Annotated in this window: 112 protein-coding genes (2 of these 112 cut by a window edge); 75 read left to right on the forward strand and 37 right to left on the reverse strand. The window is 43.7% G+C overall.

Annotated features, from left to right (window positions below; all coding sequences use genetic code 11):
- The 3 genes in view from ACN0VI_RS05080 to ACN0VI_RS05090 are tightly spaced (each overlapping or abutting the next) and all read right to left on the reverse strand, a layout consistent with a single transcriptional unit that may run on beyond the window.
- Nucleotides 1-592: the 5' portion of an ABC transporter permease subunit gene (locus ACN0VI_RS05080; protein ID WP_331891918.1), read on the reverse strand. It extends 272 nt beyond the left edge of the window; 592 of the gene's 864 nt are visible here — the first part of the coding sequence; its start codon is at nt 590-592; its stop codon lies beyond the left edge, outside the window.
- A complete protein-coding gene (locus ACN0VI_RS05085) occupies nt 589-1,548 on the reverse strand; it encodes an ABC transporter permease (RefSeq protein ID WP_417445991.1) in 960 nt (319 codons plus the stop codon). Before ACN0VI_RS05085 ends, ACN0VI_RS05080 begins: the two co-directional genes overlap by 4 nt.
- Nucleotides 1,548-3,224 carry an ABC transporter substrate-binding protein gene (locus ACN0VI_RS05090; RefSeq protein WP_417445992.1) on the reverse strand — a complete coding sequence of 559 codons (1,677 nt, stop codon included), beginning with the start codon at nt 3,222-3,224 and terminating at the stop codon, nt 1,548-1,550. Before ACN0VI_RS05090 ends, ACN0VI_RS05085 begins: the two co-directional genes overlap by 1 nt.
- A gap of 303 nt (nt 3,225-3,527) precedes the next feature.
- On the opposite strand from ACN0VI_RS05090, the gene ACN0VI_RS05095 reads away from it, so the two are divergent.
- The 12 genes from ACN0VI_RS05095 (at nt 3,528) to ACN0VI_RS05150 (ending at nt 16,608) form a co-directional block, all read left to right on the forward strand.
- Nucleotides 3,528-4,736, forward strand: coding sequence for a hypothetical protein (locus tag ACN0VI_RS05095; RefSeq protein WP_417445993.1), 1,209 nt, complete (start codon nt 3,528-3,530; stop codon nt 4,734-4,736).
- 291 nt (nt 4,737-5,027) lie between these two features.
- Nucleotides 5,028-5,804: a DUF3450 domain-containing protein gene (locus ACN0VI_RS05100; protein ID WP_331891914.1), complete on the forward strand. Its 777-nt coding sequence runs from the start codon at nt 5,028-5,030 to the stop codon at nt 5,802-5,804.
- Nucleotides 5,801-7,144 (forward strand): MotA/TolQ/ExbB proton channel family protein, encoded by a 1,344-nt coding sequence (locus tag ACN0VI_RS05105; RefSeq protein ID WP_331891913.1) that lies wholly within the window; start codon nt 5,801-5,803, stop codon nt 7,142-7,144. The genes ACN0VI_RS05100 and ACN0VI_RS05105 overlap by 4 nt, the downstream gene beginning before the upstream one ends.
- Before the next feature lie 9 nt (nt 7,145-7,153).
- Nucleotides 7,154-7,666, forward strand: coding sequence for a MotA/TolQ/ExbB proton channel family protein (locus ACN0VI_RS05110; protein ID WP_417445994.1), 513 nt, complete (start codon nt 7,154-7,156; stop codon nt 7,664-7,666).
- A gap of 17 nt (nt 7,667-7,683) precedes the next feature.
- Nucleotides 7,684-8,085, forward strand: a complete 402-nt coding sequence (locus ACN0VI_RS05115; protein ID WP_331891909.1) for a biopolymer transporter ExbD — start codon at nt 7,684-7,686, stop codon at nt 8,083-8,085.
- Between the two features lies 1 nt (nt 8,086).
- Entirely contained in the window at nt 8,087-8,716 is a 630-nt protein-coding gene (locus ACN0VI_RS05120; RefSeq protein ID WP_331891907.1) for an energy transducer TonB, read from the forward strand.
- A gap of 20 nt (nt 8,717-8,736) precedes the next feature.
- Nucleotides 8,737-10,035, forward strand: coding sequence for a tetratricopeptide repeat protein (locus tag ACN0VI_RS05125; protein ID WP_331891906.1), 1,299 nt, complete (start codon nt 8,737-8,739; stop codon nt 10,033-10,035).
- 34 nt (nt 10,036-10,069) lie between these two features.
- Nucleotides 10,070-11,956, forward strand: a complete 1,887-nt coding sequence (locus ACN0VI_RS05130; RefSeq protein WP_417445995.1) for a hypothetical protein — start codon at nt 10,070-10,072, stop codon at nt 11,954-11,956.
- 121 nt (nt 11,957-12,077) lie between these two features.
- Nucleotides 12,078-13,499, forward strand: a complete 1,422-nt coding sequence (locus tag ACN0VI_RS05135; protein WP_417445996.1) for a YcjX family protein — start codon at nt 12,078-12,080, stop codon at nt 13,497-13,499.
- Complete coding sequence (locus ACN0VI_RS05140) at nt 13,496-14,578, forward strand: YcjF family protein (RefSeq protein ID WP_417445997.1); 1,083 nt, start codon at nt 13,496-13,498, stop codon at nt 14,576-14,578. Before ACN0VI_RS05135 ends, ACN0VI_RS05140 begins: the two co-directional genes overlap by 4 nt.
- Complete coding sequence (locus ACN0VI_RS05145) at nt 14,565-15,362, forward strand: ATP-binding cassette domain-containing protein (RefSeq protein WP_331891900.1); 798 nt, start codon at nt 14,565-14,567, stop codon at nt 15,360-15,362. Before ACN0VI_RS05140 ends, ACN0VI_RS05145 begins: the two co-directional genes overlap by 14 nt.
- A gap of 1 nt (nt 15,363) precedes the next feature.
- Nucleotides 15,364-16,608 (forward strand): ABC transporter permease, encoded by a 1,245-nt coding sequence (locus tag ACN0VI_RS05150; protein ID WP_417445998.1) that lies wholly within the window; start codon nt 15,364-15,366, stop codon nt 16,606-16,608.
- A gap of 125 nt (nt 16,609-16,733) precedes the next feature.
- On the opposite strand, the gene ACN0VI_RS05155 is transcribed toward ACN0VI_RS05150, so the two are convergent.
- Nucleotides 16,734-18,245 (reverse strand): LysM peptidoglycan-binding domain-containing protein, encoded by a 1,512-nt coding sequence (locus ACN0VI_RS05155; RefSeq protein WP_417445999.1) that lies wholly within the window; start codon nt 18,243-18,245, stop codon nt 16,734-16,736.
- A 48-nt stretch (nt 18,246-18,293) separates the two neighbouring features.
- Nucleotides 18,294-19,124 (reverse strand): hydroxyacylglutathione hydrolase, encoded by an 831-nt coding sequence (gene gloB / locus ACN0VI_RS05160; RefSeq protein WP_417446000.1) that lies wholly within the window; start codon nt 19,122-19,124, stop codon nt 18,294-18,296.
- A gap of 75 nt (nt 19,125-19,199) precedes the next feature.
- Between gloB and ACN0VI_RS05165 the strand changes: the two genes are divergently transcribed.
- The 4 genes from ACN0VI_RS05165 to ACN0VI_RS05180 are packed head-to-tail and all read left to right on the forward strand — an operon-like array spanning nt 19,200 to nt 21,826.
- Nucleotides 19,200-19,910: a methyltransferase domain-containing protein gene (locus ACN0VI_RS05165; RefSeq protein ID WP_331892862.1), complete on the forward strand. Its 711-nt coding sequence runs from the start codon at nt 19,200-19,202 to the stop codon at nt 19,908-19,910.
- A 4-nt stretch (nt 19,911-19,914) separates the two neighbouring features.
- The gene (gene rnhA / locus ACN0VI_RS05170) at nt 19,915-20,364 is read left to right on the forward strand and encodes a ribonuclease HI (RefSeq protein WP_417446001.1); all 450 of its coding nucleotides are present in this window, start codon (nt 19,915-19,917) and stop codon (nt 20,362-20,364) included.
- 18 nt (nt 20,365-20,382) lie between these two features.
- Nucleotides 20,383-21,084, forward strand: a complete 702-nt coding sequence (gene dnaQ / locus ACN0VI_RS05175) for a DNA polymerase III subunit epsilon (protein WP_417446002.1) — start codon at nt 20,383-20,385, stop codon at nt 21,082-21,084.
- Nucleotide 21,085: 1 nt separating this feature from the next.
- Nucleotides 21,086-21,826, forward strand: a complete 741-nt coding sequence (locus tag ACN0VI_RS05180) for an enoyl-CoA hydratase (protein WP_331891549.1) — start codon at nt 21,086-21,088, stop codon at nt 21,824-21,826.
- A 73-nt stretch (nt 21,827-21,899) separates the two neighbouring features.
- Here ACN0VI_RS05180 and ACN0VI_RS05185 read toward each other — a convergent pair whose 3' ends face one another.
- The 11 genes from ACN0VI_RS05185 to ACN0VI_RS05235 form a co-directional block, all read right to left on the reverse strand.
- Nucleotides 21,900-23,294: an SLC13 family permease gene (locus ACN0VI_RS05185; RefSeq protein WP_417446003.1), complete on the reverse strand. Its 1,395-nt coding sequence runs from the start codon at nt 23,292-23,294 to the stop codon at nt 21,900-21,902.
- Between the two features lie 40 nt (nt 23,295-23,334).
- Nucleotides 23,335-23,580, reverse strand: a complete 246-nt coding sequence (locus ACN0VI_RS05190; protein WP_331891552.1) for a hypothetical protein — start codon at nt 23,578-23,580, stop codon at nt 23,335-23,337.
- A gap of 39 nt (nt 23,581-23,619) precedes the next feature.
- On the reverse strand, nt 23,620-24,324 hold the full coding sequence (locus ACN0VI_RS05195; RefSeq protein WP_417446004.1) for a M15 family metallopeptidase: 705 nt from the start codon (nt 24,322-24,324) through the stop codon (nt 23,620-23,622).
- Nucleotides 24,325-24,344: 20 nt separating this feature from the next.
- Entirely contained in the window at nt 24,345-25,502 is a 1,158-nt protein-coding gene (gene dapE / locus ACN0VI_RS05200) for a succinyl-diaminopimelate desuccinylase (protein WP_331891555.1), read from the reverse strand.
- Between the two features lie 12 nt (nt 25,503-25,514).
- The gene (locus ACN0VI_RS05205; RefSeq protein ID WP_417446005.1) at nt 25,515-25,880 is read right to left on the reverse strand and encodes a Spx/MgsR family RNA polymerase-binding regulatory protein; all 366 of its coding nucleotides are present in this window, start codon (nt 25,878-25,880) and stop codon (nt 25,515-25,517) included.
- 29 nt (nt 25,881-25,909) lie between these two features.
- A complete protein-coding gene (gene dapD, locus ACN0VI_RS05210) occupies nt 25,910-26,734 on the reverse strand; it encodes a 2,3,4,5-tetrahydropyridine-2,6-dicarboxylate N-succinyltransferase (protein ID WP_331891558.1) in 825 nt (274 codons plus the stop codon).
- Nucleotides 26,735-26,772: 38 nt separating this feature from the next.
- The gene (gene glnD, locus ACN0VI_RS05215) at nt 26,773-29,421 is read right to left on the reverse strand and encodes a [protein-PII] uridylyltransferase (RefSeq protein ID WP_417446006.1); all 2,649 of its coding nucleotides are present in this window, start codon (nt 29,419-29,421) and stop codon (nt 26,773-26,775) included.
- Between the two features lie 3 nt (nt 29,422-29,424).
- The gene (gene map / locus ACN0VI_RS05220) at nt 29,425-30,261 is read right to left on the reverse strand and encodes a type I methionyl aminopeptidase (protein WP_331891561.1); all 837 of its coding nucleotides are present in this window, start codon (nt 30,259-30,261) and stop codon (nt 29,425-29,427) included.
- 228 nt (nt 30,262-30,489) lie between these two features.
- Nucleotides 30,490-31,104, reverse strand: coding sequence for a hypothetical protein (locus tag ACN0VI_RS05225; protein WP_331891563.1), 615 nt, complete (start codon nt 31,102-31,104; stop codon nt 30,490-30,492).
- 234 nt (nt 31,105-31,338) lie between these two features.
- A complete protein-coding gene (locus tag ACN0VI_RS05230; RefSeq protein ID WP_331891564.1) occupies nt 31,339-31,539 on the reverse strand; it encodes a hypothetical protein in 201 nt (66 codons plus the stop codon).
- Between the two features lie 29 nt (nt 31,540-31,568).
- Nucleotides 31,569-31,991: a DUF3617 domain-containing protein gene (locus tag ACN0VI_RS05235; RefSeq protein WP_417446007.1), complete on the reverse strand. Its 423-nt coding sequence runs from the start codon at nt 31,989-31,991 to the stop codon at nt 31,569-31,571.
- Nucleotides 31,992-32,457: 466 nt separating this feature from the next.
- Between ACN0VI_RS05235 and rpsB the strand changes: the two genes are divergently transcribed.
- The 16 genes from rpsB to dnaE all read left to right on the forward strand — a co-directional run bounded on the left by rpsB (nt 32,458) and on the right by dnaE (nt 50,809).
- Entirely contained in the window at nt 32,458-33,195 is a 738-nt protein-coding gene (rpsB, locus tag ACN0VI_RS05240) for a 30S ribosomal protein S2 (protein WP_331891566.1), read from the forward strand.
- A 107-nt stretch (nt 33,196-33,302) separates the two neighbouring features.
- Entirely contained in the window at nt 33,303-34,172 is an 870-nt protein-coding gene (gene tsf / locus ACN0VI_RS05245; RefSeq protein WP_417446008.1) for a translation elongation factor Ts, read from the forward strand.
- 59 nt (nt 34,173-34,231) lie between these two features.
- The gene (gene pyrH, locus ACN0VI_RS05250; protein WP_331891567.1) at nt 34,232-34,948 is read left to right on the forward strand and encodes a UMP kinase; all 717 of its coding nucleotides are present in this window, start codon (nt 34,232-34,234) and stop codon (nt 34,946-34,948) included.
- A gap of 102 nt (nt 34,949-35,050) precedes the next feature.
- On the forward strand, nt 35,051-35,608 hold the full coding sequence (gene frr / locus ACN0VI_RS05255) for a ribosome recycling factor (protein ID WP_331891568.1): 558 nt from the start codon (nt 35,051-35,053) through the stop codon (nt 35,606-35,608).
- Between the two features lie 87 nt (nt 35,609-35,695).
- Nucleotides 35,696-36,418 (forward strand): isoprenyl transferase, encoded by a 723-nt coding sequence (locus ACN0VI_RS05260; RefSeq protein WP_417446009.1) that lies wholly within the window; start codon nt 35,696-35,698, stop codon nt 36,416-36,418.
- A 3-nt stretch (nt 36,419-36,421) separates the two neighbouring features.
- Entirely contained in the window at nt 36,422-37,312 is an 891-nt protein-coding gene (locus ACN0VI_RS05265) for a phosphatidate cytidylyltransferase (protein ID WP_417446010.1), read from the forward strand.
- Nucleotides 37,313-37,314: 2 nt separating this feature from the next.
- Nucleotides 37,315-38,514 (forward strand): 1-deoxy-D-xylulose-5-phosphate reductoisomerase, encoded by a 1,200-nt coding sequence (gene ispC, locus ACN0VI_RS05270; RefSeq protein ID WP_331891334.1) that lies wholly within the window; start codon nt 37,315-37,317, stop codon nt 38,512-38,514.
- Between the two features lie 58 nt (nt 38,515-38,572).
- Nucleotides 38,573-39,910, forward strand: a complete 1,338-nt coding sequence (gene rseP / locus ACN0VI_RS05275) for an RIP metalloprotease RseP (RefSeq protein WP_417446011.1) — start codon at nt 38,573-38,575, stop codon at nt 39,908-39,910.
- A 10-nt stretch (nt 39,911-39,920) separates the two neighbouring features.
- On the forward strand, nt 39,921-42,392 hold the full coding sequence (bamA, locus tag ACN0VI_RS05280; RefSeq protein ID WP_417446012.1) for an outer membrane protein assembly factor BamA: 2,472 nt from the start codon (nt 39,921-39,923) through the stop codon (nt 42,390-42,392).
- A gap of 34 nt (nt 42,393-42,426) precedes the next feature.
- The gene (locus ACN0VI_RS05285) at nt 42,427-42,927 is read left to right on the forward strand and encodes an OmpH family outer membrane protein (RefSeq protein ID WP_417446013.1); all 501 of its coding nucleotides are present in this window, start codon (nt 42,427-42,429) and stop codon (nt 42,925-42,927) included.
- Nucleotides 42,928-43,012: 85 nt separating this feature from the next.
- A complete protein-coding gene (lpxD, locus tag ACN0VI_RS05290) occupies nt 43,013-44,062 on the forward strand; it encodes a UDP-3-O-(3-hydroxymyristoyl)glucosamine N-acyltransferase (RefSeq protein ID WP_417446014.1) in 1,050 nt (349 codons plus the stop codon).
- Nucleotides 44,052-44,522: a 3-hydroxyacyl-ACP dehydratase FabZ gene (fabZ, locus tag ACN0VI_RS05295; protein WP_417446578.1), complete on the forward strand. Its 471-nt coding sequence runs from the start codon at nt 44,052-44,054 to the stop codon at nt 44,520-44,522. The genes lpxD and fabZ overlap by 11 nt, the downstream gene beginning before the upstream one ends.
- Entirely contained in the window at nt 44,519-45,277 is a 759-nt protein-coding gene (lpxA, locus tag ACN0VI_RS05300) for an acyl-ACP--UDP-N-acetylglucosamine O-acyltransferase (protein ID WP_417446015.1), read from the forward strand. Before fabZ ends, lpxA begins: the two co-directional genes overlap by 4 nt.
- A gap of 100 nt (nt 45,278-45,377) precedes the next feature.
- Nucleotides 45,378-46,574: a lipid-A-disaccharide synthase gene (gene lpxB / locus ACN0VI_RS05305; RefSeq protein WP_417446016.1), complete on the forward strand. Its 1,197-nt coding sequence runs from the start codon at nt 45,378-45,380 to the stop codon at nt 46,572-46,574.
- A gap of 28 nt (nt 46,575-46,602) precedes the next feature.
- Nucleotides 46,603-47,178, forward strand: a complete 576-nt coding sequence (gene rnhB, locus ACN0VI_RS05310) for a ribonuclease HII (RefSeq protein WP_331891325.1) — start codon at nt 46,603-46,605, stop codon at nt 47,176-47,178.
- A 145-nt stretch (nt 47,179-47,323) separates the two neighbouring features.
- Nucleotides 47,324-50,809 carry a DNA polymerase III subunit alpha gene (gene dnaE / locus ACN0VI_RS05315; RefSeq protein WP_417446017.1) on the forward strand — a complete coding sequence of 1,162 codons (3,486 nt, stop codon included), beginning with the start codon at nt 47,324-47,326 and terminating at the stop codon, nt 50,807-50,809.
- Between the two features lie 19 nt (nt 50,810-50,828).
- On the opposite strand, the gene ACN0VI_RS05320 is transcribed toward dnaE, so the two are convergent.
- Both ACN0VI_RS05320 and ACN0VI_RS05325 read right to left on the reverse strand, forming a co-directional pair.
- A complete protein-coding gene (locus tag ACN0VI_RS05320; RefSeq protein ID WP_417446018.1) occupies nt 50,829-51,215 on the reverse strand; it encodes a hypothetical protein in 387 nt (128 codons plus the stop codon).
- Nucleotides 51,216-51,271: 56 nt separating this feature from the next.
- Complete coding sequence (locus ACN0VI_RS05325; RefSeq protein ID WP_417446019.1) at nt 51,272-51,808, reverse strand: helix-turn-helix domain-containing protein; 537 nt, start codon at nt 51,806-51,808, stop codon at nt 51,272-51,274.
- A 336-nt stretch (nt 51,809-52,144) separates the two neighbouring features.
- Between ACN0VI_RS05325 and ACN0VI_RS05330 the strand changes: the two genes are divergently transcribed.
- The 4 genes from ACN0VI_RS05330 to ACN0VI_RS05345 all read left to right on the forward strand — a co-directional run bounded on the left by ACN0VI_RS05330 (nt 52,145) and on the right by ACN0VI_RS05345 (nt 55,775).
- Nucleotides 52,145-53,014 carry a hypothetical protein gene (locus ACN0VI_RS05330; protein ID WP_417446020.1) on the forward strand — a complete coding sequence of 290 codons (870 nt, stop codon included), beginning with the start codon at nt 52,145-52,147 and terminating at the stop codon, nt 53,012-53,014.
- 10 nt (nt 53,015-53,024) lie between these two features.
- Nucleotides 53,025-53,717 carry a hypothetical protein gene (locus ACN0VI_RS05335; protein WP_417446021.1) on the forward strand — a complete coding sequence of 231 codons (693 nt, stop codon included), beginning with the start codon at nt 53,025-53,027 and terminating at the stop codon, nt 53,715-53,717.
- A gap of 73 nt (nt 53,718-53,790) precedes the next feature.
- A complete protein-coding gene (locus ACN0VI_RS05340; RefSeq protein WP_417446022.1) occupies nt 53,791-54,177 on the forward strand; it encodes an MAPEG family protein in 387 nt (128 codons plus the stop codon).
- A 308-nt stretch (nt 54,178-54,485) separates the two neighbouring features.
- The gene (locus tag ACN0VI_RS05345) at nt 54,486-55,775 is read left to right on the forward strand and encodes an amidohydrolase family protein (RefSeq protein WP_417446023.1); all 1,290 of its coding nucleotides are present in this window, start codon (nt 54,486-54,488) and stop codon (nt 55,773-55,775) included.
- Nucleotides 55,776-55,792: 17 nt separating this feature from the next.
- Here ACN0VI_RS05345 and ACN0VI_RS05350 read toward each other — a convergent pair whose 3' ends face one another.
- On the reverse strand, nt 55,793-56,362 hold the full coding sequence (locus tag ACN0VI_RS05350) for a hypothetical protein (RefSeq protein WP_417446024.1): 570 nt from the start codon (nt 56,360-56,362) through the stop codon (nt 55,793-55,795).
- A 238-nt stretch (nt 56,363-56,600) separates the two neighbouring features.
- Here ACN0VI_RS05350 and ACN0VI_RS05355 point away from each other — a divergent pair, with 238 nt between their 5' ends.
- Together ACN0VI_RS05355 and ACN0VI_RS05360 are read left to right on the forward strand one after the other, a co-directional pair.
- The gene (locus ACN0VI_RS05355; RefSeq protein WP_417446025.1) at nt 56,601-56,981 is read left to right on the forward strand and encodes a VOC family protein; all 381 of its coding nucleotides are present in this window, start codon (nt 56,601-56,603) and stop codon (nt 56,979-56,981) included.
- Between the two features lie 73 nt (nt 56,982-57,054).
- The gene (locus tag ACN0VI_RS05360; protein WP_331891313.1) at nt 57,055-57,366 is read left to right on the forward strand and encodes a hypothetical protein; all 312 of its coding nucleotides are present in this window, start codon (nt 57,055-57,057) and stop codon (nt 57,364-57,366) included.
- A gap of 171 nt (nt 57,367-57,537) precedes the next feature.
- Here ACN0VI_RS05360 and ACN0VI_RS05365 read toward each other — a convergent pair whose 3' ends face one another.
- Nucleotides 57,538-58,020 (reverse strand): methylated-DNA--[protein]-cysteine S-methyltransferase, encoded by a 483-nt coding sequence (locus ACN0VI_RS05365; protein ID WP_331891310.1) that lies wholly within the window; start codon nt 58,018-58,020, stop codon nt 57,538-57,540.
- 18 nt (nt 58,021-58,038) lie between these two features.
- Nucleotides 58,039-59,382, reverse strand: coding sequence for a DNA-3-methyladenine glycosylase 2 family protein (locus ACN0VI_RS05370; RefSeq protein ID WP_417446026.1), 1,344 nt, complete (start codon nt 59,380-59,382; stop codon nt 58,039-58,041).
- 297 nt (nt 59,383-59,679) lie between these two features.
- On the opposite strand from ACN0VI_RS05370, the gene accA reads away from it, so the two are divergent.
- Both accA and tilS read left to right on the forward strand, forming a co-directional pair.
- Nucleotides 59,680-60,639 (forward strand): acetyl-CoA carboxylase carboxyl transferase subunit alpha, encoded by a 960-nt coding sequence (gene accA, locus ACN0VI_RS05375; protein WP_331891307.1) that lies wholly within the window; start codon nt 59,680-59,682, stop codon nt 60,637-60,639.
- 9 nt (nt 60,640-60,648) lie between these two features.
- A complete protein-coding gene (tilS, locus tag ACN0VI_RS05380) occupies nt 60,649-61,920 on the forward strand; it encodes a tRNA lysidine(34) synthetase TilS (protein ID WP_417446027.1) in 1,272 nt (423 codons plus the stop codon).
- Nucleotides 61,921-61,944: 24 nt separating this feature from the next.
- Here tilS and ACN0VI_RS05385 read toward each other — a convergent pair whose 3' ends face one another.
- Genes ACN0VI_RS05385 through ACN0VI_RS05400 form a run of 4 tightly spaced genes read right to left on the reverse strand, consistent with a single transcriptional unit; the run spans nt 61,945 to nt 66,578 of the window.
- Nucleotides 61,945-63,000: a hypothetical protein gene (locus tag ACN0VI_RS05385; RefSeq protein ID WP_417446028.1), complete on the reverse strand. Its 1,056-nt coding sequence runs from the start codon at nt 62,998-63,000 to the stop codon at nt 61,945-61,947.
- 32 nt (nt 63,001-63,032) lie between these two features.
- The gene (locus ACN0VI_RS05390; protein WP_417446029.1) at nt 63,033-64,259 is read right to left on the reverse strand and encodes a patatin-like phospholipase family protein; all 1,227 of its coding nucleotides are present in this window, start codon (nt 64,257-64,259) and stop codon (nt 63,033-63,035) included.
- A gap of 5 nt (nt 64,260-64,264) precedes the next feature.
- The gene (locus ACN0VI_RS05395; protein ID WP_331891300.1) at nt 64,265-64,843 is read right to left on the reverse strand and encodes a transglycosylase SLT domain-containing protein; all 579 of its coding nucleotides are present in this window, start codon (nt 64,841-64,843) and stop codon (nt 64,265-64,267) included.
- Between the two features lie 19 nt (nt 64,844-64,862).
- Nucleotides 64,863-66,578 carry a proline--tRNA ligase gene (locus ACN0VI_RS05400; RefSeq protein ID WP_417446030.1) on the reverse strand — a complete coding sequence of 572 codons (1,716 nt, stop codon included), beginning with the start codon at nt 66,576-66,578 and terminating at the stop codon, nt 64,863-64,865.
- 154 nt (nt 66,579-66,732) lie between these two features.
- Between ACN0VI_RS05400 and ACN0VI_RS05405 the strand changes: the two genes are divergently transcribed.
- Nucleotides 66,733-66,972, forward strand: coding sequence for a hypothetical protein (locus ACN0VI_RS05405; RefSeq protein WP_331891298.1), 240 nt, complete (start codon nt 66,733-66,735; stop codon nt 66,970-66,972).
- An 83-nt stretch (nt 66,973-67,055) separates the two neighbouring features.
- Here ACN0VI_RS05405 and ACN0VI_RS05410 read toward each other — a convergent pair whose 3' ends face one another.
- Complete coding sequence (locus ACN0VI_RS05410) at nt 67,056-68,705, reverse strand: amidohydrolase (RefSeq protein WP_417446031.1); 1,650 nt, start codon at nt 68,703-68,705, stop codon at nt 67,056-67,058.
- A 170-nt stretch (nt 68,706-68,875) separates the two neighbouring features.
- Here ACN0VI_RS05410 and dapE (ACN0VI_RS05415) point away from each other — a divergent pair, with 170 nt between their 5' ends.
- A complete protein-coding gene (gene dapE / locus ACN0VI_RS05415) occupies nt 68,876-70,075 on the forward strand; it encodes a succinyl-diaminopimelate desuccinylase (RefSeq protein ID WP_417446032.1) in 1,200 nt (399 codons plus the stop codon).
- Between the two features lie 50 nt (nt 70,076-70,125).
- On the opposite strand, the gene ACN0VI_RS05420 is transcribed toward dapE (ACN0VI_RS05415), so the two are convergent.
- Nucleotides 70,126-71,823, reverse strand: a complete 1,698-nt coding sequence (locus ACN0VI_RS05420; protein WP_417446033.1) for a lysophospholipid acyltransferase family protein — start codon at nt 71,821-71,823, stop codon at nt 70,126-70,128.
- A 286-nt stretch (nt 71,824-72,109) separates the two neighbouring features.
- On the opposite strand from ACN0VI_RS05420, the gene aspS reads away from it, so the two are divergent.
- From aspS to ACN0VI_RS05445, 5 genes are all read left to right on the forward strand, one after another.
- Entirely contained in the window at nt 72,110-73,870 is a 1,761-nt protein-coding gene (aspS, locus tag ACN0VI_RS05425; protein WP_417446579.1) for an aspartate--tRNA ligase, read from the forward strand.
- A 337-nt stretch (nt 73,871-74,207) separates the two neighbouring features.
- Entirely contained in the window at nt 74,208-74,951 is a 744-nt protein-coding gene (locus tag ACN0VI_RS05430) for a YebC/PmpR family DNA-binding transcriptional regulator (RefSeq protein ID WP_331891290.1), read from the forward strand.
- 443 nt (nt 74,952-75,394) lie between these two features.
- Nucleotides 75,395-75,925 (forward strand): crossover junction endodeoxyribonuclease RuvC, encoded by a 531-nt coding sequence (ruvC, locus tag ACN0VI_RS05435; protein ID WP_331891289.1) that lies wholly within the window; start codon nt 75,395-75,397, stop codon nt 75,923-75,925.
- Nucleotides 75,922-76,539: a Holliday junction branch migration protein RuvA gene (gene ruvA, locus ACN0VI_RS05440; protein WP_331891288.1), complete on the forward strand. Its 618-nt coding sequence runs from the start codon at nt 75,922-75,924 to the stop codon at nt 76,537-76,539. The genes ruvC and ruvA overlap by 4 nt, the downstream gene beginning before the upstream one ends.
- Nucleotides 76,540-76,545: 6 nt before the next feature.
- Nucleotides 76,546-77,979 carry a tetratricopeptide repeat protein gene (locus tag ACN0VI_RS05445; protein ID WP_417446034.1) on the forward strand — a complete coding sequence of 478 codons (1,434 nt, stop codon included), beginning with the start codon at nt 76,546-76,548 and terminating at the stop codon, nt 77,977-77,979.
- Nucleotides 77,980-78,033: 54 nt separating this feature from the next.
- Here the strand turns inward: ACN0VI_RS05445 and ACN0VI_RS05450 are convergent, their stop codons facing one another.
- On the reverse strand, nt 78,034-78,720 hold the full coding sequence (locus ACN0VI_RS05450) for a type 1 glutamine amidotransferase domain-containing protein (RefSeq protein WP_417446035.1): 687 nt from the start codon (nt 78,718-78,720) through the stop codon (nt 78,034-78,036).
- A gap of 115 nt (nt 78,721-78,835) precedes the next feature.
- Entirely contained in the window at nt 78,836-79,867 is a 1,032-nt protein-coding gene (locus ACN0VI_RS05455) for a diguanylate cyclase domain-containing protein (protein WP_417446036.1), read from the reverse strand.
- 166 nt (nt 79,868-80,033) lie between these two features.
- Here ACN0VI_RS05455 and ACN0VI_RS05460 point away from each other — a divergent pair, with 166 nt between their 5' ends.
- Complete coding sequence (locus ACN0VI_RS05460; RefSeq protein ID WP_417446037.1) at nt 80,034-80,519, forward strand: hypothetical protein; 486 nt, start codon at nt 80,034-80,036, stop codon at nt 80,517-80,519.
- A 20-nt stretch (nt 80,520-80,539) separates the two neighbouring features.
- Here the strand turns inward: ACN0VI_RS05460 and ACN0VI_RS05465 are convergent, their stop codons facing one another.
- From ACN0VI_RS05465 to ACN0VI_RS05485, 5 genes are all read right to left on the reverse strand, one after another.
- A complete protein-coding gene (locus tag ACN0VI_RS05465; protein WP_417446038.1) occupies nt 80,540-81,049 on the reverse strand; it encodes a hypothetical protein in 510 nt (169 codons plus the stop codon).
- A gap of 126 nt (nt 81,050-81,175) precedes the next feature.
- Nucleotides 81,176-81,427, reverse strand: a complete 252-nt coding sequence (locus ACN0VI_RS05470; protein WP_331891278.1) for an RNA-binding protein — start codon at nt 81,425-81,427, stop codon at nt 81,176-81,178.
- Nucleotides 81,428-81,537: 110 nt separating this feature from the next.
- Nucleotides 81,538-81,807 (reverse strand): hypothetical protein, encoded by a 270-nt coding sequence (locus ACN0VI_RS05475; protein ID WP_417446039.1) that lies wholly within the window; start codon nt 81,805-81,807, stop codon nt 81,538-81,540.
- 38 nt (nt 81,808-81,845) lie between these two features.
- Nucleotides 81,846-82,508: a hypothetical protein gene (locus tag ACN0VI_RS05480; protein WP_417446040.1), complete on the reverse strand. Its 663-nt coding sequence runs from the start codon at nt 82,506-82,508 to the stop codon at nt 81,846-81,848.
- Between the two features lie 42 nt (nt 82,509-82,550).
- Nucleotides 82,551-82,895, reverse strand: coding sequence for a hypothetical protein (locus tag ACN0VI_RS05485; RefSeq protein ID WP_417446041.1), 345 nt, complete (start codon nt 82,893-82,895; stop codon nt 82,551-82,553).
- A 590-nt stretch (nt 82,896-83,485) separates the two neighbouring features.
- Here ACN0VI_RS05485 and ACN0VI_RS05490 point away from each other — a divergent pair.
- The 22 genes from ACN0VI_RS05490 (at nt 83,486) to ACN0VI_RS05595 (ending at nt 105,058) form a co-directional block, all read left to right on the forward strand.
- Complete coding sequence (locus ACN0VI_RS05490) at nt 83,486-85,444, forward strand: ATP-binding cassette domain-containing protein (RefSeq protein ID WP_417446042.1); 1,959 nt, start codon at nt 83,486-83,488, stop codon at nt 85,442-85,444.
- 119 nt (nt 85,445-85,563) lie between these two features.
- Nucleotides 85,564-86,583 (forward strand): Holliday junction branch migration DNA helicase RuvB, encoded by a 1,020-nt coding sequence (ruvB, locus tag ACN0VI_RS05495; RefSeq protein WP_331891271.1) that lies wholly within the window; start codon nt 85,564-85,566, stop codon nt 86,581-86,583.
- Between the two features lie 106 nt (nt 86,584-86,689).
- Nucleotides 86,690-87,109 carry a tol-pal system-associated acyl-CoA thioesterase gene (ybgC, locus tag ACN0VI_RS05500; RefSeq protein WP_331891270.1) on the forward strand — a complete coding sequence of 140 codons (420 nt, stop codon included), beginning with the start codon at nt 86,690-86,692 and terminating at the stop codon, nt 87,107-87,109.
- A complete protein-coding gene (gene tolQ, locus ACN0VI_RS05505) occupies nt 87,096-87,809 on the forward strand; it encodes a protein TolQ (RefSeq protein WP_417446043.1) in 714 nt (237 codons plus the stop codon). Before ybgC ends, tolQ begins: the two co-directional genes overlap by 14 nt.
- Before the next feature lie 8 nt (nt 87,810-87,817).
- A complete protein-coding gene (gene tolR, locus ACN0VI_RS05510; protein WP_331891269.1) occupies nt 87,818-88,246 on the forward strand; it encodes a protein TolR in 429 nt (142 codons plus the stop codon).
- Between the two features lie 21 nt (nt 88,247-88,267).
- Nucleotides 88,268-89,173 (forward strand): cell envelope integrity protein TolA, encoded by a 906-nt coding sequence (tolA, locus tag ACN0VI_RS05515; protein WP_417446044.1) that lies wholly within the window; start codon nt 88,268-88,270, stop codon nt 89,171-89,173.
- Between the two features lie 38 nt (nt 89,174-89,211).
- On the forward strand, nt 89,212-90,576 hold the full coding sequence (gene tolB, locus ACN0VI_RS05520; protein ID WP_417446045.1) for a Tol-Pal system beta propeller repeat protein TolB: 1,365 nt from the start codon (nt 89,212-89,214) through the stop codon (nt 90,574-90,576).
- A gap of 35 nt (nt 90,577-90,611) precedes the next feature.
- Nucleotides 90,612-91,130, forward strand: a complete 519-nt coding sequence (gene pal / locus ACN0VI_RS05525) for a peptidoglycan-associated lipoprotein Pal (protein WP_331891265.1) — start codon at nt 90,612-90,614, stop codon at nt 91,128-91,130.
- Complete coding sequence (gene ybgF / locus ACN0VI_RS05530) at nt 91,130-91,861, forward strand: tol-pal system protein YbgF (RefSeq protein ID WP_417446046.1); 732 nt, start codon at nt 91,130-91,132, stop codon at nt 91,859-91,861. Before pal ends, ybgF begins: the two co-directional genes overlap by 1 nt.
- 104 nt (nt 91,862-91,965) lie before the next feature.
- Nucleotides 91,966-92,607 (forward strand): 7-carboxy-7-deazaguanine synthase QueE, encoded by a 642-nt coding sequence (queE, locus tag ACN0VI_RS05535; RefSeq protein ID WP_331891261.1) that lies wholly within the window; start codon nt 91,966-91,968, stop codon nt 92,605-92,607.
- Nucleotides 92,608-92,770: 163 nt separating this feature from the next.
- The gene (gene queC / locus ACN0VI_RS05540; protein WP_417446047.1) at nt 92,771-93,445 is read left to right on the forward strand and encodes a 7-cyano-7-deazaguanine synthase QueC; all 675 of its coding nucleotides are present in this window, start codon (nt 92,771-92,773) and stop codon (nt 93,443-93,445) included.
- Nucleotides 93,446-93,731: 286 nt separating this feature from the next.
- A complete protein-coding gene (locus ACN0VI_RS05545) occupies nt 93,732-94,706 on the forward strand; it encodes a BsuPI-related putative proteinase inhibitor (protein WP_417446048.1) in 975 nt (324 codons plus the stop codon).
- A 207-nt stretch (nt 94,707-94,913) separates the two neighbouring features.
- Entirely contained in the window at nt 94,914-95,345 is a 432-nt protein-coding gene (gene ndk / locus ACN0VI_RS05550; RefSeq protein ID WP_331891257.1) for a nucleoside-diphosphate kinase, read from the forward strand.
- A 354-nt stretch (nt 95,346-95,699) separates the two neighbouring features.
- Nucleotides 95,700-96,824 (forward strand): 23S rRNA (adenine(2503)-C(2))-methyltransferase RlmN, encoded by a 1,125-nt coding sequence (gene rlmN / locus ACN0VI_RS05555; RefSeq protein WP_331891256.1) that lies wholly within the window; start codon nt 95,700-95,702, stop codon nt 96,822-96,824.
- Between the two features lie 135 nt (nt 96,825-96,959).
- On the forward strand, nt 96,960-97,751 hold the full coding sequence (gene pilW / locus ACN0VI_RS05560) for a type IV pilus biogenesis/stability protein PilW (RefSeq protein ID WP_417446049.1): 792 nt from the start codon (nt 96,960-96,962) through the stop codon (nt 97,749-97,751).
- A 3-nt stretch (nt 97,752-97,754) separates the two neighbouring features.
- The gene (locus tag ACN0VI_RS05565; RefSeq protein ID WP_331891254.1) at nt 97,755-98,684 is read left to right on the forward strand and encodes a RodZ domain-containing protein; all 930 of its coding nucleotides are present in this window, start codon (nt 97,755-97,757) and stop codon (nt 98,682-98,684) included.
- A 49-nt stretch (nt 98,685-98,733) separates the two neighbouring features.
- Nucleotides 98,734-99,873: a flavodoxin-dependent (E)-4-hydroxy-3-methylbut-2-enyl-diphosphate synthase gene (ispG, locus tag ACN0VI_RS05570; protein ID WP_331891253.1), complete on the forward strand. Its 1,140-nt coding sequence runs from the start codon at nt 98,734-98,736 to the stop codon at nt 99,871-99,873.
- A gap of 110 nt (nt 99,874-99,983) precedes the next feature.
- On the forward strand, nt 99,984-101,255 hold the full coding sequence (gene hisS / locus ACN0VI_RS05575; protein ID WP_417446050.1) for a histidine--tRNA ligase: 1,272 nt from the start codon (nt 99,984-99,986) through the stop codon (nt 101,253-101,255).
- 57 nt (nt 101,256-101,312) lie between these two features.
- Complete coding sequence (locus ACN0VI_RS05580) at nt 101,313-101,936, forward strand: YfgM family protein (RefSeq protein ID WP_417446051.1); 624 nt, start codon at nt 101,313-101,315, stop codon at nt 101,934-101,936.
- A 25-nt stretch (nt 101,937-101,961) separates the two neighbouring features.
- Complete coding sequence (gene bamB / locus ACN0VI_RS05585; protein ID WP_417446052.1) at nt 101,962-103,128, forward strand: outer membrane protein assembly factor BamB; 1,167 nt, start codon at nt 101,962-101,964, stop codon at nt 103,126-103,128.
- Between the two features lie 5 nt (nt 103,129-103,133).
- Nucleotides 103,134-104,537 carry a ribosome biogenesis GTPase Der gene (gene der, locus ACN0VI_RS05590; RefSeq protein WP_417446053.1) on the forward strand — a complete coding sequence of 468 codons (1,404 nt, stop codon included), beginning with the start codon at nt 103,134-103,136 and terminating at the stop codon, nt 104,535-104,537.
- A gap of 17 nt (nt 104,538-104,554) precedes the next feature.
- The gene (locus ACN0VI_RS05595; protein WP_417446054.1) at nt 104,555-105,058 is read left to right on the forward strand and encodes a DUF2846 domain-containing protein; all 504 of its coding nucleotides are present in this window, start codon (nt 104,555-104,557) and stop codon (nt 105,056-105,058) included.
- On the opposite strand, the gene xseA is transcribed toward ACN0VI_RS05595, so the two are convergent.
- Nucleotides 105,055-106,410, reverse strand: coding sequence for an exodeoxyribonuclease VII large subunit (xseA, locus tag ACN0VI_RS05600; RefSeq protein ID WP_417446055.1), 1,356 nt, complete (start codon nt 106,408-106,410; stop codon nt 105,055-105,057). The genes ACN0VI_RS05595 and xseA overlap by 4 nt on opposite strands.
- Nucleotides 106,411-106,521: 111 nt before the next feature.
- Here xseA and guaB point away from each other — a divergent pair, with 111 nt between their 5' ends.
- The 5 genes from guaB to ACN0VI_RS05625 all read left to right on the forward strand — a co-directional run bounded on the left by guaB (nt 106,522) and on the right by ACN0VI_RS05625 (nt 113,824).
- The gene (gene guaB, locus ACN0VI_RS05605; protein WP_417446056.1) at nt 106,522-107,985 is read left to right on the forward strand and encodes an IMP dehydrogenase; all 1,464 of its coding nucleotides are present in this window, start codon (nt 106,522-106,524) and stop codon (nt 107,983-107,985) included.
- A gap of 154 nt (nt 107,986-108,139) precedes the next feature.
- Nucleotides 108,140-109,717: a glutamine-hydrolyzing GMP synthase gene (gene guaA, locus ACN0VI_RS05610; RefSeq protein WP_331889930.1), complete on the forward strand. Its 1,578-nt coding sequence runs from the start codon at nt 108,140-108,142 to the stop codon at nt 109,715-109,717.
- Nucleotides 109,718-110,028: 311 nt separating this feature from the next.
- A complete protein-coding gene (tadA, locus tag ACN0VI_RS05615; protein ID WP_417446057.1) occupies nt 110,029-110,508 on the forward strand; it encodes a tRNA adenosine(34) deaminase TadA in 480 nt (159 codons plus the stop codon).
- Nucleotides 110,509-110,746: 238 nt separating this feature from the next.
- Nucleotides 110,747-113,308: a bifunctional aspartate kinase/diaminopimelate decarboxylase gene (locus ACN0VI_RS05620; RefSeq protein ID WP_417446058.1), complete on the forward strand. Its 2,562-nt coding sequence runs from the start codon at nt 110,747-110,749 to the stop codon at nt 113,306-113,308.
- A 90-nt stretch (nt 113,309-113,398) separates the two neighbouring features.
- A complete protein-coding gene (locus ACN0VI_RS05625) occupies nt 113,399-113,824 on the forward strand; it encodes a hypothetical protein (RefSeq protein WP_331891091.1) in 426 nt (141 codons plus the stop codon).
- An 84-nt stretch (nt 113,825-113,908) separates the two neighbouring features.
- Here the strand turns inward: ACN0VI_RS05625 and ACN0VI_RS05630 are convergent, their stop codons facing one another.
- Both ACN0VI_RS05630 and ACN0VI_RS05635 read right to left on the reverse strand, forming a co-directional pair.
- The gene (locus ACN0VI_RS05630) at nt 113,909-114,265 is read right to left on the reverse strand and encodes a hypothetical protein (RefSeq protein WP_331891089.1); all 357 of its coding nucleotides are present in this window, start codon (nt 114,263-114,265) and stop codon (nt 113,909-113,911) included.
- Nucleotides 114,262-115,343: the end of a valine--tRNA ligase gene (locus tag ACN0VI_RS05635; RefSeq protein ID WP_417446059.1), read on the reverse strand. 1,690 nt of this gene lie beyond the right edge of the window; 1,082 of the gene's 2,772 nt are visible here — the last part of the coding sequence; its start codon lies beyond the right edge, outside the window — the gene reads right to left on this strand; its stop codon occupies nt 114,262-114,264. Before ACN0VI_RS05635 ends, ACN0VI_RS05630 begins: the two co-directional genes overlap by 4 nt.

Consider the following 115,343-nt stretch of genomic DNA (forward strand, 5'->3'; position numbering starts at 1 on the left):
CATGATGGAGTAATAAGCGTAGGTGCCCGGCGCCATCTAATTTTGCCGCCATGACATAATCTTTGCCAAGCTCCTCGGATATAGCGCTTTGCGTCACTTTGACAAACTGTGGAATCAAAACAATGACAACTGCATAAACTGCGTTGGGTAAGCCTGGACCTATGATGGCCACAATCGCGATAGCCAGTAGCAAGGAAGGTAGTGACAGCAGTAGATCCATAAAACGCATGAGCAATGCACGCAGGCCAGAATTAAGAAAGGCTGCGGCTGCACCGAGCATAATACCGATAAAAGCAGCTGCGAATACCACCATTAGGGTTAACTTTAACGATAGGCGGGCGCCATGAAGTAGGCGCGATAACATGTCGCGGCCCAGGTCATCAGTACCTAGCGGCGTTACAAAGTCGCCATTCTCATACCAAAGCGGTGGGGTCAGAATCTTGTCGCCAAACTGTTGGGCGGGGTCATGCGGAGCAAACCAGGGGCCCACCAGACTCATCAATAAGATGACAAGTAAAATTAAGCTACCGGTCATTGCACTTTTATTATGACTAAAAACGTGCCAGGCCAGCTTGGTATTGGAAAGTGTCATGAAGGCCTCCTGAGTCGGGGATTCATGTAGCTAGCCAATAGGTCGAGCGCAAGGTTAAAAGCAATGACCATCAGGGAAAGAGCCAATATTCCAGCCTGAATACTGGCAAAATCGCGACGGGATACGGCTTCGAGTAGCCATTTACCCACACCAGGCCAGGCAAAGATATATTCGGTGATAATCACTCCAGACATGATGATGCTAATTTGCACACCGCTGATGGTTAAAATCGGCAACACTGCGTTTCTCAGCGCATGCACCCAAACGATCCTTTGCTGAGTTAAACCTTTAGAGCGGGCTGTTCTGATATATTCTGCCTTAAGCACGCCTAGCAGCGAAGAGCGTGTCATTCTGGCGATAATGGCCATTGGGATAGTGCTTAAGGTAATGGCTGGGAGTATTAGGTGTAGCAATGCGTTAAAAAATGCATTGAGCCCATATTCCGCCTGGTTCAACAGGGTGTCGATTAACATAAAGCGGGTAATGGGCGTTATGTCGTATGCATAATCAATTCGACCAGCTACTGGCGTCCAGCCTAAAGTCAGAGAGAACAGTAGCACCAGCAACATCCCCCACCAATAAATAGGCATAGAATAACCAACTAAAGTCATTCCCATTAAGCCATTGTCTAACCACTTGCCTCGTCGATTGGCAGCCATGATGCCAAGAGTCAATCCCAGCACTATCGCAAACAGTAAAGCCAATAAGACCAACTCAATGGTTGCCGGGAAGTGAATCAGAAAATCGCTTAGTACGTCGCGGTTATGGATGCTGGAATAGCCCCAGTCACCAGCGAATAAGAATTGAAGGTATTCGCTATACTGGCCAATGAAACTCTCACTTTGGTAGCGATGAAGTGCTTCATCTCCTTGCTGGCTGAGTATAAACGTCAGCAGGGTTAAACCAAACAAGCTCATGATTAGCGTTGTGACATGCTTGAGCAGGAGCTTTAACATCAGTGAGCCTCCTCTTCTGAGGCCGACAAACTGGACGTAGAGGGAGTGGAACCCAGCGATACTTTATCAAATTCAATATTGCCCACCGGAGAGATGACTAACCCCTTGACGTTTTGTTGGCTCAGCAAACTTTTATTCGCATGCGCAATAGTCAACCAGGGAGACTCTTCTTTGAATAAGGTTTGAGCTTTGAAGTAATACTCTTTACGTTGCTCAAGGTCTGAAGATTTGCTGGCATTCAATATAAGCTGATCAAATTCTGGATGACACCATCTTGCGTAATTATTGCCGCTTCTAGCTGACGCGCAACTCAATAACGGGTTGAGGAAGTTACTGGGGTCGCCATTATCTGCATTCCAGCCCAATAATACGCTGTGGTGTAGCCCTTGACTAACACGGGCAAGAAAGGTTCCCCATTCATAGCTGATGATTCTTGCTTTAACACCAATTTTTTCTAAATCCTGTTGCATCATTTCAGCCATTTTTCGCGCATTAGGGTTATAGGCTCTTTGAATAGGCATTGCCCAGATATCAATAGAAAACCCGTTTTCATAGCCAGCCTCTGCTAATAATTGTTTTGCCTGCTGACTGTTATGGCGAACTCTGGTGACTTGTTTATTAAAGGCCCAGGATGAGGGGGGAATAGGGCTGGTAGCGAGTTGGGCCTGCCTGTCGTAGACGGCTTTTAAAATCGCATCGCGATTGATCGCCATGGAAAGTGCTTTGCGAACCTTAGGATCATGAAAAGGTGGCTTTTCCACATTAAAAGCCCAGTAGGCAACATTCAGGCCAGGTACTTCCAGAATAGAGAACTTGTTTTGGCGTGCGATTCTTAAGTGTACCGGTAAAGGGTTGCTCATTATATCGCATTCGCCAGCACTAAAGCGGGCAAAGCGCATCGCCGCATCAGGAGTAATAGAGTAAACCAGGTTTTCGATATTGGCTGGTCCTGCAAAATAGTTATCAAACGCCTCGTAACGGATATGAGAGTCAGGTTCGTAGCGTTTAAGCCGGTATGGCCCCGTTCCAATTGGCTTGCTATCAACCCATTCAGGCCGACCTTGAGCCAGCAGTAAATCAGCATACTCAGCTGATAGTATCGAGGCAAAGGGAGTGGCTAAAATTGCAAGAAAAGGACTTTCTGGACGCGAAAGAATAAACTCTACCTGATACTCATCAACTTTCTTAATATCCAGGATTAGCTGATCAAGACCTTGAGAATAAAAATAGGGATAGCGACCACCGGAAACGGTATGAAAGGGGTGTTCGCTTAATCGTTGGCGATTAAAGCTGAAAATGACGTCATCGGCGTTTAACGGGCGGGTTGGTGTGAAAATGTCATTGCCATGAAAGAACACATTCTTTCTAAGCTGAAAGCGATAACGGGTTCCATCGTCACTAATCTGCCATGAGGCAGCAAGACCTGGTGCAATGTTGGTTGTGCCAGGAGTATAAGCTACCAACTGGTTGTATATCGTATGAGCGGTAGCATCATAGGATGTGCCTGAGCTGACCAACTGAGGGTTGAAGGCATCGGGGCTTCCCTCTGAGCAGTAGACCAACAAATCATTACTGTCTTTTGCTAACTGAAGGTCAGGATTGGGCTGACAAGACCAACATATAAGGCCGCAAAATAGCGCGCTGATTATTGATTTAGTGGTTTGCTTTATGCTCATGCAGCAAGAATGCCCTGTGTTGGTAGTGACAATCATACCAATGTTAAATTGGCATGAATAGGTAAGTGAATCAATAATCTGACCAAATACAGCAAGTTAGGCATCAAACATGTGAGGTTTACCTAATTTTACAACTATGTAAGTTGAAAGGAATCAAGCATTTACCTATACTGGACTACGGCCTAATGAATAAGCTTTAAGTGGAGTGTTCTGACTTAACTTATTGAACGGTAAGGAGTTTTTAGGCCGCAAAGGGAGTTTTAGCTAGTCTACAAATACTTAATAAAGAGTTGTGCAATGATTATGAGTCGAAAATCTAAATGGTTTCGTGCGCCTGTAGTGAGTGGTATGGTTGTAGCGTTAGTGGCTTCTTTTGCGCTAAGTAGCTATGCGAAAGAGGTTCTGCCAGGTGATTCAATCATAAGCCATGATTTATTAACATTGAATCCTATAGCATCCCCAAGATCGTTGGGAAGGTCGCCTTTTGTGATCGACGACCAAAGTATTCGCGTGTCTGCAAACGATATCAGCGTTAGCGTATTACCTAACAATGAGTTTGACATGTTAGGCTCAAGCTTAGCAAAAAGCGATCCCGTATCTTTTAGCATTAAAAATGATGCTCAAGGTGAATGGCTAGTTTCACTCGACTTATCAAACTCTAATGTATCCGAATCCCTCGGTACTAAAATTTCAGCGGGTTATGAGTTGCCTAACCAAACATCACAGTTTTTTGTTAATTATGGCAAGCAAACTGTGCCTGTATCAGTAAGCTTTGAAAATCCTGTCAATTCAGTATTCGATGCTAAGCAGTTGGATGCAAGCTCCTTAGCTTTTGGTTTTAACCAAGAGGTTTATGAGGGCTGGGATGTCACTATCAGTTACCTTAAGTCTGATTTTGATTTGGTGACTACTGAAACTGCTCTTGCTCAAATGCAGGATAAGAATAGTTCCAGTTATCGCTTCCTATATGATTTCAATCAGGATGGTGCGCCTGAGTCAATCAACCTGATGTCTAACCTTTCCGGGATTGAAGGCTTCCAGCAGAATCTTGAAGGTATAGAAATCAAGATAAGTCGCCAGCTCGGCAACAACTTTGCTCTTGGAGCTTCTATGGAGCAGAGTAAAGGCCTTTATCGGCAGCAAGCTATTGATTTAAGTGAACAAGTAACACCGTTCGAAACCAGCTCATATTCACTATACGGTGGAGTGCGTTTTGCTGAGGATTGGACCGTAGGTGCTAATGTGAATAAGCAAGAAAGTCAGTTCGCTCTTGAATCATCACCTGTTAACAATTTCAAGTTTGAGGACACAACACTCGATATTGGGCTTCAATATCAGACAAGATGGAATAAAACCGGATTAGTTATACGTATTGATTTAATGAATTTGATAGGTGCTGCGCACCTCGAAGATTCTTTGTCTCAATCCATGGATTTAGATGCCAGGGGCTTGGTTCCATATACTTTCCAAAGCCCAAAATACATAAAGTTAAGCGGTAGTATCAACTTTTAATCACGGAGTTTCTAAAGCTATTTAACGTCTTGTATGAATATATAAGTTAAAGTTATCTGTTGCATAACGAATTGTTAATTAGCCCGAGACATTTGTTGACCCTTTCCGGCTTTGTCTTTATAGTTGGCCTCTTTCTCCACTAGTTTAGGCCGTAAGGCTGGCGTTAATGCTTTTAAAATTAAGGCTTTCACCTGGCAATAAATGACTTGATTTTTTTGTCTGAAAGCTCTAGTTTTCAAAAGCATTGGCAATCAAAAGCAAAGATTTCTGAACAGAAATTTGGGTAAGTTTATGAAAAAACAACTATTTTTGAAGAAAACAGCCGTGGCCATTATGGCAACCGCTGTCATGGGCAGTGCATTTGCCGCTGGTCAATTTGAGTCATCAATGAACCTTGAGAAGCGTATAGATCGCGCTGCTGCCGCTACTCAATCAACAGTAAATAAGTTGGCTGAAGAGACAACTGATTTATCTCTTGAGTATCGCAATACTTTGCAGCGCGTTGATCAACTACGTATCTACAATGCTCAACTTGAAAAGCAGATCGCTAGCCAGGAAAAGCAAATTGTTGATAGCGTACAAGAAATGGAAAGCATCGATGAAACTGAGAAAGGTGTTTTACCATTGATGGAAGAGATGATCACAACTCTAGATGAGTTTGTTCAACTAGACACTCCTTTCAATATTGATGCTCGTCAAAGTCGTGTTGAAAACCTATATGCTTTGATGGACGATGCGAACGTATCGGTCTCTGAAAAGTATCGTAAAATCTTAGAGGCTTACCAGATTGAAATGCAATATGGTAACGCTGTGTCGGTAGACACAGGTAAGATTGATGCCAATGGTGAGGTTTTAGAAGTTGAATTCTTACGTGTTGGTCGATTGACCTACGTATACCTGACGCTAGACGGTAAAAGTGGTGCATACTGGAATAAATTAGAGCGTAAATGGGAAGTTCTTCCTGATGAGTTCTTGGACTCAGTAAATAACGCTGTTAAATTTTCTCGTGGAATCTCACAGCCAGTTCTATTTAAAGTCCCAGTTCCTGTAGCGGAGGCAGCACAATGAGAAATATTCTAGCTATCACATTAGCTGGCGTCTTCGCGCTAGCATCTGTTGCGTCTAATGCAGCAGAGAGTTTGTCACACGCTGACCTGTTGAAGAAGGTGCGTGATAAAGAACGTATTCAAGAGCAGCTAAATGAACAGCGAGTTCAGCAGTTTCGTTCGCAGCGTAGCCGTCAAGATCAGCTATTAGCTGATGCCAGAAGACGTTTAGCTGAGGAAGAAGCTAAAAGTGAACGCTTAAAAGAGCAATTCGACGAAAATGAAAAGCAATTGACTCAGATCGCAGAAGATTTGCGAATCAAACAAGGTAACTTGGGTGAGTTGTTTGGTGTTGTCCGTCAGGCGGCGAACAGTTTGACAGGTGATATTGGTACATCGCTTGTAAGCGCGCAATATCCAGGTCGTAATGCGTTGTTGAACCGTTTAACAGAAGCCGACTCGCTGCCAAAAATGGAACAGCTACGAGCTTTCTGGGTATTAATGTTGCAAGAAATGTCAGAGCAGGGTGAAACAGCCACTTTTACTGCTGACGTAGTAAATGAAAGCGGTCGCTCTGAGCAACAAACAGTTACGCGAGTTGGTACATTCAACTTGATATCAGGCGGTGAGTATCTGTTCTTTGATAGAGGTGTTATTAAAACTCTACAAGTTCAACCTGATTCTCGTGTATTGAACCAAGTTGAAGAGTTTTCTTCTACTAACTCAGGTTATGCAGGTTTGTTCCTTGATCCAAGTAAAGGCGCTATTTTACAGTTAGAAAAGCAAAAGATGAGCTTGGTTGACCGCTTATGGGAATTCAGTGGTTTTGCTGGTAAAACAGTTATGGTCCTATTGGTAATAGGTCTATTAATTGCCTTTGAGCGTATATTCACTCTTTACTTTGTCACTGGTCCTAAAGTTCACTCTCAGAAGAAGTCATCTACGCCAGGTAATAACCCATTGGGTCGTATCATGAAGGTTTACCAAGCAAACCGTAATGAAGATGTCGAGAACTTAGAATTAAAGCTTGATGAAGCAGTTCTTAAAGAAACACCAAGAATTGAGCGCGGTGTTAATCTTATTAAAGTGATTGCAGCTCTTGGTCCATTACTTGGTCTATTGGGTACAGTTGTAGGTATGATTGAAGTATTCCAGTCTATTACCCTATACGGTACAGGTGACCCGAAAACAATGGCGGACGGTATTTCTCAGGCATTGGTAACAACAGTTTGGGGTCTATTAGCAGCAATTCCATTGACATTCTTACATGCTGTAGTTGCTGGTAAGAGTAAGAGCATCATTCACGTTCTTGAAGAGCAAAGCACTGGCTTGATGGCTCAACACGAAGAAAGCAACAGCTAGGTAATTCTTATGGAATTAATCTATACGATACTTGGTTTTATTGATAAAGGTGGGTGGGTCCTATGGTGGATAGGACTCGTTCTCTTCTTAATGTGGACCTTGATTATCGAAAGGTACTGGTACATTTACGGGCAATTTCCAAAAGAAGCTAGAATGATGATAGCCCAATGGAATGCTCGTGAGGATACTAAGTCATGGCAAGCTCATAGAATCAGAGAAACTTGGGTTTCAATTGCCCGAGAAGCACTTAATCAGCGCATGTTGTTGATTAAGACTTTGATTGCTATTTGTCCACTGCTTGGTTTGTTAGGTACCGTGACCGGTATGATTGATGTGTTTGAGAGTATGTCAGGCCAAGGGTCTGGCAGTGCTCGTCAAATGGCTGGCGGCATTTTTAAGGCTACAATTCCGACAATGGCTGGGATGGTTTCAGCATTATCAGGGATTTTCTTTAGTAGCAGACTTGAGCAAACAGCCTATATGAAATCACATCAATTAGCCGATAATCTTCCACATCACTAGAAATTTGGTGAACCTTAATGGCTATTCAGACTCGAAAGAAACAGGAAGATGTAGAAATTGATATGACTCCGATGTTAGACATCGTGTTTATCATGCTGATCTTCTTTATTGTAACAACTGTGTTCGTAAAGCAGGCGGGTGTAGACGTCGATAAGCCGTCAGCGCTCTCCGCTGAAGAGCGCAAGAATGCCTATATTTTCGTGGCTATTGACGATAAAAACCAAATCTTTATCGATAAAGATATGCTTCAACCGTCTGAAATCAAGGCAAAAATACAGTCTCTAAGAACGGAAAACATTGAAGGTGAAGTGGTTATCCAGGCAGACAAGAAAGCTCGAGCTGGATTAGTGTTGGAAGTCTTAGATATTGCGAAAAATTCCGGTGCAAATGTATCTGTAGCAACGGAAAGGGTTGAATAATATGGCAAGAACATTTTTAAGTGCACTTTTAGCATTTGGCATAGTTCTCGGCATTTTCTTGTTGATGAATGCCTTGATTGATACGGCAGGCGATCAAGATAGAGACCGAGAAAATGTTAATGTGGATATTGGCTTTATTGAAGAAGAAAAAGACGTTCAGCGTAAAGAGCGTACTCCTCCAAAAAAACCACCACCACCAAAAGAGCCTCCTCCTCCGCAGCAGCAGGACGTTCCACAGCAACAGAAGGTTGTTACAGCCTTAGTTGATATTCGAATAGATAATATCGATGCAACGATGGATGGCGGTGGTATTTTCATTGGAGGCCTGGGCTCTACAGACTTCTCTGGTATGGGTGACGGTGAGGCAATTCCTTTAGTGACAGTTCCTCCTGAGTATCCACAAAAAGCTGCCCTAGAAGGCATAGAAGGCTATGTTACATTTCAGTTTGATATTGCACCTGATGGGTCACCGTCAAATATTAATGTGATAGATGAAAATCCCAGAGGCATGTTTCGTCGTGAAGCTTTAAGAGCAATTCGTAAATGGAAATTTAAGCCGCGTATCGTTAATGGACAGCCGATCCATCAGCGTGATATGAAGTATAAGCTTGACTTCCAGCTTGATAACTAACTCTGAGTAAACAAAGAATTATGACTAAAATTTCATATATTGTCGGAGTCATCGCTTTAACATTTGGAACTGTGGCAAATGCCTTGCCACAGACCAAATATACTAGCTCTTGTAAGTTGCTTGCGCCAAAACAAGGCGAGTACGATGAGGAGAAAGTTCCGACAATCACTTCCGAATCAGCTTACAAAAAAATTACTGCCGCAAATGAAGCATATGCAGACGCTAAGTATGCGGAGTCAATTACCATATTGCAGGAGTTGATTGCTGATTCAGGTGATAGAGCAGCCAAAGGTCGTGCAATTTACCTGTTAGGCTTAAATTATCGAGAACAGTCGCAATATGCTGCTGCAAAACGAGAGTTTATCCGTGCGATGCAAACCGGTGTTTTAGGTAAACAAAACGAAGTTAATCTTAGGCTTGCTTTAGCTAACATTGATGCTGTTCAAGAAAATTACGGTGCAGCATTACGTTGGATGAAGGAATATTTTGATGAGGTTATAAACCCACCAGCTTCCTCATATGCACAATACGCAAGCTTGTTTTATCAGAACCAAGATTTTCGTTCCAGCATCTGTCCTGCTTATTTAGCTCTTCAAGAAGGTAGCAAATCTACCAAGCCATTGTATAGCATGTTATTCGCTGCTCATATTGAATTGAAAGATCTGCCAGGTGCTGAGGTTGTTGGACGCGAAATGGTAGAGTTTTTCCCTAGTGATAAGTCTGTTTACAACAACTTGTTTGCGGTGTTGAGTCAGCGCGGAAAAACTGCCGACATGCTCGCACTTGCTGAGTTGGCCTACATGAATGGTATGTGGGATACAGAGACTAACTACAAACAATTGTCAGCTTTATACTCAAACAACCAAATTCCTCTCCTCGCAGCTGAGCGATTAGAAGAAGGCGTTAATAAAGGTATTGTAGAGGCAGATGAAGATATTTGGCGCAATATTGCTAATAGTTACAAATATGCCAAAGTAAGTAATAAAGCTATATCGGCTTACAAAAAAGCCGCTAACTATACTAGTAGTGGTAAGTATGATTACGAGATTGCTTATATATATTTTACTGATGAAGAATATAGTAAGGCTATAGACGCTTTTCGCACAGCTATCAGAAAAGGCAATTTAAGAGATGGTGATGCAGGGTATGCTTATCTGCAAATGGGTGTCGCCTACCAACGTTTAGGTCAGCCAGAACAGGCAGTTAATGCCCTTCAACAGGCTACCAATTACAGAAATGTTTCTAAAAATGCCGCTGCGTATATAAGCTATATCAACCAGATTGAGAGTATGAAAAAAGAGTTGGCTTTGAACGACTAATCCTTTATAAAGGCCTCTTATGAGGCCTTTTTTTATGTCTAAATTATTATTATTCCTTTTATTAAGTATAAGCTGTGTCACGGCTACGGCTGTTGATTATTATACATCTATTAAATCATCGCTTTATGAATCAATAACTGAAGGCCTCAATGTCCAATTAATTCATGCAGGTTCGGCACATAATTATCTGTTAGTTAAGGGCCGAAGTTTAAATCTGTTAACCAGCGACTTTGCAGATTATAAATTGAGCCTGACAAGAGCAGGATATCAGGTAGGTGTGCTGGGAATTGATTCTACCAGTGTTGCATTGGTTAAATTCCCAAGAGGTCAAACAGAGTTAGTCATTAATCAATTTATATCGCAGTTTTCTGGGAAGTCTTTTATCGACCTGGAATTGATCGTTTTTGGTGAAATTAATCAACAACGATTGCTGGGTAGTATAAATCGTTCTTTTAAGTCATCAAATGTAAGGTTTGAAACAGGCGAAGGAGAGCTAGAAGAGCCTGTCAGCTACCGTTATCAACAACTTCTTCCTAAGTTGGATTCTCAAGTAGTTAATCAGGAGAAACCTGACTGGCGGCTAGCTTTAACAACTGCCTTATTAAATTGTGATTTCGGTTCTGTAAATCATGTGTCCTTTAATTACTATCAAGGCTCAATGTCCTGTAACGATTTTTACCCTAAGTCATCTCTTACTGATAAAGATGTTGCTAACTTGCGTGATGAGTTGTATGCGAAGATACAGCTAGCGGTTGAGTCGCCAGATAGTTTCTTGTTGTATATTAGTTCTTTTAAAGCAGAATCCAGAATTGAGCAATCGCAAAGCTTCTATGTCAATATACCTAATATAGGGATAGACAATATACTGGCATACCAATACAAAAATCTATTGAGTACGCCAAACGGTGATAACCCTGTAGTCAATGTCAATTCAATTGATACGACTTATCAAATCCCTTCTGACATGAAAGCCAAGTCTAGAATGGCACTTTCCCGTACTACCACAATTCAGTTCGATCTGATTGTGAACAGTGGAACTGCTTGCCTGCAGCTAAACTGTCAAAGTCTTGCCGCCATTCCTTACATCAACTATACCAAGTCTGCGGATACACATGTATTTGCAATAAAGTATTCTGCAAGCAATGAAACAACCGTTATTGATGAGCTTAATAAAGTATTATTTATACCTTTGTCGACTGCTAAGGATATAGCTCAAGAGAACTTGTCTGTTTCTTTGTCTGGCGGCTATTTACTTGAAGCTTACGATGAAAGTTTTAGACTGATATCACAGCTACCGGTGGTAAAGGCAAATATTGGCTCTCTCCGCACTAATAACGATTTAGTGAGCTCGTACAAAGCAGAATCAGGGCACAATTTACTCGAGATTAAGCTCAAAACATTGCCGGGTGGAGAAGGCTGGTCAGAGTCGGAGCTTTTATACTTTATTCTAATTAATCAGCTCGCTTACAACATTCCTCAAGCCAATCTATCGAAATCAAATACATTGGTTCGGACATCTATCTCAGACTTTGACTACAGCCAATTTAAAGGCTCTTCCATTTATATGGGCTTTGATTCAACCGACAGAGCAGAAATAGAAGAATATTTTTTGGTTGCTTTAGAGCAAATAGAAGAGCTTGCAAAAGAATTATCAAGAGATGACTTTGTTGCATTTAAAAGCAGTCTGCAGACAAACTTGCGTTTATTAGAACCAGAGCATCAGTCTTATCAACGAGTTTCTATGTTATTTGATATCGACAATCCGCAGTCATTACTATTGGAAAAATTAAACTCTCTTAGCTTTGAGCAGTATCAGTCATATTTAAGTAATACGTTAACCCATACTCACCTTAATATTTCATCTGGGCAGGATTTGAGCAAGGAGTTTAGGGATAAGGTGACTAATTTCATACACAATTAGTCACCTGTAATACGGTTTCTCGCACTATAGCTTTAGCAGTCTCGACATATCTGTTTACGATTCGTTATAAACTTTACTCCTTCTATTCCCTATAATGAGTTAAAAATCACTTATCAGGCCTATGAGTACGAATAAAAGTACATTAAAACGTCTAGTTGATACTGCTGAGCATCTTGTTGAGCGTGGTATCGATAAGCGTGTAAGAATTGCGGTTACAGGTTTGAGTAAAGCCGGTAAGACTGCTTTTATCACCTCTTTTATGAATCAGTTGCTACACGTCACTGATAATGACCAGTTACCTTTCTTTAAACCAGCCAAAGATGGACGACTCTTAGCAAGTAAAGTTAGCTCATATGATGAGCTGCATATCCCCGAGTTTAAATACAAGCAGTCCGTTAGTTACTTAGTTAAAGAGCAACCAGAGTGGCCACCTTCAACTACCGGTATTTCACAAGCACAACTTGATGTTCGCTATAAGATAAAGAATGAGTGGCTAAGAAAAGTTCAGAAACAAAGCCACCTAACGATTGATATCATCGATTATCCTGGGGAATGGTTACTGGACTTACCTTTATTAAGGCTTTCCTACAAGGAGTGGTCATCTCAATGTCTTGAGTTGATAAAACAGAACCGCTCTGACTCAATCGCTGACTGGCAAGAGCAATCAGGACAACTTATTTATCAGCAACCTTTATCTGATGAGCAAATCACTGAAGTCTCCAACGGATATAAAACCTTCGTCAAAAATAATTTCAGTAAGGACCACACCTATAATTTGCTACAGCCTGGACGTTTTATATTGCCGGGCGAGCTCGAGGGTGCACCTGTGCTCGATTTTTTCCCGGTTACTGACTCAGACATTTTACATTCTGACTGGGACTCTCTGGCTCAAGATAGCTTAATTAAAACCTTAGAAAAACGATACAACTATTATAAGAAACAAATCGTCCAGCCATTTTTTAAGGAATACTTTGAGAAAGTTGATCGCCAAATCTTGTTGGTTGATTGTCTTGAGGTGCTAAATGGCGGCTACCAAAACTACTGTAATATGCAGTTTACCTTGATAGAGTTGTTGAAAAGCTTCCACTATGGGCAGTCCAATTGGCTAAAACGTATGTTCAACCCCTCAATCGATAAACTATTAATTGCAGCCACCAAAGCAGATCATGTGCCTCCCGAACAACATCGTCCTTTAGAGGCTTTCTTGCAAGACATGCTACAGGAAGCTAGAAATGATATTCAGTATGAAGGCATTGATTTGGAGACTATGGTCATTAGCTCAGTGAAAGTCACTGAGGCGGTTATGGCGGAACATCAAGGGCAGAAGTTGATGTGCGTTAAAGGCATTGAGCTGGAATCAGGAGAAGAGGTGATTAACTATCCTGGAAAGCTTGCTGAACAGCTCATAACAAGAAATGACTGGCAGGAGCATCAGTATGACTTTATCAATTTTGCCGTACCAGACAATTTAACAAATGGCATCTTGCCCCATATCCGGATGGATAAAGTTTTGCAGTTTTTAATTGGAGATAAATTCCGATGAACGATAAACCAGTCAAAATTAGCATTAAAAAAAACAATGTCAGCGTTGAAAAAGTTGACGAGCAGCTATTTGATTATCAGGGAAATAAATCAATAGTCAGCGAAGCTAACGATGGCCGACGATCCCTGTCTGCGAGTTCAAAGCCAAGGCTACTCGCTAAGAGTCCCAAGAAGAGTCTGCGAAAACTGTTTTGGCCATCACTTTTTACATTTGTTGCTGGGGCTGCTATTTATGAAAGTTATCTGTTTATAGAAAACCTGTTTACTTTTAATGTCGTGCTTGGTGGTGTGGCAACAGCAGTTGCTGGCCTGGCTTTGGTCAGTGGGGCGGTCGGACTGATAAAAGGCTGGATAAGCCGTCGTAAATTGAAGCGTCGTAAAGATAAACAGCAGGTCTTTAACCAATTGTTAGCCGAGAATACTTACGGCGAGGGGCAGAAGGTTATTGATGAGGTGAATGGTGAAATCAGACAGCATCTCGATATCTCTGGTCCTATGTCGGTGTATAGCAGCCAGAAGCAGCAGGTGCATAATGATCGAGAGCTAATCCAGATTTACTCGCAAACTGTATTAGATGGGCTGGACGAGCTGGCTTTGCAGGCTATCAGTAAGCATGCTACTGAATCGGCCGTTATGGTCGCATTAAGCCCGCTAGCGGCTGCTGACATGGCTTTAGTGGCTTGGCGCAGCAGCAAGATGCTACAAGAAGTATCGCGCATCTATGGTTGCCCACAGACAACTCTGGGGCGACTTGGCCTCACCAAACAGGTAATGACCAATATGATGCTGGCCGGTGCCAGTGATATGCTCGCCGATGCTGGAGCTGAGCTATTGGGTAAAAGCCTCACTGCAACGGTATCCACCAAGGTTGCACAAGGTATCGGAGTTGGTTTATTGATTGCGCGGATGGGCATCCAAACCATGAAGTTATGTCGCCCGGTGGAGTTTACTAATGACAATAAGCCTAAACTTAGTTACATTCGAAAATCTTTATACAGCAAGATTACAACTATTCTAAAGAAAAGCGAGCCGTCACAGGACGCTATTAAATCACAAGGGGAGCAACATGATAGAGATTAAAGACCTCGCTAAGACCTTTGCCTACGATAAAAAAGAAGCAAAGAAGAAGAAAGGAACAACGATAACCGATCCTCGCGAAGGTGATGGGGTTTTTCATGCAGTAAAAAATGTGTCCTTTAATTGCAATGCTGGAGAAGTGCTTGGATTGTTGGGGCCTAACGGAGCCGGCAAAACGACGACATTACGCATGCTGTCAACGGCTATTCAGCCAACTGCCGGCCAAATTTTGATTAATGGACATGACGTGACCAAAGAACCGCGGTATGCGCAGAAGCAGATTGGCTTCCTGTCAGGTAAAACAGGGCTTTATCACCGCTTAAGTGTTAGAGAAAATGTCGCCTACTTTGGACGTATGCACGGTTTATCGCGGCAACAAATCGATGAGCGCATTGAAAAGATTTTCACCATGCTGGATATGCATTCTTTTGCTGGCAAGCGGGCTGATGATTTATCTACCGGTATGATGCAACGGGCTTCGATTGCAAGAGCCGTCATTCATGAGCCGAAAGTTCTGGTTTTTGATGAGCCAACAACTGGTCTGGATGTAATCTCAGCTAAAACGGTGCTCGACTTTATTGATAGTTACAAAGGCAGCGAAATGGCGGTGATATTTTCGACCCATCATTTGCATGAAGTTGAGAAGTTATGTGACAGAGTTTGTTTGATTGATTTGGGTGAAACAAAATTCTTTGGCCCAACAAAAGAATTTGCGGCAAGTACGGCATCAGGCAGTTTGTACGATGCTTTCCTGGCCAGTGTAAATAATAATAAAGAGGTGGCTTGAGATGTGGTTAGTATACAAAAAAGAATTGCTAGAAATTTTACGCGATAAAAAAACACTCATATTTTCAATTTTACTACCGACTTTAATTTTCCCAGTTCTATTCTTTGCGATTGGTAAGTTTACTGCAACTAAAACAGAAGAAGCAGAAAACAAAGAAATTAAAGTGGCATTTGTAAATAGCGAAGTGCTTCCAGGTTTTGCTGATTTATTTACCCGCGAAAAAGGTTTTATTAAAGTCGAACTTGAATCCAATGACTATGAGTCAGCGATCTTAGATAAAAAAGTAGATTATATTTTTGAGGTTCCTGAAGGCGTAGCACTACCATCAAGTTCACAAAAGCAAGAGGTATTAAAGGTCTATTCAAAAGAGTCGACCAGGTTGGACAACATCTTGGGTAAAAGGGTTGATGATGTGGTCGATGCTTTCAATAATACCCAACGAATGGAGCTGGGTCGCAATTTCAATCTAACTACGGATAATGTTAAAGCCTTCAATAAACCGATCCTGATCGAGGAAAACAACTTTGCTTCCGAACGAGAGAAAGTTGGTGAGTTTGCAGGACCTATGCTGGCTTACTTGTTGATTGCTCTGGCAGTGTCGGGTGCTATGTATCCAGCACTTGAGCTTGGTGTCGGGGAGAAAGAGCGCGGCACGCTAGAAACGCTCTTACTAACGCCGATGTCCAAAGGTCAAATTGTGATGGCTAAGTTCGGGGTTATCTTCACCGCCAGTTTCTTTACGGTGATAGTCACCTTGCTCAGTTATCTGTTCTGGGTCTGGATATTTACTTTTGCCTTTGAACCCTCCGGAGTTGCGGCAGATGCGGATAGTTTGACCGGAAAACAATCTGGTGGTGGTTTGGACTTCTTATCCAATATCTCTGGCTTAGATCTATTATTGATTGCTGTGCTGTTGGTGCCACTAACCAGTATCTTTGCTTCGATTATGTTGAGTGCCTCGATCTATGCTAAAAACATGAAAGAAGCACAGGCTTATATGTCACCGATCTTTATGATTGGTTTCATGCCGGTCATTGTCGCTTTTGTGCCTGGAATGGAGCTGAATGTTAAAACAGCCATGATACCGGTGACCAATGTTGCTTTAGCTATGAAGGACTTGATCAAAGGAACGGTAGACTATGGTCTGATTACAATACTGCTGGTTTCTACTGCAGTATTGGCTGGAGGACTACTGTACTGGACCACGGTATTCTTCAAGAAAGAAAAGGTATTGTTTAGAAGTTAATAGCTAACTATCTATTAGATAGTAGTTAGAGAGTACTTAGACAGCATTTTCCTTATATTTTGAGAATGTTACACAAATAAAAAAAGGGGCTTTTGCCCCTTTTTTTATTACTAGTGATTCAGCGATTACTTACTATAAATGGTAAGTGTCTGTCCTGGCTTGATAAGGGATGAATTTTTCAAGCCATTCCATTTATTCAAATCGCTGACTTTAACATTAAAGCGTCTGGCGATGGTGTATAAAGAGTCGCCACTTTTCACTTGATAAGTTGTTTTGTTGGAAGCGTAATTTGCATAGCCGCGAGGCCAAACTTTCAATTGTTGGCCAATTCGAATAGTGCTGTTGTGGGCGATGCCATTCCAATTAGCCAGTTGCTTGGTGCTAACACCAAAACGTTTCGCAATGGTCCACAAGCTGTCTCCCGATCGAACTTTATATACTTGGTAACGACGGCGTTGTTGATTTTTGCTGAGGGTGGCAAAGAAGTTCTTCTCATATTCTGTGGCGTTAATAATGCCCGGCATCTTAAGTTCCTGACCAATCTTTAAGAAGTCAGACTTAAGGCTATTCAATTGCTTAATGGTTTTCACCGTAGTGTTATGGCGTTTAGCAATTACGCCAAGATTGTCCCCTGACTTAACTTTGTAGCTTACGGATGCCATTAATTGTTTAGGATCAATTTCGAGTAGCCCTTGATTAAAATGATCAACTGTTTCTGCAGGAACCAGAATCGTCGCATTTTTATGATGGTCTGGAACAAACAGGCGATTGTATGCTGGATTCAACCGATAAAAAGTGTCCTTATCGATTTGAGCTATTTTGGCAAGCTCCATTAAGTTTGCAGGCGCATCAACTTCCACTTCAACAAATGCAGGCTGATTATCAATTAATGGTAAATCTACCTGATATTGAGGGGCGTTCAAGAATATATCGGAAAGTGCTAACCACTTTGGAATATGGCGCATGGTTTCTTTGGGTAATTGCAAAGACCAGTAATCAGTGGCTTTACCTTGGCTCTTATTTCTATGAATCGCTTTTCTGACATTGCCAGGTCCGACATTATAAGCCGCGACTGTCAGTAGCCAGTCACCATCAAACATCTTGTTCAGATACTGATAGTAATCAAGCGCAGCATGAGTAGAAGCGACAATGTCGCGACGACCGTCGTACCACTCATCAATGGTGATACCAAAACCTTTCGCGGTTTTAGGCATGAATTGCCACATCCCCGCGGCTTGCACCACTGAGTGAGCCAATGGATCAAAATTACTTTCTACCATCGGGGTAAATGCCAGCTCAACCGGCATATTACGATTTTCCAACTCGGTAATGATGTAATAAAGATATGGAGCAGCTTTATCGGCACGTTTTAATAATAGATGCGGACTTTTAAGGTATTGTTTCTTAAAGGTTTCAATACGGGGGTGGTTAATATTAGCGAATGTTTGCTGGGTCGCTAAATGCTCCCACAAATTGGGGACAAAAGGGATTTCGTTGGGATCTGTTAACAGTAAAGGGTTCTCGCTATCCAGCTCTGGGGCGGGTAGCGGAGCACCATCTTCGGCAGTTTTCTGATCATCGAAACGGCGATCAACTACTGTATCCTCTTGTTTTACAAGAGAACTACAGGCAGTCAAACCCAAACAACTTATCAATAGCAAGCGCTTCATAGGCATTATTATTTATTAAAAATTATCTTTTAGTTGTCTGATTGTAGCAAAAGTTTCCACTGGATCAGAGAGACTTTTATTCTGTGCTCGTTCTGCGCTTTGAATCACGGTTGACTCTGTGCACCGCAAAAATGGATTGGTTTTGAGTTCGCTGTCGATAGTGGAGGGCAGTGTTTCCAGATCCTGCTCGCGTAATTTCTGGCAATTCTCTTCCAGCTCTAATAAGTCTGCATTATCCGGCTCTACCGTTTTAGCAAAGGCAATATTGGCTAAAGTGTATTCGTGGGTACAGTAAACCAGCGTGTTCGGAGGCAGTTGTGCCAGCTTTTGCAGAGAATGGTGAAAGATATCCGGTGTACCTTCGAACATGCGTCCACAGCCTGCCCGGAACAGGGTATCGCCACAGAACACCAAGCTATGGCTCTTTAAGTCATGACCAGACAGGTTTTGACAAAAATAGCCAATATGCCCCATGGTATGGCCGGGCAGGTGAAGGATGGAAAACTGGTAGCTATCATCAAACAGACTAATAGTATCGCCCTCATCAAGCTCAGTATCGGTAAAACTGAGTTGGTCGTGCCTGGAGGCATACACATGGCAGTGATAACGATTTTTGAGTGCCTGCACACCACCAATATGATCATTGTGGTAATGGGTGACTAATATGCTGTCTAAAACAAGGTTATTTTCTTCAAGGAATTCAATAACGGGGCGGCTATCGCCGGGGTCAACAACAGCTACTTTGCTTCCCTCGGGCGAGAAAATAACCCAGATATAGTTATCGCTAAAGGCTTTTAAAGGAATAATACGCACTGGCTTGCTTGAGTCCAATTGTCGGGTTAGCATGGCTTCTAATGTACATAACCCACTATTGGCTGGCAACCTGCCGTACAATGCTTCTTTTAGGAAGACGAGAAAACGATGACCAAGAAACTGTCTGAACTCAGTTGGCCGGAATTACCCGCAGGCAATCGTATTCGATATATCTGGCAGGAATGGTTGCAAGACCATTTTGAAGATTACCAGGGCGGTTACTTGCTGACGCTGGACAGTCTGACACAATGTTTAAGCCTGCCGGATCAGGGGTTTGAGTATGAGATTCGCCTGGGTAAAAGCCTGAAGCATTGTGTTGAAGCCGATCCTGAGCAATTGCCATTTATGACCGATTCCCTGCAAAGTGTGGCGATTAGTCATGCTTTAGAATACACCGCGAACCCCAGTGTTCTGTTAGGGGAGATTCATCGCAGTTTGGCACCTCAGGGTTATTTATATGCCTTAATCTATGCACCTGATAATCCCTGGTATTGGCAGGGTAAGTTGCGACTTGCACCAAAGCGACGAAATTTGCCGGTGCATCGACTCACTTTGAGCCGCTATACTGACTGGTTTAATTTACTCGGCTTTAAGGTTCTGGAGGTGGAAACTATTGGCTGCCCCTGGTGGCGAGGTTTTAAAAACTTCCAAAGGAAGAGTGAGATGAACAGAGCTTGGCTTTCAGCGCCGATTGCTTACATGGTCAAGCTGCAGAAAAAAGTTTCAACTATGACGCCTATTCGACCACTGGAAGAAAAAATGTCAGTGGCTATGGCAGGTAACCTGGCTAATATATCAACCAAACAACTAGAAGAATGAGCTTGTGAAGAAAATTGAAATTTATACTGATGGTGCCTGTAAAGGCAACCCTGGCCCGGGTGGCTGGGGAGCTTTATTAAGATACGGTAAACATGAGAAGCATTTATTTGGTGGTGAGTTGAATACCACCAATAATCGTATGGAATTGATGGCCGCTATCGAAGCCTTAAAAGCTTTAAAGGGTAAGTGCCAGGTCGATCTGACCACAGACTCGGTTTATGTTAAAAACGGCATTAACCAATGGTTGGAAAACTGGAAAGCAAAGGGCTGGAAAACAGCGAACAGAAAACCGGTTAAAAATCAGGATTTATGGCAACAGCTCGATCAGCAGGTAGCCAGGCACAATGTCACCTGGCACTGGGTAAAAGGGCATAGCGGTCACGCCGAAAACGATATTGCTGATGAGTTGGCCAATAAAGGTGTTGAGAAAGTATTGCAGTCCTCTGGCGTATAAATCGAGAACCATAATCACATGAGACAAATTGTATTAGATACAGAAACCACAGGTCTTGAACCATACGATGGTCATAGAATCATCGAAATTGGTTGTGTAGAGCTTGTTAATCGAAAGTTTACCGGTAATCACTATCACCAATATCTGCAACCGGATCGTGAGATTGATCAGGGTGCGATGGAGGTGCATGGTATCACCAATGAGTTTCTGGAAGACAAACCAAGATTTGTAGACGTTGTCGATGAGTTTCTGGAGTTTATAGAAGGCGCTGAACTGGTTATCCATAATGCGCCATTTGACGTGGGCTTTCTTGATCATGAATTAAGTTTACTTGATACCAATAAGGGCAAGCTTTCCGATTACTGTAGCGTGCTTGATACTCTTGTTTTAGCCAGACAGATGCATCCTGGCCAACGCAACAGCCTCGATGCGCTCTGTAAGCGTTATGAAATTGATAACAGTCATCGTGAATTACACGGCGCTTTGCTCGATTCGGAAATCTTAGCTGATGTTTATTTGCGTATGACCGGTGGGCAAACCAGTTTGACCCTGGGACGACAGAACGCAGCCAATCAACAAACAACAGAAACTACGGTTCGTCGAATTTCTGCAAACCGACAACCACTGAAAGTAATTAAAGCAAGTGAGTACGAAGCCACTGAACATCAGAAAAAACTATCATCGTTGAATGATGCCATCTGGAATCAACAGGAAGGGTAGAATGTCAGAATTTGTATCCAGTTATATTGAGAATAAAGTCCTGCATATTGAGCTAAACCGTGTTAGTAAAAAGAACGCCTTAACGTCCGATATGTACACGGCACTGACTAAAGAGTTTATATCAGCTAAAAGTAATTCCAATATTCATGTAGTGCTTTTCAAAGGAGCCAAAGATTGCTTCTGTGCTGGCAATGATATTGCAGACTTCTTACAACAACCTGTTTTAGAAAGTGGTAGCCCAGTACTGTCTTTTTTAAAAGCGTTGTACAGTTTTAACAAACCAATTGTGGCGGCTGTTTCCGGCCCAGCAGTCGGTATTGGGACCACCCTATTACTTCATTGTGATCTGGTTTACGCTACCGAGCAAACCTATTTTAGCTTACCTTTTATTGATTTAGGGTTATGTCCAGAGGCAGGTTCCAGTTATTTGTTACCTCGTCAAATAGGCTACGTACGAGCTGCTGAACTGTTATTGTTAGCAGAACCATTTGATGCCGCAAAAGCAAAAGAATGGGGCATCATCAACGATATTATTGATGCTGATAACTATTGGCAGTTTGCTCAGGAAAAAGCTGAAATCCTCGCCAAGAAACCAGCACAGGCAATGCAGATGAGTCGCCAATTGATACGTTCTAATGCAGACATGGTTGGGCAGGCGATTGAGCGTGAAGCACGAAATTTTTCAGAACTGCTTAAAAGCGATGAAGCAAAAGCGATTTTCAAAAAGTTCTTAGAAAAATAAGATTGCTATCTGTATTGGTAAAAAAACGGACATAGTGTCCGTTTTTTTATGAGTGACATCAGTTTAAGTAATTTTAATGCCCGACCATGAAATAAACCACTAAAGTAATAATAGCGGCACCAGCCAAATTCATAATAAAGCCATTTCGCACCATCATTTCAACAGATAGCTTGTTACTGGAGAATATAACGGCATTCGGTCCTGTCGCAACCGGTAACATAAAGGCACAGCTGGCGCTGATAGCTGCTGGGAACATTAATATAGCCGGATCCATATTAGCGGCAACCCCTGCTGCAGCGAGAATAGGCATCAGCAGTGCTGCTGTGGCCGTATTGCTGGTTAGCTCGGTGATGAAGGTGACGATCAGGCAGATTGAAACGATTAATAATACTGGAGGTAAGTCGGTCAAAAAGCCCATAGAGTTACCGAGTATTTCACTTAAGCCGGAAGCAGTGAATGCTGAGGCGATGGCGATACCACCTGCAAACAGGAGTAAAACCCCCCAAGGTATTTTATTGGCCGTTTCCCAGTCCAGAAGCTTACCACCCTTACCATTGGGAATCATAAACATGGCAATGACGCCGAGCAGTGCAACTGATGCATCATTGGCGTGGGTAAGGCCTAATAATTGACTCCAACCGCCAAAAGGTCCTGTTCTGAACACCCACAGAAAAGCAACTACTGCGAACACTGCCAGAGTGCGTTTTTCTTCTGCTCGCCATTTGCCGACTGGCGGTAGGTCATAGCTTTGATTGGCTTCGAGCTTTCGGGTCAACCACAGCCACATAACAGGAACAAACAGAATAACAATCGGTAGCGCCCAAATCATCCAGTCAATAAAGCTGATCACTTCACCTGTTGCTTGCGCATAAAAGTTCATAAATAGAAGGTTGGGTGGTGTGCCGATCGGCGTTCCTACGCCACCAATGTTGGCGGCGTAGCCAAGCCCAAGCAATAAAGCTATGGCAAATTTGCGAGTATTTTCATTATCGGGACCACACTGAACAATTGCCATGGCAACTGGTAATAGCATCAATGTTGTGGCTGTGTTGGATATCCACATACTCAAGCTGGCACTGGCGATCATAAAGCCAAGCACAATTCGTTTTTCTGAGTGCGAACCCACTAACTTAATCATGCCGAGCGCGAGTCTTCTGTGAGTACCACTTTTTTCTAAAGCGGTCGATAAAATAAAACCGCCCATCAGTAATAGAATCAGCCAATGACCATAAGCTTCTGCAACTTGCTTAGCACTAAGTACATCAAAGGCTGGGAAGGCGGCAATAGGTATTAGCGAAGTCGCAGGAATAGGGATAGGTTCAAAGATCCACCAGACTGCGCACAGGGTAGCAATAGCTGCAGTGATTGAAGCTGGGTGAGAAAAGTCGGCATTCGTCATTAGAACATAGACCAGAACTGCGAATATCGGCCCAAAAAATAAAGCTAGATGTCGTAAGTGTTGTTGCATTGCTTAACGCCCCCATTTTGTTAAGCGGAACTGATCTCTTTTAATGCTTTTCTTGTGAATCAGTCTTTTGTTTTGAGTCGGATTGATCTTCTAATTGAGGAGTTTCGCCTTGATTATTACTCTTTGAAGCTTTCTGTTGTTTCTCATTTTCGTTATCATCGTCTTCATAAGGTTGCGCTTTGACGCCTTTAGGTACTCTCCAAAGATTCGCTGAACGCTTTAATGAAATGATGCCAGCAAACAATATGGCAAAAATAAGAAAAGTTACGGCTATCGCTTTTAACATTCTGAACCTCTTTAAAGTATTTCCTGAAAAGTACGTTATTTACAATGATTGCTCTTTGCAGATCCTCATAACGTACTTCTGCACCAGGGCGTCGAGTTTGGGCATGATAAATTGTTTACCCCCAATCTCTGACTGTTCCAATGAGGTACGTAACAACTCTAATGGAAATTCTTCCAGTGCTTTTTCAGCAACTGGCTTGTAACTGATATGCCAAGGTTCGCAGGCTACGCCACCAATATCTTCTGCGTATGGCTTGAAAAAATGATACCCGCTGAGATGATCTTCCAGCCAGTCGCTAAGCAGTCCGCAAGGTCCGCCCTTGTCAAACTCTTGCTTAGTGAGTTCGACATCATGGCCCATGTCGATAGCACCAGCATCGAACACATCGAAATCTGTGCCCCAATGATGGCGACTAGCACCGGGTAACGCTGAGTAATGCAAGATAGCGTTAACTCTTTCCTGCCCATCTAGATCTTGTGAGTTGACGCTTGAACCATCACGCAAATTAAGCGTGACTTCCTGATAATATTTTTTATTCCAGATAGCTAGTTGATGCTCAAAGGACCGATAGCTGCTAACAATGCGCAACGGAATACCGTCAAGTTCAGAGCGGCGAATAAGTTTAGCAATAGGAACTAATACTTCATGATGACATTGAAACTTTTGTCCAAGCAATTCGCTATTGTCGGCAATATGCAAAAGTTGATCCTGGTTAAGACCAATAATTTGTTCGGCTGTCATCATAGAAGAATGCATAGAGTGCCTTATGGTTGTGGCTTAAAGTGTTTTGGAGTCGCCAATAGCTCTACTAAGATCTGGTAGTAGACTTCAGTGAGCTTGTCGAGGTCTTCAATTTTAACGCATTCATTAATTTGATGAATGGTTTTGTTTACAGGCCCAATCTCAACAATTTCGGCGCCAGTTTTAGCGATAAAGCGACCGTCTGACGTTCCACCGGTGGTTAATGGTGCTGTATTAATCTGGCAGACTGCCTTGATGGCATTGCGCGCTGCGATCAAGAGATGACCATGGTCGGTTAAGAAAGGCTTGCCATTAAGCTTCCAGTTAAGGTCATACTCAAGGTTATATTTATCCAGAATAGCAATGACTCTTTGCTGTAATTCTTCGTGAGTCGTTTCGGTGGAGTAGCGGAAATTAAACTCAACATACTTTTCACCTGGGATGACGTTACCGGCTGTACCAGCTTTGATTATGGCAATCTGAAAACTGGTTGCCGGGAAAAATTCGTTGCCTTGGTCCCATTCGGTATGAGCCAATTCATCTAATGCCTTGAGCGACTTATGAATGGCGTTATCAGCAAGATGCGGATAGGCAACATGACCTTGAGTGCCTTTTAAGTTTAAAAAGCCGGTTAAGGACCCGCGGCGTCCGTTTTTAATGACATCACCAAAGACTTCCGAGCTGGATGGTTCGCCTACTACGCAATAGTCCAATGGCTGGTTACGTTTCATTAACTCTTCAACAACTCTGACCGTGCCATTAATAAAAGGGCCTTCTTCATCGCTAGTGATCAAGAAACCTATTGAGCCACTATGGTCTGGAAACTCGTTAACGAAACGTTTAGTGGCAACCAGCATGGCGGCCAGGCTGGATTTCATATCTGCAGTGCCACGACCATAAAGATAGCCATCTTTTTCCGTTGCTTCGAAAGGTGGAGTGTTCCACTTTTCTAACGGCCCAGCGGGCACCACATCGGTATGTCCGGCAAATACGAACACTGGTCCTTCGGTTTTACCTTGACGCAAAGACCAGAAATTACTGGTATCTGCAAAGTTCATAATTTCGTTATTGAAACCAAGCGCTTGAAGATACTCCATCATCATTTGCTGACAGCCAGCATCTTCTGGCGTCACTGATGGACGATTGATCAAGTTTTTACTGAGTGCCAGCGTTTCGCTCATGAAGGTGTCTCGTTAGTTGAAGATCGCCTGATACTGCTCGGGCTTAAAGCTTAAATGGACATCAATACTTTTGCCGTCTTTTAACACTAGTACTGGGCGTTTAATCAAAGTGACTTTTTCCAGCATTAAATCCAAAGCTGAGTCACGGTCGATATTATCTTTGACCGATTGGTCAAGCGGTTTCCAGGCAGTACTTCGTTTATTTAAAAAAGTTTCCCAGCCAATCGCTTTGTCCCAACTTTCGATGTCTTTTCGTGGCAAAGGGTTTTTACGATAATCCACGAACTCATGTTTGATGTCATTAGCTTCCAACCATTTAACCGCTTTTCGTACGGTATCGCAATTGGGGATTCCGTAGATCGTAACTGCTTTGCTCATAACTGAAACCTCATACTGAAACTCTTAAATTAAAACTTATCCATGCGCAGTAAATCGTTAATGCTCGTTTTTGCACGCGTTTTCGCATCCACTTGTTTGACGATGACCGCACAGTTCAAATTGTATTTGCCGCAATTAGAAGGCAAGCTACCCGGCACAACCACAGAGCCAGCAGGAACGCGACCATAAGACACTTCATCGGTCAGCCGGTTATAAATTTTGGTGCTCTGGCCAAGGAAAACGCCCATCGAAAGTACAGAGCCTTCTTCGACAATCACACCTTCAACCACTTCAGAGCGTGCGCCAATAAAGCAGTTGTCTTCAATGATAGTAGGGCCTGCTTGCAATGGCTCTAACACGCCACCAATACCAGCACCGCCTGAGAGGTGTACATTCTTACCGATCTGTGCGCACGAACCTACCGTGGCCCAGGTATCAATCATGGCACCTTCATCAATATAGGCACCGATGTTGGTATAACTTGGCATCAAGACAACATTCTTAGCGATGAATGAACCGTGACGGGCAATAGCGTGTGGCACGACACGTGTGCCGCCAGCTTTGAATTCTTCTTCAGTCATGTTCTGGTACTTCATTGGCACCTTGTCGTAGAACTGAGCCAGGCCAGTATCAATGACTTTATTGTCATTCAAACGAAATGATAAGAGTACCGCTTTCTTTAACCATTGATGGACAACCCAATCCCCATCAATCTTTTCAGCAACACGAGCTTTGCCTGAATCAAGCAGGTTTAACGCTTCACTGACCGCGTCTTTAACGTCTTGCGGTGCAGATGCGGGTGATAATTGGTCACGGTTTTCAAAAGCTTGTTCAATAGTGGTTTGTAATGACATAGTGATTCTCTTTTACAATCAAATAAGGGTGAATTCGGTTAGCCAGCAATGGCTTCTAAAATAGTCTGTTTCACTTGTTTCAAGTCAGTCTTATCTTTCAATGGCTGATTGTCACGACGACTTAAAGTAAATGTATCTTCAACACGTTCACCGAGGGTCACAATCTTGGCCGAGTGAACTTTAAGCTCACACTCCATAAATGCCTGCCCCAATTTTGCCAAAAGTGCAGGGCGATCCAAAGCGGTAATTTCTAAAGTAGTGAGATTAGAGTTTTCGTCATAACTAAAAGCTATGCGTGTTTTGACGTTGAAGTGCTTCAAGCGACTCGGAACTGCGCGACTGACATCCAGCTTGCGGTGCTCTAGATCCGATAACCCTTCAATCAAGTTGTCTTGAATTTCTTGAATGCGACGCTCATACGACAATGGATGTCCTTGCTCATCTAATACGATGAAGGTATCAAGGCACAAACCTTTTGGTGAGGTATAAAGTGTTGCAGCTTGAATGTTCAGATGATTCTGACTCAATAGTGCAGTTATTGCAGCAAACAGATCGCTCTGATCTTCAATCGCAATAAACACTTCTGTACCCGCCTGCGAGCGATGATTCTTGATGGCCACATAAGGCAACTCAGGTTGCGACATCAACTGCTCGGTTTGCCAGATAATTTGCTCCGGGTGATAACGTAATAAATACTCATCGCCCAACTCATCCAGCAACTCTCTGATCGGTTCAATCGAATCGCCCACCTTGCCAAATTGTTCTAAGACCTGTTGACGCGTATCTTGCACCATTTCACTTTGATTGGCTCGTGGCGTGGATTGAGTCAGGTATTGCTTGGTGGCTAAAAAGAGTTCTTTCAGTAATGACTCTTTCCAGGAATTCCACAGTGTCGGATTAGTCGCTCGAATATCCGACACGGTTAATACATACAACAATTCCAGATGCAAAATCGAAGGGATTTGCTTACCAAAGGTTTCGATGACATCCGGATCGCTGATATCTTTTCGTTGTGCTACCAGCGACATGATCAGATGATTTTTTACCAGCCATGAAATCAGTTCGCAAATGTGTGGCTCCAGGCCAATACTTTGCGCATAGTCTAGTGCATCAACCGCACCAAGTTCCGAATGATCGCCGCCACGACCTTTACCGATATCGTGGAAAATTGCCGCCAGATATAACGGCGTTGGATCAACCAGTGTTTTCATGATTTTGCTGCACAGAGGAAACTCTTGCTGAAACTCCGCTCTGTTGTAGCGAATGATATGGCGCAGTAAAAATAAGGTATGTTCATCAACCGTGTAGGCATGGAACAAGTCGAATTGCATCTGTCCTTCGATTTTCGCGAACAGTGGAATTAGTGAACCCAGAATATTGGTTCGTTTCATCAGAGCAAAGCCGCGACTGGTCAGCTGCTTAGTGGATAGAAACTCTTTAAAGAAACTGATATTGATGGGGTCTTTTCGGTATTGCTCATTAACAATTTGTTGGCTGGAGCGAATGATACGAAGGGTTCGAGCTTCGATTTCCTGAATTTCAGGATGCAATGAAATATGACGAAAAATTTTAATCAGGCAGTGAGGCTTTTTATAAAACAGATCGGGATCATTAGCGCCAATGCGACCTTTATAAATATAAAAGTCATCATCCAGGTCAATGACCTTTTGACGCTCATCAGATTGTAAATGTTCTTGCTCAAAGACCTGAATGAATAGTTCATTCAGATTTCGAATCGACATCACAGCCCGATAATAGCGCTGCATCATATGTTCAACCGCAAGCTTGTGCGAGTCATCTTCATAACCGAGCCATTCAGCGACTTTTTTCTGATGCTCAAACAAAAGCCGATCTTCACGTTTGTCACACAGCACATGCAAGGCGAAGCGCACACGATTGAGATATTGTTGATGATTGATCAGACTTTTATATTCCCGGCGAGTGAAAATGCCATGAACGATCAAGTCATGCAAACTGCTGGTTTTAAAATGTTTTAAGGTAATCCATTGCATTACCTGCAAATCTCGCAGCCCACCCGGGTTGGACTTAATATTAGGCTCAAGATTAAACGAGGTGTCTTTAAATTTGGCGTGGCGTACACGCTGCTCACTGACCTTTGCCTGAAAGAATTGTTCTGAGGGCCAGAAGGTATCTGATTTGATGACTCTGAGCAGGTCTTTGAATAAAACATTCTCACCACACAGGAAACGTGACTCAATCAGATTGGTAGCAACCGAAATTTCGGTTCGTGATAACTCCTCGCATTGGCTGACAGTGCGGACACTATGACCGACTTCAAGTCCGATATCCCATAGAAACGCTAACCAGGCTTCTAGCTCCTGAGTGTGCTCAGAGCTAGAGTCTTCATTTAATAAAACCAGAATATCGAGATCGGAATAGGGTTGTAATTCTTCTCGACCGTAACCCCCGACCGCAACCAGGGCTGAATGGCCATTGACCTGAAACTGTTGCCAGCTGGAAATAAGAATATGATCGAGCAGGGCGCTGCGAGCTTTTAACAGCTGATTGATGCGAGTACCTTTCTGAAACTGTTTTACCAGAGCATCTAACCCAGCCTGCAAGTATTTCTTGTAGCTTTTAAGTCGTGCGCCAGGATCTCTCGAGTCGGCACTTTTAAGAAGCTCTGCAGCTTTCGGCAGATAATTGTATTTATCAGGACTGGCCACAGTTTATTTAAAAGTTTCTTCGCTACGGCGTGTTAAAACTTCAACACCATCCGCAGTCACTAGTAGAGTATGCTCCCACTGCGCAGACAATGACTTATCTTTTGTCATTACTGTCCAGCCATCTTTCTTATGGTGTTTGACAAAACGCTTACCCGCATTAACCATCGGCTCAATAGTGAAAGTCATACCCTCTCTGAGTTCAAGGCCAGTACCGGGTCTGCCGTAATGAGTGACTTGTGGTTCTTCGTGGAAGGTATCACCAATACCGTGCCCGCAATATTCGCGCACGATGGAATAGCCTTTGCCTTCAGCAAATTTCTGAATGGCGGCACCAATATCACCCAAGCGAGCGCCAGGCTTGACCATGTCTATGGCAAGATAGAGCGCTTCCTGAGTAGTCTCAATGAGCTTTTTGGCTTGAGGGGTTGGTTCCCCAACCACAAACATTTTACTGGTATCACCGTGATAACCGTCTTTAATGACAGTCACATCAATATTGACGATATCGCCATTACGCAGAGGTTTCTTATTTGGAATGCCGTGACAAACCACATCATTAACCGAGGTACAGACCGATTTTGGGAAACCGCCATTGCGTACCGACTCGGTAGGCTGGCCATCTTCACCCAAACTCACAGGGTAGGGCGCGCCACCATAATATAAAGGCGCAGGGTAGCAACCTTGCACCTTAACAATATGCTCATGACAGATGTCATTCAGCTCTTCGGTAGTCACGCCTTTCTTGACGTGCTCGCCGATCATTTCCAATACTTCCGCCGCCAGGCGCCCAGCAACGCGCATTTTTTCAATTTCTTCAGGAGTTTTAATCTTAATCGTCATCTTCTGCCCAAATGATGCCCGCACAAAACCCTAATATTCAATAAGTTAGTGAAAGCTTAAACGGTAACTCGTAATTTGCGGTCTATTCTAACGAATTGTCGGAAACAAGGGAAACTAGATAGCAAAAACCGCCAGTAATTATTGGCGGTTTTATGGAGTGAGCAGTTTGGAAATGGTGAGGGTTTATAATAAAGAGGTTGTGATTGTTATTGAATAAACCACTAAAAATTAGTGAGTCCACTCAGTTTTTCCGACTTTTTTACCTTCATTATAAGTTGATCTACCGACTAGTTTGCCATTACTTCTGTACTGTAAAACCTGGCCGTGGCGCTTACCATTGACATAATCCTTGTCGAAGTTGATTTTACCATTGGAGTGATAGTCGTAGCACTTGCCATGCTTTTGGTTATCAACATAATCGCACTGAGCTACTTTGTTACCTTTATCGTTAAATTGCTCCCATAGCCCATGTTTTTTATCGCGCTGATAATGCTCGCGGAATTGGACTTTCCCATCTTTACGGTAGGTTTCTCGTAAACCATGCTTCTCACCCAATACATACTCCTGCATTTCAGTAACACGTCCCTCATACAGGCGATAAAAAGCACCATGTTTCTTCCAGCGCTTTTTACCATTTACTTCATGTTGGATATAAATGCCTCTAGCATATTTCGTGTTTTCAATTTTAAAGGTCAACCCCTGCTCATCGGTGAACTGTTGATCGTCTTCAAGTTTATCGAAATGCTCAGGCTTGATCTTGGTGTAATCGAAAGGTTCTGATTGCTCTGCGGCATGCATTGTTGAGATAAATAAAATAGAAAGAACAATAGCTAAAAGCTTCATAACGACTCCTTCGAATTCTAATTTTAGTGTAGCCTCCCCAAAGGCTAAAACTAGTTATAAAACATAATCAAGGGAATGGCTAGTATGATTTTTAAACAAGCCGGGTGATAGAAGTCAGGCGGGTATCGTTAATATGGAAGGTTTCCAAAGACTCTGTCACTACGCGCTTGAAACGCGTAATCCAGTGACTTTCATGGAATCGCATAGAGAGTTCGAACGATTAAACGACAAAGATTACCTCGAGCTTTTGTTTTTCGTATCAACCGCCAGGCCAATTGCAAAACCTGCCGCAATACCAATCGGTATTCCCAACGCGATATTATCAAAAGCGACACCTAAAGCCGCACCGACACCGACGCCAACTGCCATAAAAACGCCGACAAAGGTTTGCGGCTCTTGAGGCTTATTATTCTGTTCTGGTTGTTTGTGATTCATAATGTCCTCTTCTTCAGCTCTTATATCAATTACTTAGTTTCAGGGCAGTCACCCAAGCGTGTTGATTTCCAATGCATATTCATTGTCATCTGCTGTCCCATTCCACTTAGTGCCAGCTCCATTTTACCGTTACCTTTGTCTCCATCAACCTCATATTCACCGTCTATGGAAGAGGTCATGCCTGCATCTTCGCAGCGCATACCAAAGGTGATTTTGTTGCCGCTTAATTTATTTTCAATCAACTGGCAGCCTTGCATATCCTTAGTCATCTCCTCAGGGTCAAAATACCTTTCCTTGATGCATTCTTTTTGAGTGTCAGTGGTTTCCTGACCACTGATTGGGTCAGTTCGTGTCATAGTGGTTTCCCACAATCCTGGTTCTAATTCCAAACCTTTTGCCAGAGCTAGGGCAGGAAGAAGCAAACAGCCAATTAAAAGTGCCTTGTATTTCATGATATGTATTCCTCTGGATTAATAGCAGTACCTTACTTTAATCGATTTGAAAGGTTATGTCAGGAATGAACTTCAAAGTTCAACTTAGAGTATACCAATACAAACTAGCTCAAGCGTAATCACCATCAGCTTCTCAAAATACCCTCTGTCAGGTTTATTGGCCAGGACTCACATATAGCAATGACGTTTCAAGCTAATTAAGGCCAATAAGTTCTTCTGATTCTTTATCAAGGCTAATTAAGAATATTAAGTCAAAAGAGACATTATTAATTGCTTCAAACCCTTAAAAATGGTATAAAGCGCGCCGTGGCTGGCAAGTCCGTCTGTTTTTGATGGATTTCTAGTCACTAAACCTAAATCCACACGCAGGTCGACACATTTGCCGGGGTGCCTTTTGCTGTTTTAAGCTCTGAGGTCGGGAAATGGGATTTGCGGAGGCTTAACCCTAACTTAAAGAGAATATATTATGTCTAAAGTCAGTATGCGTGACATGCTACAGGCGGGTGTGCATTTCGGTCACAAAACCCGTTTCTGGAATCCTCAAATGCGTCCATATATCTTTGGTGCGCGTAACAAGATCCATATCATCAACCTTGAAGAAACTGTTCCTATGTTCAACGACGCGTTGAATTACTTAGGTAAAGTTGCTTCGAACAAAGGTAAAATTCTGTTTGTTGGTACTAAGCGTGCCGCTAGCGAAATTGTTAAAGAAGAAGCGACTCGTTCAGGTCAGTTCTTCGTTGATAAGCGCTGGTTAGGCGGTATGTTGACTAACTACAAAACCATTCGTGGTTCAATTAACCGTTTGAAAGACTTAGAAAAACAGTCTGAAGATGGCACTTTTGAGCGTTTGACTAAGAAAGAAGCTTTGATGCGCCGTCGTGAGATGGAAAAATTGGAAGCTTCTATCGGTGGTATCAAGAACATGGGCGGTTTGCCTGACGTATTGTTCGTGATTGACGCTGACCACGAAAATATTGCTATCGCAGAAGCTAACAAAATGGGTATCCCAGTTGTTGCAGTTGTTGATACCAACTCTAATCCTAAAGGCGTGGATTACATCATTCCTGGTAACGATGATGCGATCCGTGCGATTCGTCTATACTGCGCAGCCGTTGCTGATGCGGTTCTTGACGGTAAGCAGAGCAGCGCTACTACTGCCGATCAAAGCGACGAGTTTGTAGAAGCTGCTGACGAAGCTTAATCAGCAGGCTACATAAGCTATTCTAAGGGGGCAATGCCCCCTTTTTTGAACTATTTACTGATATTCGTTGCGGAATCCTGGCAACGAAAGACATGCGGAGAGAAATCATGGCTATTACTGCAGCATTAGTTAAAGAATTACGTGAGCGCACTGCCGCTGGCATGATGGAGTGTAAAAAGGCTCTAGTTGAAGCTGACGGCGATATCGAGTTAGCGATTGATAACATGCGTAAATCAGGTCAGGCGAAAGCGGCTAAAAAAGCAGGCCGTATCGCTGCTGAAGGTGTTATCTTGGCAAAATCTAACGGCAGCGTTGGTGTTCTAGTTGAAATCAACTCTGAAACTGACTTCGTTGCTCGCGATGAGAGCTTCTTGGGTTTTGCCAACGCGGTTGCTGACTTAGCGTTGGAAAAAGGTATCAGCGATGTTGAGACTTTGAACAACACTGAAATGGCTTCAGGCGAAACGGTTGAAGTTACTCGTGCTAACCTGGTTGCTAAAATCGGTGAGAACATGACGGTTCGTCGTGTTACTAAAATCGAAGGCGACAACTTGGGTGCTTATATCCACGGCGGTCGTATCGGCGTTTTAGTTTCAATGAAAGGTGGTGACGAAGACTTGGCTAAAGACGTAGCTATGCACGTTGCAGCAAGTAACCCACAGTTCAACAAAGCTGACGACGTTGCTCCAGAAGTTATCGAAAAAGAGAAAGAAATCATCAAAGCTCAACCTGATATGGAAGGCAAGCCTGAAGAGATCGTTGAGAAGATGATGGTTGGCCGTATCAAGAAATTTGTTGCTGAAATTACTCTTGAAGGTCAAAGCTTCGTTAAAGATCCATCAACAACAGTTGGCGATTTAGTGAAATCTAAAGGCGCTGAAGTTGTTTCATTCACTCGTTTTGAAGTGGGTGAGGGTATCGAGAAGAAATCAGAAGATTTTGCTTCTGAAGTTGCTGCTCAAATGGGTAAAAAATAAGCTAGAATTAGCTTAGGTAACATTTCTCGATAGTCGCGATAGTTAAAGAGGAACCGCGCATGACAAACCCGGCTTACAAGCGAATCTTGTTGAAATTAAGTGGTGAAGCACTGATGGGGCAGGAGGCGTTTGGAATCGACCCTTCGATTCTGGAGCGTATGGCAAAAGAAATTAAAGGGTTGAGTGAGCAGGGGATTGAAATTGGTGTGGTTCTTGGTGGCGGTAATATTTACCGTGGCCAGAAGCTATCCGAAGCTGGCATGAACCGTGTGACAGGTGATCACATGGGCATGCTGGCGACAGTAATGAATTCGCTGGCTCTACAAGATGCTTTCGAGCGTGTTGGACAGCCAGCGAAAGTCTTGTCGGCAATGCCTATCGATGGCGTTTGCCAAGGCTTTTCTCGTCGTGGTGCCATCAACTCCCTTGAAAAAGGTCGTGTCGTTATCTTCTGTGCCGGTACTGGCAATCCTTTCTTTACAACGGACACAGCCGCTTGTTTGCGCGGTATTGAGATCGATGCGGATCTGATTTTGAAAGCGACTAAAGTTGACGGTGTTTATTCGGCGGATCCAGCTAAAGATAAGAATGCAGTGCGTTATGAGCAATTAAGCTATAAAGAAGCGCTTGATAAAGAGCTTGCGGTTATGGACTTAACAGCGTTCTGCCTGGCTCGTGACCACAACAAAAATATTCGTGTTTTTGATATGACTAAACCGGGGAATCTTGAAAAAGCGGTTTTGGGTCATGCCGAAGGCACATTGATTCATCCTTAAGATAACCTAGGCGTCCGGAGATAAGCCGGCCGTTGATCCCAGCCCGAAATTGGGCATAATAGCCCTAGCTAATAAAAAACAAGCAAAATAGGAGAGTATTCTGTGATTAACGACATTCAAAAAGACGCTGACCAGCGTATGGATAAAACCATTGAGTCCTATAAAGGTGACTTGGCAAAGGTTCGTACCGGTCGTGCTCACCCTAGTTTGCTTGAGCATATTATGGTGCCTTATTACGGTGTAGACACACCTATCAGTCAGGTAGCCAGTATTGGCGTGCAAGAAGGCCGTACTTTGGTGCTACAAATTTTCGATAAAGGTGCGATTGAAGCCACCGAGAAAGCAATTCTTAAATCTGATTTAGGGTTAACGCCAAACGTTGCTGGTCAGGTGATTCGGATTGCATTGCCACCATTAAGCGAAGAGCGTCGCAAAGAATTTATTAAAGTGGTTAAAATGGAAGCTGAGAATGCAAAAGTTGCAGTGCGCAATATTCGTCGCGATGCTAATAACTCATTGAAAGAACTAGAGAAAGAAAAAGAAATCTCCGAAGATGATTTGCGTCGTGCTGAGGATCTGATCCAGAAGTTAACTGATACCAAAATAGCGCGCATCGATGAGATTTTGGCGGAGAAAGAAACAGAATTGATGGAAATCTGATTTCCTCAGTGCTATTTCACGAACGCCGTGGGCTTATGCTTCGCGGCGTTCTTGTATTTAAGTCTTTGAAATTTAGGGTAGAACAGGGTGTCGAATAAGCAACCAGCTACAACAGATAAGCTTCCACAGCATATCGCTATCATCATGGATGGCAATGGGCGCTGGGCACAGGCGCGCGGGAAAAAACGCGTGTTTGGCCATAAAGCAGGGATGGAGCGTGCGCGTGAGATGGCTGAGACTTGTGGCGAGCTGGGCATTAGTTACCTCACTTTATTTGCCTTCAGTAGCGAAAATTGGAATCGTCCAGCCGATGAAGTCAGCTTTTTGATGGATTTATTTGCTACCAGTCTGAAAAACGAATCGAAAAAGCTCAATAAAAATAACGTTAAGTTGAAGGTTATTGGTGACAAAACGGGTTTTGATAAAGGCTTACAAAAGGCCATTGATAAGGCCGAGGCATTGACCGCTGATAATGACGGGCTGATTCTAAACATTGCGGCAAACTATGGTGGCCGTTGGGATATCTTGCAGGCCAGCCAGCAATTGCTAAATAGTGGCCAAGAACTGACTGAAGCGAATCTGGCGCAACATTTAGCGACAGGAACCTCGCCGGAGCCGGATTTATTGATTCGTACTGGCGGTGAAAAGCGGATCAGCAACTTTCTGTTATGGCAGGCTGCGTATTCTGAGTTGTATTTTAGCGATGTGCTATGGCCAGATTTTGATAGTGAACAATTACAGTTGGCCTTGGCCGACTATGCTCAAAGACAGAGGCGCTTTGGCAAAACCGGTGAACAGGTAACAGGGTAAATTATGTTGAAACAAAGAATTATTACTGCGCTAGTACTATTGCCATTGGCAATGGCGCTGTTGTTTTATCCTGGCCTAAAAGTCTTTTCGCTTATTTTGATTCCAATCTTTGCCATTATTGCTTGGGAATGGAGCCGCTTATTACAAACCAATATCGTATTCAAAACACTGTTCATTGTGTTAGCGGTGGCTAGCCTGTGCGGTGTTTATTACTGGCTTAATGAAGGTGAGTTTTTTGATTACCCGCTGATTCCGGTTAATTGGACAGAATCGCACCCGTATAAACTACTAGTCGTTTCGATTATGGCCTGGGTGGTCGCCTTTGTGTTGATTCTGTTATATCCAAAGGTTGGCCGTGTCTGGTTGCGTGGTCCATGGATACGAGCCCTATTTGGTTTGGTTTTCCTGGTCAGCACCTGGTTGGCTGTGGTCCTTATTCGTAGCACTGATATTGTGCAAAATCATTATTATGGTGGCTGGTTACTGCTATTGATGTTTGTGGTCATCTGGGGCGCAGATGTTGGTGCTTATGTATTTGGTAAATCAATGGGTAAGCGTAAACTGGCGCCGGTAGTCAGCCCTAATAAAACCTGGGAAGGTGCGCTTGGTGGTTTGGTTACCGCTACGGTGTTATCAACCATTGCAGCTTTCTTTATTGGTTTGCCATTCTCGCTGACCTGGTTTGTTTTGTTAGCAATGGTGTTGGTGGTCGTTTCCGTTATTGGCGATTTGTTTGAAAGTATGCTCAAGCGCCAGGCGGGGATTAAGGACAGTAGCCAAATTTTACCTGGTCATGGTGGTCTGCTGGATCGTCTGGATAGTACACTGTCAGTTGCTCCTTTCTTTATTGTTGCTTTGCTGATCTTTAAGCACGGCCTGAGCCTTAGTCTATAACTATGTCCATTCAACGTCAGTCAATATGCATTCTCGGTGCGACCGGTTCGATTGGTACCAATACGCTGGATGTGATTCGACGTCATCCAGAGCGCTACCATGTATTCGCGCTAACCGCGAATCAGAATATCAACTTACTCTTTAAGCAGTGCGTCGAGTTCGAACCCGTATATGCGGTGTTAACCAACGACGAACATGCCGAATCATTACAGGCCAAGCTGGATGCTGAGAATATATCCACTACGCTATTGGTAGGTATTGACCAACTGGACTGGGTCGCGAGCCATAAGGATGTGGATACGGTCATGGCTGCGATTGTGGGGGCTGCTGGTTTGCTACCAACCCTGGCTGCGGTCAAAGCATCAAAGAAAGTGCTACTAGCCAATAAAGAAGCGTTGGTGATGTCTGGCGCTATTTTTATGCAGGCCGTTAACGATAGTGGGGCAACTTTATTACCCATTGATAGCGAGCACAATGCGATATTTCAGTGTTTGCCGGAACATTTCGTTTCACAGGGCATCCAATCCTGCGGTATCCATAATATCGTGTTGACGGGATCCGGCGGTCCATTCTTGAAAAAGCCACTGGCAGAGTTTCCGGTGATTAGCCCTGATGAGGCTTGCGCGCATCCCAACTGGTCTATGGGACGGAAGATTTCTGTGGACTCAGCAACCATGATGAATAAAGGTCTGGAGCTGATTGAAGCTTGCTGGTTGTTTGATGTGCAGCCGGAGCAGATAGAGGTGGTACTACACCCACAAAGTATCATTCATTCTATGGTGCGCTATCAGGATGGCTCCGTGATCGCGCAGATGGGAAATCCCGATATGCGTACGCCGATTGCTCATGCGCTGGCTTTCCCTGAAAGAATTAGCGCAGGTGTTGAGCCGTTGGATTTCATGCAAATTAGTGAATTAACCTTTGAGCAGCCCAGTTATGAGCGTTACCCGTGCTTAAAGTTGGCCAAAGAAGCGATGCAAGAGGGGGGCAACACTCCGGCGCGCCTTAATGCGGCTAATGAGGTGGCAGTGGCTGCCTTTTTGGATGAAAAAATTAATTTTGACCAAATCGCTGCGGTGATTCAGCAGACATTAACCGAAACTGAGTATGCTGATGTGGTGGATTTAGAGTCTGTACTTCTTGCCGATAAAGTGGCGAGAGAGCGTGCATACCATATTGTTGATGCGTTAAGGCCAGATTAAACATACTAAAGCTTAACGCAACCGAGATAGATAATTATAGATTGAGAACTATTATCTGATGACTGAATTTTTATACAGTATTTTTGGCTTGTTAATCCTGCTTGGGGTGTTAGTGACCTTTCATGAGTGGGGACACTATTGGGTCGCTAAAAAACTTGGTGTTAAAGCGCTTCGTTTCTCAGTGGGCTTTGGTAAACCTATTTGGGGTCGTACCAATAAGCACGGCACGGAATTTGTTATAGCTCCCATTCCTTTAGGTGGTTATGTCAGATTTGTTGATGAGCGTGAAGGCGATGTTGCCGAAGAAGATTTACCTTATGCTTTTAATCGGCAACCGGTCTGGAAGCGAATTTTAATCGTACTGGCAGGCCCGATGGCCAACTTTTTGTTGGCAATAGTGGTTTATGCAGCTGTTTATATGATGGGTATTGCCGTCGGAAAGCCGTTTGTGACTAATGTTTTGCCGAATACGGTTGCCGCTCAAGCTAATTTCCCAGAAAACAGCGAAATCCTTTCGGTAGACGGGGTTCAAGTAAAAAGTCTGGAAGATGCGATCTTTGCCTTTGTGGATCATATTGATGATGACAAGACCATTAAGGTTGAAGTTCAGCCGCTCAATAAGGAGCCAACTACGGTAGTTTTAGACGTAAGTCAGTGGCAAGAGCCTGATGAAGGTACTATTTTTGATAGCCTTGGCCTGGATTTTGGCCGGGTTGATGGTGAACCGTCCTTAGGGCTGGTCGCGGAAGACTCCCCAGCAGAGAACGGTGGCCTTAAAGTCGGTGATACGGTTGTTTCGGTCAATGGTGAGTCGATAAGCCTGTGGAGCGAATTTGTTGCCTTTATAGAAAACAGTCCTAGCAAACCGCTTGAGTTAATCGTTTCTCGCGACGGATATCAGCAGCCACTCGTGGTAACTCCAGAGCCCAATGAGCGTGATCCAGCCATAGGTTATCTAGGAATTGCGCCCTCCTTTCAAGGTTATAACGTCATAAATTATGGGTTCTTTGAGTCCATCGGTAAAGGGACAGAGCAAACCTGGGTGATGGTTGAGCGGATTGGTAGCTTCCTGGGGAAATTGATTACAGGGAAATTATCAATTAAAAACTTAGGTGGTCCGGTTGGAATTGCCCAAGGAGCAGGCCAGACTGCACAGGCCGGAATGGTTGCATTCTTGCTTTATCTCGCTATGATAAGCGTCAATTTAGGCTTCGTGAACCTTCTGCCAATCCCAATGTTAGACGGTGGTCATTTAATGTACTATCTTGTCGAACTTGTTCGTGGCAAGCCTGTCTCTGAAAAAATTATGGAACTTGGTATGAGAGTTGGCATCATACTAGTGCTGACAATCATGGCGATTGCGCTATTTTTCGACATAAACCGAATAAACCAATAGAGAACAATCAATGCGTTTGATAACAAAAACAGTTACGGCTTTAGTCTTATCTGCACTTTTTTCCAAAGCTGGCGCAATCGAGCCCTTTGTTGTAGAAGACATTCAAGTGGAAGGTTTGCAACGAGTTGAACTGGGAACATTTTTTACTGAGTTACCAATTCGTGTAGGTGAGAGGCTAGATGATGCTCGTGCTCCGAGTATTATTCGAGCTATTCATCAAACAGGTAATTTTGAATTCGTAAAACTGGAAAAAGAAGGTAACACCTTAAAAATAATTGTAGTGGAACGACCAGTAATTACCGACATTATTTTAAAAGGTAACAAGGTCCTTAAAACAGAACAGTTACTTGATGGCATGAATGGTGCTGGTATTTCTAAGGGAGAAGTACTCGATAGTTTTGTCCTTGAGAAAATCGAACAGGAAATTGCCAACCAGTATTATTCCAACGGCCATTATCATATCAATGTAGAGAAGAAGCTAGCAGAGTTGTCACGTAATCGTGTCCAATTGCATATCACTATTAATGAAGGTGGTTCGGCAAAAATCAAAGAATTCAATATAGTTGGCAATGACTTATTTTCAGATGAGAAACTACTCTCTCAATTTGAATTAACCACTGGTGGCCTGTTTACGTTTATCACGGATGACAATAAGTATAATAGTGACACTTTAGAGAAAGATCTTGAAACCCTAACCTCCTATTATAAAGATCGTGGTTACCTTGAATTTAAAATCAATTCAACTGAAATTTCTCTTTCTAATAATGAAGAAGATATTTATATCACCATCGTTGTGGACGAAGGTGAAATTTATACCGTTTCTGGAATCGATATCATTGGTGATTTCACATTAGATGTAGAAACCATTAGAAATTTTATTCCATTGAAGGCGGGTGATACTTATTCTGCGGCTGCAATGGCGTTTGCCGAAGAGCAAATCAAGCAACTTCTGGGAATTTACGGATATACTTTCGCCGAAGTTAGGACCATTCCGGAAGTATCTAAAGACACACCTGAGGCGAAGTTGGTTGTACTGGTTGAGCCTGGGGAGAGACACTATGTTGATCGTATCAGTTTTGAGGGTAATACCTCCACAAATGAAAATGTTTTAAGACGTGAGGTTCGAGTTCAAGAAGGCGGTAGTCTTTCATCGTCATTAGTTGAGCGTTCAAAAATTCGTTTACAACGTCTACCCTATATTGAGAATGTTCAAGTTGATACAGTCAAGAAAGAAGGCACAACAGATCGTGCTGATGTTATTTTTAAAGTAAAAGAGCGTAGCGCAGCCCAAATTAGTGGTGGTCTTGGATATAACGATTTTTACGGAATGACGATTAATGGTGAGCTGTCGCATAGTAATTTTATGGGTTCTGGTAATTCCGTTGGTTTAGCTTTAGATACCAATAAAGCTGTTAAGACTGTTCGTTTGAATTATACCGATAATTACTTTACTCAAGATGGTGTTGGTCTTTCATCTAACATCGTCTATAGTGAAACAGATTACGGGAAATTAAACCTTATTGCTCAAAGCTTGGATACTTTAGGCTTTGGCTCTACTGTCTACATACCAACTGGTGAGTATTCAACCTTCAGTGTTGGCTTTAATGCTTCTCAAAATGAGCTGACTTCTCCTGTCACTAACTCACAGCGAGTTATCGATTTCTTTGATTTATTGGGCTATGACGCAACTGTTGACTCTGAAGTGGATTTTGATATTTTTTCAGTCAATCTTGGCTATAGCATCAACTCCTTAAATCGCTCAATTTTTCCATCAAGAGGTAATCGACACCGTTATGGTTTAGAGGTTGGGACGGCAATAGGTGATCTGGAGTTTTATAAAGCCACTTATGATTATGACTATTATTTCCCTATTTCCGAGAATGGTTGGATATTTTCTGTACGTGGTGGCTTAGCTTATGGTGATGGTTATGGCGACACTGAAGACTTGCCATACTTTCAGAACTTTTATGGCGGCGGTAGTTCATCCTTAAGAGGATTTGAAACTAATACAATTGGGCCAAGAGATCTTCAAAGAATTCGGAGTACTCAAAACGTCCCAAGCCCAATACCAGGGGGCGGTACTACAACGGTTATTTTGCCTAGTGAATATGACAGCTTGTATATTGGTCGCTACTCAGTCGGTGGTAATGCGCGATTCCTGAACTCATTTGAGCTGATTTTCCCAACGCCATTCATTGAAGATACGACTAATGTGAGAACTAGTTTATTTATTGATGTAGGCAATGTTTGGGATACAAAATTTGACGCAAAGCGATTCGAGGATTTAGATATTGAGCCGACCAGTATTTTGAATTCTGTGCCTGATTACAGCGATTATAAGAATTATCGAGCATCGTATGGTATTTCGCTGCAATGGTACTCAGCCATGGGGCCTTTGCAGTTCAGTTTATCAAGACCGTTGAAAAGTGAACCTTATGACGATACAGAAACGTTCACTTTTTCAATTGGTAAAACATTTTAATTAGTAATTATATATAAATTATTGGAGATTAATTTTGAAAAAACTATTAGCAATATTTTTATTTGTCGCAGCAAGCATGCCATTAATGGCCAACGCTGAAACTAAAATTGGGATTATTAACTTTAGCGAAGTAATGGCTAAAGTTCCGCAGAAAGATGCGATCAATCAAAAGTTGAAAAAAGAATTTACCGGACGTGAAGAAGAGTTAAAGCGTTTAGGTCAAGAGATTGAAACCGCGCGTACTGACTACGTAAACAATGTAGCAACTATGACTGAATCTCAAGCGACTGAGAAAAAGCGTAGCATTCAGCAAAAAATGTCGGATTACAAGTTGAAGGAAGCGGCATTTAAAGAAGACGTTGAGAAGCGTAGCCGTGAAGAGCAACAAAAGCTTGGTACTCAAATTCGTAATGCTGTTGAATCTGTAGCTAAGAAAGGTGGTTATAATCTGTTGCTTGACCGTCAGGCTGCACCTTATATCGATGCTTCTATTCCAGATGTCACTGAGCAGGTTCTAGCTGAGTTATCAAAATAAGCGAATATACGTTTTAAAAATATTGCAACCTGTTGATAAGTGAGTAGTATTATTCTTTAAACGGCATATTCAGGTAGTCAAAGGTTTGCAAAAAACACTTCAAGACATTGCTGAGCACATTGGCGCTGAGCTTAAAGGAGAACCGCAGTTAGTGATAACTGCGGTTTCTCCGTTAAATAAAGCGCAAAAAGGTGAACTCAGTTTTATTAGCGATAAAAAATATTTGAGCCATGTTGAAAGCAGCAAAGCTTCTGCTTTGATAGTAAACCCTGCAATTGCTGAGCAGCTAAGTGGCAACCTGTTGGTGATGAAAGACCCCTATTTAGGATATGCCAAGGCAGCTCAGATATTTGATACCACACCACGCCCCCTTCAAGGCATAGCTTCAAGCGCGATCATCGCTGACACAGCTCAATTAGGCTCCAATGTAACTATTGATGCTCATGCGGTCATCAAGGATGGTGCGGTTATTGATGATAACGTTATCATCGGTGCGGGCGTTGTTATTGGTGAAAATGCCAGTATTGGTGAAAATACGATTATTTATCCCAATACGGTTATTTATCATGCCGTACAAATTGGTAGAGACTGCATTATTCACGCCAATGTGGTGATCGGCTCTGATGGCTTTGGTTATGCCAACGATCAGGGCGAATGGGTCAAAATTCCACAGGTGGGCAGTGTGGTTATTGGTGATTCGGTGGAAATCGGTGCTCATACTGCGATAGACCGAGGCGCACTTGAGAACACCATCATTGGAACAGGCGTTAAACTCGATAACCACATTCATATCGCACACAATGTGGTTATTGGTGATTACACGGCCATTGCGGGGTGCACAGCGATCGCAGGTAGCACAACTGTCGGAAAGCACTGCACAATCGCCGGCAGAGTGAGTATAATTGGCCACCTTAAGGTATGCGATAAAGCACATATCACAGCAACCACCTTTGTGAATAAATCAATTACAGAGCCTGGAGCCTATTCTTCAGGTACGACATTCCAGACCAATAAGGAATGGCATAAAAGTGCAGTACGTTTCAGACAATTGGATGAAATGTGGCGTAAACTAAAACAGCTGGAAAAAGAACTAGGGCAGCTAAAAGACTCAAGAGACGATAATGATGAGCGATAACAACGAAACAGAAATGAATTCCATGGATATCTATGAGGTGATGAAGCACTTACCTCACCGCTATCCTTTTTTATTGGTTGACCGAGTGGTCGACTTTAAAGCTGGGGAGTATTTGAAAGCTATTAAGAATGTGACAGTAAATGAGCCATTCTTTCCGGGACACTTCCCACACCGCCCCGTATTTCCTGGAGTTCTTATGCTTGAAGCTATGGCGCAGGCCAGTGGCATTCTAGCATTTAAGACGACAGAATCATTGCCAAGTGATGACTCTCTGTTCTATTTTGTTGGTATTGATGATGCACGTTTCAAGAAACCAGTTGAGCCAGGCGATCAAGTGGTAATGGAAGTTACTGTCTTGAAGCGTAAACGCGATATGTGGAAGTTTTCTGCAGTTGCCACGGTTGACGGCAAAGTAGTCTGCTCCGCTGAACTCATGTGTGCTAAGAAGGATATTGTGTGATCCATCCAACAGCCATTATTGACCCATCAGCAAATATTGCTGATGGAGTAGAAATTGGCCCATATTCAATTGTTGGTGAAGACGTTTCCATTGACTCAGGGACTGTAGTTGGTCCTCATGTGGTTATTGGAAGCTATACCACCATTGGCAAGAATAACCGCTTTTTCCAGTTTTCTTCGATTGGCGAAGAAAATCAGGATAAAAAGTATGCGGGCGAACCCACTCGAACCATCATTGGTGATGGTAACGTGTTCCGGGAGTGCTGTACGGTGCATCGTGGTACTGTGCAAGACGGTTCAGAAACTCGGATAGGTAATAATGGCTGGTTCATGGCTTATACCCACATCGCGCATGATTGTGTGCTCGGTGACAATATCATTATGTCTAATAATGCAACGTTAGCAGGGCATGTCCATGTGGGTGACCACGTTATTTTGTCGGGTTTTGCTAAGATCCATCAGTTCTGCAAAATTGGTGACCATGCCTTTATTGGTATGGACTGCGCCATTAGCAAAGATATCCCACCGTTTGTGCTAGTAGCCGAAAATGCACCCTACGGCCTCAACTCAGAAGGCTTGAAGCGTCGCGGCTTCTCAGCAGAGAGCATTAGCGAGTTAAAGCGAGCTTACCGCACCATTTATCGTAAATCATTGAAAACCGATGAAGCCATTGCTGAAATGTCGGAAAGTTCCGATCCCCATGTACAACAAATGGTAGAATTTTTGCAGAATGCGAACCGAGGTATTTTGCGCTAAGTTAGCTTGCGACTTGTCAAAAAAAGTTATCGCAAATACCTGGTCTGCTTAAGTAGATGCCTAAGCGTAGCTTGAGTAAAAAAGAATAAGGGGAGTAGCAATGCAAACATCGCCTTTTGCAGATAATACCGTAGCAGAATCAGTGACCAAGATTGCCATTATCGCCGGAGAGTCTTCCGGCGATATTTTAGGTGCCGGTTTAATTAAAGAACTTAAAAAGCACTTTCCTAATGCTACATTTGAGGGCATTGCTGGTGATTTGATGCAGGCCGAAGGCTGCAAAAGCCTTTACCCTTTGGAGTCCTTGGCAGTTATGGGGATTGTGCCGATTCTTAAACGTCTCCCTGAACTGCTAAAAATGCGTCGCGACTTGACCAAACGCTGGATTGAGTCGCCACCCGATATGTTTATCGGCATTGATGCGCCGGAGTTTAATATTGGTCTGGAAAAGAAATTAAAAGCTCAAAACATCAAAACTATTCATTATGTCAGCCCCTCAGTCTGGGCCTGGCGCCCAAAGCGTATCTTAAAGATCCGCAAAGCTACAGATTTAATGCTCTGTTTGTTTCCTTTTGAGCAAGACATCTATCAGCGCCATGCGATTGATAATTTCTGTGTAGGCCATCCCTTGGCCGATCAGATCCCCATGGAGATGGACAAGACTGAAGCCAGACAACGTCTGGGGATATCAGATGCTAATGCTAAGCGTGTAATCTGCATCATGCCGGGCAGTCGCGGTTCAGAAATGAAATTTCTCGGTCAGGACTTTATAGAAACGGCCAAGTTGATTCAGGGCTATTATCCAGACACCAAGTTTATAGCACCTATGGCCAATCAGGCTCGTCGCCAGCAGTTTGAAGCCTTACTCCAAGAAACAACCGACGCACCTGACATTCAATTAGTTGACGGTCAATCAAGAGATTGCATGGCCGCTAGCGATTTATTGGTGATGGCGTCCGGCACTGCAACTTTAGAAGCAATGCTGGTAAAGCGTCCAACCGTGGTTGCCTACAAAGTCGGCGGTTTCAGTTATCAGATATTTAAGCGTTTGCTGATCATTGATACCTTTGCTATTCCCAATTTACTGGCTAAGAAACCCTTAATCCCGGAGCTGATCCAAGAAGAGTGCACGCCTGATAATATTTTTGCTGAAGTTCGCGCCTGGCTAGAGGATGATGGTCAGCGTTGGCAGGAAATCAAAGCGGTATTTGAGGAATGGCACGATAAGCTACGTAAAAATGCTGATGTGTATGCCGCTAATTCGATTACGCAATGGTGGCTGGCTAACGGACGCTAATGAATTCTTAAAATAAAAAGAGCAGACTATGGAGCAAACGATATTAATTGCAGGTGTGGATGAAGTAGGGCGCGGCCCATTGGCAGGGCCGGTTGTGGCGGCTGCGGTGATACTTGATCCCGCAAACCCTATTGCGGGACTGGCTGACTCCAAAAAACTGACAGAAAAGCGACGTGAGGCTTTGTCTCTTGAGATTAAAGAGAAAGCCCTGGCCTGGTCGATAGCGCGAGCAGAAGTCGAAGAAATTGATCGAATTAACATCTTGCAAGCGAGCCTACTGGCTATGAAGCGTGCGGTTGAAACATTAAGCCATTTACCTGAGTTGGCATTGATCGATGGTAACCATTGCCCACAGTTGGATTGCCGTATGGAAGCTATCATCAAGGGTGACAGCAAAGAGCCGGCGATTAGTGCGGCATCGATTTTGGCCAAAGTGGCTCGTGACAATGAAATGGTTGAAATGGAGCAGGCTTATCCGGGCTATGGTTTTGCCAAGCATAAAGGTTATCCAACCAAGCAGCATAGAGAAGCGATTCTACAGCTGGGAATAACCCCCATTCATCGCCGTTCTTATGCTCCTGTACAACAAATGCTAAACCTTTAGCATTTCACAGCTAACTTACTGATATTAAAATTAAAAAACTCAAACCTATTAAAAGACTGGAAACAATTTGGCTGGCTTTTATAATAAGTCAGATCATAACGATACCTAACAAGTTTAAACTACAAGAGCTAACAGACAGAACACTATGACACCACGCTTTATTCACCTCAAAATGCATACCGAATACTCTATGGTGGATAGTGTTGTGCGGATCAAGCCACTGATTGCGACCTGCAAGGAACACAAGATTCCGGCAATCGCAATGACCGACCAGATGAACATGTGTGGCCTGGTTAAGTTCTACTCTCAGTCAGTCTCAGCGGGCATTAAACCGATAGCAGGCGCTGACTTATTAATTCAGAATCCTAATGATGAGGACGAACATTTTCGTGTCACAGCTTTGTGCATGAACAATACCGGTTACCTCAATCTCAAGTACGTCATTTCTCGCGCTTATCTTAAGAACCAGCATCGTGGTCTGCCTTTAGTTAAAAAAGAATGGCTACCAGAGTATGCGGAAGGCTTGATCATTTTATCCGGCGGGAGACAGGGCGATGTGGGCAAAGCTTTGCTTGCCGGCAACATGGATCAGGCAGCCTCAAATCTTGGTTTCTGGAATCATCATTTCAAAGATCGCTATTACCTTGAATTGCAGCGCACCGGTCGCCCGCAGGAAAATGAATACATTCATCAGGTCATTGGCCTGGCGCAGGGTGCCAGTACGCCGGTTGTAGCAACCAATGATGTGCGTTTTATCCATAAAGAAGACTTCGATGCGCATGAAGCTCGGGTCTGTATTAATCAGGGGCGAGTATTAGCTGACCCGCGTCGTCCGCGCGAATACAGCGAACAGCAGTATTTGCGTAGCGAAGCAGAAATGGTTGAGTTGTTCGAGGATATTCCTGAAGCGCTGGAAAACAGTGTAGAAATTGCTAAACGCTGTAATCTGGAGATGCGACTTGGCGAGTACTTCTTACCGGAATTTCCAATCCCGGAAGGCATGACTATTGCTCAATACTTTGAGAAAGTCTCTAAAGAAGGTTTAGAGGACCGACTCGATCAACTGTTTGATCGTAACGCAGAGGATTTCGCCGATATTCGCAAAGCTTATGATGAACGCTTACAGATTGAGCTGGACGTAATCAACGACATGGGTTTCCCCGGCTACTTCTTAATCGTTGCCGACTTTATTCAATGGTCCAAGAATAACGGTGTGCCGGTCGGCCCAGGTCGTGGTTCGGGTGCCGGCTCTTTGGTCGCATACGCGATGAAAATTACCGATCTTGATCCGCTGGAATATGACCTCCTTTTCGAGCGATTCCTAAATCCTGAACGGGTTTCAATGCCTGACTTTGACGTCGACTTCTGTATGGAAGGGCGCGATCGAGTGATTGATTATGTAGCCGAACGCTATGGCCGCAACAGTGTGTCGCAGATTATTACTTTCGGTACCATGGCCGCTAAAGCGGTAATTCGTGATGTGGGCCGTGTATTCAGTCATCCGTATGGTTTTGTGGATAAGCTGGCTAAGTTGATTCCCTTTGAAGTGGGCATGACGCTGGAAAAAGCCTTTGAGCAGGAGCCCGAACTTCCTCGCTTATACGAAGAAGACGAAGACGTTCGTGAGTTGTGGGACTTGGCGCGTAAGCTAGAAGGTGTCACTCGAAACGCCGGTAAGCACGCCGGTGGTGTGGTTATCGCGCCGAATGATCTGGAAGAGTTTGCGCCGTTGTACTGCGATGAAACTGGCCACAACATCGTTACTCAATTTGATAAAGACGATGTAGAAAGTGCTGGCCTGGTCAAGTTTGACTTCTTGGGTCTGAGAACCTTAACCATTATCGACTGGGCAATTGAAACCGCAAACGGCATCATTGCCAAGAAAGGCGAAGAACCGATCGATATCACGACCATCGACACCGAAGATCAGCAGGTTTTTGATTTGTTGCAGCGGGCCGATACCACTGCCGTGTTCCAGCTCGAATCTCGCGGTATGAAGGATTTGATTAAACGCCTCAAGCCAAATCGCTTTGAAGACATTATCGCATTGGTAGCGCTGTTCCGTCCGGGCCCATTGCAGTCGGGCATGGTTGATAACTTTATTAATCGTAAGCACGGTCGCGAGATTGTTTCCTATCCCGATGCGAACTATCAACACGAATCCTTAAAAGAAATTCTTGAGCCAACCTACGGCATCATTCTCTATCAGGAGCAGGTGATGCAGATCGCGCAGGTGTTGGCTGGCTACACGCTGGGCGGTGCGGATATTTTGCGTCGTGCCATGGGTAAGAAAAAGCCCGAAGAGATGGAGAAGCAGCGTAGCATTTTTAAAGACGGTGCGATCAAGAATGGTGTCGATGGCGATCTCGCCATGAAGATTTTTGACTTGGTAGAGAAATTCGCCGGTTACGGTTTCAACAAATCACACTCAGCCGCCTATGCACTGGTGGCCTATCAAACGGCATGGCTCAAAACCCATCATCCGGCGGCATTTATGGCCGCAGTTATGTCTTCGGATATGGATAACACCGATAAGGTCGTTACTTACGTTGAAGACGCCGCAAATAATAACTTAACCATTACACCGCCTGATGTTAACAAAGGGCAGTACCGCTTCTCTGTCGATGAAGAAGGGCGCATTGTCTATGGCATCGGCGCTATTAAAGGTGTGGGTGAAGGGGCTATTGAGAGCATCGTCAATGAACGTGAAGCCAATGGTTCTTATAAAGATTTGTTCGACTTCTGTAGTCGTGTCGATTTAAAGAAAGCCAATCGTCGTACTTTAGAAGCCTTGATTCGTGCAGGTGCCATGGATCTCATAGGACCGAATCGCGCAACACTGATGGCCTCGTTGGACGAAGCAGTAAAAGCCGCCGAACAGTTCAATAAAAGCCAGGCCGCGGGGCAGGATGATTTATTCGGAAGTGTGGTCGCGACCACCGCCACCGAACAGCATCAATACATTCGCGTTAAACCGTGGACTGATGAACAGGTCCTGCAAGGTGAAAAAGAAACTCTCGGTTTGTATCTGACGGGTCACCCAATCGATCGTTACATTCCCGAAATCAAACAAATGAGCATTACTCGTTTGCGCGATCTGCAACCAACCGGTCGAGGTAACTCGGCAAGAGTGGTGGGTCTAATCGTTGGCATGCGCGTCATGAATACCAAGCGCGGTGATAAAATGGCCATTCTGACACTGGATGATAAGTCGGGACGATGCGATGTCACTGTGTATGCAGAAACCTTCGAAACTTACCGCCATCTACTGAGTCGAGATAACGTCATCGTGGTTGATGGTGAAGCGCGCCATGATGATTATTCCGGCGGCACCAGTGTCAGCGCCAATAGCGTTATGTCATTCGAACAGGCGCGTGAACAATATTGCAAAAAGATCATCATCACCATCTCCGACTCTATCATTGGTCCAGATACTATGGTTGAGCTTGAAGAAAAGATCAGTCAAAATCGTGACGGCGCCTGCCCAGTGATTATCAACTTCCAATACCAACAAAAACAAATCGCTGGTGATTTCGTCATGAGCGAAGACTGGTGCGTACAACCGGTCGATGCCCTAGTATTTAGCCTGAAACACATTCCTGGATGTGTTGATGCAAAAGTAGAGTATTAGGTCTAAATATCTGATTACTCTACCCCAAAAGCCCATTAACCAAAGTACCTCCCAGCACTAAACACCCGATCGCATAAACAGGCAGCAACCGAATTACCCAGGGAATAACTTTGTCAGCAAACTTTTTGTGCCATCTCCAGGGAACGCCCAATAACCCTAAACTGGTTATAACGATAAGCCAGCCAAGCGCCAGGTGAAAGTTCATAAACTGCATCTGTGGAGCATAAAGAATTAGAGATAAGCCGAAGACGATTCGAATCAATTGTTCGCTGTAATGTGCTTGGGCTGATGAAGCGAACTGGCGTAAGAAATGTTTTGCAGGGGCAGGTTTAATAAAAGCTATGAAAGCGAAGCCAATCAGGAATAAGGCTGCGACTAGAATGATGAAGCTATAAATCCAATTCATCGTGAGCTACCTATAGAATTGAGCAGACCCTTGAGTCTGCTCAATGTCATTACGGATTACAACTTTTTCTTTAAACGCTTTTCCACCATCTTCTTTTCCCAATTGATCTTGAAAAGGTTGATGACCTCAAAGGCTTGTAATCCATGAAGAGTAAGACCCAACGCCCAGGCTCCCCACGGGATTAACATCTCAGAAATTTTCCCCGTGAAAATAAAGATGACTGTAAAAATGATGAAGAACAGTAAATGTCCATAAAAGTCCTTAATCCCTTTGACGTACTCCATTGCTTCAGCTTCTTCATTGCTAACAGTTTCAACAGCTGGTTTTGGTTTGGCGACTTGCTCAGTGTTTTGTGTTGTTTCATTGGTATTGGTGGTGTTCATATCAGGCTCTCCTGTGCTGTCCTTAGTGGTGGACGGTTCAAATGTAGCTATATCAACTTCAAACACAGAGGCTAATGATTTTTTCGTTTCAAGACTGGGCGCTGTCTGACCACGTTCAATGCGCTGAATGGTACGAGTACTAACACCCGTTAACTCTGCTAATTGCTCTTGTGACCAACCTCTTTTCAATCTTAATTTTCTAACAATCATAATCAATCCGTTCTGTGTTTAGTAAAGCTCGTTGATGTAGCGGTGAGCCTGAATTATGTAAATTCCAGGCCAAGTATAACACGACATGTCAGCGAAGGATTAGCGACATTGGGGTGACATCAAGGCGACATAGCTATAATAATCAATGATTTAGGTGATTTGATAGCTTGTAAAAAAGTGCTTGTAACCACTTTGTTTAGGAATTAGAGTCTTGAAGTATAAAATTATTAAGATGATTACTTTCAGTTTGGAATAATTTAGTGCTTATTTAATATGTCAGTTATGTAAGCGAATTCTTATAAAGTCAAAAATACATTAAATATAAGGATGCTATTGATGGGTACATGGGGAGAAGGGTTATACGCAGATGATGAAGCCTGTGATGTAAGAGACCTAATTTCGTTGCTTTCGAAGATGCCGAGTAATGGGGACTGTATACTTCAACTTGCTTTAGAGCAGTTTGAGCGTAATGAAAATTTAGGTGAGGATGGCTGCCCAACGTTCTGGATGGTAGTTGCAGATCAGTTTACCAAGCGCGGTATAGTATGTGATAGAGCTATTAAACAAGCCCTCTTATCGATTGATTCGGGAGCAGATCTTGCTGATCTTAAAGCTAGAGGCATGGAACCTCAAGGGCTTAAAGCACGAAAGAAGGTGCACGAGAAACTAAGAAAAAGGATTGATAACCCTAAGCCAGCAAGTTCCAGACGAATTCCTAAAACACCTCCAAAAGTGGTAGTAGAACCAGGAGAAATATATAGTTTCCCTACAATGGATGGAAGCGGATTTAATGCCTGGTTTTCTTCATGGGATGAGGCAGGATTTGTCCCGAATGGTTGGGGTTCATTAATTATTCTAGAAGCTGGGAGAGTATTTGATTGGTTTCCTTGGGCTTCATACACGCCCTTAGTAACTAACCCTGCTCGAGAGCCAACCCTTAAGGACGGTTTGGAAGCAAAAACTCTTTTTTCCAATGGTGTTGCCTACTTTGCTCCAAAGAAATCGCATATGAATAAAATGGGTATGAACTTTCTTGGTAAAGTTGAATTGTCCTCAGAAGCTGTACAGGAGCTTAAAAAACTAAGTCATTCGAGTCCGAAAGAGGCTGTCATGTGTGATTGGTCCATTTGTAGTGGAGCATTTAGTCGAGTTGATTCTACTCTTGGAGTAATACCTGTTTGTGATTTGTTATTAAATATTACGTAGATTTAAACTTATGACATTAGAACTATATCAATTAGATAATCCAGCAACTCGTTTTTCTTGTTTTCGATTACGGAGAGTATCGAGAGAGCTCATTGAGAATGTGTCTATCGGCCAGCAAGTACCTAAACATATCCAGGATATTAAGTGTCGAATTCTGTTCAAAGAGTCAAAGCCTAGACGCCTAGGAGACTTTCCAGATATCGACGCAATGCAGGGTGTAGCAATAAGTGAAAAGTTTCGCTCTGTATTTGAAGAGCACTTGCATGCTTGCTTTGATATTATACCGATCGAGATTACTGGATATGGGATCGAAAGACATGACTCTTGGGAATACCCTGCTGAGAACGAGATCCCAACAGATGTTTGGGAGAATCAGCCTTATTGGTTTCTTCATCCAAGCAGATCATTTCAAGGTGCGGGAGAGCCTGAAGAAATCAAGCCATACAACTGTCGTGATCCCTCCAAAATAAATGTAGATCCAGATGAACTTGAGCGAAAGCTTGCTGAAGCTCGAGCAAGATATCAAGGAGCGTTACACAAAGTTCGCACGGAGCTTGCTGGTACATTGCCACCCCCAATGTTTGTTGCTGGCGACGCCGGGAGGGTCTGCTTTACTGGGGAATTTAAACGTATTTGCAAAAAAGAACGTCTTGTTGGTATACACATTAGAGAAATCACTAATGATGATGCGAACCAAATCTAAATTAAATTTTGGCGATTAAGTTCCATCTGCATGTATTCTCATATCTAGCAAGATAAACTGGGACATAATTAATATGACACACCAACTGATTCTCTACCCAATGGTTGCCCACATCGCATGGGTGGCTTTTCTTTATGTATTTCTGACCATCGTTCGTGCGCCTGCAGTGTGGGGTGTTGGTAAAAGTAAGAGAGAAACATGGGCGACAGTTGAACCTAGAGTCAGTGCAAATCTATCAAATCAATTTGAGTGGCCATTATTTTTTCACATCATCTGTGTGTTGTTAATCGTATTAGGAAATACAGATCCTATTCAAGTGTGGTTGGCCTGGATATTTGTGGTTGGCCGATTAATTCATAGCGAAGTGCAGATATTGACAAATAATATCCGCTTAAGAGGCCTAGTTTTTACCATTAACTTCCTTGCGGTTTTAGCGATGTGGTTTTTTCTTCTGATATAACCTCTGAACATTATTCAGGCATCCTGCACTGAATTTCTCTTTCACATATCTGTAGCTAAACAAAATAAAATCTTACATTTAGAAACCCGCTCCTTGTATCAAAAGCAATCTTACATGCGTAGATTGAAATAATAACGAATATTAAAAAGGATAATGAGGAATTTTCAGTGAATAACTTACGATTTATAGCGAGTTTATGCGTGTCCTTGGTTTTGCTATCTGGTTGCGGAATCACTCAGCACTCTGCGTTGGGACAGGAAAATGAAGAGAATAAAACAATTGTTCTAACCAACGTTAATGTTATTCCAATGACAGTGGAAAACAAGGTCATTGAAAATACTACAGTTGTTATTGTCGATAACAAGATCTCAGCCATTGGTGGGAAAGTGCCAAATGATGCCATGATTATTGATGGTGAAGGTAAGTGGCTTATCCCTGGCCTGATAGACATGCACGTTCACAATCTAGTAGATGGTAGCCCTGGAAATAACTACCCAACCAAGGGGGCATCAATCTTCTTCGACAACCAAGATATTATGCTGTTATACGTTGCTAATGGCGTTACCACCACATTTGAACTTAGCGGTAGAGTTGAGCATTTCGGGCAAAGAAACGAAATCGTTAAAGGCGATGTCACTGGTCCCAGGATTGCGTTGGCGGCGTTAATTGATGGAAGCAATGCGAGTAGGGTGGCAACTACTCCGTCTGAGGGGCGCCAGGCTGTTCGCATCGCAAAAGGCGATGGCTACGAATTTATCAAGGTTTACTCAAGGCTTAATATTGAAACCTACAAAGCGATTGTGGATGAGGCTAACAAACAAGGAATGAAGGTGGTGGGGCATATACCCAATGCCTTTGAAGGTAAAGCAGAAGAAGCTTTCGTCCCTCACTTTGGTTTAGTGGCTCATGCTGAGGAGTTCTCAAAGCAAGCCAATGAGTTTACACAAGAAGAAGCTTATAAGCTTGCAAGATTGGCTCAGGAGAATGGCTCCTGGGTTACTCCTAATCTATCGAACTTAGTACGTATTGCTGCTCAAGGGCGTTCATTGGATGCTGTAAGAGATCTTCCAAGTTTTAAATACGTACATCCATTAATGCAAGACAAATGGATTACTGCTAATCAATATAATCAAGGCACAACCCCCAAAAGAATTGCTTACTATGATGAGCTGGTTGATTTTCATGTAAAGCTCGTAAAAGCATTTAAAGAGCTTGGCGTTCCCATGGTAGCGGGTACCGATGCAGGCACTTCAGGTATAGTTTGGGGTTATTCATTACATGACGAGCTGACCTTGTTAGTGGATGCTGGTTTAACCACAGAAGAAACCTTGGCAGCTGCAACAAGGTTGGCAGCTACATGGTTAGGAATTGATGATAAAGTCGGGACTATTGAAGTTGGTAAGTTTGCTGACCTTGTCTTGCTTGATGAAAACCCTTTGTTGGATATTAATAATACAAGAAAATTATCAGGAGTGTTCTTTAATGGACGTTGGGTTGATAAAAGTCAGATTGATATCATGCTTGAAAATCTGGCAAAGAAAAACTCAGAAAATATGGGTAAAGATGAGTTTATGTGGAGCAAAATAAGAGAGCGTTGATTGAGGTGATTAGAAGCTTATCTGTTAATCCTGAACTGAAATTGAAAGCCACTGCGCTTCCACATCATGGCTGTAAGCCCAAAATAGAAGGACATATATAAGGCGAAGTGCCATTCAATAACATTTTCCGCCTGATCGGCCCAGCTGACGCCGGTTGCTTTTATTACCACGTTGGTGATGCCTAATCCCCAATAGATGGAAATCAAAATAAATTGAGTTGAAAGGTAGCGTTTGATCTTTCGGTTTAACGTGCCCTTTATTTTTTGCAGACTACGAATGCTTAGCATCTGCGCGAGAATTGTCATCGCGAAATAGAAGGTGATTCCATAGCGGCGCATAAATTCGTAAAAGTCACCTTCCGTGCCGAGAAAGTCTGCATACAAGACTAAAAATATTGCGCCAATGGTTCCCAGCACGAAAATAGTATTGTGAGATTTTTGTGTGAGTTCCTTGAGCCAGATACTCTGCAAATACCAGAACACAACTAAGAAAGCTGCTATCGGCATCATCAGACCACGAAACAGAAAGATTGCATCGCCATTGCGCGCGGCACGACTAATAGAGGTACAGCCTTCAAAATATGGCACACACTCATTCGCTACCCCTTGCCATAGGCCAATAAAATACGCCCCGTGCGCAGCTATGATGGGAACTAAACAGACTATCCAGGCGATATGAAAAGGGCGAATAAGAACCTCCATCAGTAAACACAATGATTAATCATAGAGCTGAATTGATGAGAAGTTCAAGCTTGTATTAATAGGTATAAGCCCATAAATTACTGTCAATAAACATCCCTAATACAGAATGATTAGTAGGAACTTCATGAAGCTTGATCACATTACTATCCTTGTATCATCACTGGAACAAAGTATGCCTTATTATGACCATTTGCTTCCATTGGTAGGTTTTACCAAAAAACGGAATCATGTATGGACTGATGGTGACGGCTTCTTTTTTCAATTTTTACAGGCCAAGCCTGGCACGTCCGACTATGAGAGGTATGGTGCTAGTATGAATCACTTGGGGTTCTCTGCACCTACGAAAGAGCATGTTGAATCTATACAAACCGCAATGAGACAGGCAGGGTTTGAGGCACCAGAGATTCAGGATTTAGGCGGCGTAACAGCATTATTTATGAAAGACCCTGATGGGATCAGATTTGAGGTTAGTTATTATCCGCCGGGAGTCAATGTAGTAGATTGAGCCATAAAAAGAAGGGAAAGATATATTAACTGTAGCGAAAGAAAATAATTCAGCGCAAAAACAAGGAACAACAATGAGTAGAATAAAAATAACCCGCGATAGCGGCTACGCGGATAGAGTCCGAAAGTACAAGGTAATATGTAATGGAGATGAAGTTGCTATGGTTGGTAATGGAGAGTCTATAGAGTTCGAGACTAGTTCCGGTGAAAAGGAAATCTATTTAAAAATTGATTGGTGTCGTTCCAATAAAGTTACTATTAATGTACCGCCAGGTGGTGAGGTTAGATTACAGGGTGGTTCTAGTTTAAGAGGGCCGAAAGTGCTTATGGCTATTGTTTACGTATTATTTATGTCTCATAAGTATTTGTGGCTGCGGGTTGGGTAGCGAAAGTAACTACCCCTTTTAGTTAGTCTTGTTGGGTTACGAGGCTAGGTCTCTAACCCAACCTATAAGAGCAGATTCCGGCTCGTAGGCCGGAATGACAATCTTTTCGGTATTTATACCTGGTAATGAGCAGTTGGCTCTAGAAGGGCTTGCCAAGGCAACCTCTTACGGTTATTTAATTATCCCTTCATGTTTAAGTAACCATTCTTTGATGGTTAATCCTCCTGCGTAGCCCGTTAGGGTGCCGTTGGCTCCGATAACGCGGTGGCAGGGCACGATGATGGAGATGGGGTTTTTGCCGTTGGCGGCGCCGACGGCGCGGCTGGCATTCTTATTTCCGATTGCTTGGGCGAGTTGGCCGTAGTTCCAGGTTTCACCAAAAGGAATTTTGCATAGGGTTTGCCAGACGGTTTGTTGGAAGTCTGTGCCATCTGCTTTGATGGGTAGATCGAACTCAGATCTTTGACCTTTGAAATATTCGTCGAGTTGGCGTTGGGTTTGTTCGATAACCGGATTGCTTTTGTTTAGAAGATTTTGCGCTGGCATTTTGTTCCATGGCTTAAATAACAATGCTTTGAGGTGTTGGTCGTCGGCATAAATATGCACTGTGCCGAATGGGCATTGTGTTTTTTGATAATAAAGTTTTGTATTCATACAATATTCTCTTACTTCTCAAAGGCTGTGCCAAAGTTGCAGCGTGGCGTAGCTGCGCCAGGGTTGCCATTGTTCGGTGTTGGTTAGATTGTGTTTTTCCATGGCTTTGATCACGCCGAGATCTTTTTCGGGGAAAGCGTCGCTATCAAATCCGCTGCGCAATTTGATGTATTCATAAGTCCAGGGGCCGATGCCTTTTATAGTGAGTATTGATGATAAGTCCTCACCGTTAGTGTCGAGAGACCATTGGGCAAAGTTGTGTAGTGTTTGTTTACGGCTATTGGGCATCTTGAGAAAGCTTAAATCGCCATCGACTATTTGCTGTGCCGTTGGGAATAGTTTGTACTGTTCGTTGTAATCACTGCCCAGTTGCTCAATGACGCTAGCGGTGTGTGTGTAAGCAGCTTTAACCGAAACCTGTTGACCAAGAATAGCTTTAACTCCAGCTTCGAAGGTGTTCCAGGTGGCGGGTAGTCGCAGTCCAGATTTCAGGAGAGGTTGTAAATTTTTATCTTGTCCCAGTGTTTTTTCGATCACTTCCAGATCACTGTTCAGATCCAGCACGCGACGAATGTGGTGCGTGACCTCCAATAGTTTGCTCATATCACTCAGTTCAATGGTGACGTTGAATGATGAGCTGGTTGAATCAAACTCTGCAGTAAAGTAGCCATTAACACCGTCCAGACTAAAAGTACGGCTGTAGCTGTGGTTCGATACTGTTTCGATTGCCGATAACTCGCGCTGTTTTAAAAACTCTTGCATCATTGACCAGTTGTACGGTGGACGGTAATGCAGCTTTAATTGAATGGCTTGCGACTCTTGCGGACTTTGTTGGCTGTTTAGTTTTTTTCGTAAATTACTGGGGCTTAGTTTCATGGTGGCTTTAAAGCTGTCATTAAAGCGACGTACGCTGTTGAAGCCTGCGATAAATGCGATATCAGTAATAGGTAGCTGGGTTTGATGCAGTAGCTGTTTAGCGAACATCAGGCGCAAATGGTTGGCATAGGTTATCGGCGAGACGCCAAGATACTGCTGAAACAGTTTGCGCAGATAGCGGTCGCTAATGCCCATGGATTCGCTAAAGTCCTGCAATGAGGTTTGACTTAAAGCGCCTGCCTGAATACGTGCTACTGCTTTTTTCAGCACAGCCTGATTACCAAGCCAGGCCGCAGAGAGCGGGGCTGTTTCCGGGCGGCAGCGCAAGCAGGGGCGAAAGCCTGCTTCTTGCGCCTGCACGGAACTGGGGTAATAAGCAACATTCTGCTCTTTGGGTGCTGGCGCTGGACAGACGGGGCGACAATAGATGCCTGTTGTTTTCACCGCGACAAAAAAAATGCCGTCAAAGCGCGGATCACGTGCCATGCGTGCTTGCTGATAGGTTGTTAAGGTCGCTGAGTTGAGCATAAAGCAATGTGTAGCAGAACGATTTGGTCCTATCTTAGCAGGATATAGTGAACTGAATAGCCATTTTCGGAACTGAATCGTTATTGGTGCTGAATATAGCGTACAATTGAATCAGATGGTAAAAATGCCGAATTATTAATGTTTTAAGCCGATAAAGGCTGACAGTTTAGACCAGTCAAGTTACCATTCATTATCAAAGCAAATAAGGGTAGAATATTGCCCCTTATACGCCACTAACTAACCGTTTTATAAGGCATGAGTTTGAATTTTCTAGACTTTGAACGTCCTATCGCAGAATTAGAAGCGCAAATCGATGAATTGCGCATGATGGGCGAAGATACTGAAATCAATATTAGCGAAGAGATTGAGCGCTTAAAAAAGAAGTCGAAAGACCTCACCAAGCAAATCTTTTCTGACCTTACGCCGTGGCAGGTTGCGCAACTAGCGCGTCACCCGCAGCGTCCTTACACTCGTGACTATATCGAGCACATTTTCACTGACTTTGATGAGTTGGCTGGCGACCGAGCCTATTCTGACGATGCGTCTATTGTCGGTGGCCTCGCGCGATTGAATGATAAGCCTGTAGTGGTCATTGGCCATCAAAAAGGTCGTGATACTAAAGAGAAAATTAAGCATAACTTTGGTATGTCTCGTCCGGAAGGCTATCGTAAAGCTAAGCGCATTATGGAGCTTGCCGAGCGTTTCTCGCTGCCAGTGTTCACTTTCATCGACACGCCAGGGGCTTTCCCGGGTGTTGGTGCGGAAGAGCGTGGCCAGAGTGAAGCGATTGCGCGTAACCTCAAAGTCATGTCGCGCCTTGAAGTGCCAATTATCGCTACCGTGATTGGTGAAGGTGGCTCCGGCGGTGCTTTGGCGATTGGTGTCGGCGACCGCGTTAACATGCTTCAATATTCCACTTACTCAGTTATCTCGCCAGAAGGTTGTGCTTCGATTCTTTGGAAGAGTGCTGAAAAAGCTGAAGAAGCGGCGCAGGCAATGGGTATTACCGCCGAGCGTATTAAGAGCTTGGGTCTGATCGACAACATCGTCGCTGAACCATTAGGCGGTGCGCATCGTGATTACCTTACGATGGGCAAAAGCTTAAAAGAGCGCTTAACGAAAGATATGGATGAATTGCAAACTCTAAGTGTTGAGCAATTACTTGCTAAGCGTTACAACAAGCTGATGTCGTTCGGTACTGTCAGCGAAGAATAATCTTTTCTTATGACAAAATCAGAGCCAGTTTCTCAAGCCATTGATGAGTTTCTGGCTCTTTGCATTTCTAAATCTGTTAAATCCATTGTTGTTGCATTAAGTGGTGGCGTTGATTCGCTGAGCTTGTTGCATGCGCTACATTCAGCTAGAACCTCTAATTCCAATTACTCCTTGTCTGCCGTGTATATTGACCATCAACTGCAAATGGCATCTGCTGACTGGGCAAAACAAAATCAACGTTTTTGTGAGTCCTTAGACATTCCTTTTCAGTCCGTCCAAGTTGAGGTTGATAAAGATTCAGCCAGTCTTGAAGGTGCCGCCCGTAAAGCCCGTTATCAGGCATTATCTGGATGTATACAGAATCCTCAGACCTGTTTAGTAACCGGTCAGCACTTAAATGATCAGGCTGAGACCTTCCTGCTACAGTTATTCCGTGGTGCAGGCAGTAAAGGCCTGGCGGCAATGCCAAAAGTTACTCAGTTTGCAAAGGGCTATCTGGCACGGCCGTTGTTGGCAGTGACCAGAGAAGCGGTAGAAGATTATTGTCATTCTCATGGTTTAAAAGCGATTGAAGACCCGACCAATCAAGACACCGATATTCGACGTAATTTTGTGCGCCATCAAGTGATGCCATTGATTGAACAAAAGTGGCCACAGGCTTCTAAAGTCATTGCTAGCGCCAGCCAGATTCAGGCTGAAAATCAGCAGCTGTTGGATGAACTGGCGGCTATTGACTTCGAAAACTGTTATGAGGTGCAGCATGACTCATTAATGTTAGCCCGAGTCAGGCACTTAAGCCCGCAGCGAGTCAGAAACCTGTTACGTTACTGGTTAGAAGCCTGTGGTGCAGATATGCCCAGTCAGGCGGTATTGCAGCAAGTTAAGACGCAAATGCTGGATGCTAAAGAAGATGCTAACCCTGTAATTGAGATGGGCTGCGGCTCAATCAGACGTTATCGCGATGCGCTCTATTGGGTCACTGAGGCGGTTAATGATTATTCCAGTCTTGAGCTAGAATGGTCTGCAAAAAATGATTTAGAGCATAACGGTCAAGTTTTAATTTCGCTGGAATGGTTACAACAGAACTACCCAAATCTGGTTGGAAGAAACGTAACCGTTAAAGGTCGCCAAGGTGGTGAGCGCATTCGATTTGAACAGGGTGGGAAAAGTGTCTCGTTGAAGAACTATTTTCAGGAGCAGGGCATCCCACCCTGGCAACGTGATAAGGTTTTACTGTTAGAGCTTGAGAATGAATTTCGAGCTGTTCATTTTCCTGATTAGCTTACAAGATAGTTTTAGGAATAGTTAAAAAATCTGGTTGAGTTTTTCTACCGTCCAATCATGATGCTTCGCCCATTGGCTAACAATTGCCTCATCCGTTTTTTGATCCAAAGCTCTAAATCCTGTCTGTGTATTATTCAGCGCATCATCAATGGCGATGTTATGAGCGTAGAAAATCGGATCGAGAAATTCCATCAAGGTCGGTTCTTTGAGGATAAAGTTAACCGGTTTTTTATCGGCGAGAACTTCAGTTGCATCAAACGCATAACCAAACTCATCTTCAGCGCCAGCATTGGCTAGCAACTTATCTTTAAACGCGCCCAAGTGATAGTTATCACTGATGATGTCTTTCAGTCCTGTGGCGGTGATAATCAGGTCGCTGGCTTCAGCGGCATGTTCTATCAATTGAGCTTGTTTGGCATCAACACTTTGATAGCCACGCTGCTCGATAAGTTGTAAACGTGAGCTATCAGCTTCGGCAATAATGACGTTGGTTGTGATTTTAGAGAAGTAGTAAGCGATACCAATACCGACTTTACCAAAACCAAAAATCAAAATGTTTTTATTGGTTAAATCCACATTGGCGATTTGCCTAATGGCGCGGTAAACACCTTCGCCAGTGCCGAGGCAGGTTTCTAGACATTTCAAGCGAGTATCATCCACTGACACAATCGGTACATGAAATTCTTTGTGTCGCTGATAGCGCATGGCGCCAGTACGGGTCAATTCAACGATGCCTTTGTGTGCATAGCATTTATCTACCAGCTCAGCACCACAATCGAGGAGAAAGTCGAATTCGCCTTTGACTGAATCCAGTGGTAGATAAGGCACCTGTTCATTGGTTAAAACTTGTATCGCATCCCGATCTTCGTTCATGAAACTGGGATTGGTCACGACAAGATTGGCACCGGCTGTTTTGAGACAGGCAATTTTGAGCAGAGTGGTTTGAGTGAGCGGGACATTATGAACAATCTTGAATCCTTTATAGGGTTTGGTTGCTTGATAATCGGCCAACATTTGATGCATAAAAGGTGCAACATCCGGTGGGTAATGCGCAAACAAATCATCAAAGCTGTTCATAGCGGTTGCTCTTAGAAATTACTGATTAGAAACTACAGGTCTTGTTGAGATAGCTCTTCTTGTTGAGATGATTCCTTATAGTCAGATTCATCTTCCTGTTCAGATTCTTCTTCTTGCTGAGTTTGCTGGTAGTTAAAGAAGTCTAAAATATTATGTTCCTGCTTTATCGCATCTTGGTAGCCAAGCTCAATTAAGTGGTTGGTGAAAGACTTATCAAAAAGCAGGTAGCTCAAAATACTCTCACCATTTTCTTCATCAACACCAATGCGTTTGAAAAAGAAACGTAGGCCGCGCGGAAGGTTTTTAAAATATTGACCGGCAAGCTCCATCGGATCAATGCTCGGCGAAATAATGAAGGTATCAACCTGCTTCAGCGTGAGCTGTTCGCGCACAATGTCGCGCTCAGGAATGTGTGCCAGCAATTCATTAACTCGCATCATGCGCTCGATATCGCTCTCTAAACTGTCGATGAAAATACTGTCCAGCAAGTGGCCGCTGATATCACCAATCGACGGAATTTTGATTTCATGATCGACTTCGCCACGCAAAGGCTCTACCGTGACCACAAACAATTTATTCGCGCCTAATCGCAGGGTGGGGCTAAGCGGCGTCAAGAAACGCATTGAGCCGTCACCGAAGTGAATATCATTAATAGGCTCCGATGGGAAAATCATGGGAATGGCAGTTGAGCCCATCAGGTGTGACAAGGTCAAGTCTTCTGCTTTACCAAAACGTCTAAAGCGTTGCCATTCGACCAAATCGGGTATGCCCTGAAAGAAGCTGACCGAATCGCCTGTATTGTAGTTGTATGCAGTGATACAGGTTGCATCCAAGAAGCCATTCTTGATGTTCTCGCGGATATCATCAAAGCGAATGGCTGTGGTCAACAATTCGCGAAGAGGAGAGTTATCAAGAAGCGCCAATGGTTTTTTGAGTTGGCTGGCTGGGCGTAAAATATTCCAAATCCAGCGGAAAGCATTGCCTGACAACTGGCGTAACTTGGTGTGGTAAATCTGATCCGGTGTCAGGTTGGCCCAGAGATGTTCCAGGCGTCTGAGCCCTTCGGCAAAACGGTGGCTGTGTTCAGCGACCGCACAGGAATTAATAGCACCGGCTGATGTGCCGGAGACAATTCTAAAGGGAGATTTTTCAGGATGCTCCAGAATTTCTGAAACAGCTTTTAATACACCAACTTGGTAAGCGGCACGTGCACCGCCACCACTAAGGATCAGTCCTGGAATTGAAGGGCGTTCAGTCATTAGTTTTACAGCGCCCAACGGTTGCGCAAGGCAGCGTAAACTTTATTAGGATATTTAGCTCTCCCACGAGAACCATTGTAGCGCCCTAGGGCGTAAGTCAGGTTGCCTTTTTCCATATCCAGATAGAGTTTGAGAATGTAGCAGCCATAGCGTACGTTGGTTTCCATATCGAAAAGAGAGTCCTCCTGATGACCAATTTCATCCTTCCAGAAAGGCATGATTTGCATTAGTCCTCGCGCATTGGCAACCGAAAGGGCGTAGCGATCAAAGTTACTTTCCACCTCCATGATGGCGAGAACTAGTTGCGGGTCAACCCCTGATGCATTTGAGTAGCGATGGACCAGTGTCAGAATCTTTAAGCGTTCATCTTGGGGAATATGCGGAGCACGACGCTTGAGACGGCCTGACATGTCTTTCATCCAGACCTCAGCATCATAGCGATCAACGAAATGGTTATCAGCTTCCATCAGAGCCTTAAGCTCATCATAGAAAGCTTGATCGGGTCGCTCTTGAGCTTGACTGGTTTGAGTGAAACCCGTCACAGCTATAAGACCAACAATTGCTAAGATTCGACCTAGTGTCACTCTACTCAACGCCATAGTGTTATTGTGGTAACAGTTCTTGGATATAATTTACAACATTTTCTACGCTGACGTCATCCTTAGCGGTGTTTTGGCGGTTCTTATATTCAATAGTACCGTTTTCCAAACCACGTTCGCTGACCACTAAGCGATGAGGAACACCGATCAGTTCCATATCTGCGAACATGACGCCGGGACGCTCTTTGCGATCATCAAATATCACATCAATGCCCAATTGTTGTAAATCGTCATATAACTTTTCTGCGACTTGTTGAACTTGTTCTGAGCGATGCATATTCATAGGGATAATGGCAACCTGGAACGGTGCAATGGCTGCTGGCCAGAGGATACCGTTGTCATCATAATTTTGCTCAATGGCAGCGGCAACGATACGCGAGACGCCTACACCGTAACAACCCATCGCCAAGGTCACAGCTTTGCCGTTTTGATCCAGTACCTTGCAGTTCATTGCTTCAGAGTATTTAGTACCAAGCTGGAAAATATGACCTACTTCGATACCACGTTTGATTTCCAGAATACCTTTACCATCCGGACTTGGGTCGCCAGCAACCACATTACGAATGTCCATCACTTCGGATAGTTGCGCATCACGTTGCCAGTTTGCGCCTGTGAAGTGGAAGCCTGTGTCATTGGCGCCACAGACAAAGTCACTGAGTACTGCGGCATCACGATCGACAATGACTGGGATATCTAAGCCACATGGGCCAACAGAACCTGCATCGCAACCAGCAACTGATTGAATCTGTTCGTCAGAAATTAATTGTACTGGCTCAGCCACTAACGGATGTTTGCCAGCTTTAATTTCATTAAGCTCATGGTCGCCACGTAAGCATAAAGCTACCACTGGATTTTCTTCGTTTTCACCAACCACCAACAAAGTTTTCACCGTTTGCTGTGGTGTTACTTTTAGTAACTCACACACCTGTTTAATGGACTTGGTGTTTGGTGTTTCGACCTTAGTTAAGCCCTGGTTCGGAGCTGCGGCTTCTTTTTGTGGTGCGAGACTTTGTGCCTTTTCTATATTGGCGGCGTAATCACCTTCGCTACTGAAAGCAATCGCATCTTCGCCTGATTCTGCTAGCACATGGAACTCATGCGAGTTACTACCACCGATAGCACCGGTATCCGCCAACACTGGGCGATAATCTAAACCAATACGCTCGAAAATATTGCAGTAGGCCTGGTGCATTACCTGATAGGTTTCCGATAATGACTCTTCATCAACGTGGAAAGAGTAGGCATCTTTCATCAAGAACTCACGAGCGCGCATAACACCGAAACGAGGGCGAACTTCATCGCGGAACTTGGTTTGAATCTGGTAAAAGCTCGCAGGTAGCTGCTTATAACTATTAATCTCGTCGCGAATGACCGCAGTAATGATTTCTTCGTGGGTTGGGCCCAAGCAGAAGTCACGGCCATGACGATCTTTGAAACGCAGTAATTCTGGGCCAAATTGGTCCCAACGGCCTGACTCTTCCCATAGCTCAGAGGGTTGCACGCTCGGCATTAACATCTCAACTGCGCCAGCCTTGTTCATTTCTTCTCGAACAATAGCTTCTACTTTGCGCAAAACACGCAAGCCAGTGGGCAGCCAGGTATACATACCTGAGGCAATCTTGCGGATCATGCCTGCTCTAAGCATTAACTTATGGCTAATCAGCTCGGCGTCGCTTGGATCTTCTCTTTGTGTGGAAAGTAAGTATTGGCTACTACGCATCAGTATCTCGTTGTTGTCATTATCAAAATCATAGAGGGCGTCTATTGTAGCAAGCTTTAATGGGGCTCAAAAGCGCCTTTGATAGATAAAGTGAATTGCTAACTGGTTAAAAAATGTACTATCATGGTTGTGAGTCTTTTACACAGGAGGCTTTATGAAAACACTACCTTTAGCTCTGACCGTTGCCGCCTTCGCGGTATTGGCGACAGGGTGCAATTCAACCTCTTCTCGCTACGCTGCTGCATCTGATGATGATGAGTACGTTTATGTTATTGACTGGCATAAAGTGTACCTGGTCGAAAAAGCTGCGCGAGAGGGCAATGCTAACGTGGATACGGTCTGGGTTAATTATCCTAAAAAACGTGTCAAGAAGAGTGAGTTAGCTAGCAATTAACAATTGCTAGTGAACATGAAAGTATAGGCTGCGTGAGCTTTGCGCTCACGCAAGGTTGCTTTTTGTGTTTGAAAGTAATAAAGCTAAAGTAGTCGTTTTCCACCAACCCAGGTTTGTAGTACCTGAACATCATCAAGCTCTTCTGCATTAACTGAAAAAATATCTTTATCAATCAAAATAAAGTCAGCTTTCTTACCGATTTCAAGACTTCCTATCTCATCTTCCCAGAAGCCAGAATAAGCGGCATCAATGGTAAAAGCTTTCAAGGTTTCGGCACGGTCAAGCTTTTCGGCAGGTAACCAGCCACCTTCCGGCTGGTTGTCACTGTTCTGGCGAGTCACTGCGGCATGAATGCCCAGGAACGGATTAGCCAGCTCAACAGGAAAGTCAGAACCTGCTGCAATCAACACATCATGCTCACGCATCTTGCGCCAAGCATAAGCCCCTTTTAAACGCTCATCGCCTAAACGATCGCCTGCCATATTCATGTCGCTGGTAGCATGAGTCGGTTGCATGGAAGCAATAATATTGAGCTCGGCAAAGCGCGGAATATCTTCAACTGCAACCACTTGAGCATGTTCAATGCGATGACGTAGTATATCGGCAGACTGATTTTCAGGAAGCTTGGCAAAAGCATCCAGCACCAAGCGATTAGCGGCATCGCCAATGGCGTGAACATTGGCCTGGAAACCATATTGGGTAATCAGACTCAAATCTTCAGAAAGCTTCTTTTCTGTGGTCAGTAATAATCCTTTGTTGTCTGGATCGTCAGAGTAGGGGGCCAATAAAGCCGCACCGCGACTACCTAATGCGCCATCGCTGTATAATTTCACTGAACGGAATTTCAAGAAAGGTAACTCGACTTTTCCCATTTCTAGCATGGTTTTAAGACGCTCATCGCTGCCACTTAACATGCCATAAAGACGAACCGGTATTTGTTGATCTTTCGCCATATCCAGCATCAATTTATAAGTATCGAAATCGACGCCCGCATCATGGACTGAAGTGATGCCAAGTTTAAGCATGTGATCAAATGCCAGCTCCAAAGCCGTACGACGCTCCATTGCATTTAGCTCAGGAATTTTGCTTTCGACAATATCCATAGCGGCATCTATCAATACACCTGTTGGTTCGCCACGGGCATCTTTTATGATCTTGCCGCCAGCTGGATCTGCTGTATCTTTAGTGATGCCTGCAAGTTCTAATGCTTTGCTGTTAGCCCAGCCTGCGTGACCATCAATACGACTAAGCCAAACAGGGCGGTCATTGATAATGGTGTCCAGCATTTGTTTAGTTGGGAATTCTTTTTTGGCCCATAACACCTGATTCCAGCCTCGGCCCTGAATCCAGCGCAGTTCCGAATTGGCTTTGGCGTACTCGCTAATCTTTTTCATGGTTCCTTCAAGCGAATCAATGCCACGCAAATCAACGCGCATTAAATTCAAGCCCAGTCCGAGAACATGGCCGTGAGCATCGGTTAAACCAGGTATCAAAGTTGCCCCTTTGCCATCTATTGAAATACTGGCCTTGGCATTATTGGCAAGTTCTTCATGGTTACCAAAAGCGATAATCACGTCGTTTTCGAATATAAGACTATCGAATTCTACTAACTCACCTTCAGCGAAAGTATAGCCCTTAACGTTATGAATCAGAGTCGGAAGTGCCTGAGCCGCTGTGAAAAGGCTCGAGGTGATAATCAGGGTAAAGCCCAGAATCCATTTGGTCATATGCATTGTGATATTACTTAAGAAAATTAAGGTAGTAGCACTTTAGTCTATTTTTGGAGCACGATAAAGAGTCTATAAGTAGGGTTTCTCTGGTGTTGTCGCAAAAAGTTCACCATTGTGTCGCTGCTCTGTCATTGCAGACTGATATAACGATGCTGAGATAAAAGAGGTGAATTATGCTAAAGCAAACAACAGTTATTACAGACCAGACAACGAATCTGCACAGTAAGATTGAATTGAATTATCAGTCGATTATGCTTGAACTTGCTCAATATCTGATACGAAAGCCCTCAATTACTCCCTCTGACCAGGGATGTTGTGATTTGATTGGTGAGCGTTTGGAGTCTATCGGCTTCAAGCTCGAGTTTCTGAACAAGAATCGGGTATCGAACCTTTGGGCAAAGAGAGGTGGTGGGCATCCGGTGGTGGTTTTTGCCGGGCATACCGATGTGGTGCCACCCGGGCAGAATGCAAAGTGGGATACGCCGGCTTTTATTCCGGTGATTAAAGATGGCTTTCTGTATGGCCGTGGTGCATCGGATATGAAAGGGAGTCTGGCTGCGATGGTGGTGGCAGTAGAGCAATTCGTGACGCTTTATCCCCAACATCAGGGCGCAATAGGTTTTATGCTGACCAGTGACGAAGAGGGCATAGCTCTCGAAGGCACCAAGCATATTGTTGACACCTTGCTGGCACGTAATGAGGCGATCGATTGTGCTATTGTTGGCGAGCCAACTACAGAGCTCAAACTGGGTGATTCAATTCGTATTGGCCGACGTGGTTCTGTTAACTGCAAAATCACTTTGCACGGTAAGCAAGGGCATGTCGGTTATCCTGAGCAACTGATTAATCCGATCCATAAGTCATCGCGATTGATTCATAAGCTAGCCTCAAAACGTTGGGATATGCCAAGTCGATTTTTTCCTTCGACCAGTTGTCAGTTGGTCAAAGTGCACTCGGAAAGTGGTGCCATGAATGTCACACCGGCTGATTTGGAGTTATGCTTTAACTTTCGCTACTCGCCCAAGAACAGTTTTTCAAAGATCAAAGCCTACGTGGAAAAGAAAATAATTAAGTATGGTTTAAAGGCTGATATTGAGTGGGATCATGAAGCAGAACCTTACCTGACTAAACGAGGTTTTCTGCGTAAAAGTCTACAAAAGACCATTCAGAAAGAATGTGGTTTAAAACCAAAACTAACCACGGGTGGCGGTATATCGGATGGCCGTTTTATCAAGCAAATCGCCAAGCAGGTGATTGAGATTGGGCCAAGCAACAAAACCATACATCAGGCCAATGAACGAGTCAGCATTGCTGAATTGGATCAATTGCGACATTTGTATTTTAAATTATTAGAAGACCTGTTGCTGAAGTAGCAACAGGTCTTTTGGACTGGGTGACAATAAATGGCGACAAAAATATAAAACTAATCAATGTAACGTTTGCGCTTCTTATCTTTTAACTTCAGTAAGTCGATCCAGACCACGCTATCAATGCAGTCTCCAAAAGCTGGGTCTGTCCCAAAGTCATGAAACTCAACACCCCCCTCAATACACAGGTCACTGTATTGTTTAAAGAGGGTCGGAACATTACAACCCAGTTTGCCCAGCTCTGATTTCAACGCCGCAAAAGCTTCTTTCTCATCCATATGATTGAACAGCTTTTCCAGTTTGGCTTTTTGTACTGGCTTGATGCGGTAGGCATTGAACGAGCGCGCCAATAATAAGGGAGCACCATAAAATTTCTGGTAAAAGTAAATAATCAGGTCTTTGGCAAATGCTGGATAGTCATTGCTAAGACTAATTGGGCCAAACAAATAGCGGACATGCGGATTTTCTCGCAGGTAGGCGCCAATGCCGAACCATAAATAATCGAGGCTACGTTTGCCCCAGTAGCGCGGTTGGACAAAACTTCTACCGAGCTCCATGGCCATTGGGAATTTTTGACGCAACTGGTCTTCGTATCCGAACAGAGTTTCGGAATACAGTTCTTGCTCGGTTGGCAGCCGATTAATGTCGGCAATGCGGTAGCTACCGACTATTTCTAAATCATGCTCGTCCCATAACACGATATGTTTGTAATAATAATCGAACTTGTCGATATCACGACGGTTGCCTGTGCCTTCGCCTACCATTCGAAAAGCGACTTCTCGAAGACGACCTATTTCGCGAAGCAGAACAGAGTCAGAGGTATTTTCAAGCAGGTAAATCTTTTTGCCATCATGGGTTTGACCAATCAAGCGACAGAGACTTAACTCTTCTTTGAGCAATTGCTTTTTTTCGGGGTGTGCAATCGACTGCTCGGTTTCAAATAGCCCACTCTTGTTTTTCTTCAAGCCATAGAGGTGTTGTTTGAAGCGAGCGATACTGTCCTTGCTGGCCGGCGACATGCCGCTAAAAGAAGCGTAGGGTATTAATTTACCAACTTTCAGTGGCAGTGTTAGCGAGACATGCTTAAACATTTCACGTACTAACAACAAGGCGCTGACTGGTTTGGCAATCAGCGATAATCCATAAAAGAACTTGGAGTTTTTGCCTCCAACATGAATGGGTAAAATAGGCGCTTTCTTCTGTTTAGCCGTGCGCAGGAAACCAGAGTGCCATTTACCATCACGCACACCCTTGATAGATAAACGTGATACCTCACCAGCTGGAAAGAAGATCACTGCTTGTTCATTGTCCAGAGACTGATGGATTTGCTGAATTTTATCGCGGCTGCTTTGTCCGGTAATATTGTTAACGCCTAAGAAAAACGGACGCAGTGGTGCCATTGCCCCTAACAGTTCGTTAACCACGATTTTGACATCCTTGCGAACCGAGTGTACTAAAGCTAGTAACGCAAGCCCATCCAATGAGCCTAACGGGTGGTTGGCAATGATCACCACGCGCCCTGACACGGGGATATTTTCTAACGAGGAATTGCTGACAGAATAGCTTAGCCCCAAATGTTCATTGGTCTTTTCCAGAAAGTCGCAGGGTGACAAATGCTGGTTCTGCTTGATAAACCGATTGATTTCTTGCTCATGGAACAAGTTGGCGATAAGACGCGATACACCTGACTTAATGCGCGGTGATTGCTCCAGTTTGGGTAAGAGTTGCCCCACCAGGTTATTGCTATCTATCATAAGCATCGACTCCCAAATGAGTTGCTTGCTGTAAAACAGCCTTGTCTAAATATTTTTTCATGCTGGCTATTTTTTCAGCGCAAAGTGACAACAGCGTGGCAACCGTTAGAAACTTTTATGACACAAGAGCGCTTAACCGAACACCAGCAACTGGGGTAAAATTAAGCATTTCAGGGGCTTCCAGCTTGCTACTCGGCAAGCTGTGGCGTACCATACTGCGTTTTTTCGGGGTTTTTCCCTTCTTAAATAATTCAGGTTTCAGGCAGAAATACCTATGACAAGCAAAATGCGAAGCCACTACTGTGGCGAACTATCAAAAAACGAAGTAAATCAATCGGTTACATTGTCAGGCTGGGTTCATCGTCGTCGTGATCTTGGAGGGCTTATTTTTCTTCAGGTGCGTGACCGTAGCGGTTTGATACAGGTAGTGGTTGATCCTGACTTTAATGAGTTGTTTGCTACTGCAGAGCAGCTTCGTAATGAGTTTGTGGTTCAGGTCAAAGGCCAGGTGCGTGCTCGCCCAGATGAGATGGTCAATAAAAATATGACCACCGGCGAAATCGAGGTATTGGCGCAAGAGCTGACTATCCTCAATAAAGCACAGCCGCCAGCGATTCCTATTGATGAAAACCTGGAAGCATCAGAAGAACAACGGCTGAAATACCGTTACCTTGATTTGCGTCGTCCAGACATGGCGCAAAACATGATTTTCCGCCATAAAGTGACTAGTGCCATGCGCCGCTATATGGATGAGCATGGTTTTATTGATGTTGAAACACCGATTTTGACTAAAGCGACACCAGAAGGTGCGCGTGATTACTTGGTACCAAGCCGTGTACATAAAGGTTCTTTCTACGCATTGCCGCAATCACCTCAGTTGTTTAAGCAGTTGTTGATGATGTCCGGCTTTGATCGTTATTACCAGATCGTTAAGTGCTTCCGTGATGAAGACTTGCGCGCTGATCGCCAGCCGGAATTTACCCAGCTGGATATTGAAACCTCATTCCTCGATCAGGAAGAGGTAATGGCGTTGATGGAAGGTTTGATCCGTCATCTGTTCCAAGAACTTAAAGGTGTCGAACTACCAACGTTCCCGCGCATGAGTTATGCCGAGGCGATGGATCGTTATGGTTCGGACAAACCTGATTTGCGTACCGATATGGAGTTGTTCACGGTTGATGAAATTGTAAAAGACGTTGAGTTTAAAGTATTTGCTGGCCCTGCTAACGATGAACAAAGCCGTGTAGCGGCGCTTCGTGTACCGGGTGGTGCGCAATTAAGCCGTAAGCAAATTGATGAATACACTAACTTTGTCGGTATCTATGGTGCCAAAGGCTTGGCCTGGATGAAGGTCAACGGGCAGGGTGCTGAAAACCTGCAAAGTCCAATTCTGAAGTTCCTTGGCGACGACAAAGCATTAGCTATTGTTGAGAAAGTCGGTGCCCAAGAAGGCGACATTATCTTCTTCGGCTCGGACACCAAGCGAGTAGTAGCTGATGCTATGGGTGCATTGCGCCTTAAAGTGGCAGCGGACCTTGAATTGCTACGTGATGAGTGGAAGCCATTGTGGGTCGTCGACTTCCCAATGTTTGAAGAAATTGATGGTGAGATTCATGCCTTGCACCATCCATTCACTGCACCGAAAGAAAACGATGTGGCGGCAGTTAAAGCTAACCCAACTGAGACTTTGTCTAAAGCTTATGACATGGTTCTTAATGGTAGTGAAGTGGGGGGTGGTTCCATTCGTATCCACAATCAGGACATGCAGGAAACCGTATTCGATATTCTAGGTATTGATGAAACCGAGCAGAAAGAAAAGTTCGGCTTCTTATTGGATGCATTAAAATTCGGTTGTCCGCCACATGGTGGTTTGGCATTCGGTTTAGACCGCTTGGTTATGCTGATGGTCGGCGCAGACTCCATCCGTGATGTTATCGCCTTCCCTAAAACCACCACTGCCAGTTGTCCTTTGACACAAGCACCAAGCATTGTCGAAGAGAAGCAGCTGGATGAACTTGGTATTCAGGTTAAGAAGAAAGAGCAGTAATATCAATATTAATAGCCCAAAGACAAATAGCACTTTGGGCTTTTTAGTTGGAATTTATAAAGATTAAAAAAACGTGTAAGAGAAGGTTTATACCCAAGGGGGCAGACCCGACGAAACTCTAACGCGGCAAATTGAAATTTTATAGCGGAGCGTAAAAGTTAGCTCCGAAGTTACAGAAAGAAAAGTATAGGCTTGAAGATAAGAGAACGCTTTGGGCTAAACAATTTCGCGGCATAAAGTTTGAGAAAGAGCGGATTTTACATTCGCTAAATGACAAGCTGGAACAAACTTTATAACAAAGAAATTGTGACGACCAAAAGTTCGGGAGGAGTATGCAATGGCTGGTCACAGTAAATGGGCAAACATCAAACACCGCAAAGCAGCACAAGATGCCAAGCGCGGGAAAATCTTTACTAAAATCATTCGTGAGTTAGTAGTTGCTGCGAAAGAAGGTGGTGGCGATCCCAATGATAACCCAAGACTTAGAGCCGCCATGGACAAAGCGCTCGGCGCAAACATGAAAAAAGATACCATCGAGAAAGCTATTGATCGTGGTACCGGTAATGCTGAAGGCGACAACTACGAAGAGCTAACCTACGAAGGTTACGGTCCCGGTGGTGTTGCTATATTGGTCGAGTGCATGACCGACAATAAAAATCGCACCGTTGGCGAAGTTCGACATGCTTTTACGAAACATGGTGGTAATCTTGGCACCAATGGTTCTGTAGCATATCTGTTCGAGAAAAAAGGACAGTTCATTTTTGGCGATAATGTCGAAGAAGAAGCACTGATGGAAGCGGCATTAGAAGCCGGTGCAGAAGATCTTGTTGCCCACGATGATGGTTCCTTTGAGCTTCAAACGGCACCCGAAGATTTCCTTGATATTAAAGAGGCGTTAGTCAAAGCAGGTTTTAAGCCAGAAAACGCAGAAGTCTCCATGTTGCCATCGACCCAAGCTGAATTGGACGTTAATGATGGTGCTAAAGTGATTCGTCTGGTTGATCGTCTAGAAGAGTTGGACGATACGCAGAATGTTTATACGAACGCTGATATTCCCTCTGAATCTTACGACCTCGTCTAGAAGCTCCTATTCTTTGGAGATACTTCGTTAAAGTGATTGTGAAACTAAGTCATTTACAATTAGTAAACTCCTGAGTTTCACAATCATTTTGCCTCGTCCTGCCTTCGCTTAGAGAGCTTCTAATCGTTAGAGGTATATTCGATGCGGCTTTGTTGAAAGCACCTCATCATCATCTAAATCATTTCCAGATAGGTCTACTTCTTCAATATTTCGTTCAATGAATTTTTGTTCTGAATAAGTGGAGCCTCGCTGATCCAGATACTCACTATTTATAGGTTGGATTAGCAGAAGGCGTAACCCAACATTGGATTTTCGGGCAGACACGCAGATCTTCCCCTACCTTTATCCAAACCATCTCCTTTTCTGCCGCCTTGACCATTGCTCCTAGAAAAAGTCTAATAGGCGATTGAATATAAGCATCTTTTTATCTGTTTGGAGCTTTAATGCCTATCATCCTTGGAATTGACCCTGGCTCACGCCTGACGGGCTTCGGTATTATCGAAGTTGGCGGTCAAATTCCGGCGAATAAGCCTCGCTACATCACCAGTGGCTGTATTCGCATCAAGCAAGAAACTTTGGATTTAAAACTGAAGCAGATATTTGATAGTGTGTGTGAGTTAATTCAGGAGTTTAAGCCTGATGAGTTTGCCATTGAGTCGGTGTTTCTGTCGAAGAATGCAGACTCGGCTTTGAAACTGGGTCAAGCACGCGGCGCTGCGATTGTGGCGGCCAGCCATTATGCTTTGCCAGTTTCAGAATATCCTGCAACAAAGGTCAAGCAATCTGTCGTAGGAACTGGTGGAGCCGATAAATCCCAGGTTCAGCACATGGTCAAGGCCTTGTTAAAATTACCTACCAGCCCTCAGGCTGACGCGGCTGATGCTTTGGCAGTGGCTTTGTGTCACGCCAATACCTCGCAAGGGTTAATTCAGTTGAAGGGTGCTAAAACAATAACCAGAGGACGTTTACGTTGATTGGAAGAATACGCGGTACATTAATCGAAAAAATCCCTCCTTTCGTCATTATCGAAACCAGCGCTGGTGTCGGTTACGAAATCCAGGTTCCGATGACGACTTTTTACCAGCTGCCAGAAGAGGGTGAACAAGCCATTCTTTCAACTCACATGTCGATCTCAGAAAACTTGCATGCGCTTTATGGTTTTATCAGCACTAAAGACCGCGCTTTATTTCGTGAGCTGATTAAAGTGAATGGCGTAGGTCCTAAACTGGCTCTCGGTATTTTATCTGGCATGGAAACGGATGAGTTTGTGATGACAGTGCATGATGGCAACGTGGATCGCTTGGTTAAGTTACCCGGGGTCGGCAAGAAAACGGCGGAGCGCTTGTTGGTTGAGATGTCAGACCGTCTTAAAGATTGGTCAATTAGTGCCGGTCTGCCATCAAGTAAGCCTTCTGATGCCTCCATTGCTCAAGTAGCTAAAACAGATGCATCACAAGAAGCGGTCAGTGCATTGATTGCACTTGGCTATAAACCACAGATTGCTAGCAAAGCAGTGGCTCAAGTTGCTCAGGATGACGTTAAGAGTGAAGAGCTTATTCGATTAGCCTTGAGGCAACTGGCGAGTTAAGAATTCATGTTACTTAAACCACTAACAATTATATTGGCTTTATTGCTGCTGCAAAATCCTGTAGGAGCAGAGGAAGATCCTGTTCGCATGAATGCCGAAAAGCGTTATGAGGAATTTGAAGTCAATGACTGGTTTGAGGAAGAAGCGGTTAAAGCGAAATTGAAACCACTGTTTGACATTATTGAGCAAGAAGAACTGCTGGATGATAACAGTCAATTTTATTATGCAGTCGACCTTTATGATGCTGGCGAAAAAGAAAATGCCTTTTACTTTATGTATCGTTTAGCTCAATTGGGTTATAGCGTACCGCAATTTTATATTGCTTATATGTACTCCGCTGGTGAAGTGGTTGAACAGGATTATGAAGAAGCTGTTTTCTGGTACCTACTGTCTTCAATGAATGGAGAGGTTGATGCACAGCTTAATTTGGCCTACCTGTTTTATTATGGTGAGGGTGTCCAGGCGGATTACGAAGAGGCTATTTATTGGTTCAGCCAGGCTGCTTTTAATGGCGATCCCGATGCTCAATTCGAACTTGGCTATATTTATGACATAGGACAGGTTGTTGAAGAAGACAATTTCAAGGCGATAGAGCTCTACAAAATGGCTGCACGAGCAGACCATATGGCTGCCACATATTATTTAGGTTTATCCTATCGGGATGGTGATGGTGTTGAAAAGAACTTGCAAACTGCCTACGACCATTTCAAAAAAGCTGCAGAATTAGGACATCCAACCGCCATGAACGAGGTTGGATATAGCTATTTAAATGGAATTGGGGTCAATAAAAACCCACAAAAAGCATTTGAGTGGTTTATAAAAGCAAAAGAGCAAGATGAAATTAATGCTTACTTCAACCTGGGCTTAATGTATAGCAAAGGTATCGGAGTCGAAAAGGATTATAAAAAAGCACTGGATCACTATATGGTTGCCGCTAAAGCTAATGATGCGGAGTCATTATTTTACGTGGGTTATTATTACGAAAAAGGCATGGGTACTGGTAGAAATATCCGAAAAGCGGTCTATTGGTACGAACGTGCAATCAGCCATAATAGTTTTGCAGCAATGAATAATCTGGCTACGATTCATTATAATTTTAATGGCAGGTGGAAAAATAAGAAAAAGGCTCAAGAGCTTTGGCAACAGGCTGCCGAGCAAGGCTATGTCTTGGCACAGTTCAACCTTGGAGCTTTATACGAGACCGGTGAGCCGGGTGTTAAAAATGAACAAAAGGCTTTTGAGTGGTATTTGAAAGCTGCGCAACAGAATGATGGCGAATCACAGTATAAAGTGGCCCAGATGTTCTTTGAGGGAGTGGGCACCGAAAGGAATACCGAGCAATACCGTTATTGGTTACAGCAGGCTGCTGACAACAACTATCAAAAGGCGATTGATGACTTGCAAGCTCTCAACCAAAAAACTTCCTTGGGTGGTAAATAGGGCGAAATAGAGAGAAGTAAAGGCGCCCCAAAGAACGCCTTTAATTTGTGTCGATTAAGATATGCTTTTTAACGTTTGCAATAAAGCTTCCGCTGCTGGTTTTGAAGATGCAGGATTCTGTCCGGTAATGAGTAACCCATCTTGAGTAACGTATGGCTCCCAGTCATTGCCCTTGCTGTAGTTCGCGCCTTGCTCCTTAGCCACAGACTCCAGTAAAAATGGTACAACAGTTTCCAAGCCTACTGCTTTTTCTTCACTGTTGCTAAAGCCCGTAAAAGACTTGCCTTTAACCAATGGCGAACCATCGCTATTTTTAGCTTTTAATAGAACCCCTGGTGCGTGACAAACTGCTGCAACGGGTTTGTTGGATTGAATCATTTGTTCTATAAGATTGATAGAGTGTTCATCATTCGATAAGTCCCAAAGCGGACCATGCCCTCCGGGATAAAAGACAGCGTCATAATCATCTGCAGTAATGTCCGATAATTTTGTGGTATGCGCTAGTTGTTTCTGAGCTTGCTGGTCTTTTTTAAATCTTTCAGTTGCTTCAGTTTGCGCATCGGGTTCATCGCTTTTGGGATCGAGAGGAGGTTGCCCGCCGTTAGGTGAGGCAAGCGTAATTTCTACGCCGGCATCTTGTAGCGTGTAATAGGGCGCTGCAAACTCTTCTAACCAAAAGCCTGTTTTATTGCCGGTGTCACCCAGCTGGTCATGTGAGGTGAGAACCATTAGTACTTTCATCGAAACCTCCGTAGAGTAATTTGGATTGATTCCATAAATCTAAATGAGTTCAAGATATGGATAGAATAAAAAGGTAAGTGTAGCGTGATTAAAGTAGATTATGTGTGAATAGAGTTTATTTGCGACACTTTTTACGTTGACGCTTGTTATTGAACATATTCTGATCCGCTATTTCAAGTAACTCATCCACATCATCGGTATCATCAGGAAAAATGGCTATACCAAAACTGGCACCTAGCTGGAACTCTTTACCATCCTCATGCATAGGTTTATCCAGCGAGTCCGTTAAGTTAGTCACAACAACCTCTGCTGATTTTTTGTCATCGACTGGAGATAAGGTAATGGCAAACTCATCACCACCGAAGCGGGCAACTGTATCGGAGCTTCTTATTTTTCCTAGGAGTCTTTCAGCAAGTGTTTTTAAAGCTTTATCACCAATATGATGCCCATGATTGTCATTCAAAATTTTCAGGTCATCCATATCAATTGCGATAACTGCGACTTTGCTGCCATCACGTCTAGCGTGTGCGATATTCTGGTACAGGTGATCCATAAATAAAGCACGGTTGGCAATGCCTGTGAGTTCATCTTGAGTGGCGCGGCGGAATAATTCATCCTGAGCATAGTACTGAGCATGAAACATGGTAGTGGCGACCAGTTCTGACATGTAAGCTATGATTTTCAGCTCTGCCATCGAAAAAAAGTTTGGTTTCTTAGAGACAACCTTCAACACTCCTACCACTCTATTTTCATGGAATAATGGGAAGACAATCATCGAACGGTGGCCAATGGCGACTCGGGAAACTTGATCGACCCTGGAATCATTTTCGGTATCGTTGGCAATTAGTGCCTTCCTGCTTTTGATAGTGATGGATGACATGTTATTAGCACTATCCCGCCTGACTCCGTAATAATGAGAGGCAATACCAGAAGCAGCCCTGATGACCATTTCATTATTTTCGATCAGTTCAATAACGGCGCCATCCGCGTTGGTTAGCATTTGAGACTGTTGAGCGGCTTCTTTAAGAATTGCTCCAAAATTGATGCCAAGGCGGGCAATAGAGGTTTGAGCATGAATAATTTCTTCAAGCTTCTTATGGGAAAGCAGGGTGCTTTCAATTGTGGCATCGTTACATTGGAACTGCATCCTTAGCTCCCTGATATGATTACAGAATCTACACCAACCACTATGGTACAAAGTGATTATGCCTGTCAAATGTGTAATCTCGAATATCATGGTGAGATCAATAATTGCATCGCTGAGCAAGTGTCATTAGAATTTACGACAATCCACTCAATTTCAGGTGTCTCCAGTGAACTATTACGAATCTCAACCAATAATGCCCAAAAAACTCATGGTTATAGTAACCCTGCTGTTGGTCTTTCTATCAGCATTATTCGGGTATTCGTTTTATGAACAGGAGTTTATGGATAAGCCAGTACCAGCTAATGCCATAGCTAGCCACTGGGCGCTGTTAATTTGTGCGGTCACTGCCTTGGTAGCCTGGTATGTGTCGAAAATTGCCATTATTACTAAGGTTGATGATGAACATCTTTTCGTCAGTTTAGGCAAGTTTGGCAAAACCAAAGTGGCGCTTAAAGATATTGAGTCTGTCGAAGATAAGAAAGGCAACCCTGCGACCGAGTTTTTAGGCTATGGCTACAGAGTGAAACTAAAAAAACTGGGATACATTGGGCGTGGTAAGGAAGCCATCGAGCTTAGGATTAAAGACCAGAAACGTATTCTTGTCATAACAACCGATAATGCCTCTTCCTTGAAAGAGGCACTTAAAGGTTAGAATCAGGGGCTACTTCAGAGTTACTTCAGATCATCGGCATTCATTCGCCACATCTTGACTGGGCCAGAGAGTTGGTCGTTGATTTTCCACTTCCCGGTCAGAACTTTATTCTGAACATCGACCGATAATGTGTATTGAAGCGTGCTGCCACTTTGATACACTTTGGTAAAGGATAGCGTTGTTCCCTGAACCGAAGCATTAACCGCTTCAGCAAATTGAGCGTAAACGTCTGGATTGCTCGGCGCTGGCTCCATTATTATGGCGTTAATTTGCTCAGGAGTTTGCTCGAACACTATGGAAAATGTGTTGGCAGGTGGGGTATTTGATGTTCTTGAGTCGTAATCATAATAGCCGACCCACAAACCCGATAAGAAGTTGGAGGGGATATTACTCACAGCCTGAGGCTTGTTAGCATTATCCAGCATCTGCTTGAGCTTTTCTTTGTTAGAGTCAGCCGCGAGGGAATCGCCGCTGAATAAAGCAAGAAAGCCAAAGACAACTAACATTAATGCGCTTTTAGGAAATACCATATTACCCCCAATAAGATTCTTGTTCGAATAATGACAAGGCTCAGTCTAGCATTGGAATGGGGATAGGGAAATAATCAGCTGAACTTGGAGCTTACTGGCAGTGGCAATAAGCTCCGGGTTAGAGCATCAGGCTTCTTTCTTATCTTCCGCCTTTTTAACACGGATTATGCTGCCATCAACGTTACGGCCATTAAGATTCTTGGTTGCCGCTTTGGCTTCGCCGATTTTTGGCATCTCAACAAAACCGAAGCCTTTCGAGCCGCCAGTAGCTTTATCCATGATTAAATTGCACCATTGAACCGTGCCGAACTCTTCGAATAGTGCTTTGACTTGCTCTTCGGTAGTGGTGCGGGCGAGATTTCGAACTAATAATTTCATTGGGAGAATTGGTTGGTGTATATATACCGCATCATACCATTGGACAGCTTAGTTTTACTATAACTATAGGTTGGATTAGCAAGGCGAAATCCAAAGCCAATGACACTAAATTAATGGAAAATCCCAACCGCCAGCTCCACCCAGAGCAGCAAAAACGCTAGAGCAATAACAATTATCGAGATCAATCGATAAGGTGGTTTCTTGGTCATTATAAGAACCAGCTCAATGGCCAGGCCTGCGCCAAGCAATATGATGCCGAACACCAGAAAGTCCAATTTATCCCAGTTAAACTCATCACTGAATTGATTAGCTGTCGCTGCGCTTAGCATCAGCAGGGCTGCGATAATCCAGTAGGTGGTGCGTATTGTATTGGTTTTCATGTCATAACCTATTTCATGGGGTGTTCTGAATAGTGACTTTATTCATCGCTTTCCTTCCGGATCATAATTGCATTAACTTCTGGATCTGTGGAGAAAGCAAGGAGTACATGACTGCCGCTTGAATTTATTGCCAGAGCATTGATAGGCAACTCATTTGACTGGAGGCTCTGAGAGTACTCAATAACTTGATCTCGTTTTACTCCCTTAACTTTTGCCAGACACATTCTAGGAGAGCACTGTAAATTATTGAGCTGTGCTGTACCCTGAATATGGAGCGGACTGGTGTTAAAGAAATGTTGATACTTGACCTTGGTTTCATAGCTGTACTCAGGCTCGTAATAAGACTCTTCCAGTTTATATAGAGCTTGGTCGAAGGCTTTAGGATCAGACATTAATTTAAATATCTCATTCGAATCAAGGGCTCCGTTTTGTTCAAGAGAATCTATTAATTTAACAATGTCTTCATCTGTATTACTGACTGGAGTTGAGTCAATAGCTTTATTAGCAGGGCTTGGTTCGGAAACACTCTCGGGATTATTACTAGGTAACTCAGAAGTTTCGATGACTTCTTTAGTTTTAGATACTTCTAATTGGCTTTGAGTGATTTCGGCCTTTTGTGCAGTCGACTCTTTGGAGTTTGTGTAAAAATAAACACCTGCAAGTATGGCAATTATTAATATTATCCAAATTATAGTTTTCATGGTTTATATCCTTTTGATTTTATTAATTCACTCTGATCTAGTTCATTCCACTAGGTATAGATATCCAAAGAGTATTAATCCAATTAAGCCCAAGGCTAAAGCAAGAAATAAAAACAGCATTGAATAAAAGACAAAAGGTCGCTCTTCTTTATAGTATGGCTTTTGAGATAGGTGAACCATAACAAGTTTATAGCGAGTAGCAATATAATAATTATAGATGCAGCCTATTGGGGTAACTATTAACAGTCCCAGAAAGACTGCAAGGTCATAGTGAATATCAGTAAAAGTATTGGCCAACAGAGTAACAGCGGGTATTAGTATTAATAAATAGTATTGTCTTTTGACTTCTTTTTTATATAAATTAAGTCTTGAGGATTTTGTTTTCATAAGCTCTTTCAAATAAGGTCTTGGAATTTTGATGTAAGGGATTATTAAATAATAAGCATGCGCTGATTCTCTAATTAACTATTAGTTTCTTCGCACGACAGCTCCCAATGCTCTTCACTAGAAGCATTTCCCTTCTTTATACAACCGTCTAGGTAAGCTAGAGCCAATATCATTTTATAGTTTGCTTTTTTTGATTTGCATAACTCAGCTGAACGGTAATTTAATATTTTTTGTACTCGGTTGGTGCTCCAGTTTACTCCGGTATAAATAATTACCTTAAACTTTCTTTCAGAAAGTTTTTCCTCAGAATAACCTGTAGTAAACCCACACTCATTTTGAACCGCAACCTGGGGGGGTATAAGCACATGCATACAAAAAAAGAGTTATGAGCATTAAAAATGTAAGTTTTAGCTTAGGATGTCCCATCATCACATTAGCGATATTTTTTTGATTTCAAACGATACTAGCAAAACCAGCGGTTTGTGGGAAATTTTACTGGGACATCAAGATCTCGCCATCGCTGCTGATTCTGATTGTACTGCTTTGGCTAAGCCTTATAATGGCTGCAATTTCTATCAACTGATATTTCCATGCTATTTTTCGAGAATACGGCGCTTCGCCGTGGCAAAACTGTTTTATTCGAAGATTCGAGTTTCATTATTAATCCTAGAGATAAGGTCGGGGTGACGGGTGCTAATGGTACCGGTAAATCGTCTTTATTTGCTTTGATTCGTGGTGAGCTGGAGGAGGATGCGGGTAATTTCTCGATGGCGGGCGGTATTACGATTTCCAGCGTGCGTCAGGAGACGCCGTCGGTTGAAGCGCCTGCGTTGGAGTATGTGCTACAGGGTGACGAGGAGTTGTGTGACATCGAGGCGGAGCTGGCTCGATTAGAGGAAAGGGCGGTTTCGGGTGATCATAATGACGCGGATGGTCAACGGGTGGCTAAACTGCATCAACGGCTGGATGAGATTAATGGCTACTCGGCGCGTGCTCGCGCTGGTGCTTTAATGCATGGTTTGGGTTTTAGCGCAGAGCAAGAGTCGTTGCCAGTGTCGAGTTTTTCGGGTGGTTGGCGGATGCGCTTGAATCTGGCGCAGGCTTTGATGTGTCGTTCTAACCTTTTATTACTCGATGAGCCGACTAACCACCTGGATATGGAAGCTGTGATCTGGCTGGAAAACTGGCTTAAAGCTTATCAGGGTGCTGTGCTTCTTATTTCTCATGACCGCGATTTTCTTGACCGTACCATTAATCGTATTGCCCATATCGAGCAGCAGAAGGTTACGCTGTATAGCGGTAATTATTCTGACTTCGAAATTCAAAGAGCCGAGCAGTTAGCGCAACAACAGTCACAATTTGAGCGTCAACAAAAAGAAATAACCCACATGCAATCCTTTGTCGATCGCTTTAAGGCCAAAGCTTCGAAAGCCAAGCAGGCGCAAAGTCGACTTAAGGCTTTGGAACGCATGGAAAAGATTGCCCCAGCCCACGTTGATTCGCCATTTGATTTTGCTTTCCCTGAATTAGGCCACTTGCCGAGTCCTTTGCTGCAACTGAAAGAAGCGGATGCCGGTTATCAAGTCGATGGTGGTGTTAAAAAGATTTTATCGGGCGTTGGTTTTTCATTGATGCCTGGCGATCGCATTGGCTTGCTGGGTAAAAATGGTGCCGGTAAATCGACCTTGATTAAGGTGCTGGCTGACGAGCTGCAACTATTGGCGGGCGAAAAAGTATCTGCTAAAACGCTCAACATTGGCTATTTTGCTCAGCATCAGTTGGAGCAGCTGCATCCACAAATGTCGCCAATCCAGCATTTTCAACGCGACTACCCCAAAGCAACCGAACAAGAGTTGCGCAACTTTCTAGGCGGTTTTGATTTTAATGGCGATAAAGCGCTTGAGCCGGTTGCTCCGTTTTCGGGCGGTGAGAAGGCGCGCCTGGTGCTAGCCATGCTGGTTTATGCAAAACCCAACTTATTGTTACTGGATGAGCCAACTAACCACCTGGATCTTGAAATGCGTCATGCCATGACCATTGCTTTTCAGAGTTTCGAAGGCGCCATGGTACTGGTATCGCACGATCGGCACATGCTGCGAACCGTGTGTGATGATTTGTATCTGGTGGCTGATGGCAAGGTTGCGCCTTTCAAAGGCGACCTTGACGATTATTCCCGTTGGTCATTAGAGGATACCTTGCAGCAAAAGAATGCGGCTAGCGGTGCTAACAATGCGGAATCAGGCGAACAGACTGAGTCCTATAAGAGTGGTGCTGACAGTGAGCTTTCACGCAAAGAACAGAGAAAGCTCGAAGCAGAAAAGCGCAAGCAGCTACAACCGCTGAAAAATAAGCTGAGAAAACTTGAGCAAAAATTAGACGAATTACAGCAGAGAAAGGTTAAGCTGGATGAGGTTATGGCTGATCCGACGCTGTATGAAGAAAGCAACAAGCCCAAACTGGTAGAGTTGAGCGGTGAATATTCGCAAGTTAAGGACCAGTTAGATCAAGCTGAGGAAGAGTGGCTCGAGCTGCAAGAGCAATTAGAGTAAGGGATTTAGCCGAATTATGACCAATTATGGAAATCGCGAATGGCGTGGTTCCATAAGTTACAGACACTTGGTAGACTAGCTTCACGTTATTTATCCGTAGTGCCTTTGCACGAAATCCAATGATTGAGCATGACCGCATCATCGCACCATCTGAGTTTGCTGACGAAGATCAGTTTGATCGCGCTATTCGCCCGACCACGTTAGGTGAATATGTTGGACAGGAAAAAGTCCGTGAACAGATGGAGATCTTTTTAGGCGCAGCTAAAAAGCGTCAGGAAGCATTGGATCATGTATTGATCTTTGGCCCTCCAGGCTTAGGTAAAACCACCTTATCCAATATCATTGCCAATGAAATGGGCGTGGGCATCAAGCACACTTCCGGCCCTGTGCTGGAAAAAGCAGGCGATTTAGCTGCCATGCTGACCAATCTTGAGCCTAATGACGTTCTATTTATTGACGAAATCCACCGTTTAAGTCCCCACATCGAAGAAGTGCTCTATCCTGCGATGGAAGACTATCAGTTGGATATCATGATTGGTGAAGGACCGGCGGCGCGTTCGATTAAAATTGATCTGCCACCTTTTACTTTAGTCGGTGCTACTACTCGCGCAGGACTTTTAACATCGCCATTGCGTGATCGTTTTGGCATTGTGCAACGGCTAGAATTTTATAACTTAAAAGATTTAACTCATATTGTGATGCGCTCTGCGCGCATTCTGGATTTGCCGATTGAAGAGAAGGGTGCTGTGGAAATTGCACGCCGTTCTCGCGGCACGCCACGGATTGCTAACCGTCTGTTACGACGGGTTCGAGATTATGCGGAAATCAAATCTGATGGCGTCATTACTCAAGATATCTCCGACCGTGCCTTGGATATGCTCGACGTTGATCATAAAGGCTTTGACATGATGGACCGCAAATTATTGCTGACCATTATTGAGAAGTTTGCGGGTGGCCCAGTGGGGCTTGATACGTTGGCGGCAGCTATTGGCGAAGAGCGCGATACGATTGATGAAGTGTTGGAACCTTTTTTAATCCAGCAGGGTTTTATTCAGCGAACGCCACGTGGTCGAATCGCTACCAAACTTGCCTATCAGCATTTCGAGATTATTCCTCAAGATCCCGACCTGTTTAACTAATTTACTCAATATATAAGGGAAATTTGCCAATGCCATTGCAGATTTTTCGAGATGCTATTAACACTATTTACTATTTGAAACGTTATAATACTGGGTCGCAAAAATAATGAGTGTGCGTGAATTTATTTGGCCTGTTAGAGTCTATTACGAAGACACTGATGTGGCAGGCGTGGTTTTTTACGCCAATTATTTAAAGTTTTATGAGCGTGGTCGTACAGAGTGGCTTCGTTCTTTGGGGTGGGAACAGGATATCTTGATCGACAAGGGCTTAGCTTTTGCTGTTGCTCATGTGGATGCCAAATACCTCCTTCCGGCCCGTTTTAATGACAAGCTTCTGATCAAAACACGAATTGCCAGCGTTCGTAGAACCAGTGTGATTTTTGAACAGGAAGTGGTCACTGATGATGAACAACAATTAGTAGTAAATAAAGCAACAATACGCGTGGCTTGCGTTGATATGAAAACCATGAAACCTGCTGCCATGCCTGACTATTTAAAAGAGGAGATAGCTCGTGACTGGTGCTGAAACGACGACAACAGTTCTGTCAACGTCTGAAGATCCGATGTCGATTGCCAACCTGTTTTTACATGCCAGTATTCCGGTACAGGCCATCATGGTTTTGTTATTAGTAATATCGGTTATTTCCTGGGCAATGATTTTCCAACGTTCAAATGTCCTTAACAGAGCCGCCAGAGAAAGTAAGAAGTTTGAAGACCGATTCTGGTCTGGTATTGATTTAGGCAAGCTTTCCACTGATTTATCCCAGCGTCAAAAGCCGGTTACCGGTTTGGAATCCTTATTTCAAGCTGGTTATCGCGAATTTATGCGTTTGCGTCAGCAGAGTGGCGTCAGCCCTGAGGCGGTGATGGATGGGACTCACCGTGCGATGCGGGTGGCTCATAGCCGTGAAGTGGAAAAACTTGAACGCAACTTATCATTTTTAGCAACCGTTGGTTCTGTGACACCTTATATTGGTCTGTTCGGTACTGTATGGGGCATTATGAATTCCTTTATTGCACTTGGTGCAGTCAAGCAGGCAACTTTAGCGATGGTTGCTCCCGGTATTGCCGAAGCATTGATTGCGACAGCGATGGGTTTGTTCGCGGCAATTCCAGCGGTTATTGCCTACAACCGATTCACCAATCGCCTGCAACGCATCGAAACTCAGTATGAGAATTTCCTCGAAGAATTCTCCGGCGTGTTACACCGTAAAGCGCACAGCTAGGAGTCATCATGAATCAACTGGTTCGTAGAGAGCGTCGCCGACCTAATGCTGAAATTAACGTCGTACCTTATATCGACGTGATGTTAGTGTTGCTGGTGATCTTTATGATTACCGCACCACTGATTACTGCAGGTATTGATGTAGAGTTGCCCAGTGCCCATGCTGAGCCCATTTCACCGGATGAATATGACCCGTTTGTGGTCGGTATTAAAGCTGACGAGTCGTTTCACATGGATATTGGTTCGCGACAATTCCGTGATTTAACCTTGGATGAATTGATGACCTTGATTGCCAGAGAGCGTGAAAACTCTCCGAACTCTCCGATTATGATCAAAGGTGATCGCAGAGTTCCTTATGGAACAGTGGTTGAGCTGATGGATGAGCTGAGACAGCAGTTTGGTGTGGAAAATGTCGGTTTAATGACCGACGCATTGTAATAAACGATTAGGTATTTATTAGTGTCAGAGAAAAAGAACATCGTTCCTATTATTTTATCTATAGCAGTCCATGTGATTGTTATTGGATTACTGGTGTTCAATTTCGCCTGGGATGATGAGGTGGATGTTAAGCATGAATATGTGGATGCGCCCATCAATGCCAAAATAGTGACAGCTAAAGAGTTACCAAAGCCTGACGCGAATGCCATCAAGAAACAACAGGAAGCTGAGAAGAAACGCTTGGAAGAGGAGCGTAAGAAACAGCTGGCGAAAGAACAGGAGCAAAAGCGTCTTGAGGCGGAAAAACAGCGTCAGGAACAAGAAAAGCTCGAACAGCAAAAGCAAGAGCAGCAAAAGCAAGAGCAGTTAGAGCAAGAGAAGAAAAAGGCGTTGGCTGCCGAGCAACAAAAAAAGCTTGAAGAAGAGAAAAAACAGAAAGAGTTAGAAGAGCAACAACGTAAAGAGGCTGAAGAAAAGAAACGCCTTGAAGAAGAACAACGTAAGAAAGCTGAAGCAGAACGTAAGCGTAAGGAAGCTGAAGCAGAGAAAAAACGTAAAGAAGAAGAGCTCAGAAAACTTGAAGAAGAAATGGCAGCTATGGATAACGAATTCTTTGAAGCGCAGCGTGATACTGTTCGACGAGGACAAATAATGTCTGAAGTTGAGAAGTTGACCGCATTAATTACTGCCAAAATTAAGCGTAATTGGTATCCACCAAAAACTGCAGGAGCCTGCTCAATCAAAATCTCAATGGGACCGGGTGGTGTTGTACTACAAACTGAGGCTTTAGGTGGTGATTACGATTATTGTGAGACCGGTAAAACAGCCATTACACGTTCGTCACCATTACCTGCTTCGGATGACCCTGAGGTCATGAATGAGTTACGTGAAATGACGATTGTATTTGATCCCAGCTTTAAAGATTAAAGCTTAAAAAGTAAAGTTTAAAAAATTAAGGCTAAAGCATGAAACATATTTTAAAAACGATAGCGATTATCAGCATCAGCCTTATGGCTTTGGCCAGCAAGGCTGAGATTCAGATTTATATTACTGAGGGCCGCTCCGATGCGAGGCCTGTTGCGGTGGTTCCTTTTAAATTTGAGTCTGAATCTGCAGTACAGGCGCAACCCCCGTTTGATTTTGCCAAAATTATTGCTGATGACTTACGTCGTAGCGGTAAGTTTAATCCAACTGAAATATCAAAATTACCACATCACCCTTACTCTATTGATAAAGTGAATCTTGAGCAATGGCGTGAGCTGGGTGTTGATGGCGTGGTCTATGGCACAGTGAGCCAGACGACTTCTGGCAACTATTTGGTGTCATACGATTTGATAGACCCTTTTAATGACAAAGCGATTTTTAGTGCCAATATTGAAGATGGTAGTTACCCTTTAATTCCTACTTCTTCGCATTTAATGGTGTTGAAAACAAAGGTTGTTGATAACGACAACTTCCGTTGGGGTGCACATATTGCTGCCGACGAAATTTATGAGGCTTTAACTGGCGAGCGCGGTGCTTTTGCGACTCAGATCGCCTATGTTGAAGTTAATCGCAATGATCCGCGCCCTTATCAATTATTTGTTGCAGACAGTGATGGGTTTAATGCCAAGCGAATTTTTGCATCACGTAGCCCTATTATGTCGCCAACCTGGTCACCTGATTCTTCTCAATTAAGTTACGTAACATTTGAGAATGGCCGTTCGGAAATTGTCATTCAAGACATTGCATCAGGACAAAGAGAAATTGTTGCCAGCTATAAAGGCTTCAACAGTGCTCCTGCGTGGTCGCCAGATGGTTCAAACATGGTGGTTGTACTGTCAAAGGATGGAAATCCGGAGCTATATTTGCTAGAACTAGCAACCAAACGATTACAAAGACTTACCCGACATTATGCGATTGATACCGAGCCATCGTGGGCTCCAGACGGAAAAAGTTTGATCTTTACCTCAGATCGAGGAGGTAGACCACAAATTTATCGCATTAGACTTGCAGATAAGAAGGTAGACAGGGTAACCTTTGAAGGTATTCACAATGCAGGTGCGGAGTTTACACCGGATGGTAAAGGCATTGTCATGGTTCATCAGGCCAATGGCTCTTACCATATCGCAGCTCAGGATTTAGCGACAGGACAGTTAACGGTTTTAACAAAGACCACACTCGACGAGTCGCTATCGATTGCACCCAACGGCAGTATGATCATTTATTCAACTGTTGATGGCGGGCAAAAAGTTCTTAGTGCGGTTTCAATGGATGGACGTTTTAAAGCAAGGTTACCAGCGACGGTTGGGGAAGTTAAAGCACCCGCCTGGTCGCCTTTTATTTTATAAGTTAATAACAGTGACAACAATCCCGGAGGATAACAATGAAACGTTCGGTTCAATTACTACTAGCTCTTACAGCTGCTTTATCTTTGGCTGCATGTAGCACAACTAAGCCAGAAGAAGAGCAAGTTGATACAACCGCTCAGGAAGACGCAGCAGCACAAGCTGAAGCTGAAGCCTTAGCTCGTCAACGCGCTGCTGAAGAAGCTGAAAGACAACGTATCGCTGCTTTACTTGATGAAAATGTCATTTATTTTGATTTTGATGATGACTCTATTCGTAGCGAATATGTAGAAGTTCTTGAAGCTCATGCTGGTTACGCTAAAAGCAGCGGTAAAAGTGTTGTTTTAGAAGGTCACGCTGATGAGCGCGGTACTCCAGAGTACAACTTGGCATTGGGTGAGCGTCGTGCAAAATCAGTTGCTCAGTTAATGAGAACTTATGGTGTTTCTGATTCAAACATTGATGTCATCAGCTTCGGTGAAGAGTCTCCAGCAAACCCTGCACATAACGAAGAAGCATGGCAAGAAAACCGTCGTGTAGAGATTAAATATCAGTAATGAAAAACGTTGTATTTAATCTATTAGGTGCAACATTACTCACAGCTTCGGCTGTGAGTAATGCCGCCGCACCAGTTGTTGACGCCAGAGATATTTCAGCTGTTCAACAACAGCAAACTAGCCAACAAAATCAAATTATGGCTGAGTTGATTATGCAAGTGAATCAACTCCAGCAAGAAGTTCGCCAACTTCGTGGCCAGGTTGAAGAGCAAGATTACAGAATCAAGCAGCTAACCAAACAGCAGCGTGAACTTTATCTTGACCTGGATCGTCGATTGCAAGGTGGAGCTGCATTGTCTACCTCAGAAACTGAAGAGCTCAGCTCTGAAACTGCCGATAAAGGTAACAATGGTTCAAGCAATCGGGCCCAACAAGCTTACAATCAAGCTTTCACACTATTCAATGAACAAAAGTATCCACAAGCTAAAAGCGCTTTTAAAACTTTTGTCAGTGACTATCCTAAAGATCCGTTAGCGTCTAACGCGCATTATTTATTAGGTCAGTTGCATTTCAGCGATAAAGAGTATGCTGAAGCAGAAAGCCAATTCAAAGCAGTGTATGAGCAATTCCCTGATACCAGTATCAAGGATAAAGCCATGCTGAAGCTTGCCCAGGTTCAGGAGCTTAAAGGTGATAAGGCTGCGGCCAAAGCCACTTACCAGCAAGTTAGCAAACTGTTCCCCAATACGACCGCAGGTCGATTGGCTAAAGCCAAACTCGATACCCTGTAAGATCATCAAATAGTCTCTAAAAGCTGTCTTTAAAGGCAGCTTTTGCTACAATCCGCGCATATTTTCATCATTTCCAGCCAGAGTCCCTGTATTGAGCTCACTCTATGAGTAAATTACGTATCACTGAGATATTCCATTCGTTGCAAGGCGAAAGTCTGACCGTTGGTGTGCCAACAGTGTTTGTACGCCTTACCGGATGCCCATTACGTTGTGTCTATTGCGATACTGATTACGCCTTTGGCGGTGGTGAGTGGATGACCTTTGAAGAAATATTGGCGCAAATCAAGCAATATGGATGCGACCATGTTTGTGTCACCGGTGGTGAACCACTAGCGCAAAAGCGCGTGTTCGAGTTCTTCAAGTTACTCTGCGATGAAGGCTATAAAGTTTCCACTGAAACCGGCGGTGCGCACGATCTCTCACCAGTTGATTCGCGCGTTATGATCGTCATGGATCTGAAAACCCCAGATTCACAAGAAATGGCTCGTAATTTATACTCAAATATTGATCTCTTAAAACCAACCGACCAGGTCAAGTTTGTCATCTGTAGCCGTAAAGACTACGAATGGTGCAAAATGACCGTAGAACAATACGACATCACCAGCAAGTGTGAAGTTTTGTTCTCACCCAGCTACGGGCAGGTTGAGTATGCCGATTTAGCAGAGTGGATATTGAAAGATCGACTCAAGGTGAGAATGCAGGTTCAGTTGCATAAAATCATCTGGGGGGAGAAAACCGGCGTCTAAGACGCTAAAATGCTTTTATACTTCGTTATACGACTTAAATATAATCCTCATTTACTGCATGTAAAATCCGATTCTATTTAAGTCGAAAGCCTCGTCTAAAAACATTTTTTCAGCCTTAGATAGAGTGTGACAAGATTGATACGAGTATTAGTTGGTATATAGTATGAACAAAAGAGCAGTAGTATTACTTTCAGGCGGTTTAGACTCAACAACAGCTTTAGCGATTGCTAAATCGCAAGGCTATGACTGTTATGCTATGAGTTTTAACTATGGCCAGCGCAGTTTGGCTGAACTCAAAGCTGCCAAGAAAGTTGCTCAATTAATGGATGCCAAGGAACATATCATTGTGAATCTCGATATGAGTCAAATTGGTGGTTCTGCTCTAACCGACCATTCCATTGATGTACCCACTGAAGGTCTGGAAGAGGGCATTCCAGTCACTTACGTCCCTGCTCGTAACACCGTTTTTTTGTCGATCGCATTAGGTTGGGCTGAAGTTCTAAAAGCTGATCATATTTTTATCGGTGTCAATGCAGTGGATTACTCCGGCTATCCCGATTGCCGTCCTGAGTTTATCAATGCATTTGAAACGATGGCTAATCTCGCCACTAAAGCAGGTGTCGAAGGGCAAAATCTGGCCATTGAAGCACCTCTTATCGATCTTACTAAAGCTCAAATTATTGCCGAAGGTATGAAGTTAGGCGTTGATTACAGCCCCACCGTTTCCTGTTACAAGGCGACTGACGATGGCAAAGCCTGTGGTGTTTGCGACTCTTGTCGTCTTCGAAAGCAGGGATTTGAAAGCCAAGGTTTTGTCGATCCAACGCGATACATTTAGTTAAATCTATCAGCGGCTGTCATTGAACAGTTGCCTTGCTGACATGGATCTTTCAAGCAAACTTCATCACTCTTACACACAGCAAGTCACATCTGATTTGTCATAAATCATTCACTGTTTGACAGTCTGATGACAAACCATTCCAAGGTTTTGAAACATAATAAGTTATTGATATTTATTAAAATAATTGATTCGAAACTGTAATTTAATTCATTTGTCGATATTCGTGTTTTGCTCACAATGGAATTGTTTTTAACCACCATTCAATTGTTAAAGGAGTAATACCATGAATACACAAAACAACATTATCAATCTTCTGTTCGCAACTTCAATCATGGCTGCAAGTACCGTTCAAGCTGGTGAAGTCGACAGCTTTAATGACTATAAGGAATTCACTTCGAGATATGGTCAAAGTAAGACAATTGCTCTGTCGGATCGTTTCGGTTCGCAGTGGATACAAGTCAGAAACTATCTCGGTAGAGAATTAATGTGGCTTAAAACTTCAGGTAGCTCAATTTCAACCCTGTCGCAAAGCAATAACCCAGTGAAGTTGATTAACTTTAATGATCCAATTGGCACGAACTATAGTGTGAATCTAGATTCTTGTACACAAGTAGCAACCGTCGCAGAAAAAGCTCAATTGATGACTACTTTGGCAGGTGCTTTTAATTCAGTGGTTCGTGTTAACTTCGATGGCTATTGTAATGATGCCGGCCTCTTATCAGCCTGGTTCTCGTATGACGCTGGGCTTATAAAGTGGAAAGAGCAAACCATTGCCGGTGTGGTGGACTATGAACTTGAGTATGCTAAGCTGGCTGGCATGAATTATCCTGAATATGAAGGCATCGAAGTCTCAGCGAGTTTTCCGGCTGGGACAGTGATGCTCAATGAAACTGATAGCGTTGAGGCGTACATCACCTTAACCAATCAATCCGGCGAACCTGTTGAGCTGACATTCAACAGTGGCCAGCTTTTCGATATTTACCTGTACGATAGTAATGATAACCTTGTCAGTCAGTGGTCAAGCGGGCGCATGTTCACTCAAGCATTCCAGACCATCACTCTTGAACCAGGCCAGAAGAAGCGCTTTGGTGACAGCTTGGAACTAAAGGATATGTCCGGCAATAAACTGGATATCGGTACCTACAAGTTAAAGATCGAGGTCAAAACCTCCACCAGAGCCTCCGACCAGTTGTTCCAGTTGATTCCTTTTCAGGCTGAAGGGCAGCTAAGCCTGGATAGCATGATGAACCACTATTAAGCTGAAAGCCGGCTAAATCAACCGAAGCGCATTGCCCAAATAATAGACATTCAGTATAATGCGCGCGATTTTAAGGGGTTAGTCCAAGGTCAAAAGGCCGAATACTAGCCCCTTATCCTTTTAATCTGAATTCTCATACTTGAGTTCTTAATATCATGCTGACTTATAGCTGAGGAAGCATTTAACCGAATATTGATGGAGTCCGAAATGGCTATCGAACGTACTTTTTCTATCGTAAAACCAGACGCAGTTGCAAAAAATGTTATTGGCGAAATCTACAGCCGTTTCGAGCGTGCTGGTCTTCGCATCGTAGCATCAAAAATGATCCACCTTTCTCGTGAAAAGGCTGAAGGTTTCTACGCAGAACACAAAGAGCGTCCTTTCTTCGGCGCATTGGTTGACTTCATGACTTCTGGCCCAGTAATGGTTCAAGTTTTAGAAGGCGAAAACGCAATCAAAGCAAATCGTGAAATCATGGGTGCTACTAACCCAGCAGAAGCACTACGCGGTACTATCCGTGCGGACTACGCTGTTTCTGTTGACGAAAATGCTGCACACGGTTCTGATAGCCCAGAGTCGGCTGAGCGTGAGATTGCTTATTTCTTCAGTGCGGACGAGATTTGCCCTCGCACTCGATAAAAGCGGTTGTTTGGTTCAATTTTTTTGTTGCCTGAAGGATTTTTATGCTCAACGACCATTAAGGTCGCCTCCGCTGAAAACCCTTCAGGCGCCTCGAACTTGAAGCAAAACTCCACGTTTTAAGAGGATGATGGTTGTTTAGTACCATTTCTTTGTTCTGGGTTGATATTTATGTTCGACGACAAAGAAATAACAACACACATATAAAAAAGGGATGATTGATTCATCCCTTTTTTACTAAGTGACTATTGTTTACCAGAGTGCTTTTGCTATTCGTTGTGATTGCGCATAAAATGTACAAAATTTGATTGTAGCTATCCTTAATAGCTATTAATCGTGTAAAGGTGCCCTGTAATGAGTAATGAAAAAACCAACCTACTCAACCTGACGCGCGATGAGATGGTCGAGTTCTTCGTTGAACTTGGTGAAAAGCCATTCCGTGCCCAGCAGGTTATGAAGTGGGTTCATCAATTCGGTGTCGAAGACTTCGATGAAATGACCAATATCAGCAAAGTGTGCCGTGAGCGCCTGAAAGACGTTGCTGAGATCAAAGGACCTGAAGTATTAAGCGTTCAAGAATCCAAAGACGGTACCGTGAAATGGGCTTTAAAAATCCCAGGCGGTCAGGCTGTGGAAATGGTCTTTATCCCTGAGCGGCATCGCGGAACTTTGTGCGTATCGTCTCAAGTTGGCTGTGCTTTAGAGTGCACCTTCTGTTCGACTGGTTATCAGGGCTTTAACCGTAACCTGACAACGGCTGAAATCATTGGTCAGGTTTGGCTGGCCGCTCGCTATCTACATGGTAAGCATAAAAGCGATGAGCGTGTCGTCACTAATGTTGTGATGATGGGCATGGGCGAGCCTTTGGCTAATTTTGAGCCAGTGGTTAAGTCGATGCAGCTGATGATGGATGATCTGGCTTATGGCTTATCCAAACGCCGTGTAACACTAAGTACTTCGGGAATGGTACCTCAGTTGGATCGCTTGATTGACCAAGTAGACGTTGCGTTGGCAATTTCACTACACGCTCCCAATGATGCTTTGCGTGATGTTCTAGTGCCCATCAATAAGAAATACCCGATTAAAGAATTAATGGCCAGCGTACACCGTTATCTGGATCGTTCTAATGCTGCTCGTAAAGCGACTATTGAATATGTCATGCTCAAGGATGTTAACGATACTTTACAGCACGCTAAAGAACTGGCCGAGCTACTGAAGAATACGCCGTGCAAAATCAACTTGATTCCATTTAATCCTTTCCCACAAGCGAACTATCAGACTTCGACGCAGGAAGCGATTGATTTATTTAGTGATTATTTGATTAAGAAAGGTTATGTTGTGGTAACTCGACGTACTCGAGGTGACGATATTGATGCAGCCTGTGGTCAGTTGGCAGGCAAGATTAATGACAAAACTAAGCGTCAAGAACGTCGTCAGGAGTACAAGAAAGAAATTCTAGTTGATAATGTGGCGCACTAGTTCAACAAAGTGGTGAACCAATGTAGCTTGATTTTTGTCCAACTAACTGATTTATTACACAAATTAGATTTAGACATCATTATTTTCAAAAGAAAGTTGCTATAAACTGAGCGTAGAAATTGATAGGAAGTAACAATGACAAAGTATGCCAAGTGGGTAGTGGTATTTTTAACGGTAACTTTGGTGGGGTGTCAAACCACAACCACAGAGTCAACCAGTGCTGCAACAAAAGATGGTGCCGTCCAAAGAACCAAGTACGAACCAAAAGAAGCTGCTGCCAAGCGATTATCTTTGGGTTTGCAATATTTACAAGCTGGTCATATGGAATGGGCTAAGCAGAATCTTTTAAAAGCTTACGAGCATGATCCGGATATGCCTGATGTGCTATATGGGTTGGCTTACTACTATCAAACAGTATATGAATACGATACAGCCGAAGCTTATTACAAAAGAGCAATCAAAGAATCTCCGAGAAATGCGGACTACCTCAATGCTTATGGAGTCTTTTTGTGTGATTCTCGCAAGAAGTATGACGAAGGTATCGGCTATTTCTTAAGAGCTGTTGAGCAACCGAATTATACCTCAGTTGGAGCTGCCTACGAAAACGCAGGCTTCTGTGCCGTAAGAGCAGAGAAGTATGAGCTTGCAAAGCAGTATTTTGAGAAAGCGCTATCCTTTAATCCCAGCTTAGCACGCTCTTTGTACGGCATGTCTGAAGTGAGTTATGCAACAGGAAACTATCGCTTAGCAGAAGCTTATATGTTCCGCTTTGAGGCTCAAACGAGTTCAACCCCAAAGTCATTGCTGCTGGGTTATAAAATAGCAAAAGGCCTACAGGCACGTAGTAATATGCGAGGGTATGGAGAGAAATTATTGGAGCTTTATCCGGATTCTGATGAGGCTCAAGAATATATTAGAATTAGATAATTAATGTCAGAAACTGATCAAACTCTAGAACAAGACGTCCAATTCAGCCCCGGTAGCCTGTTAAAGCAGGCTCGAGAGCGGGCTGGTATTTCCATTGAAGATGTGGTGCAGAAGTTAAAGCTGACGCGTCAAACCGTAATCTCAATCGAAAGTGATGATTACTCCGCGGATCTTCCCGCAACCTTTTACCGAGGATACTTACGGAACTATGCGGAGTTATTGAAGTTGGACGATGATGATATTGTCGAGAATTTTGATAACTTTTGTAAGCGCAACAATCTATTCACTCAAAATGAGCAATCATTAGCCACCATTGAACTGGAGAAGCCCCTTACCTCCAGCAACTGGATGATTAAGACTGTGACCACATTGCTCATTCTGCTGGTACTCTTGGGCTTATATTATTTATTGGTCGAGAAAAAAATCTGGCAACAGTTTACTTCCTCTACACCAAGCATCTCTGAACAAAAGACCATTCTAACGCTGGGACAAAATGAAGAAGGTGACCTGTTACTTTCAGAACCAGCAACCTCTGACTCAGCCAATGATTTAGCTGATAGTGCGGACTTACAAGAGCAGACAACAGTGTCTGAGGATGATATATCGGAATTAGCACCTGCTGAAGAGTCAGCAGTGGCAACTCTGCCAGAAGGGACCAGTAATATAGCTTCAGATAGTACTAAGAGCGGAGCTGGTGGCGATCTTGTACTGGTATTTTCTGATGATTGCTGGGTTAGAATTACTGACGCCAACGGCAAAGTGTTGGCCTTAGGGATAAAGCAGGGCGGAACATCTATCAGTTTGTCTGGGCCAACCCCTATTGAGCTAACACTTGGCAAGCCATCTGCTGTACAATTGTCCTATCAAAATGAACCCGTTGATTTGTCGAGCTATCCTGATACTCGGGCTGCTCGACTAACTCTTGGTAATTAATACCTTGGTATTTATCTAATAGATTCAACAACCTATATTACGAAATATTATGAACGGTCAATCTTGGATTAGCCGACGCAAATCGCGTCAAATTATGGTGGGCAATGTACCTGTTGGCGGTGATGCGCCGATTGCGGTGCAAAGCATGACCAATACGGAAACCTGTGATGTGGAGGCGACGGTTGCTCAGATTCGTGCACTGGCTGACACCGGGGCCGATATTGTTCGAGTATCCGTGCCTACGATGAAAGCCGCCGAGGCCTTTAAACTCATTAAGCAGCAATCCCCAGTACCATTGGTAGCTGATATTCATTTCGACTATCGAATTGCCCTGAAAGTGGCGGAATATGGCGTTGACTGCTTGAGAATTAATCCTGGCAACATTGGCTCCGAAGAACGGGTTAAAGCGGTTGTTGAAGCGGCCAGAGCACGTAATATTCCTATCCGGATCGGCGTTAATGCCGGTTCTTTAGAAAAAGACTTGCAAGAAAAGTATGGTGAGCCGACCCCCGAAGCTTTAGTTGAGTCTGCTTATCGCCATATCGAAATGCTGGAGCGCCATAATTTTAAGGATTATAAGATCAGCCTTAAGGCTTCTGATGTCTTCATGACCGTTGCAGCTTACCGCATTTTAGCCAAAGAAATTGATAACCCACTACATCTTGGCATTACTGAAGCCGGAAGTATTCGCACAGGTGCTGTGAAATCGGCGGTTGGCCTAGGAATGTTATTGGCAGAAGGTATCGGCGATACCATTCGGGTCTCTTTAGCAGCTGATCCGGTCGAAGAAGTCAAAGTTGGCTACGATATCCTGAAAAGCTTAGGTTTGCGTCAACGTGGCATTAACCTGATTGCATGTCCATCCTGTTCGCGTCAGCAGTTTGATGTGATTAAAACCGTCAACGAACTTGAGCAACGTCTCGAAGACGTTAATGAGCACATTGATGTGGCTGTGATTGGTTGTGTGGTCAATGGTCCTGGCGAAGCTAAAGAAGTCACGATTGGACTGACTGGCGGTTTCAAGAAAAGCATGCTGTATGAGAACGGTGAAAAAAGTCATAAAGTCGCTAATGAGAGTCTTGTAGATGAGCTCGAAGCTCAAATACGACGTAAGCTCGCTGAGAAACGCGAGAAAGCAGAAGAAATCACCAAAGGAGCTGAACAGCTTCCTGTCACCCAGGTTCGTTAACAACGCATATCCTGATGAAGAGTTTGGCGGAAAAAGCTACTGTTTTCCGCCAAATTCGCTATAATCTCGCACTTTAATCCAATTTTACAACTGACGGAGCCAGGCTAGTTTTGGCGGAAAAAATACAAGCAGTCCGTGGCATGAATGATATCTTGCCGGACTCAACACCACATTGGCAAAAATTAGAGTCGGTGCTCAGGCAGCTGATGGCCAGTTATGGCTACAACGAAATTCGCATGCCGGTCGTTGAAAAGACTCATCTTTTCAAGCGCTCTATCGGCGAAGTGACTGATATCGTTGAAAAAGAGATGTACACCTTTGAGGATCGTAATGGCGATAGCTTGACCTTGCGTCCAGAGGGAACAGCCAGTTGTGTGCGTGCAGGAATTGAGCACGGCTTGCTTTATAACCAGGAGCAGCGCCTATGGTACATGGGACCAATGTTCCGTCATGAAAGACCACAAAAGGGTCGCTACCGTCAGTTCCATCAGCTTGGTGTCGAAACCTTTGGGGTTGGTACGCCGGATGTGGATGCGGAACTTATCCTAATGACCGCACGTCTATGGAAGATGATTGGTATTCACAGCTCGGTGCATCTTGAGATCAATTCATTAGGTTCGAATGAAGCGCGCGCTGAGTATCGTGATAAATTGGTTGCTTTTTTGGAGCCGATTAAAGACCAGCTGGACGAAGACAGCCAGCGTCGTTTGGCTACCAACCCGCTGCGAATTCTGGACAGTAAAAATCCTGATGTGCAAAAGTTGGTTAAGGATGCACCTAAATTAAGCGAGCATTTAGATCAGGAATCAAAACAACACTTTGAGCGCCTATGTCAGATCCTGGATACTAACAATATCCCCTATACCATCAACACTAATTTGGTGCGTGGTTTAGATTACTACAATCGAACAGTATTTGAATGGGTGACCGACGAACTCGGCGCACAAGGTACGATTTGTGCCGGTGGTCGTTATGATGGTCTAACCGAACAGTTAGGCGGTCATGCAACGCCAGCCAGTGGTTTTGCGATGGGGCTTGAGCGGATTGTCGCTCTGATTCAAGAGATGGCTCCTGAAGAAGTGGCTACAGCTGACGTTTATATGGTGGCTCTCGGTGAACAAGCTGAATTGAGTGCCTTGCAATTAGCCGAGCAGTTGCGTGATCAGTGGCCTGCGGTAAGAGTTCGAATGAACTGCGGTGCTGGTAATTTCAAGAAACAATTTAAGCGTGCTGATAAAAGTGGCGCTAAAATTGCACTCGTTATTGGCGAGCAAGAAGTTCAGGATGGCACGGTTGGGGTGAAATACCTGCGTGAACATAAAGAGCAGTTGGTGGTGTCGCAGCGTGATGTTTGTCAGTTGCTTGAGCAGTACTTAGTATAAAAAGCATTTGGTATAAGTAGTTAATATAGATTAAATCGATTATTGAGGAGGCCGACAGTGGCTTACGAAACAGAAGAACAACAGGTCGAAGCGATAAAGCAATTTTGGAAGGAAAATGGTACCTCGATTATATTGGGTGCTGTGATTGGTTTTGGTGCTTTGTTTGGTTGGAATTATTATCAAGACCATAAAGAGAGTCAAAGTGCTAAGGCATCAATGGTTTATTCTGAAGTGTTGTCTTTATCTGATACAGCAGACGCAACAGCACTGGCGAACAAGGTTAATGGCCTTAAGACTGATCACGCTGCATCAAGTTATGCTTCATTAGCGGTACTGACTCTTGCGGAGCAACTGGTTAATGACAATAAATTTGCTGAAGCTGCGGAACAATTGAAGTGGGTTGTTGACCAATCTAACGACACTTTTGAATCCATTGCACAATTGCGACTAGCTCGTGTGCAGTTACAGCTCGAGCAGTTCAGCGACGCAGTTGCTACTGTAGAGGCGATTGATGAACAGGCTTATCAGGCAAATGCATTATTGGTTAAAGCTGAAGCTTTGTTAGCTCAAGGTGAAACAGAACAAGCTAAAAGTGTCTTAATTGAAGCTCGCGATGCAGGTGAGGGCGCGGTTAACCCGTTACTTCAAATGCGTTTAAGCCAGCTTGGCATTGATAAATAATAGATACTTTTAACGGGATATACTTATGATTTCAGGTTGGACACAACGAATTTTCACTTTATTAATGGCTGCTACATTTTTAGCGGCTTGCTCCGATGAAGTGGTCAACCCTCCGAAAGAACTTGATGATATTGAGGAAAAATTCTCAGTACAGTCCAGTTGGGTTGATGTCATTGGACAGGGTGATGAAGAAAAGTTTAACAGTCTATCCCCAGCGCTTTGGCAGGATAAACTTATAACGGCTGATGTTAAGGGCCTTATAACAGCTTTTGAGATTAAGTCGGGCAAAGTGATATGGGAAACAGACCTGAAGCAACCTTTATCTGGCGGTGTGACTGCAAATGCCGGCCTGGTAGCTGTAGGAACCAAGAACGCTCAAGTTCATGTACTTGATGTTAACGATGGTAAAAAGTTGTGGCATGTTGATGTGACTACTGAAGTTTTGGCTAAACCTGCAATCAGTGACGGCCGATTAGTAGTGCGCACTCCGGATGGTCGTATTTTTGCATATTCGTTGGCCAGCCAAAAACAAGATTGGTTCTATGACCGCATTATCCCTAACCTGACATTGCGTGGTACGTCAGCTCCGGTAGCAACCAGTGGTATTGTTATAACTGGTTTCGCAAACGGTAAAATGGCTGCTTTCAATTTGCGAACGGGTGACTTGATATGGGAACAACGAATCTCTGCACCTCGTGGCAGCTCTGAAATTTCTCGGATAGTTGACGTTGATTCAACCCCAGTTGTTTACTCCAACTATTTATATGCTGCTGGTTTTAACGGTTTTGCAATTGCTATGGATTTGACTAATGGCCGCTACTTGTGGCGTGAAGAAGCTTCGGTCACCGAAGAGTTATTAGTTGATGCTAGACGCGTTTATATGGTTGACACTAAAGGTCGAGTCGTGGCTCTGGATCGTATTACAGGGGAAGAAGTGTGGACTCAGGAAGGCCTCTTGTACCGTAAACCAACCGGTGCCGCGGATAATGGTGATTATATTGTGTTAGGAGACTTTGAAGGTTACCTGCACTGGTTAGATAAAAGCACCGGTGAATTTGTTGCACGCACGTACTTGGACCGATATGGCATAGCCGGAAAGCCTATCGTCACTGATGAGCATGTGATCGCAACAACACGTTATGGGTACCTCCACGTTCTGGAAAACCCGCTTGCAACATCTTCTGAAGAGTAATATTCATGCTACCAGTTATCGCTCTCGTTGGTCGTCCCAACGTAGGTAAGTCAACATTATTTAATCGATTAACAAAATCGCGCGATGCACTGGTAGCTAACCTGCCTGGTCTAACTCGTGACCGTCAATATGGGCAGGCAACTTTAAAAGGCCAAAAATTTATTGTCGTTGATACCGGCGGTATCGCTGGCGATGAAGAAGGTATTGATGGGTTAATGGCTGGTCAGTCATTGCTGGCAATCACTGAAGCTAATATTGTTTTATTTCTGGTTGACGCCAGAACCGGCATGACTGCCGCTGACGAGTTTGTTGCTGATCATCTAAGACGTCAGAACAAGCCGATCATTGTGTTGGTCAATAAAGTGGATGGCATACATGCCGATGCTGCCTTGTCAGATTACTACAGCCTTGGCTATCAAACGGTACTTCCTTTAGCTGCCGCTCATGGCCGTGGCGTTAACACTTTAGTTGATACGATTTTTGATGAACTCCATCTAGAGTCTAACGACGAAGACCAACTGATTGGTTATGAGAAAGCCCAAGGATTAAAGCTTGCGATTGTAGGTCGGCCAAATGTTGGCAAATCTACTTTGGTTAATCGTTTTCTTGGTGAGGAGCGAGTCGTAGTTTACGATTTACCCGGCACCACTCGTGACAGTATCTATATTGAAATGGAACGCCGCGAAAAGAAATATACCCTGATCGATACCGCAGGGGTTAGGCGTCGTGGCAAAGTTAAAGAAACAGTGGAAAAGTTTTCAGTACTGAAAACTCTTCAGGCCATTGATGATTCGAACGTTTCCATTATGGTGATGGATGCTAGAGAGCCGATAACTGATCAGGATTTAAGCCTGATTAGCTATATCATTGACTCGGGCCGCTCAATGGTGATTGCGATCAACAAGTGGGATGGCATGACCGAAGAGCAACGCGATAATGTTAAGCATGAAATTGATCGCCGTTTAGGTTTTATTGATTTTGCTCGTATACACTTTATTTCTGCGTTACATGGTTCGAATGTTGGCCATCTCTGGGAATCCGTAGATGAAGCCTGGGCCAGTGCCCAAGTTGAAATGAGCGCTTCGAAATTGACGCGTTTGCTTGAAGAAGCCAGCGAGAAGCACCAACCACCGACTGTTCGTGGTCGTCGGGTTAAATTGCGCTATGCGCATCCGGGTGGCCATAATCCACCTTTGATCGTTATTCACGGTAACCAGTGCAGTAAGCTGCCCGAAAGCTATAAGCGTTTCTTGGTTAATTTTTTCCGTGACAAATTGAAACTGATCGGTACCCCTATTCGGTTAGAGCTGAAAGAGGGTGACAATCCTTTCAAAGGCAAGAAAAATGAAATCACACGTCGTCAACGCCTAAAGCGTAAGCGTGCGATTAAGAAGTGGGGCGGAAGATAAGTGGTTATTCGGTTGTAATGATTGGTTTCCAAAGGTTTTTTATTTTATGTACTGTTGCAATTTTAACTGGTTGTGCTGCAAATGGGCCTGCTTTTCAGGAGCAGACAGCAACAGAAGTTGATGATGGAACAGTGTATTTTTACAGAGTTTACAGTTCCCTAGGAGCAGCCGGCTCGCCCTACCTTTATATTAACGGTAAATATAAAGGTAAGTTAAAGCCAGGTGGATATCTATATCTTCACTTACCTGAGGGAAGCTATGAAGTGACATTAGGGAGTATTGATGGCCCAGATAGTAATTGGAATTGGGCTCCAGACCCTTTTGTGCTTCCTCTTCATATTAAAGCTGGTAAGCCACAATTTTATAAAATGATAATGTTATTTGGTGATGATGGGCCGACAATTCAGGTTGCTGGCAATATAGTAGTTCCTGTTCAAGGTAGTACCGCCACAGTGATATTAGAAGAAGTTGATAAAATTAGAGCCTTGGAGGAAATAAAAGATACAAAGCTTAGCAATTAGTTATCATAAACTTTACTCTTAATTTCTCCGTCAACAAACTTTGTAATAATAGTTTGTTGTGTTCTAGCTTCTTTAGCACTTTTTAAAGCCTTTCCTGATTCATCCCCTGTAATGGTATAACCACGCTCAAGTGTCGCCAGTGGACTGATGTTATTCAGTTTCTGCGCTTTGAGTGCCAACATCTGTTGTTTCTGTTTCAGTAAGTACTTCCAGGATTGCACTAGGCTTTTATTGGTCTGCTGTAATGAGCTTTTAGCCTGGCTAAGTTGCAGCTTTGGATTGTAGCTACGCAGTCGAGAATCTAAGTCTTTATACTCAGCCTGTTTGCTTTGTAACAAATATTTTTGCGCGCCTAATAAACTTTTGTTGAGTGACTGCAATTCAATTTTATAGCTGCTGAGTTGTTGCTTTGGATGAATAATCCGAGCAATTAGCGTATCCAGCTTTGATTGCGCAACCTGTAGTCTATGTTCAAACTCACCAGTTAAGCGGCGCTCAAGTTGTACCAGCTTACGTAGCAGCTCGCTTTGATCAGGAACCAGTAATTCGGCTGCCGCTGAAGGGGTTGGCGCTCTTAAGTCAGCCACCCAGTCGCTAATAGACGTATCCACCTCATGACCCACTGCTGAAACGACAGGAATATCACTTTGGCGAATTTTGCGCGCCAGCGTTTCATCATTAAAGCACCACATGTCTTCCAATGAGCCGCCACCTCGCGTGATTAGAAGCACATCACACTGGTTATGCTGATTGGCAATATCTAACTGCTCTATAAGGCTTTTAGCGGCTTTTTCGCCTTGTACCTGGCTTGGGTAAATAATCACAGGAATTTGTGGCATGCGCCGCTTGAGGACGCTTAACACGTCTCTAATCGCAGCACCGCTTGGCGAGGTGATGATACCAATCTTTTTCGGGTGCTTTGGAATAGGGCGTTTCAGCTCTGGTGCAAACAAGCCTTCAGCCTGAAGTTTTTCTTTGAGGCGGTTGAAAGCAATTTGTAGTGCGCCTTCACCCGCTGGCTCAATATATTCGCCGATTAGCTGAATATCGCCACGTGGCTCGTATAAGCTCAGCTTGGCTCGCAGCAAAACCTGCTGGCCATCTTCTGGTGTGAAGCGGGCACTGCGGTTGCGGTTTTTGAAAATAGCGCAACGTAACTGAGCACCATTGTCTTTTAGTGTGAAGTACCAGTGGCCGGAGGCAGGCAAAGCCAGGTTGGATATTTCTCCGCTAATCCAGACTTGCCCAATAACGTCCTCTAACTGCTTACGGACTTTGAAGGCCAATTCGCTCACAGAGTAAATTTTGCGCGTTTCGCCTGTTTGTTGGGGCTCAAGAATGGGTTTTATCATAGAGAAATCGAATTAAATAGTTATTTACCTTGCAATGGCTAAAGCGTTATAATAACGCGCTTCATCAAGCCAGTGCCTTCCGCATTGGCGGAATAATACGTGGAACACAATATGCGCATTATAGAGGAAGCTCTTACCTTTGACGACGTTTTATTAGTGCCGGCACACTCCAACATTTTGCCTGCTGACGCAGACCTGCGCACTAAGATTACCAGCGAGTATACCCTCAACATCCCCCTTGTTTCTGCTGCAATGGACACGGTCACTGAATCGCGTTTAGCTATTGCGTTGGCGCAAGAAGGTGGTTTGGGCTTTATTCACAAGAATATGACCATCGAGCAACAAGCCGAGCATGTTCGTCGCGTTAAAAAATTCGAGAGCGGAATTGTCAGCGATCCAATCACCATCACTCCAGATATCACCATCGGCCAAGTCAAGCAAATGACCCGTGAGCATGGTATTTCAGGCATGCCAGTAGTTGATGGAAATCAGTTAGTGGGTATTGTGACTAACCGCGATATTCGATTTGAGACCAATCTTGATAAACCAGTATCGAAAGTCATGACGACTAAAGAGCGTCTGGTCACTGTTAAAGAAGATGCCAGCCAGGAAGAAATTTACGACAAGCTGCACGAGTTCCGTATTGAAAAGTTGTTAGTGGTAAACGATAACTTTGAATTGAAAGGTTTGATCACCGTTAAAGATATCAACAATGCCGAGACGAAGCCTAATGCCTGTAAGGACCGCTATGGTCACTTACGTGTTGGTGCTGCCGTGGGTACTGGCACTGAAACGGCTGATCGAGTTGCTGCGATAGTTGCAGCAGGTGTCGATATTATCTTAGTTGATACATCGCATGGTCATTCGCAAGGCGTATTAGATCGTATCAAATGGATTAAGCAAAACTACCCAGATAAGCAAGTGATGGGTGGTAATGTTGCCACTGCTGCTGGTGCGCGCGCTTTGGTAGATGCGGGTGCCGATGGTGTCAAAGTAGGGATTGGCCCAGGTTCAATCTGTACAACACGTATCGTAACCGGTGTTGGCGTTCCTCAAATTTCAGCGGTAGCCAGTGTTGCAAAAGAGCTTAAAGGCTCTGGTATCCCATTTATTGCTGATGGCGGGATCCGCTTCTCCGGTGATATTTGCAAGGCTATAGCCGCTGGCGCTTATAGCGTTATGGTCGGCTCAATGCTTGCCGGAACTGAAGAAGCTCCAGGCGAAGTTGAGCTATTCCAAGGACGTTCATATAAGTCTTATCGTGGTATGGGCTCATTAGGCGCCATGTCACAAAAGCAGGGCTCAAGTGACCGTTATTTCCAGAGCTCAAATGCTGCTGATAAATTGGTACCGGAAGGTATCGAAGGTCGCGTTCCTTATAAAGGTTCAATGACTCAGATTATTCATCAGATGATGGGTGGCTTACGTTCTAGTATGGGCTTGACCGGTTGTTCAACCATTGAAGAAATGCAGAACAAAGCGGAATTTGTACGAGTAACTAATGCTGGCATGAACGAAAGTCATGTGCATGACGTTGCTATCACAAAAGAAGCACCGAACTATCGCGTGAAGTAATCAACAGACTGAGAGTTGATAGTTCTACCAGCTCTCCGTGTGTTTCGAGATAAAAAAGAGATGGATAGATTTAAAGCCGCAGAACCAGTCTGCGGCTTTTTGATTTTTTTATTAATGTGTTTATTTATACCTAACTTGATTAAAGGTAATGACAATGCAAGAAAATATTCATGAACATCGAATTCTTATTTTGGATTTTGGTTCGCAATACACTCAGCTAATCGCCCGTCGTGTGCGCGAAATTGGAGTTTATTGTGAGTTAGTACCATTCGATGTTGAAGAGGAATTCATTCGTGAGTTTAATCCTAAAGGAATTATCTTATCAGGTGGTCCAGAATCAGTAGCTGGAGAAAATACCCCTCGTGCACCGCAGTGTGTATTTGAACAAGGTGTGCCTGTGTTGGGTATTTGCTATGGGATGCAAACCATGGCAGATCAGTTTGGTGGCCGTGTTGGTGGCTCAGAAAAACGTGAATTTGGTTACGCGGAAGTTTTCACTAAGACCCACAGCGCCTTATTTGAAGGCATCGAAGACCGATTCGATACAGAAGGCCATCCGGTACTCGACGTTTGGATGAGCCATGGCGATAAAGTACTTTCTGTACCAGAAGACTTTGTGGTTATCGCTTCAAGCGACAATGCGCCTATTGCAGCGATTGCTCATAAAGAAAAACCCTTCTATGGGATTCAATTCCACGCCGAAGTGACCCACACCAAACAAGGCGGTCGTATTCTTGAGCGCTTTGTTGATGATATTTGTGGTTGTGAGAAATTGTGGACAGCCGAAAACATTATTGATGACGCTATCGAGCAAATTAAACAACAAGTCGGTGATGACGAAGTTGTGCTGGGCTTGTCGGGTGGTGTTGATTCGTCAGTAACTGCCATGTTATTACACCGAGCTATCGGTAAACAGTTAACCTGTGTATTTGTAGACAATGGCTTGTTGCGATTAAACGAAGCCGATCAAGTGATGGCCATGTTTGGTGACAACTTTGGTTTGAACATTATTCGCATCGATGCGGAAGATCGATTCCTTGATGAATTGAAGGGCATTGATGAACCTGAAGCTAAACGCAAAGTCATAGGTAAAGTTTTCATTGATATTTTTGATGAAGAATCAAAGAAATTAACCAACGCACAATGGTTGGCACAAGGCACTATCTACCCAGATGTGATTGAATCAGCGGGTGCTAAAACCGGCAAGGCGCATGTTATTAAATCGCACCACAACGTTGGTGGTCTGCCTGAAAAAATGAATCTAAAGTTGGTCGAACCATTACGTGAATTATTTAAAGATGAAGTGCGTAAGATTGGTTTGGAGCTAGGGCTTCCCTATGACATGCTCTATCGTCACCCATTCCCAGGTCCAGGTTTAGGTGTCCGCATTTTGGGTGAAGTGAAAAAGAAGTATGCTGACCTGCTTCGTCGTGCCGACGCAATCTTCATCGAAGAATTGTATAAACATGATCTTTACAACAAAACCAGCCAGGCATTTACCGTGTTCCTACCAGTCCGTTCAGTAGGTGTTATGGGTGACGGCAGAAAGTATGACTACGTGGTAGCGCTTCGAGCAGTAGAAACAATAGATTTCATGACAGCACGCTGGGCACACTTGCCGTATGAGTTTCTGGAGCATGTTTCGGGCCGGATTATTAATGAGGTGGATGGGATATCGAGGGTTACATATGATATTTCCTCGAAACCTCCAGCCACTATTGAGTGGGAATAATTAGCGGAATAAATAAGTCTTTTTCGCCTTCTGCTGTGTTGTAAGTTTGCTCAATCGGTCATGGACTCTATGTCCACTCCCTCTTTGTGCGAACTTACGCCTTGCAGAAGTAGAAAAATCCTATATTTCTTCTCGCTACTTAGGACGTAAATTTATAGTTGGATAGGTGGAGCTTAATATAGTGCTCAGGGACTTTGTGTCCATTCCGCGCTAAAATCTGTTTTTGCCACGTAGATGCAGGAAAGCTGAAAACTTATAGATACCTTTGTTCTGTGGACTTAAGCCATCAAAATAACTTACTCTTGAATTTCATGACTGACTTTACTGACTTTGATCACCACTGCATGCAACGAGCTTTTGAGTTGGCATCTATCGCTGAGGAGAAGGGCGAGGTGCCGGTGGGGTCGGTGTTGGCAAAAGATGGCGAGGTGGTGGCTGAAGGCTTTAACCAACCTATTCTTAATCATGACCCTACTGCGCATGCTGAAATGATTGCCATCAGGGCGGCTGGGCAAGAGCTGGATAATTATCGTCTGGTTGATACCACGCTATACGTCACTCTTGAGCCCTGTGCAATGTGCGCTATGGCGATGGTTCATGCAAGAGTGTCGAGAGTGGTTTTTGCAACCACTGACCCGCGCACGGGTGCGGCTGGTTCTGTACTGAATATTTTGCAGAGTCCAAGCTTTAATCATCAATGTGTTGTCCAGTCAGGCTTATTACAGGAAGAGTGCAGTGAACAATTAAAACGTTTCTTTCGCAACAAAAGAGCTAGCAAGGGTAATAAATAACCAGTTATTATTTGACTTATCCGTTAAATCACTTATATTCCGCATTATGAACATGACTTTTTCTTTCAAGAAACATACTAAGAAGGCACTTAAAAAACGTGTCCTTTATGGTTGTGGGTGAAAGAAAAGTTAATTTGTTTTCTATTTCAAAGCCCGCACAGGACATCCTCTGCGGGTTTTTTTATGGCTTATAATTTTTATTAACACGATATTCGCATAACAGTTTTGGAGATTGGCGATGACAACAGCTAACACAGTACACGTTTTGAAATTTGGTGGTACCAGCGTATCTTCACGCAAGAACTGGGATACCATTGCCAAGATCGTCAAGCGAAAACGTGGTAAAGGTATTAAGGTGTTTGTTGTTCATTCGGCTGTTAGCACGGTCTCGAATCGTCTTGAGCAATTGATTATCCAGGCTATTGATGGTGACTATACTGAGGCTTATCAGGAGGTCGTAACACTTCATAATAAACTGATAGATTCATTAGGAATAACGGAAAACCTGCTTGAGGATGAGTATCTATATTTAAAGCGATTATTAGATGGAATCAACTTGCTGGGTGAGGTGAGTGATAGGACACGCGCATTAATAATGGCTCAAGGTGAGCTGTGGGCTACTAAAATTGGTGCAGATTACTTATCCCAGGTACTTGATGATAAGCCATTATGGTTGGACGCCAGGGATTATTTATACGCTAATCCACAAAGCCAGAATGACTACCTGTCTGCGGGCTGTGTATGTGACCTTGATCAAGACTTAATTAATACCACTCAAGATGTGCCGGTTGTTATCACACAAGGTTTCATTGCCAGCAATGATGAGCAGGATACAGTCTTGCTTGGGCGTGGCGGTTCTGACACTTCTGCGGCTTACTTTGCGGCTAAGCTGGCTGCAACCAGACTTGAAATTTGGACGGACGTGCCAGGCATTTTCACCGCTAATCCAAACCAAGTTCCTAACGCGCGATTATTGAATCATCTTAATTATGATGAAGCGCAGGAGATGGCTTCGGCTGGTGCCAAGGTGCTGCACCCGCGAGCTATTCGACCAGCTCAATTATCGGATATCCCCATTTTTATTCGCTCAACCATTGATTCTGAATTGGCTGGAACTCAAATCCATCATTTTGATAACCGTTGGGGCATGGTTAAAGCAATTACTGCTAAGAACGGCATTACACTAATCTCAATGGAAAGTCAGGGCATGTGGCAACAGGCGGGATTTCTGGCTGATTTATTTGCCATCTTTAAAAAGCATCAGGTGTCAGTGGATTTGGTATCGACCTCTGAGACTAATGTGACCATTAGTTTGGACAGTTTGACGCAAGTGGTCAGTGAGCGAAGACTTAAAAATCTGGTGGAAGAGTTGGCGACGATTTGTCGAGTCAACGTTATGAAAAACTGCTCGGCAGTTTCTATTGTCGGTCAGAATGTTCGCGCCATCTTGCATAAAATTGCTCCGGCCTTTTCTATTTTCGAAACCTATAAAGTCTATTTGCTATCACAGGCTGCATCGGATCTTAATCTGACCTTTGTTATTGATGATGAGCATTGCGATAAAGTGATCGCGGCATTACATGAATTATTAATCAGTAATAATCCAAACAGTGAGATTCTTGGGCCAACTGCTAAAGAACTTAAAAAGCCTGCTTCGGAAGTGATGGTTGAAAAGTGGTGGCAAAAACGTCGTGCTGAAATTGAGCATTGTCTCGAATCACGAGAGAATGCGTATATCTATAACCTTAGCGCTGTAGCGGAGAATATTAACAACCTGCAAAATATTAGTGCCGTCGATCAAATATTCTTTGCCGTCAAAGCAAACAATCATCCACAGGTGTTAACTACAGCTTATGAGCAGGGTATTGGCTTTGAAACCGTGTCAATTTTTGAGGTGGAACGTGTTAAAGAGTTATTCCCAGATATTGATACCAGTCGAATATTTTTTACTCCCAACTTTGCTAGCCGCAATGAGTACCAGAAGGCGCTCGATTATGGCGTGATGTTATCGCTGGATAGCAGTTATCCATTGAAGCACTGGGCTGAGACTTTTGCCAACAGAAACATCTTCCTTCGTATCGATCCTAATATTGGCAAAGGCCACCATGAGAATGTGCGTACTGCAGGAGCCACTTCGAAGTTTGGTATCCCTATTCAGGAATTGGAAGGTTTACTGCCCATCCTTAAAGAGCACAACATTAAAGTGCTCGGTTTGCATGCTCATGCTGGAAGTGGAATTTTGACTAATGAGCATTGGGCTGAACACGCTCGCCTTCTTGCCAGTGTTGCGCAGCAATTTCCTGATGTGAAATATCTAAACCTGGGCGGCGGTTTTGGGATTAAAGAGCGAGCTCAACAGATTGAGTTGACGATGGAGCAAATTAATCAAAGTCTGTTAGAAGTTAAAGCCCAACATCCAGGCTATCAATTATGGATTGAGCCTGGCCGATATATTGCCGCTAACACAGGGGTTCTTGTATCGAAAGTCACTCAAGTGAAACAAAAACAGAATTATTATTACGTGGGTATTAATACTGGTATGAACTCACTAATGCGGCCAGCACTTTACGGCTCTTACCATAATATCGTGAACTTAAGCAGGATTACTGACAGTAAAAATCATCTAGCAACGGTTGTTGGTCCGATTTGCGAAAGTACCGACAAGCTAGGTATTGAAATTCCTTTTCCAGACACCTTTGAAGGTGACTTGATTCTGATAGAGAATGCCGGTGCTTACGGACATGTTATGTCCACTCACTACAATATGCGCGCCCCTGCTGAGGAGGTCTGTTTACCATGAATCAGCAAGTATTAGAGTTTGATGTGGTCGACTTTAAAAATTCTTACTGAGTAGTATGATGGGAGTATGTCATGAGATACGGAGGTGTTTATGGCTCACTCTAAAATGGGTGTCTGGATTGATCACAGAGAAGCTGTTCTTGTAGGGGTCAGTGATAAAGGAATCAGCACGCGCTTTTTTAAGTCAGGTGTGGAAGAGCATATCGACGAAAAACGTGGTTCACGCTCTGAAACACCCTATGGACCACAGGGTGTTTTTGCTGAAGATAAAGCTGATAGACGGAACCAACAAATACTTAATCAGTACTATTCCGAAGTGGCATCGGGAGTTAATAACGCTGAAAACTTATATATTTTCGGCCCAGCAGAGGCTAAAAAGGAGTTTGCTAAATACCTCGATAGCCATCAGCACAACAGTAAGTTAAAAGTTGAAATTCAAGCCGCTGATAAAATGACTGAAACACAAATTATCGAAACCGTTAAGAAACACTTCAAGTATCGACCGGGTTTGTTTTGAGAAGTTGTTTCCAATAACTCATAAAAAAGGCGCTATCAGTAAGCGCCTTTTTTGATTTTAGCATGTTGCTTTATACGTGCACCACTATTGTATGAAATACTCCATCTGAATTGTGGAGTTGTCTTCCAAACCTGTCCACATTAAGCAGTAGGTTTCGTCTATTTCAGCAACAAAAGTTTTCTCAATTAACTGCGTTTCATGGTCTTCTACTGGGTAGGTGACTTCATCACCTTGATGAAAATGAAAGTTAAATTGAACCGGTTTATTGCTTTTAACTTTATAGGTTAGTTGCTGTCCTTTTTTAAGTTCTGGGCAGGCTTCGCCAATTTGATCTTTGCTAACTTTAAAATAGCCAAAGTGTTTTTGTGGTTCTTCGGCCATTGTATAAGACATCCCAAACATAGAAATGAGAAGAAGAATGTTAAGTGTTAGAGTTTTCATAGTGACTCCAGTTGGTTCATTTGTTCAGCGACCTTGCTCAAAGTTGACTCAACCTCTTCGAGTTTTTCTTTCTCTTTGCTAACTACTGCTTCAGGTGCTTTGTCAGTAAAGTTTTTGTTAGAAAGTTTGCCGCTAATGCGTTGCTGTTCTTTTTCCAGTTTTTCTTTCTCTTTGTTGAGACGAGCCATTTCCTGATCGACGTCAATTAATCCAGCCATTGGAATCAATATTTCCATTTTGCCAGCCAGAGCGGTAGCAGACATTGGTGCTTCCTGGCCTGTTTGTAGCCATTCGATTGACTCTAGCTTAGCCAGTTTGCTTAGGAAGTTTTGGTAGCTATCCAGGCGTGTTTTGTCCTGTGCTGAACCATTACGGAATAAAACGGTAAGTGGTTTTCCAGGTGCAATATTCATTTCACCGCGAATGTTACGCACGCCAACAATAATGGTTTTTAACCATTCGATATCTTGCTCGGACTGCTCATCAACCAAACCAGCCTGAACTTCAGGGAATGGCTGTAGCATAATACTGGTTTGTTCTTTGGTATTGATACCTGTTAATGGCGCTACTCGCAGCCAGATTTCTTCAGTGATAAATGGCATGAAAGGGTGTAGCAAGCGCATTAAGCTTTCAAGCACAGAAACTAGGGTATGACGCGTGCCACGTTTTTCTGCTTCACTGTATTCATCGCCGTACAGGATCGGCTTAGATAGTTCTAAATACCAGTCGCAGTAGGTGTTCCAGGTAAATTCATATAACGCATTGGAAGCCAGGTCGAAACGATAGTTAGCAACCGCCTTTTCGAACTCGGTAATGGCTTTTTGCAGTTCGCTTTGAATCCAACGATCAGCAACACTTAAAGTCATGTCGCCGCCATTGATACCTGTATCCTGCTCTTCAGTATTCATCAGAACATAGCGAGCAGCATTCCATATTTTGTTACAGAAGTTGCGATAACCTTCCACACGATTAAGATCAAAGTTAATATCGCGTGAAGTAGAGGCCATGGCGCAAAACGTAAAGCGCATTGCATCAGTACCATAAGGGGCAATCCCTTCTGGATACTCTTTACGGGTAC

This window comes from Kangiella sp., from assembly GCF_048265365.1.
Lineage (GTDB): Bacteria > Pseudomonadota > Gammaproteobacteria > Enterobacterales > Kangiellaceae > Kangiella.

Bases quoted from the DNA above. Each gene is read 5' to 3' on its own strand.
- ACN0VI_RS05455 (WP_417446036.1), bottom strand. From the start codon at position 79,867: ATGCAGTTCCAATGTAACGATGCCACAATTGAAAGCACCCTGCTTTCC.
- ACN0VI_RS05205 (WP_417446005.1), bottom strand. From the start codon at position 25,880: ATGAGCAAAGCAGTTACGATCTACGGAATCCCCAATTGCGATACCGTA.
- ACN0VI_RS05085 (WP_417445991.1), bottom strand. From the start codon at position 1,548: ATGTTAAAGCTCCTGCTCAAGCATGTCACAACGCTAATCATGAGCTTG.
- ACN0VI_RS05490 (WP_417446042.1), top strand. From the start codon at position 83,486: ATGCTATTTTTCGAGAATACGGCGCTTCGCCGTGGCAAAACTGTTTTA.
- ACN0VI_RS05390 (WP_417446029.1), bottom strand. From the start codon at position 64,259: ATGACTGAACGCCCTTCAATTCCAGGACTGATCCTTAGTGGTGGCGGT.
- ACN0VI_RS05225 (WP_331891563.1), bottom strand. From the start codon at position 31,104: ATGAAGCTTTTAGCTATTGTTCTTTCTATTTTATTTATCTCAACAATG.
- ACN0VI_RS05235 (WP_417446007.1), bottom strand. From the start codon at position 31,991: ATGAAATACAAGGCACTTTTAATTGGCTGTTTGCTTCTTCCTGCCCTA.
- ACN0VI_RS05405 (WP_331891298.1), top strand. From the start codon at position 66,733: ATGAAAACACTACCTTTAGCTCTGACCGTTGCCGCCTTCGCGGTATTG.
- ACN0VI_RS05265 (WP_417446010.1), top strand. From the start codon at position 36,422: ATGTTGAAACAAAGAATTATTACTGCGCTAGTACTATTGCCATTGGCA.
- ACN0VI_RS05125 (WP_331891906.1), top strand. From the start codon at position 8,737: ATGACTAAAATTTCATATATTGTCGGAGTCATCGCTTTAACATTTGGA.
- ndk (WP_331891257.1), top strand. From the start codon at position 94,914: ATGGCTATCGAACGTACTTTTTCTATCGTAAAACCAGACGCAGTTGCA.
- queE (WP_331891261.1), top strand. From the start codon at position 91,966: ATGAGTAAATTACGTATCACTGAGATATTCCATTCGTTGCAAGGCGAA.
- ACN0VI_RS05330 (WP_417446020.1), top strand. From the start codon at position 52,145: ATGGGTACATGGGGAGAAGGGTTATACGCAGATGATGAAGCCTGTGAT.
- dapD (WP_331891558.1), bottom strand. From the start codon at position 26,734: ATGTCATTACAAACCACTATTGAACAAGCTTTTGAAAACCGTGACCAA.
- ACN0VI_RS05630 (WP_331891089.1), bottom strand. From the start codon at position 114,265: ATGAAAACTCTAACACTTAACATTCTTCTTCTCATTTCTATGTTTGGG.
- guaA (WP_331889930.1), top strand. From the start codon at position 108,140: ATGCAAGAAAATATTCATGAACATCGAATTCTTATTTTGGATTTTGGT.
- ispG (WP_331891253.1), top strand. From the start codon at position 98,734: ATGAACGGTCAATCTTGGATTAGCCGACGCAAATCGCGTCAAATTATG.
- ACN0VI_RS05130 (WP_417445995.1), top strand. From the start codon at position 10,070: ATGTCTAAATTATTATTATTCCTTTTATTAAGTATAAGCTGTGTCACG.
- map (WP_331891561.1), bottom strand. From the start codon at position 30,261: ATGACGATTAAGATTAAAACTCCTGAAGAAATTGAAAAAATGCGCGTT.
- gloB (WP_417446000.1), bottom strand. From the start codon at position 19,124: ATGCTAACCCGACAATTGGACTCAAGCAAGCCAGTGCGTATTATTCCT.
- ruvB (WP_331891271.1), top strand. From the start codon at position 85,564: ATGATTGAGCATGACCGCATCATCGCACCATCTGAGTTTGCTGACGAA.
- tilS (WP_417446027.1), top strand. From the start codon at position 60,649: ATGACAAAATCAGAGCCAGTTTCTCAAGCCATTGATGAGTTTCTGGCT.
- ACN0VI_RS05150 (WP_417445998.1), top strand. From the start codon at position 15,364: ATGTGGTTAGTATACAAAAAAGAATTGCTAGAAATTTTACGCGATAAA.
- ACN0VI_RS05545 (WP_417446048.1), top strand. From the start codon at position 93,732: ATGAATACACAAAACAACATTATCAATCTTCTGTTCGCAACTTCAATC.
- ACN0VI_RS05195 (WP_417446004.1), bottom strand. From the start codon at position 24,324: ATGATGACAGCCGAACAAATTATTGGTCTTAACCAGGATCAACTTTTG.
- ACN0VI_RS05620 (WP_417446058.1), top strand. From the start codon at position 110,747: ATGACAACAGCTAACACAGTACACGTTTTGAAATTTGGTGGTACCAGC.
- dapE (WP_417446032.1), top strand. From the start codon at position 68,876: ATGCTAAAGCAAACAACAGTTATTACAGACCAGACAACGAATCTGCAC.
- ACN0VI_RS05180 (WP_331891549.1), top strand. From the start codon at position 21,086: ATGTCAGAATTTGTATCCAGTTATATTGAGAATAAAGTCCTGCATATT.
- ACN0VI_RS05190 (WP_331891552.1), bottom strand. From the start codon at position 23,580: ATGTTAAAAGCGATAGCCGTAACTTTTCTTATTTTTGCCATATTGTTT.
- ispC (WP_331891334.1), top strand. From the start codon at position 37,315: ATGTCCATTCAACGTCAGTCAATATGCATTCTCGGTGCGACCGGTTCG.
- pal (WP_331891265.1), top strand. From the start codon at position 90,612: ATGAAACGTTCGGTTCAATTACTACTAGCTCTTACAGCTGCTTTATCT.
- ACN0VI_RS05480 (WP_417446040.1), bottom strand. From the start codon at position 82,508: ATGAAAACTATAATTTGGATAATATTAATAATTGCCATACTTGCAGGT.
- ACN0VI_RS05445 (WP_417446034.1), top strand. From the start codon at position 76,546: ATGTTACTTAAACCACTAACAATTATATTGGCTTTATTGCTGCTGCAA.
- ruvC (WP_331891289.1), top strand. From the start codon at position 75,395: ATGCCTATCATCCTTGGAATTGACCCTGGCTCACGCCTGACGGGCTTC.
- ACN0VI_RS05140 (WP_417445997.1), top strand. From the start codon at position 13,496: ATGAACGATAAACCAGTCAAAATTAGCATTAAAAAAAACAATGTCAGC.
- ACN0VI_RS05370 (WP_417446026.1), bottom strand. From the start codon at position 59,382: ATGGCACGTGATCCGCGCTTTGACGGCATTTTTTTTGTCGCGGTGAAA.
- dnaE (WP_417446017.1), top strand. From the start codon at position 47,324: ATGACACCACGCTTTATTCACCTCAAAATGCATACCGAATACTCTATG.
- bamB (WP_417446052.1), top strand. From the start codon at position 101,962: ATGATTTCAGGTTGGACACAACGAATTTTCACTTTATTAATGGCTGCT.
- ACN0VI_RS05185 (WP_417446003.1), bottom strand. From the start codon at position 23,294: ATGCAACAACACTTACGACATCTAGCTTTATTTTTTGGGCCGATATTC.
- ACN0VI_RS05120 (WP_331891907.1), top strand. From the start codon at position 8,087: ATGGCAAGAACATTTTTAAGTGCACTTTTAGCATTTGGCATAGTTCTC.
- ACN0VI_RS05135 (WP_417445996.1), top strand. From the start codon at position 12,078: ATGAGTACGAATAAAAGTACATTAAAACGTCTAGTTGATACTGCTGAG.
- bamA (WP_417446012.1), top strand. From the start codon at position 39,921: ATGCGTTTGATAACAAAAACAGTTACGGCTTTAGTCTTATCTGCACTT.
- ACN0VI_RS05420 (WP_417446033.1), bottom strand. From the start codon at position 71,823: ATGATAGATAGCAATAACCTGGTGGGGCAACTCTTACCCAAACTGGAG.
- ACN0VI_RS05230 (WP_331891564.1), bottom strand. From the start codon at position 31,539: ATGAATCACAAACAACCAGAACAGAATAATAAGCCTCAAGAGCCGCAA.
- ACN0VI_RS05465 (WP_417446038.1), bottom strand. From the start codon at position 81,049: ATGGTATTTCCTAAAAGCGCATTAATGTTAGTTGTCTTTGGCTTTCTT.
- pyrH (WP_331891567.1), top strand. From the start codon at position 34,232: ATGACAAACCCGGCTTACAAGCGAATCTTGTTGAAATTAAGTGGTGAA.
- ACN0VI_RS05345 (WP_417446023.1), top strand. From the start codon at position 54,486: ATGACAGTGGAAAACAAGGTCATTGAAAATACTACAGTTGTTATTGTC.
- ACN0VI_RS05410 (WP_417446031.1), bottom strand. From the start codon at position 68,705: ATGCATATGACCAAATGGATTCTGGGCTTTACCCTGATTATCACCTCG.
- ACN0VI_RS05090 (WP_417445992.1), bottom strand. From the start codon at position 3,224: ATGAGCATAAAGCAAACCACTAAATCAATAATCAGCGCGCTATTTTGC.
- accA (WP_331891307.1), top strand. From the start codon at position 59,680: ATGAGTTTGAATTTTCTAGACTTTGAACGTCCTATCGCAGAATTAGAA.
- ACN0VI_RS05565 (WP_331891254.1), top strand. From the start codon at position 97,755: ATGTCAGAAACTGATCAAACTCTAGAACAAGACGTCCAATTCAGCCCC.
- tadA (WP_417446057.1), top strand. From the start codon at position 110,029: ATGACTGACTTTACTGACTTTGATCACCACTGCATGCAACGAGCTTTT.
- ACN0VI_RS05115 (WP_331891909.1), top strand. From the start codon at position 7,684: ATGGCTATTCAGACTCGAAAGAAACAGGAAGATGTAGAAATTGATATG.
- ACN0VI_RS05165 (WP_331892862.1), top strand. From the start codon at position 19,200: ATGACCAAGAAACTGTCTGAACTCAGTTGGCCGGAATTACCCGCAGGC.
- guaB (WP_417446056.1), top strand. From the start codon at position 106,522: ATGCGCATTATAGAGGAAGCTCTTACCTTTGACGACGTTTTATTAGTG.
- pilW (WP_417446049.1), top strand. From the start codon at position 96,960: ATGACAAAGTATGCCAAGTGGGTAGTGGTATTTTTAACGGTAACTTTG.
- tsf (WP_417446008.1), top strand. From the start codon at position 33,303: ATGGCTATTACTGCAGCATTAGTTAAAGAATTACGTGAGCGCACTGCC.
- ACN0VI_RS05110 (WP_417445994.1), top strand. From the start codon at position 7,154: ATGGAATTAATCTATACGATACTTGGTTTTATTGATAAAGGTGGGTGG.
- tolB (WP_417446045.1), top strand. From the start codon at position 89,212: ATGAAACATATTTTAAAAACGATAGCGATTATCAGCATCAGCCTTATG.
- queC (WP_417446047.1), top strand. From the start codon at position 92,771: ATGAACAAAAGAGCAGTAGTATTACTTTCAGGCGGTTTAGACTCAACA.
- ACN0VI_RS05100 (WP_331891914.1), top strand. From the start codon at position 5,028: ATGAAAAAACAACTATTTTTGAAGAAAACAGCCGTGGCCATTATGGCA.
- rlmN (WP_331891256.1), top strand. From the start codon at position 95,700: ATGAGTAATGAAAAAACCAACCTACTCAACCTGACGCGCGATGAGATG.
- dapE (WP_331891555.1), bottom strand. From the start codon at position 25,502: ATGAGCGAAACGCTGGCACTCAGTAAAAACTTGATCAATCGTCCATCA.
- ACN0VI_RS05360 (WP_331891313.1), top strand. From the start codon at position 57,055: ATGAGTAGAATAAAAATAACCCGCGATAGCGGCTACGCGGATAGAGTC.
- ACN0VI_RS05320 (WP_417446018.1), bottom strand. From the start codon at position 51,215: ATGAATTGGATTTATAGCTTCATCATTCTAGTCGCAGCCTTATTCCTG.
- ACN0VI_RS05475 (WP_417446039.1), bottom strand. From the start codon at position 81,807: ATGAAAACCAATACAATACGCACCACCTACTGGATTATCGCAGCCCTG.
- ybgF (WP_417446046.1), top strand. From the start codon at position 91,130: ATGAAAAACGTTGTATTTAATCTATTAGGTGCAACATTACTCACAGCT.
- ACN0VI_RS05430 (WP_331891290.1), top strand. From the start codon at position 74,208: ATGGCTGGTCACAGTAAATGGGCAAACATCAAACACCGCAAAGCAGCA.
- ACN0VI_RS05335 (WP_417446021.1), top strand. From the start codon at position 53,025: ATGACATTAGAACTATATCAATTAGATAATCCAGCAACTCGTTTTTCT.
- lpxB (WP_417446016.1), top strand. From the start codon at position 45,378: ATGCAAACATCGCCTTTTGCAGATAATACCGTAGCAGAATCAGTGACC.
- ACN0VI_RS05595 (WP_417446054.1), top strand. From the start codon at position 104,555: ATGATTGGTTTCCAAAGGTTTTTTATTTTATGTACTGTTGCAATTTTA.
- ACN0VI_RS05385 (WP_417446028.1), bottom strand. From the start codon at position 63,000: ATGAACAGCTTTGATGATTTGTTTGCGCATTACCCACCGGATGTTGCA.
- rseP (WP_417446011.1), top strand. From the start codon at position 38,573: ATGACTGAATTTTTATACAGTATTTTTGGCTTGTTAATCCTGCTTGGG.
- ACN0VI_RS05105 (WP_331891913.1), top strand. From the start codon at position 5,801: ATGAGAAATATTCTAGCTATCACATTAGCTGGCGTCTTCGCGCTAGCA.
- ACN0VI_RS05325 (WP_417446019.1), bottom strand. From the start codon at position 51,808: ATGATTGTTAGAAAATTAAGATTGAAAAGAGGTTGGTCACAAGAGCAA.
- ACN0VI_RS05145 (WP_331891900.1), top strand. From the start codon at position 14,565: ATGATAGAGATTAAAGACCTCGCTAAGACCTTTGCCTACGATAAAAAA.
- aspS (WP_417446579.1), top strand. From the start codon at position 72,110: ATGCGAAGCCACTACTGTGGCGAACTATCAAAAAACGAAGTAAATCAA.
- rpsB (WP_331891566.1), top strand. From the start codon at position 32,458: ATGTCTAAAGTCAGTATGCGTGACATGCTACAGGCGGGTGTGCATTTC.
- ACN0VI_RS05485 (WP_417446041.1), bottom strand. From the start codon at position 82,895: ATGAAAACAAAATCCTCAAGACTTAATTTATATAAAAAAGAAGTCAAA.
- ACN0VI_RS05400 (WP_417446030.1), bottom strand. From the start codon at position 66,578: ATGCGTAGTAGCCAATACTTACTTTCCACACAAAGAGAAGATCCAAGC.
- ACN0VI_RS05470 (WP_331891278.1), bottom strand. From the start codon at position 81,427: ATGAAATTATTAGTTCGAAATCTCGCCCGCACCACTACCGAAGAGCAA.
- ACN0VI_RS05355 (WP_417446025.1), top strand. From the start codon at position 56,601: ATGAAGCTTGATCACATTACTATCCTTGTATCATCACTGGAACAAAGT.
- tolR (WP_331891269.1), top strand. From the start codon at position 87,818: ATGAATCAACTGGTTCGTAGAGAGCGTCGCCGACCTAATGCTGAAATT.
- der (WP_417446053.1), top strand. From the start codon at position 103,134: ATGCTACCAGTTATCGCTCTCGTTGGTCGTCCCAACGTAGGTAAGTCA.
- ACN0VI_RS05340 (WP_417446022.1), top strand. From the start codon at position 53,791: ATGACACACCAACTGATTCTCTACCCAATGGTTGCCCACATCGCATGG.
- ACN0VI_RS05095 (WP_417445993.1), top strand. From the start codon at position 3,528: ATGAGTCGAAAATCTAAATGGTTTCGTGCGCCTGTAGTGAGTGGTATG.
- rnhB (WP_331891325.1), top strand. From the start codon at position 46,603: ATGGAGCAAACGATATTAATTGCAGGTGTGGATGAAGTAGGGCGCGGC.
- fabZ (WP_417446578.1), top strand. From the start codon at position 44,052: ATGAGCGATAACAACGAAACAGAAATGAATTCCATGGATATCTATGAG.
- dnaQ (WP_417446002.1), top strand. From the start codon at position 20,383: ATGAGACAAATTGTATTAGATACAGAAACCACAGGTCTTGAACCATAC.
- ybgC (WP_331891270.1), top strand. From the start codon at position 86,690: ATGAGTGTGCGTGAATTTATTTGGCCTGTTAGAGTCTATTACGAAGAC.
- xseA (WP_417446055.1), bottom strand. From the start codon at position 106,410: ATGATAAAACCCATTCTTGAGCCCCAACAAACAGGCGAAACGCGCAAA.
- ACN0VI_RS05365 (WP_331891310.1), bottom strand. From the start codon at position 58,020: ATGAATACAAAACTTTATTATCAAAAAACACAATGCCCATTCGGCACA.
- ACN0VI_RS05625 (WP_331891091.1), top strand. From the start codon at position 113,399: ATGGCTCACTCTAAAATGGGTGTCTGGATTGATCACAGAGAAGCTGTT.
- ACN0VI_RS05450 (WP_417446035.1), bottom strand. From the start codon at position 78,720: ATGAAAGTACTAATGGTTCTCACCTCACATGACCAGCTGGGTGACACC.